This window comes from Sphingopyxis italica, assembly GCF_011926545.1.
Lineage (GTDB): Bacteria > Pseudomonadota > Alphaproteobacteria > Sphingomonadales > Sphingomonadaceae > Sphingopyxis > Sphingopyxis italica.
In genome coordinates, this window is the sequence record NZ_JAATIT010000001.1 from 1,450,890 (window position 1) to 1,563,584 (window position 112,695).

Annotated in this window: 108 protein-coding genes and 1 tRNA gene (2 of these 109 running past the window's edge); 55 read left to right on the forward strand and 54 right to left on the reverse strand. The window is 66.9% G+C overall.

Features of this window, described 5'->3' with window-relative positions:
* From mnmG to GGR90_RS06755, 8 genes are all read left to right on the forward strand, one after another.
* A protein-coding gene (mnmG, locus tag GGR90_RS06720; protein ID WP_167920485.1) for a tRNA uridine-5-carboxymethylaminomethyl(34) synthesis enzyme MnmG crosses the window boundary here: on the forward strand, window positions 1-293 show its 3' end. It extends 1,576 nt beyond the left edge of the window; only the last 293 of its 1,869 coding nucleotides appear in the window; its start codon lies beyond the left edge, outside the window; the stop codon is at window positions 291-293.
* A 53-nt stretch (window positions 294-346) separates the two neighbouring features.
* Window positions 347-1,024: a TrmH family RNA methyltransferase gene (locus GGR90_RS06725; RefSeq protein WP_167920487.1), complete on the forward strand. Its 678-nt coding sequence runs from the start codon at window positions 347-349 to the stop codon at window positions 1,022-1,024.
* Window positions 1,021-1,680, forward strand: coding sequence for a 16S rRNA (guanine(527)-N(7))-methyltransferase RsmG (gene rsmG / locus GGR90_RS06730; RefSeq protein WP_167920489.1), 660 nt, complete (start codon window positions 1,021-1,023; stop codon window positions 1,678-1,680). The genes GGR90_RS06725 and rsmG overlap by 4 nt, the downstream gene beginning before the upstream one ends.
* A complete protein-coding gene (locus tag GGR90_RS06735) occupies window positions 1,677-2,459 on the forward strand; it encodes a ParA family protein (RefSeq protein WP_167920491.1) in 783 nt (260 codons plus the stop codon). Before rsmG ends, GGR90_RS06735 begins: the two co-directional genes overlap by 4 nt.
* Window positions 2,460-3,422 carry a ParB/RepB/Spo0J family partition protein gene (locus GGR90_RS06740; RefSeq protein WP_167920493.1) on the forward strand — a complete coding sequence of 321 codons (963 nt, stop codon included), beginning with the start codon at window positions 2,460-2,462 and terminating at the stop codon, window positions 3,420-3,422.
* Between the two features lie 422 nt (window positions 3,423-3,844).
* Complete coding sequence (locus tag GGR90_RS06745) at window positions 3,845-4,342, forward strand: DUF4402 domain-containing protein (RefSeq protein ID WP_167920495.1); 498 nt, start codon at window positions 3,845-3,847, stop codon at window positions 4,340-4,342.
* Between the two features lie 189 nt (window positions 4,343-4,531).
* Window positions 4,532-5,359, forward strand: coding sequence for a fimbrial biogenesis chaperone (locus tag GGR90_RS06750; RefSeq protein WP_167920498.1), 828 nt, complete (start codon window positions 4,532-4,534; stop codon window positions 5,357-5,359).
* 30 nt (window positions 5,360-5,389) lie between these two features.
* On the forward strand, window positions 5,390-8,143 hold the full coding sequence (locus tag GGR90_RS06755) for a carboxypeptidase-like regulatory domain-containing protein (protein WP_245198421.1): 2,754 nt from the start codon (window positions 5,390-5,392) through the stop codon (window positions 8,141-8,143).
* Window positions 8,144-8,302: 159 nt separating this feature from the next.
* On the opposite strand, the gene GGR90_RS06760 is transcribed toward GGR90_RS06755, so the two are convergent.
* Window positions 8,303-9,265: a patatin-like phospholipase family protein gene (locus GGR90_RS06760; RefSeq protein ID WP_167920500.1), complete on the reverse strand. Its 963-nt coding sequence runs from the start codon at window positions 9,263-9,265 to the stop codon at window positions 8,303-8,305.
* A 163-nt stretch (window positions 9,266-9,428) separates the two neighbouring features.
* On the opposite strand from GGR90_RS06760, the gene GGR90_RS06765 reads away from it, so the two are divergent.
* From GGR90_RS06765 to GGR90_RS06775, 3 genes are read left to right on the forward strand one after another with little or no spacing between them, the layout of a single operon-like run.
* Window positions 9,429-10,964, forward strand: a complete 1,536-nt coding sequence (locus tag GGR90_RS06765; protein ID WP_167920502.1) for an NAD(P)/FAD-dependent oxidoreductase — start codon at window positions 9,429-9,431, stop codon at window positions 10,962-10,964.
* A 21-nt stretch (window positions 10,965-10,985) separates the two neighbouring features.
* Complete coding sequence (locus GGR90_RS06770) at window positions 10,986-11,417, forward strand: GtrA family protein (protein ID WP_167920504.1); 432 nt, start codon at window positions 10,986-10,988, stop codon at window positions 11,415-11,417.
* Window positions 11,414-13,255 carry a hypothetical protein gene (locus GGR90_RS06775; RefSeq protein WP_167920506.1) on the forward strand — a complete coding sequence of 614 codons (1,842 nt, stop codon included), beginning with the start codon at window positions 11,414-11,416 and terminating at the stop codon, window positions 13,253-13,255. The genes GGR90_RS06770 and GGR90_RS06775 overlap by 4 nt, the downstream gene beginning before the upstream one ends.
* Window positions 13,256-13,258: 3 nt before the next feature.
* Here GGR90_RS06775 and msrB read toward each other — a convergent pair whose 3' ends face one another.
* The 4 genes from msrB to GGR90_RS06795 all read right to left on the reverse strand — a co-directional run bounded on the left by msrB (window position 13,259) and on the right by GGR90_RS06795 (window position 17,355).
* Complete coding sequence (gene msrB, locus GGR90_RS06780) at window positions 13,259-13,744, reverse strand: peptide-methionine (R)-S-oxide reductase MsrB (RefSeq protein ID WP_167920508.1); 486 nt, start codon at window positions 13,742-13,744, stop codon at window positions 13,259-13,261.
* A 43-nt stretch (window positions 13,745-13,787) separates the two neighbouring features.
* Window positions 13,788-15,023 (reverse strand): cytochrome P450, encoded by a 1,236-nt coding sequence (locus GGR90_RS06785; protein ID WP_167920510.1) that lies wholly within the window; start codon window positions 15,021-15,023, stop codon window positions 13,788-13,790.
* Between the two features lie 89 nt (window positions 15,024-15,112).
* On the reverse strand, window positions 15,113-16,402 hold the full coding sequence (locus tag GGR90_RS06790) for an ABC transporter permease (RefSeq protein ID WP_167920512.1): 1,290 nt from the start codon (window positions 16,400-16,402) through the stop codon (window positions 15,113-15,115).
* Entirely contained in the window at window positions 16,399-17,355 is a 957-nt protein-coding gene (locus GGR90_RS06795; RefSeq protein WP_167920522.1) for an ABC transporter ATP-binding protein, read from the reverse strand. The genes GGR90_RS06790 and GGR90_RS06795 overlap by 4 nt, the downstream gene beginning before the upstream one ends.
* Window positions 17,356-17,422: 67 nt before the next feature.
* Here GGR90_RS06795 and queG point away from each other — a divergent pair, with 67 nt between their 5' ends.
* Window positions 17,423-18,487 (forward strand): tRNA epoxyqueuosine(34) reductase QueG, encoded by a 1,065-nt coding sequence (queG, locus tag GGR90_RS06800; protein ID WP_167920524.1) that lies wholly within the window; start codon window positions 17,423-17,425, stop codon window positions 18,485-18,487.
* A gap of 110 nt (window positions 18,488-18,597) precedes the next feature.
* Here queG and GGR90_RS06805 read toward each other — a convergent pair whose 3' ends face one another.
* Both GGR90_RS06805 and GGR90_RS06810 read right to left on the reverse strand, forming a co-directional pair.
* Complete coding sequence (locus tag GGR90_RS06805; protein ID WP_167920526.1) at window positions 18,598-18,975, reverse strand: hypothetical protein; 378 nt, start codon at window positions 18,973-18,975, stop codon at window positions 18,598-18,600.
* The gene (locus GGR90_RS06810; protein ID WP_167920528.1) at window positions 18,972-19,655 is read right to left on the reverse strand and encodes an EI24 domain-containing protein; all 684 of its coding nucleotides are present in this window, start codon (window positions 19,653-19,655) and stop codon (window positions 18,972-18,974) included. Before GGR90_RS06810 ends, GGR90_RS06805 begins: the two co-directional genes overlap by 4 nt.
* A 109-nt stretch (window positions 19,656-19,764) precedes the next feature.
* On the opposite strand from GGR90_RS06810, the gene GGR90_RS06815 reads away from it, so the two are divergent.
* Together GGR90_RS06815 and GGR90_RS06820 are read left to right on the forward strand one after the other, a co-directional pair.
* Complete coding sequence (locus GGR90_RS06815) at window positions 19,765-20,763, forward strand: adenosine kinase (RefSeq protein ID WP_167920530.1); 999 nt, start codon at window positions 19,765-19,767, stop codon at window positions 20,761-20,763.
* A gap of 56 nt (window positions 20,764-20,819) precedes the next feature.
* Entirely contained in the window at window positions 20,820-21,077 is a 258-nt protein-coding gene (locus GGR90_RS06820) for a hypothetical protein (protein ID WP_167920532.1), read from the forward strand.
* Between the two features lie 9 nt (window positions 21,078-21,086).
* On the opposite strand, the gene GGR90_RS06825 is transcribed toward GGR90_RS06820, so the two are convergent.
* From GGR90_RS06825 to tsaD, 3 genes are all read right to left on the reverse strand, one after another.
* A complete protein-coding gene (locus GGR90_RS06825; protein WP_167920534.1) occupies window positions 21,087-22,610 on the reverse strand; it encodes a lipopolysaccharide biosynthesis protein in 1,524 nt (507 codons plus the stop codon).
* 76 nt (window positions 22,611-22,686) lie between these two features.
* On the reverse strand, window positions 22,687-23,676 hold the full coding sequence (locus GGR90_RS06830) for an NAD(P)H-dependent glycerol-3-phosphate dehydrogenase (protein ID WP_167920536.1): 990 nt from the start codon (window positions 23,674-23,676) through the stop codon (window positions 22,687-22,689).
* The gene (tsaD, locus tag GGR90_RS06835; RefSeq protein WP_167920538.1) at window positions 23,673-24,707 is read right to left on the reverse strand and encodes a tRNA (adenosine(37)-N6)-threonylcarbamoyltransferase complex transferase subunit TsaD; all 1,035 of its coding nucleotides are present in this window, start codon (window positions 24,705-24,707) and stop codon (window positions 23,673-23,675) included. The genes GGR90_RS06830 and tsaD overlap by 4 nt, the downstream gene beginning before the upstream one ends.
* Before the next feature lie 328 nt (window positions 24,708-25,035).
* On the opposite strand from tsaD, the gene hemC reads away from it, so the two are divergent.
* Genes hemC through GGR90_RS06860 form a run of 5 tightly spaced genes read left to right on the forward strand, consistent with a single transcriptional unit; the run spans window position 25,036 to window position 30,008 of the window.
* Complete coding sequence (gene hemC / locus GGR90_RS06840) at window positions 25,036-25,983, forward strand: hydroxymethylbilane synthase (RefSeq protein WP_167920540.1); 948 nt, start codon at window positions 25,036-25,038, stop codon at window positions 25,981-25,983.
* Entirely contained in the window at window positions 25,980-26,669 is a 690-nt protein-coding gene (locus GGR90_RS06845) for a uroporphyrinogen-III synthase (RefSeq protein WP_167920542.1), read from the forward strand. Before hemC ends, GGR90_RS06845 begins: the two co-directional genes overlap by 4 nt.
* A 19-nt stretch (window positions 26,670-26,688) precedes the next feature.
* On the forward strand, window positions 26,689-27,597 hold the full coding sequence (locus tag GGR90_RS06850) for a mitofilin family membrane protein (RefSeq protein ID WP_167920544.1): 909 nt from the start codon (window positions 26,689-26,691) through the stop codon (window positions 27,595-27,597).
* A gap of 46 nt (window positions 27,598-27,643) precedes the next feature.
* Window positions 27,644-28,846 carry an acyl-CoA dehydrogenase gene (locus tag GGR90_RS06855; protein WP_167920546.1) on the forward strand — a complete coding sequence of 401 codons (1,203 nt, stop codon included), beginning with the start codon at window positions 27,644-27,646 and terminating at the stop codon, window positions 28,844-28,846.
* Window positions 28,839-30,008, forward strand: a complete 1,170-nt coding sequence (locus GGR90_RS06860; RefSeq protein WP_167920548.1) for a CaiB/BaiF CoA transferase family protein — start codon at window positions 28,839-28,841, stop codon at window positions 30,006-30,008. Before GGR90_RS06855 ends, GGR90_RS06860 begins: the two co-directional genes overlap by 8 nt.
* A 156-nt stretch (window positions 30,009-30,164) precedes the next feature.
* Here the strand turns inward: GGR90_RS06860 and GGR90_RS06865 are convergent, their stop codons facing one another.
* Window positions 30,165-32,444 carry a TonB-dependent receptor gene (locus tag GGR90_RS06865; protein WP_245198519.1) on the reverse strand — a complete coding sequence of 760 codons (2,280 nt, stop codon included), beginning with the start codon at window positions 32,442-32,444 and terminating at the stop codon, window positions 30,165-30,167.
* Between the two features lie 262 nt (window positions 32,445-32,706).
* Between GGR90_RS06865 and GGR90_RS06870 the strand changes: the two genes are divergently transcribed.
* Window positions 32,707-33,351 (forward strand): TetR/AcrR family transcriptional regulator, encoded by a 645-nt coding sequence (locus tag GGR90_RS06870; RefSeq protein WP_167920552.1) that lies wholly within the window; start codon window positions 32,707-32,709, stop codon window positions 33,349-33,351.
* A 1-nt stretch (window position 33,352) separates the two neighbouring features.
* Here GGR90_RS06870 and metW read toward each other — a convergent pair whose 3' ends face one another.
* Together metW and metX are read right to left on the reverse strand one after the other, a co-directional pair.
* Complete coding sequence (gene metW, locus GGR90_RS06875; RefSeq protein ID WP_167920554.1) at window positions 33,353-33,937, reverse strand: methionine biosynthesis protein MetW; 585 nt, start codon at window positions 33,935-33,937, stop codon at window positions 33,353-33,355.
* On the reverse strand, window positions 33,937-35,058 hold the full coding sequence (gene metX / locus GGR90_RS06880; protein WP_167920556.1) for a homoserine O-acetyltransferase MetX: 1,122 nt from the start codon (window positions 35,056-35,058) through the stop codon (window positions 33,937-33,939). Before metX ends, metW begins: the two co-directional genes overlap by 1 nt.
* Window positions 35,059-35,327: 269 nt before the next feature.
* Between metX and hisC the strand changes: the two genes are divergently transcribed.
* Both hisC and GGR90_RS06890 read left to right on the forward strand, forming a co-directional pair.
* A complete protein-coding gene (gene hisC / locus GGR90_RS06885) occupies window positions 35,328-36,443 on the forward strand; it encodes a histidinol-phosphate transaminase (protein ID WP_167920559.1) in 1,116 nt (371 codons plus the stop codon).
* Window positions 36,443-37,345 carry a prephenate/arogenate dehydrogenase family protein gene (locus tag GGR90_RS06890; protein WP_381448529.1) on the forward strand — a complete coding sequence of 301 codons (903 nt, stop codon included), beginning with the start codon at window positions 36,443-36,445 and terminating at the stop codon, window positions 37,343-37,345. Before hisC ends, GGR90_RS06890 begins: the two co-directional genes overlap by 1 nt.
* A gap of 95 nt (window positions 37,346-37,440) precedes the next feature.
* Here GGR90_RS06890 and GGR90_RS06895 read toward each other — a convergent pair whose 3' ends face one another.
* The 4 genes from GGR90_RS06895 to ftsE are packed head-to-tail and all read right to left on the reverse strand — an operon-like array spanning window position 37,441 to window position 40,341.
* A complete protein-coding gene (locus GGR90_RS06895; protein WP_167920561.1) occupies window positions 37,441-38,172 on the reverse strand; it encodes a 1-acyl-sn-glycerol-3-phosphate acyltransferase in 732 nt (243 codons plus the stop codon).
* On the reverse strand, window positions 38,169-38,699 hold the full coding sequence (locus GGR90_RS06900; protein WP_167920563.1) for a YdcF family protein: 531 nt from the start codon (window positions 38,697-38,699) through the stop codon (window positions 38,169-38,171). Before GGR90_RS06900 ends, GGR90_RS06895 begins: the two co-directional genes overlap by 4 nt.
* Window positions 38,696-39,613: a cell division protein FtsX gene (locus GGR90_RS06905; RefSeq protein ID WP_167920565.1), complete on the reverse strand. Its 918-nt coding sequence runs from the start codon at window positions 39,611-39,613 to the stop codon at window positions 38,696-38,698. The genes GGR90_RS06900 and GGR90_RS06905 overlap by 4 nt, the downstream gene beginning before the upstream one ends.
* Window positions 39,610-40,341 carry a cell division ATP-binding protein FtsE gene (ftsE, locus tag GGR90_RS06910; RefSeq protein WP_167920567.1) on the reverse strand — a complete coding sequence of 244 codons (732 nt, stop codon included), beginning with the start codon at window positions 40,339-40,341 and terminating at the stop codon, window positions 39,610-39,612. The genes GGR90_RS06905 and ftsE overlap by 4 nt, the downstream gene beginning before the upstream one ends.
* 159 nt (window positions 40,342-40,500) lie before the next feature.
* On the opposite strand from ftsE, the gene GGR90_RS06915 reads away from it, so the two are divergent.
* On the forward strand, window positions 40,501-41,253 hold the full coding sequence (locus GGR90_RS06915; protein ID WP_167920569.1) for a zinc-ribbon domain-containing protein: 753 nt from the start codon (window positions 40,501-40,503) through the stop codon (window positions 41,251-41,253).
* A gap of 31 nt (window positions 41,254-41,284) precedes the next feature.
* On the opposite strand, the gene GGR90_RS06920 is transcribed toward GGR90_RS06915, so the two are convergent.
* On the reverse strand, window positions 41,285-42,346 hold the full coding sequence (locus tag GGR90_RS06920; RefSeq protein WP_167920571.1) for a putative sulfate exporter family transporter: 1,062 nt from the start codon (window positions 42,344-42,346) through the stop codon (window positions 41,285-41,287).
* A 106-nt stretch (window positions 42,347-42,452) separates the two neighbouring features.
* Between GGR90_RS06920 and GGR90_RS06925 the strand changes: the two genes are divergently transcribed.
* The 4 genes from GGR90_RS06925 to GGR90_RS06940 all read left to right on the forward strand — a co-directional run bounded on the left by GGR90_RS06925 (window position 42,453) and on the right by GGR90_RS06940 (window position 46,619).
* Window positions 42,453-42,529, forward strand: a tRNA-Arg gene (locus GGR90_RS06925).
* A 64-nt stretch (window positions 42,530-42,593) separates the two neighbouring features.
* Window positions 42,594-43,790, forward strand: coding sequence for a CoA transferase (locus GGR90_RS06930; protein ID WP_167920573.1), 1,197 nt, complete (start codon window positions 42,594-42,596; stop codon window positions 43,788-43,790).
* 19 nt (window positions 43,791-43,809) lie between these two features.
* Window positions 43,810-45,024, forward strand: a complete 1,215-nt coding sequence (locus GGR90_RS06935) for an acetyl-CoA C-acetyltransferase (protein WP_167920575.1) — start codon at window positions 43,810-43,812, stop codon at window positions 45,022-45,024.
* 11 nt (window positions 45,025-45,035) lie between these two features.
* Entirely contained in the window at window positions 45,036-46,619 is a 1,584-nt protein-coding gene (locus GGR90_RS06940) for an acyl-CoA dehydrogenase family protein (protein ID WP_209023642.1), read from the forward strand.
* Here GGR90_RS06940 and GGR90_RS06945 read toward each other — a convergent pair.
* The 3 genes from GGR90_RS06945 to GGR90_RS06955 all read right to left on the reverse strand — a co-directional run bounded on the left by GGR90_RS06945 (window position 46,616) and on the right by GGR90_RS06955 (window position 52,101).
* The gene (locus tag GGR90_RS06945) at window positions 46,616-47,779 is read right to left on the reverse strand and encodes an alginate lyase family protein (protein ID WP_167920579.1); all 1,164 of its coding nucleotides are present in this window, start codon (window positions 47,777-47,779) and stop codon (window positions 46,616-46,618) included. The two genes, GGR90_RS06940 and GGR90_RS06945, sit on opposite strands and share 4 nt — an antisense overlap.
* 112 nt (window positions 47,780-47,891) lie before the next feature.
* Complete coding sequence (locus GGR90_RS06950) at window positions 47,892-50,813, reverse strand: TonB-dependent receptor (RefSeq protein WP_167920581.1); 2,922 nt, start codon at window positions 50,811-50,813, stop codon at window positions 47,892-47,894.
* Between the two features lie 154 nt (window positions 50,814-50,967).
* On the reverse strand, window positions 50,968-52,101 hold the full coding sequence (locus GGR90_RS06955; RefSeq protein WP_245198422.1) for a glycoside hydrolase family 88/105 protein: 1,134 nt from the start codon (window positions 52,099-52,101) through the stop codon (window positions 50,968-50,970).
* Window positions 52,102-52,257: 156 nt separating this feature from the next.
* Between GGR90_RS06955 and manD the strand changes: the two genes are divergently transcribed.
* From manD to GGR90_RS06985, 6 genes are all read left to right on the forward strand, one after another.
* Entirely contained in the window at window positions 52,258-53,469 is a 1,212-nt protein-coding gene (gene manD / locus GGR90_RS06960) for a D-mannonate dehydratase ManD (protein ID WP_167920585.1), read from the forward strand.
* A gap of 114 nt (window positions 53,470-53,583) precedes the next feature.
* A complete protein-coding gene (locus GGR90_RS06965; RefSeq protein WP_167920587.1) occupies window positions 53,584-54,291 on the forward strand; it encodes a FadR/GntR family transcriptional regulator in 708 nt (235 codons plus the stop codon).
* Window positions 54,292-54,393: 102 nt separating this feature from the next.
* Window positions 54,394-54,873: a response regulator transcription factor gene (locus GGR90_RS06970; RefSeq protein ID WP_342449901.1), complete on the forward strand. Its 480-nt coding sequence runs from the start codon at window positions 54,394-54,396 to the stop codon at window positions 54,871-54,873.
* 58 nt (window positions 54,874-54,931) lie between these two features.
* Window positions 54,932-55,306, forward strand: a complete 375-nt coding sequence (locus tag GGR90_RS06975) for a hypothetical protein (protein ID WP_167920589.1) — start codon at window positions 54,932-54,934, stop codon at window positions 55,304-55,306.
* A 25-nt stretch (window positions 55,307-55,331) separates the two neighbouring features.
* On the forward strand, window positions 55,332-55,745 hold the full coding sequence (locus GGR90_RS06980) for a hypothetical protein (protein WP_167920591.1): 414 nt from the start codon (window positions 55,332-55,334) through the stop codon (window positions 55,743-55,745).
* 27 nt (window positions 55,746-55,772) lie between these two features.
* A complete protein-coding gene (locus tag GGR90_RS06985) occupies window positions 55,773-56,276 on the forward strand; it encodes a MarR family winged helix-turn-helix transcriptional regulator (RefSeq protein ID WP_167920593.1) in 504 nt (167 codons plus the stop codon).
* A 62-nt stretch (window positions 56,277-56,338) separates the two neighbouring features.
* Here the strand turns inward: GGR90_RS06985 and GGR90_RS06990 are convergent, their stop codons facing one another.
* The 6 genes from GGR90_RS06990 to GGR90_RS07015 all read right to left on the reverse strand — a co-directional run bounded on the left by GGR90_RS06990 (window position 56,339) and on the right by GGR90_RS07015 (window position 61,382).
* Window positions 56,339-57,082, reverse strand: coding sequence for a sigma-70 family RNA polymerase sigma factor (locus tag GGR90_RS06990; protein WP_167920595.1), 744 nt, complete (start codon window positions 57,080-57,082; stop codon window positions 56,339-56,341).
* Window positions 57,072-59,195 (reverse strand): flagellar biosynthesis protein FlhA, encoded by a 2,124-nt coding sequence (flhA, locus tag GGR90_RS06995; RefSeq protein WP_167920597.1) that lies wholly within the window; start codon window positions 59,193-59,195, stop codon window positions 57,072-57,074. The genes GGR90_RS06990 and flhA overlap by 11 nt, the downstream gene beginning before the upstream one ends.
* Window positions 59,192-60,019, reverse strand: coding sequence for a transglycosylase SLT domain-containing protein (locus GGR90_RS07000; RefSeq protein WP_167920599.1), 828 nt, complete (start codon window positions 60,017-60,019; stop codon window positions 59,192-59,194). The genes flhA and GGR90_RS07000 overlap by 4 nt, the downstream gene beginning before the upstream one ends.
* A gap of 79 nt (window positions 60,020-60,098) precedes the next feature.
* Complete coding sequence (locus GGR90_RS07005) at window positions 60,099-60,404, reverse strand: hypothetical protein (RefSeq protein ID WP_167920601.1); 306 nt, start codon at window positions 60,402-60,404, stop codon at window positions 60,099-60,101.
* Window positions 60,404-60,703: a flagellar biosynthesis anti-sigma factor FlgM gene (gene flgM, locus GGR90_RS07010; RefSeq protein ID WP_167920608.1), complete on the reverse strand. Its 300-nt coding sequence runs from the start codon at window positions 60,701-60,703 to the stop codon at window positions 60,404-60,406. The genes GGR90_RS07005 and flgM overlap by 1 nt, the downstream gene beginning before the upstream one ends.
* Window positions 60,704-60,872: 169 nt before the next feature.
* The gene (locus tag GGR90_RS07015; protein ID WP_167920609.1) at window positions 60,873-61,382 is read right to left on the reverse strand and encodes a flagella basal body P-ring formation protein FlgA; all 510 of its coding nucleotides are present in this window, start codon (window positions 61,380-61,382) and stop codon (window positions 60,873-60,875) included.
* A 303-nt stretch (window positions 61,383-61,685) separates the two neighbouring features.
* On the opposite strand from GGR90_RS07015, the gene GGR90_RS07020 reads away from it, so the two are divergent.
* The 14 genes from GGR90_RS07020 to GGR90_RS07085 all read left to right on the forward strand — a co-directional run bounded on the left by GGR90_RS07020 (window position 61,686) and on the right by GGR90_RS07085 (window position 72,497).
* Complete coding sequence (locus GGR90_RS07020) at window positions 61,686-62,024, forward strand: flagellar basal body rod protein FlgB (protein ID WP_381448513.1); 339 nt, start codon at window positions 61,686-61,688, stop codon at window positions 62,022-62,024.
* Window positions 62,021-62,428 (forward strand): flagellar basal body rod protein FlgC, encoded by a 408-nt coding sequence (gene flgC, locus GGR90_RS07025; protein WP_167920611.1) that lies wholly within the window; start codon window positions 62,021-62,023, stop codon window positions 62,426-62,428. Before GGR90_RS07020 ends, flgC begins: the two co-directional genes overlap by 4 nt.
* 1 nt (window position 62,429) lies before the next feature.
* Window positions 62,430-62,732 (forward strand): flagellar hook assembly protein FlgD, encoded by a 303-nt coding sequence (locus tag GGR90_RS07030; protein WP_167920612.1) that lies wholly within the window; start codon window positions 62,430-62,432, stop codon window positions 62,730-62,732.
* Between the two features lie 4 nt (window positions 62,733-62,736).
* Window positions 62,737-63,564, forward strand: coding sequence for a flagellar hook-basal body complex protein (locus tag GGR90_RS07035; RefSeq protein ID WP_167920613.1), 828 nt, complete (start codon window positions 62,737-62,739; stop codon window positions 63,562-63,564).
* 35 nt (window positions 63,565-63,599) lie between these two features.
* Window positions 63,600-64,343 (forward strand): flagellar basal body rod protein FlgF, encoded by a 744-nt coding sequence (locus GGR90_RS07040; RefSeq protein WP_167920614.1) that lies wholly within the window; start codon window positions 63,600-63,602, stop codon window positions 64,341-64,343.
* 12 nt (window positions 64,344-64,355) lie between these two features.
* Window positions 64,356-65,141, forward strand: coding sequence for a flagellar basal-body rod protein FlgG (flgG, locus tag GGR90_RS07045; protein ID WP_167920615.1), 786 nt, complete (start codon window positions 64,356-64,358; stop codon window positions 65,139-65,141).
* Window positions 65,122-65,781 (forward strand): flagellar basal body L-ring protein FlgH, encoded by a 660-nt coding sequence (locus GGR90_RS07050; RefSeq protein WP_167920616.1) that lies wholly within the window; start codon window positions 65,122-65,124, stop codon window positions 65,779-65,781. The genes flgG and GGR90_RS07050 overlap by 20 nt, the downstream gene beginning before the upstream one ends.
* Window positions 65,782-65,795: 14 nt before the next feature.
* The gene (locus GGR90_RS07055) at window positions 65,796-66,905 is read left to right on the forward strand and encodes a flagellar basal body P-ring protein FlgI (protein WP_342449902.1); all 1,110 of its coding nucleotides are present in this window, start codon (window positions 65,796-65,798) and stop codon (window positions 66,903-66,905) included.
* Window positions 66,902-67,231, forward strand: coding sequence for a rod-binding protein (locus tag GGR90_RS07060; RefSeq protein WP_167920617.1), 330 nt, complete (start codon window positions 66,902-66,904; stop codon window positions 67,229-67,231). Before GGR90_RS07055 ends, GGR90_RS07060 begins: the two co-directional genes overlap by 4 nt.
* Window positions 67,228-68,553 (forward strand): flagellar hook-associated protein FlgK, encoded by a 1,326-nt coding sequence (flgK, locus tag GGR90_RS07065; protein ID WP_167920618.1) that lies wholly within the window; start codon window positions 67,228-67,230, stop codon window positions 68,551-68,553. Before GGR90_RS07060 ends, flgK begins: the two co-directional genes overlap by 4 nt.
* 15 nt (window positions 68,554-68,568) lie before the next feature.
* A complete protein-coding gene (locus GGR90_RS07070) occupies window positions 68,569-69,399 on the forward strand; it encodes a flagellin N-terminal helical domain-containing protein (RefSeq protein ID WP_167920619.1) in 831 nt (276 codons plus the stop codon).
* A 117-nt stretch (window positions 69,400-69,516) separates the two neighbouring features.
* Window positions 69,517-70,380 carry a flagellar motor stator protein MotA gene (gene motA / locus GGR90_RS07075; protein ID WP_167920620.1) on the forward strand — a complete coding sequence of 288 codons (864 nt, stop codon included), beginning with the start codon at window positions 69,517-69,519 and terminating at the stop codon, window positions 70,378-70,380.
* Window positions 70,380-71,243: a flagellar motor protein MotB gene (locus GGR90_RS07080; RefSeq protein ID WP_167920621.1), complete on the forward strand. Its 864-nt coding sequence runs from the start codon at window positions 70,380-70,382 to the stop codon at window positions 71,241-71,243. The genes motA and GGR90_RS07080 overlap by 1 nt, the downstream gene beginning before the upstream one ends.
* Before the next feature lie 180 nt (window positions 71,244-71,423).
* Entirely contained in the window at window positions 71,424-72,497 is a 1,074-nt protein-coding gene (locus GGR90_RS07085) for a sigma-54 interaction domain-containing protein (RefSeq protein WP_167920622.1), read from the forward strand.
* Window positions 72,498-72,686: 189 nt separating this feature from the next.
* Here the strand turns inward: GGR90_RS07085 and GGR90_RS07090 are convergent, their stop codons facing one another.
* The 17 genes from GGR90_RS07090 to fliE are packed head-to-tail and all read right to left on the reverse strand — an operon-like array spanning window position 72,687 to window position 86,207.
* Window positions 72,687-73,076, reverse strand: coding sequence for a flagellar protein FliS (locus GGR90_RS07090; RefSeq protein WP_167920623.1), 390 nt, complete (start codon window positions 73,074-73,076; stop codon window positions 72,687-72,689).
* Between the two features lie 25 nt (window positions 73,077-73,101).
* Window positions 73,102-74,472: a flagellar filament capping protein FliD gene (gene fliD, locus GGR90_RS07095; protein ID WP_167920624.1), complete on the reverse strand. Its 1,371-nt coding sequence runs from the start codon at window positions 74,470-74,472 to the stop codon at window positions 73,102-73,104.
* A gap of 45 nt (window positions 74,473-74,517) precedes the next feature.
* Window positions 74,518-75,657, reverse strand: a complete 1,140-nt coding sequence (gene flhB / locus GGR90_RS07100) for a flagellar type III secretion system protein FlhB (RefSeq protein WP_167920625.1) — start codon at window positions 75,655-75,657, stop codon at window positions 74,518-74,520.
* 3 nt (window positions 75,658-75,660) lie between these two features.
* Entirely contained in the window at window positions 75,661-76,440 is a 780-nt protein-coding gene (gene fliR / locus GGR90_RS07105) for a flagellar biosynthetic protein FliR (protein WP_167920626.1), read from the reverse strand.
* A 6-nt stretch (window positions 76,441-76,446) separates the two neighbouring features.
* A complete protein-coding gene (locus GGR90_RS07110) occupies window positions 76,447-76,716 on the reverse strand; it encodes a flagellar biosynthetic protein FliQ (protein WP_167920627.1) in 270 nt (89 codons plus the stop codon).
* Window positions 76,717-76,720: 4 nt separating this feature from the next.
* Window positions 76,721-77,491, reverse strand: a complete 771-nt coding sequence (fliP, locus tag GGR90_RS07115) for a flagellar type III secretion system pore protein FliP (protein WP_245198424.1) — start codon at window positions 77,489-77,491, stop codon at window positions 76,721-76,723.
* On the reverse strand, window positions 77,481-77,759 hold the full coding sequence (locus GGR90_RS07120; RefSeq protein WP_167920628.1) for a flagellar biosynthetic protein FliO: 279 nt from the start codon (window positions 77,757-77,759) through the stop codon (window positions 77,481-77,483). Before GGR90_RS07120 ends, fliP begins: the two co-directional genes overlap by 11 nt.
* The gene (gene fliN / locus GGR90_RS07125) at window positions 77,759-78,094 is read right to left on the reverse strand and encodes a flagellar motor switch protein FliN (RefSeq protein WP_167920629.1); all 336 of its coding nucleotides are present in this window, start codon (window positions 78,092-78,094) and stop codon (window positions 77,759-77,761) included. Before fliN ends, GGR90_RS07120 begins: the two co-directional genes overlap by 1 nt.
* The gene (locus GGR90_RS07130) at window positions 78,087-79,031 is read right to left on the reverse strand and encodes a FliM/FliN family flagellar motor switch protein (RefSeq protein WP_167920630.1); all 945 of its coding nucleotides are present in this window, start codon (window positions 79,029-79,031) and stop codon (window positions 78,087-78,089) included. The genes fliN and GGR90_RS07130 overlap by 8 nt, the downstream gene beginning before the upstream one ends.
* Window positions 79,028-79,633, reverse strand: coding sequence for a flagellar basal body-associated FliL family protein (locus GGR90_RS07135; RefSeq protein ID WP_167920631.1), 606 nt, complete (start codon window positions 79,631-79,633; stop codon window positions 79,028-79,030). The genes GGR90_RS07130 and GGR90_RS07135 overlap by 4 nt, the downstream gene beginning before the upstream one ends.
* 17 nt (window positions 79,634-79,650) lie before the next feature.
* Window positions 79,651-80,796, reverse strand: a complete 1,146-nt coding sequence (locus GGR90_RS07140) for a flagellar hook-length control protein FliK (RefSeq protein WP_167920632.1) — start codon at window positions 80,794-80,796, stop codon at window positions 79,651-79,653.
* Entirely contained in the window at window positions 80,796-81,242 is a 447-nt protein-coding gene (locus GGR90_RS07145) for a hypothetical protein (protein WP_167920633.1), read from the reverse strand. The genes GGR90_RS07140 and GGR90_RS07145 overlap by 1 nt, the downstream gene beginning before the upstream one ends.
* Window positions 81,239-82,570: a FliI/YscN family ATPase gene (locus GGR90_RS07150; protein WP_167920634.1), complete on the reverse strand. Its 1,332-nt coding sequence runs from the start codon at window positions 82,568-82,570 to the stop codon at window positions 81,239-81,241. The genes GGR90_RS07145 and GGR90_RS07150 overlap by 4 nt, the downstream gene beginning before the upstream one ends.
* Window positions 82,567-83,166 (reverse strand): FliH/SctL family protein, encoded by a 600-nt coding sequence (locus GGR90_RS07155; protein WP_167920635.1) that lies wholly within the window; start codon window positions 83,164-83,166, stop codon window positions 82,567-82,569. Before GGR90_RS07155 ends, GGR90_RS07150 begins: the two co-directional genes overlap by 4 nt.
* On the reverse strand, window positions 83,159-84,190 hold the full coding sequence (fliG, locus tag GGR90_RS07160) for a flagellar motor switch protein FliG (RefSeq protein WP_167920636.1): 1,032 nt from the start codon (window positions 84,188-84,190) through the stop codon (window positions 83,159-83,161). Before fliG ends, GGR90_RS07155 begins: the two co-directional genes overlap by 8 nt.
* Window positions 84,183-85,850: a flagellar basal-body MS-ring/collar protein FliF gene (gene fliF / locus GGR90_RS07165; RefSeq protein ID WP_167920637.1), complete on the reverse strand. Its 1,668-nt coding sequence runs from the start codon at window positions 85,848-85,850 to the stop codon at window positions 84,183-84,185. The genes fliG and fliF overlap by 8 nt, the downstream gene beginning before the upstream one ends.
* A gap of 3 nt (window positions 85,851-85,853) precedes the next feature.
* Window positions 85,854-86,207 carry a flagellar hook-basal body complex protein FliE gene (gene fliE, locus GGR90_RS07170; protein ID WP_167920638.1) on the reverse strand — a complete coding sequence of 118 codons (354 nt, stop codon included), beginning with the start codon at window positions 86,205-86,207 and terminating at the stop codon, window positions 85,854-85,856.
* Between the two features lie 251 nt (window positions 86,208-86,458).
* Here fliE and GGR90_RS07175 point away from each other — a divergent pair, with 251 nt between their 5' ends.
* Window positions 86,459-87,280: a flagellin N-terminal helical domain-containing protein gene (locus tag GGR90_RS07175; protein WP_167920639.1), complete on the forward strand. Its 822-nt coding sequence runs from the start codon at window positions 86,459-86,461 to the stop codon at window positions 87,278-87,280.
* A gap of 243 nt (window positions 87,281-87,523) precedes the next feature.
* On the opposite strand, the gene GGR90_RS07180 is transcribed toward GGR90_RS07175, so the two are convergent.
* The 6 genes from GGR90_RS07180 to GGR90_RS07205 form a co-directional block, all read right to left on the reverse strand.
* Entirely contained in the window at window positions 87,524-90,802 is a 3,279-nt protein-coding gene (locus GGR90_RS07180; RefSeq protein ID WP_167920640.1) for an error-prone DNA polymerase, read from the reverse strand.
* The gene (locus GGR90_RS07185) at window positions 90,799-92,337 is read right to left on the reverse strand and encodes a Y-family DNA polymerase (RefSeq protein WP_167920641.1); all 1,539 of its coding nucleotides are present in this window, start codon (window positions 92,335-92,337) and stop codon (window positions 90,799-90,801) included. The genes GGR90_RS07180 and GGR90_RS07185 overlap by 4 nt, the downstream gene beginning before the upstream one ends.
* On the reverse strand, window positions 92,240-93,028 hold the full coding sequence (locus GGR90_RS07190; protein ID WP_167920642.1) for an ImuA family protein: 789 nt from the start codon (window positions 93,026-93,028) through the stop codon (window positions 92,240-92,242). Before GGR90_RS07190 ends, GGR90_RS07185 begins: the two co-directional genes overlap by 98 nt.
* Before the next feature lie 82 nt (window positions 93,029-93,110).
* Window positions 93,111-94,508: an efflux transporter outer membrane subunit gene (locus GGR90_RS07195; protein WP_167920643.1), complete on the reverse strand. Its 1,398-nt coding sequence runs from the start codon at window positions 94,506-94,508 to the stop codon at window positions 93,111-93,113.
* A complete protein-coding gene (locus GGR90_RS07200) occupies window positions 94,505-97,699 on the reverse strand; it encodes an efflux RND transporter permease subunit (protein ID WP_167920644.1) in 3,195 nt (1,064 codons plus the stop codon). Before GGR90_RS07200 ends, GGR90_RS07195 begins: the two co-directional genes overlap by 4 nt.
* Before the next feature lie 6 nt (window positions 97,700-97,705).
* A complete protein-coding gene (locus GGR90_RS07205) occupies window positions 97,706-98,884 on the reverse strand; it encodes an efflux RND transporter periplasmic adaptor subunit (RefSeq protein WP_167920645.1) in 1,179 nt (392 codons plus the stop codon).
* Between the two features lie 382 nt (window positions 98,885-99,266).
* On the opposite strand from GGR90_RS07205, the gene GGR90_RS07210 reads away from it, so the two are divergent.
* Entirely contained in the window at window positions 99,267-101,849 is a 2,583-nt protein-coding gene (locus GGR90_RS07210; RefSeq protein WP_167920646.1) for a TonB-dependent receptor, read from the forward strand.
* A 20-nt stretch (window positions 101,850-101,869) separates the two neighbouring features.
* On the forward strand, window positions 101,870-103,558 hold the full coding sequence (locus GGR90_RS07215) for a hypothetical protein (protein ID WP_167920647.1): 1,689 nt from the start codon (window positions 101,870-101,872) through the stop codon (window positions 103,556-103,558).
* A gap of 3 nt (window positions 103,559-103,561) precedes the next feature.
* On the opposite strand, the gene GGR90_RS07220 is transcribed toward GGR90_RS07215, so the two are convergent.
* Entirely contained in the window at window positions 103,562-104,617 is a 1,056-nt protein-coding gene (locus tag GGR90_RS07220) for a LacI family DNA-binding transcriptional regulator (protein ID WP_167920648.1), read from the reverse strand.
* Window positions 104,618-104,788: 171 nt separating this feature from the next.
* Here GGR90_RS07220 and kduI point away from each other — a divergent pair, with 171 nt between their 5' ends.
* From kduI to GGR90_RS07240, 4 genes are all read left to right on the forward strand, one after another.
* The gene (gene kduI, locus GGR90_RS07225) at window positions 104,789-105,631 is read left to right on the forward strand and encodes a 5-dehydro-4-deoxy-D-glucuronate isomerase (protein ID WP_167920649.1); all 843 of its coding nucleotides are present in this window, start codon (window positions 104,789-104,791) and stop codon (window positions 105,629-105,631) included.
* Entirely contained in the window at window positions 105,631-106,386 is a 756-nt protein-coding gene (gene kduD, locus GGR90_RS07230) for a 2-dehydro-3-deoxy-D-gluconate 5-dehydrogenase KduD (protein ID WP_167920650.1), read from the forward strand. The genes kduI and kduD overlap by 1 nt, the downstream gene beginning before the upstream one ends.
* A gap of 128 nt (window positions 106,387-106,514) precedes the next feature.
* On the forward strand, window positions 106,515-107,525 hold the full coding sequence (locus GGR90_RS07235; protein WP_245198428.1) for a sugar kinase: 1,011 nt from the start codon (window positions 106,515-106,517) through the stop codon (window positions 107,523-107,525).
* Window positions 107,512-109,038, forward strand: a complete 1,527-nt coding sequence (locus GGR90_RS07240) for a carboxylesterase/lipase family protein (protein WP_167920652.1) — start codon at window positions 107,512-107,514, stop codon at window positions 109,036-109,038. Before GGR90_RS07235 ends, GGR90_RS07240 begins: the two co-directional genes overlap by 14 nt.
* 7 nt (window positions 109,039-109,045) lie before the next feature.
* Here GGR90_RS07240 and GGR90_RS07245 read toward each other — a convergent pair whose 3' ends face one another.
* Genes GGR90_RS07245 through GGR90_RS07255 form a run of 3 tightly spaced genes read right to left on the reverse strand, consistent with a single transcriptional unit; the run spans window position 109,046 to window position 111,794 of the window.
* Window positions 109,046-110,017, reverse strand: coding sequence for an alpha/beta hydrolase (locus GGR90_RS07245; protein ID WP_167920653.1), 972 nt, complete (start codon window positions 110,015-110,017; stop codon window positions 109,046-109,048).
* Complete coding sequence (locus GGR90_RS07250; protein ID WP_209023580.1) at window positions 110,014-110,418, reverse strand: cupin domain-containing protein; 405 nt, start codon at window positions 110,416-110,418, stop codon at window positions 110,014-110,016. Before GGR90_RS07250 ends, GGR90_RS07245 begins: the two co-directional genes overlap by 4 nt.
* The gene (locus GGR90_RS07255; RefSeq protein WP_167920654.1) at window positions 110,415-111,794 is read right to left on the reverse strand and encodes a pectate lyase family protein; all 1,380 of its coding nucleotides are present in this window, start codon (window positions 111,792-111,794) and stop codon (window positions 110,415-110,417) included. Before GGR90_RS07255 ends, GGR90_RS07250 begins: the two co-directional genes overlap by 4 nt.
* Before the next feature lie 258 nt (window positions 111,795-112,052).
* Here GGR90_RS07255 and GGR90_RS07260 point away from each other — a divergent pair, with 258 nt between their 5' ends.
* A protein-coding gene (locus tag GGR90_RS07260; protein ID WP_167920655.1) for a TonB-dependent receptor crosses the window boundary here: on the forward strand, window positions 112,053-112,695 show its 5' portion. It continues 2,153 nt past the right edge of the window; 643 of the gene's 2,796 nt are visible here — the first part of the coding sequence; its start codon is at window positions 112,053-112,055; its stop codon lies off the right edge, out of view.

A 112,695-nucleotide genomic window follows, 5' to 3' on the forward strand; every position in this document is an offset into this window, starting at 1 on the left:
CGCCCGAACTCGATTCGATCGATTCCGCGATTCTGTCGGAGGTCGCCGAGGATGCGCATTATGCTCCTTACGTGGCGCGGCAGGATGCCGAATTGCGCGCGCTCGCAGCGAACGAGGCGATCCTGCTCGATCCCGTGCTCGATTATGCCGCGATCGGCGGGCTGTCGCGCGAGATGGTCGAGCGGCTGACCAAGGCGCGGCCCGAGACGCTGGGGCAGGCGGGCCGGATCGATGGGGTCACGCCGGCGGCACTGACCGCGATCATGGTGCACAGCCGGCGCCGCGCGGCTTGAGGCTTATCCCGACGGGGCGTTGAACGCCGCCTGAAGCCTGCTAGACCGGTCGGATGCAGACAGACGAACATAAAACAGCTGACGAGGCTGCAAAATCCAAGCGATCGGTTCGGGATCGTGCTGATGCGATACGAGCGTTTCGCTGCAAGAATCTGATCGCGGTAATCGAAAGCCCTTCCGACATCCGGAACATCGGAACCGTTATTCGGAACGCCAACGCGCTTGGTGTCGAGAAGGTCTATATCGTTGATCCTCGGCAGGCGCTGCCGGATAATTGGCAGGACATGCGTTCGCGTAAATCGCTGTCTCAGACTTCCGTTTCGGCCGTGAAATGGACCTTTGTCAAACGCTTCGACAGCACGGAGGAGTGCTTCGATCATCTGGAAAAGCAGGGTTTCGTATCGATCGCTACTTCTCCTCATGTGAAGGGAAAGCAGAGCCGCTTTTTGCATGAAGGTGATTACAAGCAGCACACAAAGCTTGCGGTGTGGTTCGGCAATGAAAAACGGGGCATCAGCGACCTTGCCGTGGAGCGCAGCGAGATGTGCATCGCAATACCGATGTTCGGAATGATCGAGAGCCTAAACCTTGGAACCAGTTCCGGGATCGTTTTGTATGAAGTAGCCAAGCAACGGCGGGAGTATCAAAGCGAGTATCGACGCAGCCGATTTAACCGGAAGCGGGCGACGCCCCTTCCGACGGTGATGCCATTTACTGAAGACGATATATGATCGATTATCTTCTCGACAGTGGAGAAGCCGCCCGGATTTGGCTGGGGAAGACATTCGCACCGAGCCCTGGTCAATGGGTTCAACTCGAACGCTTCGTCGACATGCTCGTCGCCGAAAATGCGGAGCAGAATTTGATCGCAGCATCGACGATCCCGACGATGTGGGTGCGGCATATTGCCGACAGTGCGCAGCTTCTTTCGTTCGACACGCGCAGTGGCGACGGGCTCTGGGTCGACTTAGGAAGTGGGCCGGGATTGCCGGGCCTGGTCGTCGCAATCCTGAGTTCCCGGCCGATGCTGCTGGTCGAATCGCGCAAACGGCGCTGCGACTTCTTGCGCGCGGTCGCGGCCGAGCTCGATCTGGCCCATGTCGAGATCGCCGAGGCACCGCTCGAACGCGTCGCCACGCGGCCCGCAGCGACGATCAGCGCGCGGGCTTTCGCGCCGCTCGACAAGCTGCTCGACTTGTCCGCCCGTTTTTCCACCGAATCGACGCGCTGGCTGCTGCCAAAAGGGCGAAACGCGGTTAAGGAACTGGCATTGCTGCCCGAGGCATGGCAGAGAATGTTCCACGTGGAACAGAGCCGCACCGACGCCGACAGCCAGATTTTGGTGGGACAGGGGCGTATCGCGGCGAAACAGCGAGGAAAGCGATGATCCGCATTGCCGTGGCGAACCAGAAGGGCGGGGTCGGCAAGACGACGACCGCGATCAATCTGGCCACCGCGCTCGCGGCGACCGGCTGGCGGACCTTGATCGTCGACCTCGATCCGCAGGGCAATGCCTCGACCGGGCTCGGGATCAAGCAGTCACAGCGCGAATATTCGAGCTATGAGCTGCTTCGCGGCGATGCGACGGTGGCCGAATGCGCGATTGCGACCGCGGTGCCGCGGCTCGATATTGTTTCGGCGACGGTCGACCTGTCGGGGGCCGAAATCGAGCTGATCGAGTTTCAGGACCGGCTGCACCGGCTGCAACAGGCGCTGTCGGGCGCCGAAGCGGGGCAGTGGGATATATGCCTGATCGATTGCCCGCCGTCGCTGGGTATGCTGACGCTCAACGCGCTGATCGCGGCCGAATCGCTGATCGTGCCGCTTCAATGCGAATTTTTCGCCCTTGAAGGGCTGAGCCAGCTGCTCACCACGGTCGAGCGCGTGCGCGAGCGGTTCAATCAGAAATTGTCGATCCTCGGCGTCGCGCTGACCATGTTCGACCGCCGCAACCGGCTGACCGACCAAGTGTCGGACGATGTGCGCGACGTGCTTGGCCCCGTCGTGTTCGAAACGGTGATTCCGCGCAACGTGCGCCTGTCCGAAGCGCCGAGCCACGGGCTGCCGGCGCTGATCTACGATCATCGCTGCGCCGGGTCGGCCGCCTATATCGCGCTGGCGCGCGAGTTGATCGACCGGCTTCCCGAGATTCGGAAGGCGGCCTAAATGTCTGATATTGAAAAAGAAAGTGGCGCAACGCCGATTCGCAAGCGCCCTTCGGGGCTGGGTCGCGGGCTGAACGCTCTGTTTGGCGACGCCGCGGTCGAGGCGCCGGTGCTGGCGACGCCGGGGAGCGCGGCGCGCGCGGCGCCGGTGGCGGGTGATTCGGTGCAGCATATCCCTGTCGGCGCCATTCGCCCGCTGCCCGGGCAGCCGCGCCGCCATTTCGACGAGACGGCGATCGCCGAGCTTGCCGATTCGATCGGGCTGCGCGGGCTGTTGCAGCCGATCATCGTCCGCCGTGCGCCAGATGGCGACGGTTATCAACTCGTCGCGGGCGAACGGCGCTGGCGCGCGGCGCAGCGCGCGGGACTGCACCAGATACCCGCGCTCGTGCGCGAACTCGATGATGCCGCGACCTATGAGATCGCGCTGGTCGAGAATATCCAGCGCCAAGACCTCAATGCGATCGAAGAGGCGAGCGCCTATCGCCGGCTGATCGAGGATTTCGGGCATAATCAGGAAGCCTTGGCGAAGCTGGTCGGCAAGTCGCGCAGCCATGTCGCGAATTTGATGCGCCTGCTCGACCTGCCCGCGAGCGTGCAGGAGTTGGTCGGCGACGGATCGCTGGCGATGGGCCATGCGCGCGCGTTGATCGGCGTCGACGACGCCGAAGCGATCGCGCGCCGCGTCGCGAAGGAAGGCCTGTCGGTCCGCGCGGTCGAGGCGCTGGTGCGCGCCGGCAAGGGCGGCGATGCGCCGCGCCAGGCGCCGCTCGAATATAAGAGCATGGACGGGGTCGGGCGTGACCCCGACATCGTCGCGGTCGAGCGGCATTTGTCCGAACTGCTCGGAATCGGCGTGGCGATTCAATATGCGGGTGAGGGCAAGGGTGCGCTGACGCTGAAATTCGCGTCGCTCGACCAGCTCGACATGATCTGCCAGCGATTGTCGGGCGAAGGAATCTAGGGGTCGTTCGCGGGCCATAATCATTGGGCCCAGCGATCGCAGAAGTGTTGGTTCGATGCCGCAGACGTCGGCCCAAGTTTGTTTCGCACAAAGCCACGAAGAGGCTGGCTCACGAAGTTCGCTGCGTAAATCTCTGCCTCTGCGGTCTCTGCGCGAATCGAAACATGGTCCGCCGGGGCCGCGAGCGCGGCGGATTTGTATCAGTCCGGGCCAGAGCCCGTGATAAAATGCTTCGCGCGGCGAAGCTTTATTTATCTTAATACATTGATTTAAAGTGATTATTTGGAAAGTACGGGACCAATTCCTGCCGTCCCGTTAACCAAGCTTGCTGGCAAAGACTGAACGGGTCGCGCCCTAAACGGGTCGCCGAATGGGGTGGGATTTCCATTCGAATTTAGACCGAATTCAAGGGACCAAATCATATGCGCAACTATGGAATGAAGCGCGCCCTGCTGGGCGCCGCGATTGCTGCCCTCGCCATGAACGCCCCGGCGGCGCATGCGGCGACGGCCACCGGGACGGCGACGGCCAAGATCCTGCGCCAGATCACGCTCACCAAGACCAGCGACCTGCAATATGCGACGATCATCAGCGGCGCGACCGCGTCGACCGTCGCGGTGTCGACCGCGGGCGGCGTGAGCTGCGGCGTCGGGCTGACCTGCACCGGGACGGCTGCCGCGGGCAGCTTCGACGTCGAGGGCACGAGCGGCGCGGTGGTGCTCGTCGGCGGCGATGCGAGCGTGACGCTCAACGGATCGCTGGGCGGTAGCATGACGTCGACGCTGACCTATTCGGCGCCGAACATCACGCTCGGCGCCACCGGCGGCAGCTTTCAGATCGGCGGCACGCTGAGCGTCGGCGCCAACCAGGCGTCGGGCGATTATTCGGGGACGTTCAACGTCACCGCCAATTATCAGTAAATATTGGGGGCCTGGCGGGCCTGGATCCGCCAGCCGTGTAAATGGGGTCGCCGGGCGAGGGTTCGGCGACCCCTTTTTTTGCGGGGCCGCAGCGATGGTTAGCGAAATATCAACCATGTCGGCGCAAACAGGACGCGACCATCGGGACGGTGTGGGGCCGGCTCCCGGACGATTGTGGGGATCGTATCCATGCTTCGCTTTTTGAAGGCCTTTGGCCTATTCACCGCGGCTGCGCTCGGCGCCGCGGTATCGCCCGCGCTGGCGTCGGGCGATCTGCTCGTCGCGCCGACGCGGGTCATCCTCGACGGATCGCGCGGGACCGAGGTGGTGCTGAGCAATATCGGCAGCGCGCCCGCGACCTATCGCATCAGCCTCGAGATCAAGCGGATGACCGCCGCGGGCGGGCTCGACGAGATCGCCGAGGAAAAGGCCACGCCCGCCGAGCGCGCGGCGCTCGACATGATCGTCTTCAGCCCGCGCCGCGTGACGCTGCCGCCGAACCAGCCGCAGGTGGTGCGCGTCGGGGTGCGCGTGCCGGAGGGGCTGCCGCCGGGTGAATATCGCGCGCATATGCTGTTCCGCGCGGTTCCCGATACGGTTCCGGCGGAGTCAGCCGAAGCGAAGTCCGCGAGCACCGGCGTGTCGATCGCGCTGACGCCGATTTACGGCATCACGATACCGGTGATCGTGCGCGTCGGCGACCTTGGCGCGGAGGCGGTGATCGGCGACGCTTGGGTCAGCGAGGGGGCGGACGGGCCGGCGTTCAATTTCGACTTGTCGCGGACGGGAAGCCGCTCGATCTATGGCGATATCGAGGTGACGCGGCCGGGGGTGGCCGAACCTCTGCTCGTCGCGCGCGGGATCGCGGTCTATCCCGAGGTCGGCGCGCGCACGGTGTCGCTGCGCGTCCCGGACGAGGTGGCGGCGAAGCTGAAAGGGCCGGTGCGCATCCGCTATTCGGAGGACCGCGAAATCGGCGGCGGCACGATCGACGAGGCCGACCGGGTGGTGAAGTAGAAATCGGACGGACACGTAGGCGCGGCCGTGATGCGGTGGGGGCGCTTCGTCGTCGCCGCGCTGGCGCTGGCGGGTCTCGCGCCCGCCAGCGCCGAAGCCGTTGATCGAACGGCGGTTTCTCCCTCCTCCGCGGCGTGGGCGCCGAACGCGGACGACAGCTGGCTGTTCGACGTGAGGTCGGGGCAATACCGGCTCGGCGACGGGGTGCGCGGATATCGGACGCCGCAGGGGATTTGCGTCGATCTGGGCGATGTCGTGCTCGCGCTCGACCTTGCGGTGCGCGTCGACCGGAAGTTGCGCCGCGCAACCGGATGGGTGTTCGACGAGCGGCGCAGCCTGACGATCGACCGCGACGCGGGCGAGGTGCGGGCGGGGAGCCGGAGTTTCGCGCTGGACGCGACGACGATCCGCGACACGGCGGCGGGCTGGTGCGTCGACCTCGATAGTTTGAACCAGTGGCTGGGCGTGCCTTTGACCGCCGATTTGTCGAACGCGGTGCTGCGCGTCGATGCGAAGGAAAAGCTGCCGTTCCAGCTCGCCGCCGAACGCCGCGGGCGCGCAGCGTCGATCCGCCCGCAGGCGGCCTTCGACCTGGCGAGCCTGCCGCAGGCGGCGCGGCCGTATCGGGCATGGGCGAGCCCGTCGGTCGATGTCGTCGCCTCGGCGGGGGTCGTGTCGGACAAGCGCGGCGGATCCTATGTGCAAGGGCGCTACGAGATTTTCGCCGCGGGCGAGGTGCTGGCGCAAAGTTTCGACGCGCGGCTGTCGTCGGATAACGAGGGGGTGCCCGACAGCTTGCGGACGCGGCTCTATCGCACCGATCCCGAAGGGCGGCTGCTCGGCGCGCTGAATGCAACGCATTATGGCGTCGGCGACGTCGGCCTGCTCTCGACGGGAATCGTCGCGGCGTCGGCGCCGGGGCGCGGGGCGGTGTTGACCAATCGCCCGGTCGAGCGCCCCGACGCGTTCGACAAGACCGATTTCCGCGGCGATCTGCCTGCGGGCTGGGACGCCGAACTCTATCGCAACGGGCAGCTGCTCGCCTTCACGAGCCCGAATGGCGACGGCCGCTATGAATTCATCGACGTGCCGCTGCAATATGGCGCAAACCGCTTCGAGATCATACTGTACGGGCCGCAGGGGCAGGTGCGGCGCGAGATCAAGCAGGTGCAGGTGGGCATGGATTCGATCCCGCCGCAGCAGACCTGGTATTGGGCGGGCGTTGCCCAGGAAAACACCGATCTGATCGAATTCGGGGGCCGGCGCGGGGGCGCGTATCGGCGCGGGTGGCGCGCGACGGCGGGGGTGGAGCGCGGGCTCGATACGCGCACCTCCGCATCCGTCCATCTGCACAGTCTGCTGATCGAGAATGTCCGCCGTCATTATGGCGAGGTCGCGCTGCGGCGCTCGATCGGGCCGACTTTGCTCGAAGTCGGCGGCAGCTATGCCAATGATGGCGGCATCGCCGCGCGCGCGGGTTGGCTCGCGGCGTTCGGCGAAACCTATGTGCGGGCCGACGCGATGCGCGGCTGGGGCGGGTTCGTGTCCGATCGTTTGTCGGGCAATATCAACGGCATTTATTCGGTGTCGGTCGATCAGCCGGTGAAGCTGGGGCGGACGATATTGCCGCTCCATTTCGATGTGCGGCAGGTCGAGCGATGGTCGGGGGGCGACAGCCTGGAGGCGCGCGCGCGCGCGTCGGCGAGCTTTCGCGCGCTGACTTTCACCGGCCAGCTCGACTGGAGCCGGACGAAGGCGCCGGCCGGCGCCGATCCCCCCGACAACCTCACCGCCAGCCTGCTCGCCAACGCCCGGATCGGGCGGGTTCGCGTCCGTGGTGAGGCGCGTTTCGCGCTGGCGGGCGAGAATAGCGACACGCGCATGGTGCTGATCGGCGAATGGGCCGGGAAGGGCGAGGCCGAATGGCGCGCCGAGCTCGGCTATGACCGTGGGCTCGATCGCGCGCGCGCCGGGCTGGGATATACGCGTCGTTTCAACAAGTTGCAGCTGACGGGATTCGGCGAGGTCGCGAGCGACGGATCGATCGCGGCGTCGTTGGCGCTCGCCTTAAGCTTCGGGCCGCGGTCGAACGGCGGCTGGCGCGTATCAGCTGAGAAGCTCGCGAGCCGGGGGCGGGTGGTCGCCGAAGTGTGGATGGACGAGAATGGCGACGGGGTGCGCCAGCCGGGCGAGGCGGCGATGCCCGATGTGCCGCTGACCGCGGGCAACGCCTTTGTCGACGCGGCGACCGACAAGGCGGGGCGCGGGATGATCGACGGGCTCGAGCCGTTCCGCGCGGTGATGATCGGGATCGACGCGGGCAGCCTGCCCGACCCCTATGTCCAGCCCGCGCTGCCGGGGGTGGTGGTGACACCGCGGCCCGGCGTTGCGACGCGGGTGTTGTTGCCGATGGCGGCGGCGGGAGAAATCGAGGGGGTTTTCCGGCGCGACGGCGGCAATGTGGTCGAGGGACTGCGCGTCGAACTGATCGATGTCGAAGAGCGTGTGCGCGCGGCGACGCTGACCGAATTCGACGGCTATTTCCTGTTCGAGGGCGTCGCCTACGGGCGCTATACGGTGCGGCTGGGCGAGGCGTCGGCGGCGGCGCTACGGCTCGACGGGGCATTTGTGATAAGTGCGGTGCCGGGCAAGGCGACGCCGCGCGTGCGGCTGGGAACGCTGGTGCTGAAGCCGCTGGTGCGTGACGTTGCGATACGGAACGAAGCGCCTGCCGGTGGCAACAATGCGCGCGGGCCGCCGGGCGATGGGGACGACGAATTCTAGTCAGCTTTGGGGTGGGGAGCTGCCACTCTCTATTCCGTCATCCCGGCGAAGGCCGGGATCTCGCCGGTGCGTGAATCCGATAGGGAGAGATCCCGGCCTTCGCTGGGATGACGATGAATAGGACGGCAGTCTCCGGCCGATTGCGGTCGCTGATCGCCCTCAACTCAGCAGCGGCTCCAGCGCGTCCCATTCGCGGTCGACGGCGCGGCGGCCGGCGTCGATTGCGGCGCGGATCCGGGCGGGGTCGAATTCGAGCGTTTCGGCAACTTCCTCTTCGGGCTCGATGATGCGGATCGGCGCGAAGCGGTAGTGGGCGATTTGGACGTCGAGCGGGCGGAGGATGCGCGCCGCCTGCGCGCCGCCGATGCCTTCGTTCTGGAGCGCGCGGAGCTGCGCCTCGCGCGCGGCGATCAGGTCGTTGATCAGTGCTGCACCGGAGAGGTCGTTCGCCGAGACTTCGGACTGGAGGATATCGACCGCGCGCAGCCCGATCTTGATGAGGTTGGGGAAGGTGCGCACCGGGCCGGGCTGCGGCGCGGGCGAGGCGCGCACCGCGATCACCCCGCGCGGGTTCATTTCGAGCGCCGAGCTCAGGGGCGTCACGTCGCGCACCCCGCCGTCGACCCATTGCTCCTCGGTCCCGTCGCGCGCGCGCGTCTTCAGCGGATCGAAGAAGAGCGGCATCGCGCAGCTCGCATAGACCCAATTGTGGATGCCGGGCACGCTTTCGTCGATCGTGCGATAGGTGCCGGTGCCGAGATTGACGACGCCGAGCAGGAGTTTGCGTCCGCTCGCGCGCAGTTTCGTTTCGTTCGCGAAGCCCTTGAGCAGGCGTTTGAGCGGGGCGGTGTCGTAGAGCGCATCCTCGCCGAGCAGCCCGCCGACGACGCCGAGCGGGCGCGATTTGTAGATCGAGCTGTTGCCGCGGATGCCGAGCCAGGCGTCGAGCAGCGCGGGGACATCGTCCTGCGCGACCCCCAAGGCCTGGATCGCGCCGGTCGAGACGCCGGCGACGATGTCGAGCCGGACGCTGCGATTGACGACGAGTTCGTGGACGACGCCGACCTGGAAGGCGCCCTTCGCGCCGCCGCCGCTCAATACGATTGCCAGACCGCCTGCCATATCGTGCGCCTCCTTGGCTGAAGCCGTTTTACAGCAACACGGGCCGCGCCCCAAGGTGCGAAGCGGCCTTTGCGGCAGAATCCCGGCGCCGCGTTAACCAGTTTTTATCCATGATTGGCCACAGGGGTAGCGAGCATGAATTTGCCTGTGGGGAATAATAAGCATGTCCGAAGCCTCTGGTTCGAAAAATCGTCCGACGAGCGCCGACGTCGCCATCATCGGTGCCGGTCCTGCGGGGTTGACCGCCGCCTATCTGCTGACGCAGCAGGGTTACAGCGTGACGGTGATCGAAAAGGACGCGGTCTATGTCGGCGGGATCAGCCGGACGGTCGAGCATGAGGGCTTTCGTTTCGATATCGGCGGGCATCGTTTCTTTTCTAAAAGCCGCGAAGTCGTCGAGCTGTGGAACGAGATTTTGCCCGACGATTTCATCGAGCGCCCGCGGATGAGCCGCATCTATTATGAGGGCAAATTTTATTCCTATCCGCTGCGCGCGTTCGAGGCGCTGTGGAACCTCGGCGTGGTGCGTTCGACCTTGTGCATGGTGAGCTACGCCAAGGCGAAGCTGCTGCCGAAGAAAAAGGTGCGCAGTTTCGAGGACTGGACGATCAACCAGTTCGGGCGGAAGCTCTATTCGATCTTTTTCAAGACCTATACCGAAAAGGTGTGGGGGATGCCGTGCGACGAGATGTCGGCCGACTGGGCGGCGCAGCGCATCAAGGGGCTTTCGCTCGGCGGCGCGGTGATCGACGGGCTGAAACGTAGCCTCGGGCTCAACAAGAAACCCAATGACGGCATGGCGACCAAGACCCTGCTCGAAACCTTCCGCTATCCGCGGCTTGGCCCCGGCATGATGTGGGAGGCGGCGCGCGACAAGGTCGTCGCGGGCGGCAATCATGTGCTGATGGGGCACAGCTTCAAGCAGCTGACGCAGGACCAGAAGACCGGGCGCTGGCGGATGACCGCGAGCGGGCCCGACGGCGATGTCGTGATCGACGCCGGCCATGTGATCAGCTCGGCGCCGATGCGCGAACTGGCGGCACGCATCCACCCGCTACCGGCGTGCGCGCTGAATGCCGCATCGAACCTCAAATATCGCGATTTTCTGACCGTCGCGCTCAAGATTCGCTCGGAGGATCTGTTCCCCGACAACTGGATCTATATCCACGACAGCAAGGTGCAAGTCGGCCGGGTGCAGAATTTCCGCAGCTGGTCGCCCGAGATGGTGCCCGACCCCGAACTCGCGTGCGTCGGCCTCGAATATTTCTGTTTCGAAGGCGATGGGCTCTGGGCGTCGAGCGACGAGCGCCTGATCGCGCTGGCGACGAAGGAAATGGAAATCCTGGGGCTTTGCGACCCCGAAGATGTCGTCGGCGGCGCCGTCGTGCGGCAGGAAAAGGCCTATCCTGTCTATGACGATGAATATGCCGCGCATGTCGAGACGATGCGCAGCGAACTCGAGGCGCGTTATCCGACGCTGCACATGGTCGGGCGCAACGGCATGCACCGCTATAACAACCAGGATCATGCGATGATGACCGCGATGCTGACGGTGCGCAACATCGCCGCGGGCGAGAAACTCTATGACATCTGGGGCGTCAACGAGGATGCCGAATATCATGAGAGCGGCACCGAGGGCGAACAGGCCGCGCTGGCGTCGGTTCGCGAGGTGCCGGCGCGCGTCGCTAAGGCGGCGTAAGGCCCGTCCGGGATCGGTGCGATGCAACCCATCACCAAATTGATCGCGTCGGTGCGGCGCGGCGAGATTCGCTGGCTGAACTATCTGCTCGCGAGTGGGCTCGCGCTCGGCAGCGACGCGGGGCTGTTTCTGCTGTTGCTCGACGCCGGGCTGGCGCCGGTAACGGCGTCGGCGACCGGATATTGCGCGGGCATCCTCGTTCACTGGGTGATTTCGAGCCGGCTCGTCTTCGCCGACGGCGCCGCGGCGCGCGGCACGGGTGAGCGGCATCGCCAGAAGCTGCTTTTCGTCGGCTCGGCGCTCGTCGGCCTCGCGGTCACGACCGCGATCGTCGGCGGGGGCAGTGCGCTGGGGCTCGACCCGCGGCTCGCCAAGCTCGCGGCGATCGTCGTGAGTTTCCAGACCACCTATCTGCTGCGCCGCCATATCGTGTTCCGGGCCGCCGCGGCATGAGCGACGCGCCGCCCGCTTCAAATCCGGGCGGCATCAAGCTCGGTCCCTGGTTCACGCCCGCGCGCATCGCACTGATTATCTGGGGCTTGATGAGCCTGATCGCGATCGCCGCCAAATGGCGCGCGATCGGGGCACTGGACCTCGCCGATACCGACGATGCGATGCGCATGGCGCAGGTGCGCGACCTGCTCGCCGGGCAAGGCTGGTGGGATCTGGCGCAATATCGCGTCAATCCGGCCGGCGGCGGCGTGCTGATGCACTGGTCGCGCATCGTCGATGCGCCGCTTGCTGCTGGAATCCTTATCCTGAAGCCGCTGTTCGGGCAGGCGATGGCCGAGCGGATCGTGATGGCGCTGTGGCCGCCGCTGCTCGGCGCCGCGCTCAGTGTCGCCTGCGCGCTCGGCTACCGCAATCTGTCCGACCGTCGGATTGCCTATGTGGTGCCGCTGTTCCTGATCATGTCGGGCTATATCCTCGTCCAGTTCCGGCCGCTGCGCGTCGACCATCATGGCTGGCAGATTTTCCTTGCGATGCTGGTGATGGCGCAGGCGCTGCGCCCCGCGAGCTGGCAGGCGGGGCTGCTCGGCGGGCTGTTCGCGGCGGCGCTGCTCGCGGTGTCGATCGAAGGGCTGCCCGTCGTCGCGCTGTTCGCGGGGCTTGCGGCGCTGCGCTGGGCGCTAGAGGGCCGGAGCGAGGATCGCGCGCGGCTGTGTGGTTATATGGGGGCGCTCGCGGCCGGGGCGATCCTGCTCCAGTTCGTGACGCGCGGTCCGGTGGGCCTCGTCGGTAGCTGGTGCGATTCGCTTTCGGCTCCCTATATGGCGGCGTTCGTCGCGGCGGCGGCGGTGAGTTTTGCCGCGGCGCGCGCGAATCCCGGCATGGCGTGGGTCCGCTTCGCTTTGCTAGGGCTGGCCGGCATCGCGGCGGCGGGGGCGCTGGTGGGAACCGAACCGCAATGCGCGAACGGACCCTTTGCCGCCCTCGATCCTATCGTCGTGCAATATTGGTATCGCAACGTCCTCGAAGGCCAGCCTTTGTGGGTCGCGAAGCCGCACGACATGATCCATGTGCTGGTGCCGACGCTCATCGGTCTGGTCGGATCGATCCTTGCGTGGCGTGGTTCGGCCGAGGCCGCGGATCGAAGGAATTGGGCGACGGTCATCGTCGCGCTCGCCGGGGCGGCGGCGCTGTCGCTGCTCGTGTTCCGCAGCGTGTCGACCGCGCATCTCTTCGCCTTGCCCGGCTGCGCCTGGCTCGGCCTGCGCGCGTGGGGCTGGGCGCGGACGATTTCGTCGACGGTGCCGCGCATCCTCGCGTCGGCGATGGCGGCGCTGACGCTGCCGCTGCTCGGCAGCATGGCGGTCGCCGCGGCACTGACGCCGCTGGTCCCCGCGCTCAAAGACGAGGAGAAAAGGGCGACCGCGGAGAAGGCCGAGGCCAACCCCTATAAGGCGAACTGCCTCGACCCCACGGCGATCGCCGACCTCAATCATCTGCGAGCGACGACGCTGCTGACGCCGATCGACCTCGGCGCGCCGCTGGTGTTCTGGACGCGGCACAGCCTCGTCGCGACGCCGCATCACCGCAACAGGCAAGCGATGGCTGATACGATCCGCGCCTTTGCAGGCGATCCGGCGAAGGCCGAGGCGCTGGTGCGGCGGCAGCAGGCGACGCTGGTCGTCTTTTGCCGCACCGCCAATGATTTTACCAAATATCGCCTCGCGAGGAAGGATTCGCTGGGCGCGCAGCTTTACGCGGGGACGCCGCCGGCGTGGCTAGACGCGGTGCCGATCGGCTCGCGCGCGGGGCTGTCGGTGTGGCGGGTGAAGCCCGAGTAGGGATCAGGCGGCGCGGAAGCCGAGCGCCGCGCCGTTCATGCAATAGCGTTTGCCCGTCGGTTTCGGCCCGTCGTTGAAGACATGGCCGAGGTGGCCGCCGCAGCGGCGGCAATGCACTTCGGTGCGCGCATAGCCGAGGTCGCGGTCGGTCGCGGTGCCGATCGCGCCTTTGAGCGGCGCCCAGAAGCTCGGCCAGCCGGTGCCGCTGTCGAACTTGGTCTTGCTCGAATAGAGCGGCAGCGCGCAGCCGGCGCAGACGAAAGTGCCGGCGCGTTTTTCCCGATCGAGCGGGCTGGTGAAGGCGCGCTCGGTCGCGGCCTCGCGCAGCACGCGATATTGAAGCGGCGACAGGCGCTTTTTCCATTCGGCGTCGCTGAGCTGCCAGCCGGCCTGCGCCTTGGGACGCGCCGATTTGGCGAAAAGCATCGGCGCGCCGATGACGGCGCCGCCGAGCGCGAGTCCGCCGAGAATGTAACGACGTTCGATCATGTCCTTGATACGTATGGCGCGGCCGCCGGGTTACAAGCGGGCGTCAATATTTCTCGATTCGTACCGGCAGCGCGCGGAAGCCGTGGACGAAACAGGCGTGGACGCGCTCGGGATCGCCCGTGACTGTCACGCGCATCCGCCGCGCCGCCATTTCCTCGAGCAGGATGCGCAGTTGCAGTTCGGCGAGGCGCGCACCGACGCAGCGGTGAACGCCGTAACCGAAAGAGAGGTGGCGGCGGGCATTCTCGCGATCGAGCCGCAGCGCGTCGCCGTCGTCGAACACGCTCTCGTCGCGGTTCGCCGAGATATACCAGAGGATGAGCTTGTCGCCCTTTTTGATCGAATGCCCGAACAGATCGGCGTCGGCGAGCGCGGTGCGGCGCATGTGCGCGAGCGGGGTCTGCCAGCGGATGATCTCGCTCACCGCATTGGGGATGAGCGCCGGATCGGCTTCGAGCTTCGCGCGCTGGTCGGGATATTTGTCGAGCCCATAGGCGAGCCCCGACATGGTGTTGCGCGTCGTATCGTTGCCGCCGACGATCAGGAGGACGAGGTTGCCGATGAACTCATATTTGTCCATGTGGCTCATCGCTTCGCTGTGGAGCATCATCGACAGGAGGTCGGGGGTCGGCGGCTGGTTCGCCTTTTCCATCCACAGTCGCTGGAAATAGACGAAGGCTTCTTCGAGCACCGCGCGGCGCTGTTCCTTGAGTTCGACCTTTTGCGCGAGTTCGACGTCGCCCATCCAGTCGGACCATTCGGTCAGCTTGCGGCGGTCTTCCCACGGAAAGTCGAACAGCAGCGCGAGCATCTGCGTCGTCAGTTCCATCGATACGCGGTCGACCCAGTCGAAGGTCGCGCCCCACGGCAGGCCGTCGAGCACCTCGCCGGTGCGATTCCTTATGTCTTCGCTGAGGCGCGTCATTTCGGCGGGGGTGAAGGCGGGGGCGACGGTGCGGCGCTGGTCGGTGTGCTGCGGCCGGTCCATCGCGATGAACATCGGCAGGCGAAAATCCTCATCCTCGTCGCGTTCGAGGATCGTGATCCCGCCATATTCCCATGAGGAGCTATAGATGTCGGGCAGCGCCTCGACATGCTGGATCGCCTGATGGCTCGCGATATTCCAATAGGGGCCGTGGACGCTGTCCTCGCACTTCACGATACCGCCGGCCTTGCGGATTTCGGCGAAGGGCGCCTGCCAGCGATCCTCCGAATAGATCGCGGCGGGGCTCATGTCATAGCGATCGGTGACGGGCTGGGGCGCGGCTGCAGTCGCCATCGGGGCATCCTCCTCCTCAAAAGGGACTCGCCGCGACGCTTGCCGCCGTCGACCAGATCAGTTGCAGGATGCCACTGTTTACAACTTTGTCAACGAGGCTGGGACGAAGCGGCTTCGACGGCGGCCGCAGCCGCGGCGGCGGCCTTTGCGCCGCGCCAGAATTTCCAGCCACCGCCGCTGCTGAGCACGCCGGCGCGGAACAGGCGGACCGAAATCCAGATGACGAGCGCGACCCACAGCGCCTGCCAGCCGAGCGCGAGCAGATGGACGGCTTGTCCATCGTCGGTCGCGGCGCGGGCCGCCATCGCGAGCGGCGAGGAAAAGGGAAAGATTTGCGCGAAGCGGGCGAGGCCGCTGTCGGGCGCGCTCGCGGCGGCGGCGCAGAGGCTGAACATGCCGACCTGGAAGATGGTGATCGGCAGGCTGAGCATCTGGATCTCGCGCACCGTTGCCGCCTGCGCGCCGACGCCGAGAAAGACCGCGCCGAGCAGCAGGAAGGACATGACGAAATAGATGAAACCGATGCCGAGGAAGAAGGGCCAGCCGGTCGCGGGCATCGCCGCGAGGGCGGTGGCGGCCTTGCCCGCCTTGCCCGCGGCGGCGATGGCGGCCGGATCCATCTGCGTCGCGGCGATCAGTCCGCCGCCGAACGCGAGTGCCATCCAGAAGGCGATGAACAGCACCGCGACGCCGAGGAAACCGAGCAGCTTGCCGAGGAAGACGCTTTCGAGCGGCACCGCGGCGGCGAGGATTTCGATGACCTTGTTGCCCTTTTCCTCCGCAAGCGAGCTCACCGTCTGCCCCGCGAGGAGCAGGGTCAGAAGGAAGATGACGAACACCGCGCCGAAGCCGAGCGATTGCTGCACCGCGATGCTCGTGCCCGCGCTGGCCAGGCTTTCGAAGCGCGGCGTCACCGGCGGCAGGTCGCCGGCGGCTTTGGCGCGGCGCACCTCGCCCGCGAGCAGGGCGAGATAGCGTCCCGAGCCGCTGTCCGCCTCGCGCTCGACGATGCGCGGCGCGTCGAGCGGACCGCTCATCACGGCATAGGTATCGCTGCCCTTTTCGCGCGCGATCGCGACGGGGTCGGCGGCGGGGGTGGCGACGCGCAGTTCGAGCAGCGCGGGTTCGCGCGGCATCACGGCGCGCAGCCGGCTATCGGCGGCGCGCAGCGCCTCGATTTCGGCAGGATCGGCAACCGCGACGATGCGCCCCTTGCCGCGCGCGCTGTCGGCGAGCTGCGACGCGCCCATGCCGCCCGCGAGGCCCATGCCGACCATGAACAGCGGCGCGAGCAGAAAGAGCAGGAAGGTCGGCGTCGCGACGATCGCGAGGAAGTCGCGCCGCGCGATCACGAACATGCTTTGGATGAAGGGGGTCATGCGCTTGCCTCCTCGATGGCATCCTCGGCCGCGTCGGCGTCGAAGCTCGCGTCGACCTGGCGGACGATATGGACGAAGGCGTCGTGGAGCGCCGGGCGGCTGATCGACAGGCCGGTGACGCCATGGCCGCTCGCGGTGATTCGCGCGAGCAAGGGTTCGACGTCGTCATCCTCGATCGCGAAATGCCAGGCGTCGCCGCGCCGTTCGGCGCCGGCGGGCAGGGTCGCGGCGACTGCGGCGGAATCGCCGGCATCGCGCGGGGTGTAGCGCACCTGCATCGGCAGCAGCGCGCGCGCCTCGTCGACCGTCCCCTCGAACCGCCGCGCCGAGCGCGCGATGATCGCGATGCGGTCGCAGAGCCGCTCGGCGTGCGCCATCACATGCGTCGAGAAAAGGATCGTCGCGCCGCGCGCCTGCTCGCGCCGGACGAGCGTTTCGAGCCGCTCCTGATTGACGGGGTCGAGCCCCGAAAAAGGCTCGTCGAGGACGATGAGGTCGGGGGCGTGGACGATCGAGCCGATGAGCTGGACCATCTGCGCCATGCCCTTCGACATTTTGCGAATCTTGGCGTCGATCACGCGTTCCAGCCCGAGTTCGGTCATGAAGGTCGCGGCGCGGCGGCGGCCTTCCGACCAGTCGAGCCCGCGCAGCGCGCCCATGAAGGCGATCGCCTCGCGCGCCTTCATGCCGGGGTAGAGCCCGCGTTCCTCGGGCAGATAGCCGATGCGGTGGCGCACGCTCTGCGGCTTGTGGCCGCCGAGCAGCCGGCTTGTCCCCGCGTCGGGGTCGATGATGCCGAGCGTCATGCGCAGGCTCGTCGTCTTGCCGGCGCCGTTGGGGCCGAGCACGCCATAGATGCTGCCCGTCGGCACCGCGAGACTGACCTGGTCGACCGCCTTGTAATCGCCGAAATATTTGGTGAGGCCGTCCGCCTCGACGCTGAAATCGTTCAAATGCCGGTCCCCAATCTTCCTCTACGCAAGCTATGGCACGGCGAGGCGGCTCGCGTATAGAGCGCCAATGGTTGCCGAAGCCTTGTCTGTTGGAACGCCTTCTTTGGAAGAGCGCCTCGAAGCGGTCGCGCGCGAGCACGGGTTTGCGGCGTTCGGGATCGCGCGCGCCGACGCGGCGCCGCGGACCGCCGCGCGGCTGGAGCAATGGCTCGCCGAGGGGCGCCACGGCGACATGATCTGGATGGAAAGCCGCGCCGAGCAGCGCGGATCGCCCAAGGGGCTGTGGCCCGAGGTTCGCTCGGTGATCGCGCTTGGCATGAGCTATGCGCCCGCGCTCGATCCGCTCGCGCTGGCCGAGCATAAGGATCGCGGGCGGATCTCGGTTTATGCGCAGGGCGGCGACTATCATGACGTCGTCAAGAAGGCGCTGAAGGCGGTGGCGCGCTGGCTGGTCGCCGAAGTCAAAGACGCCGAGGTCAAGGTGTTCGTCGACACCGCGCCGGTGATGGAAAAGCCGCTGTCGGCGGCGGCGGGGCTCGGTTGGCAGGGCAAGCACACCAACCTCGTCAGCCGCGAGCATGGCAGCTGGCTGTTTCTGGGGGCGATCTACACCACGCTCGATCTGACGCCGTCGGTGGCGGGGCGCGATACGTGCGGCAGCTGTTCGGCGTGCCAGGATGCGTGCCCGACCGACGCCTTTCCCGCGCCGTACCGGCTCGATGCGCGGCGCTGCATTTCCTATCTCACGATCGAGCACAATGGCCCGATCCCGGTCGCGCTGCGGCGCGGGATCGGCAACCGCATTTACGGCTGCGACGATTGCCTTGCCGCCTGCCCGTGGAACAAATTTGCCGATACCGCGCACAGGCACAGGGCTTTCCTGCCGCGCGCCGAGCTGGCGGCGCCGTCGATCGCCGACCTGCTCGACCTCGACGATGCGGGCTTCCGGCAGGTCTTTGCGGGGTCGCCGATCAAGCGGATCGGGCGCGGGCGGATGGTTCGCAATGCGGCGATGGCGGCGGGGAACAGCGGCGATGCGCGCTTCGTGTCCGCGCTCGAACGGCTGGCGCGGGACGAATCGCCGATGGTCGCCGACGCCGCCTTATGGGCGCTCGGCGAGCTGACGCCCTGACGTCGTTGGTTGGGGAATCGGCACCAGCCCGCTCCCCCTCCCGGCCTCCCATAGGCTACTATCGTCGGGGAGGCCGGGAGGGGGAGCGGGCTGGTGCCGCTCAATAGGTCCTAACGCCGCAGCGATTGCGCGCAGCTGTTGACCTCGGCGTTGCGGCCGTCGGAAGTGCGGGCGTCGACATGCGTCGCGACCGGATCGGCGCCCGCGCGCGGGGCGTAGAAATAGACGTCGAGGGTGCAGTTCGAGCCCGCATATTGCAGCTTGCGCCCGGCGCCTTCGGTGACGTCGAGCCGCGGCTTGCCGAACATGCGGCCGATCGCGTCGGCGCTGTTCCCGATCAGCACATTATTCTGCACCGGCCGCACCACCGTCGGCGGCGGCGGTGCGGTGGCCCGCGGCGGGGTCGCGCGCGGAATCGCGGGGCCGGCGCAGGCGCCGAGCGTCAAGCCAAGCATGGCAACGGCGCCGAGACGGCGGTTATCGATCATGTTTCGGGGTCCCCCTTGCCGAGATGCAGCATGTGGACGGCCATAGCGGCGCTCAATATCGGCGCCAACAAATTGGCGACGGGCACCACGAAGCTTGCGGCGGACAGCAGCCCGAGCGACCAGCGCGCCGACCGGTCGAAGCGCGGGCGATCCGGGTGACGCGCAAGCACCATCGCCTCGAGATCGCGGCCGAGCAGCAGCGCATTGACCAGCAGCGCGAAGATCGGCGTGCCGATCCCGGTGACGAGCAGCAGAATATAGACGGGCAGCGCGAGCAGATTGCCGCCGATCAGGCGGACGAGCGAGGCGAGCGCGAGGCGGATATTCTGCCGCCAGCCGACATCGACGGCGCGCGCCGCGGCGGCCGAATAATGGCGCCCCTCGACATCGGCGACGATGCCGTCGGCGAAAAGGCCGATGACGACGATCGCGACGGCGCGAAAGAGCAACCAGCTTCCGGCGATGATCAGGAGGATGATCAGCACGCCCGCCATGTCGAGCTGCGCCTCGCCCATCCATTCCCAGTGCGCGAGCGCCCAGCGCGTGGCGAAGAAGATCGCGGCGCCCGACGCGGCGAGGAGCAGGAGCGTGAGGGCGAGGCTTTGCGCGAGCACGCGCAGCACGCGCGGGTGGGGCAGGTCTCGTAGTGCGAGCAGGAAAGCGTGGGCGGCGCGGGCCATCGTGCGGGAATGTGCGGCGCCGCGCCCCGCGTCAAGCGCCCGCGCTTGCGCTGGCGCGCCGCGGTCCCTAAAGCGCGCGCAGCTTTTTCCCACCAGCACAGGATTTTCCATGGCCTCCACCGCCCGTTTCGACGTCGTCGCCATCGGCAATGCGATCGTCGACGTTCTTGCCCGCGCCGACGATGCGCTGATCACCGCCGAAGGCCTGACCAAGGGGTCGATGCGGCTGATCGACGCCGAAGAGGCCGAGCGGCTCTATGCGGCGATGGGGCCGGCGGTCGAAGTGTCGGGCGGCTCGGCGGCGAATACGCTGGCGGGTATGGCGGTGCTCGGTGAACGCTGCGCCTTCATCGGCCAGGTCGCCGACGACCAGCTCGGGCATGTCTTCACGCACGACCTGCGCGCATTGGGCGTCGCCTATGAGACTCCGGCGCTGAAGGAAGGCGCGCCCACCGCGCGCTGCCTGATCCTCGTCACCCCCGACGGGCAGCGGACGATGAACACCTTTCTGGGCGCGAGCCACCTGCTCGATCAGGCGATGATCGACGAGGACTGGATCGCCGATGCCGAGATCCTCTATCTCGAAGGCTATCTGTGGGACCCCGAACTGTCGCGCGCGGCGATGCGGCGCGCGATCGACGTGTCGCGCGCGGCGGGGCGTAAGGTCGCCTTCACTTTGTCCGACGCTTTCATCATCGACCGCCACGGCGCCGATTTCCGCGCGCTGATCGCCGAAGGGCTGTTCGACATCCTCTTCGCGAACGAGGTCGAGATCCAGGCGCTGGCCGAAACCGACGATTTCGAAGCCGCGGTCGCGAAGATCGCGCCGCAGGTGCCGCTGCTCGTCGTCACGCGCGGCGACAAGGGCGCGATCGCGATCACGGGGGGCACGCGCACCGAAGTCGGTGCCGAACCCATCGACGAGGTGGTCGACACCACCGGCGCTGGCGATCTTTTCGCCGCAGGTTTCCTCTCGGGCCTCGCCGAAGGCCGGTCGATGGCCGATTGCCTGACGATGGGCGCGGTATGCGCGCGCGAGATCATCGCGCAGGTCGGTCCGCGCGCACAGACCGACCTCAAGGCCAAGGTCGCCGAACGGCTGGGATAGGAACCTTCGCGCGGCTCCGGGCGTCCTATGCGGCATCATGCACAGGAGGTCCGAACATGGCCGATGAAATCCACACGACGCGCGATCCCGACGGAACGACGCACACCACCACGGTCATCGACCGCGAACCGCGCCGCCGCGGCGGGATCGGTATCGGGCTGGTCTTGCTCGTCGCGATTCTGGTGGCGGCCTTTTTCGCCTTTCAGTTCCTCGCGAGCGAAAAGGCCGAGAGCGGCGCGATCAGCGAAGCGGCGCAACAGGTCGGCGACGCCGCGCAGGATGTCGGCGACGCGGCGCAGAAAGCAGTCGATTAAGGTCGACGGTTAGTTGGCTTCCGCCGGTTCGGGGTGTTTTCGGAACAATTCGCGGTCGGCGGGGCCGAAGCCGCGTGTCCAGATCAGCCAGCCGTAAATGCCGAGGATGACGGGCACGCCGATCAACAGTTCGGCCCATTCGGGCAGCTGCGTCGCGCCCCAGCCGAGCACCGCGGCGCCCGCCGTCGCCCAGACAAGCGCCCAGCGCAGGCTGTTCACCGGCGCGCCGAGGATGCGCGCGAGCAGCCGCGCCTTGACCAATGAAGCGAAACCGAGCGCGAGCATCAGCGCGAGCGCGACCGCCGCGGCGTAATAGATGGGCGGCCAGCCCATCGACTGTGCGACGAGGATGAACGCGACGCTGAGGATCGCCTGCAGCGCGAGCGTCGCGATGCTGATGAGCAGGTTGCGGTGGCGCGCGACATAGACGAGCGCGGCTTCGCTGACGACGGCGGTGGCGGCGACGACTTCGGCGGCGAGCAGGAAGGCGAGCGCGGCGGTGCCGCTGACGAATTCGGGGCCGACGAGGCCCATCACCGCCTCGCCCGGAATGCCGAGCGCGAGCGCGACGCCGGCTTGCGCGGCGATGATCCAGAAACCGACCTGGCTGACCTGTGCCGCCACGGCGCCAAGCCGCTTTTCGGCGAGGTTGCGCGTGATCACCGGGCCGAGGATCGGCTCGAAGCTGGTTTTCAGCTTTTGCGGCAGCGAGGCGACCTGCTGCGCCATATAATAGATGCCGTAGATCGTCGGCGAGGTGAACTGGCCGAGGATGAAGAGGTCGAGGCGGCGCGTTCCCCATTCGATCGCGTCGGCGGCGGCGAGCGGGGCGTTGCGCCGCGCGAGGGTGATCAGATGCGCCGGATGCGGGCGCCATACCCCCGGGCCGCCATAATGACGGATCATCGGAACGAGCGCGGTGAGGAAGGCGCCGACCATCGCGGCGGCATAGGACAGCATCAGCCCGTCGCGCGCCGAAACGAACCAGAAACCCGCCGCGGCAATGCTGATCACCCAGGGTTCGACGATCGCGCGCGCGCGCACGGTCGCGCCGACATCGAATTTATAGGCGCAGGCGGCGAGCGCGATATCGGTTCCGGCGATCACGAAGACGAGCAGCGCCATCCAGCGGTCGGCGCTGTCGACGTCGCCCGCCGGATACATCAGCTGCGGAAACAGGAGGAGCAGCGCCGATCCCGCCGCCGAGACGATAAAGGCGACGAACATGCCGTCCCACACGACGGAGCGCGGGTCGGCGCCTTCCGCGCTCAATTGCTCGGCGAGGCCGCGTTTCAGGCCCAATGTCGCGAGCTGCGCGACGAGTTCGATGACGAGCACGGCAAAGGCGAAGCGGCCGACCGCCTCGGGCCCGTACCAGCGGCCCGCGACATAGAGGAAGGGCAGGCGCGCGACGAGGCGAAGGATGAAGCCGAAGAAATTGGTGCGCCCGCCCTTGGCGAGCGCGGCGGTGTCGGCATCGCGCGAGGGCGCGTCCGGCGAAATGGGCGCAGCTGCGCTGTCGGTGTGGCTCAAGCCTGGCGCCCCTTCTGCTTTGCCCTGATGCGCAGTCTAGCGCGGTGGAGGGGAGCAGGCAATTGTGTGCGGCTCGTCATCGTCCTTCGGGTCGCAGCGGGCGGCTGAGCAGGGCCTGAATGGCGTCGCCGACGCGCACCTCGCCGGCGACGAGGCGCGCGACGGTTTCGGTGATCGGCATGTCGATGCCGTCGGCGCGCGCCGCGGCGGCGACGACGGGGGCGCTGAACGCGCCTTCGGCGACGGTGCGGCGGTCGGCCATCAGCACCTCGACCGCTTCGCCGCGGCCGAGCCCCTGGCCGAGCGCGAAATTGCGCGAATTGGACGAGGTGCAGGTGAGGACGAGGTCGCCGAGCCCCGCAAGGCCGGCGAGCGTTTCGGCCTGCGCGCCGCGCGCGAGCCCGAAACGCGTCATTTCGGCGAAACCGCGGCTGATCAGCGCCGCCCGCGCGTTGAGCCCGAGTCCGGCGCCGTCGACGATGCCGCACGCGATCGCGAGGATATTCTTGACCGCGCCGCCGATCTCCGCCCCGATCACATCGGTCGAAACATAGGGACGGAAATGCGGGCGCGCGAGCGCCTGTGCGAGTGTCCCGGCGATCTCCGCATCGGCGGCGACGGTGATCGCGGTCGGGAGCCCGGCGGCGACCTCGTGCGCGAAGGTGGGGCCCGAGAGCACAGCGTGCGGGCGCAGCGGCGCGAGATCCCGCGCCATGTCGATCGGGAAGGCGAAGCTGCCCGCCTCCATGCCTTTGCTGCAAAAGATCAGCGGCGCGTCGCCGGGGGGCAAATCGGCGAGGACCGCGCGCAGGAAGGGAACGGGGACGACGATCAGCAGCGCGTCGAGATCGGCCATGTCGGCGAGGTCGCCGGTCGCGATCAGCGAGGACGAGAGCGCCGCGCCGGGAAGGAAAACCGGATTGCGATGCTCGCGGTTGATCGCGGCGACGACATCCTCTTCGCGCGCCCAGAGGCGCACCGGCGCGCCGTCGGCGGCGAGAAGCTGCGCGAGTGCGGTGCCCCAGGCGCCGCCGCCGACGACGCCGAAGTTGCGATATGACGTCATGCTTTCACTCCGGCGCCGCGCACCGTCTCGGCCGCGGGATCGAGCGGCCAGCGCGGGCGCGCGGGCGCGTCGAGCGGGTCGGTGAGCCCGGCGGCAAAGCGTTCGGCGCCCGCCCAGGCGATCATCGCGCCATTGTCGGTGCAGAGCCAGAGCGGCGGCGCGATAAAGGCCTTGTCGAAGCGCGCGGCGAGATCGGTGAGCGCGGCGCGGATCGCGCCGTTCGCCGCAACGCCGCCCGCGACGACGAAGGCGGTCGCCTCGGGGCAGACGGCGAGCGCGATGCGGCTGCGGTCGACGAGGCAGTCGACGACCGCCTGCTGGAAGGATGCGGCGAGGTCGGGGATGCTGTGCGCGCTGCTCGCTGCGGCGCGCGCGACCGCGCTCTTGAGCCCGGCGAAGGAGAAATGCGGCTCGGCGCTGCCGACGAGCGGGCGTGGCAGCGGCACGGCCGCCGGGTCGCCGTCCTTCGCGACGCGCTCGACCGCAGGGCCGCCGGGATAGCCGAGGCCGAGCAGCTTGGCGGTCTTGTCGAAGGCTTCGCCCGCGGCGTCGTCGATCGTCGTCGCGAGGCGGCGGTAATCGCCGACGCCGCGCACGAGCAGCAGCTGGCAATGGCCGCCCGAGACGAGCAGCAGCAGGTAGGGAAATTCAAGGCTCGCATCGGCGAGGCGCGGGCTGAGCGCATGGCCTTCGAGATGGTTGACCGCGATCAGCGGCTTGCCCGCGGCGTGCGCGAGCGCCTTGCCGGTGACGAGCCCGACCATCACCCCGCCGATCAGCCCGGGGCCCGCGGTCGCGGCGATCGCATCGACCTCGGCGAGCGTCACCCCGGCATCGGCGAGCACGGCTTCGACGATCGGCGCGAGCCGGTCGACATGCGCGCGCGCCGCGATCTCGGGAACGACGCCGCCATAGGGGCTATGTTCGGCCTCTTGCCCCGCGACGCGGTGCGCCAAAATGCGCCGCTCGCTGTCGACGAGCGCCGCCGCCGTTTCGTCGCAGCTCGATTCAAGGCCAAGGATGAGGGTCATATGATTGCTCCCCTTACGCGCGCGGGGTGCGCGGGGGCAAGCCGGGTTGAATTGTGAAGATTTGCGCAGAGATCGCAGAGCGCCCAGAGATTCTGGTTCAGGCGGAGACGCGGAGACGCGGAGAGGAAGTGCGGGCCGATAGGCCTCTTTACAAACAACCTAGCGGATTGGAGCGACGCCCAATGAGCAAAACGGCTTCGCGGTCATCACGAAACTCTCCGCGTCTCCGCGTCTCCGCGTCTCCGCGTGAATAATCTCTGCGCACTCTGGGATTCTGCGCGAATCCCTTGTCTTCCTTTTCGGGCGCGCAGGGCTTAGCAGCGGGGCGATGAACAAGCTTCCCACCCCCCATCATCCGCTCCGCATCGGCACGCGCGCTTCGCCGCTGGCGATGGCGCAGGCGCATATGGCGATGGCGGCGCTGATCGCGGGCCATGGCCTGCCGGCCGAGGCGCTCGAAATCGTGCCGATGACCGCGACCGGCGACCGGATTCAGGACCGCGCGCTCGCCGAGGTTGGCGGCAAGGCCTTATGGACACGCGAACTCGACGCGGCGCTTGACGCGGGGATGATCGACATTGCGGTGCATTCGCTGAAGGACGTCGAAACGCTGCGCGACGCGCGCTTTTTCCTCGGCGCGATGCTCGAGCGGGCCGATCCGCGCGACCGGCTGGTGGTGCGCGAGGGACTCGCGGCCGCGACGATCGCCGAGCTGCCGCCGGGCGCGCGATTGGGCACGAGCAGCCCGCGCCGCGCGGCGCAGGTGAAGCGGATCCGCCCCGATCTCGACACCGTGTTGCTGCGCGGCAATGTCGCGACGCGGCTCGCCAAGATCGCGGCGGGCGACGCCGACGCGACGCTGCTCGCCGCCGCGGGGCTCGAACGGCTGGGGATGCACGATGTCGGGACGGTGCAGGAGGCGAGCATCTTGCTCCCGGCGGCGTCGCAGGGCGCGATCGGGATCGAATGCCGCGCCGACGATGCCAGGGCGATCGCGCTGCTCGGTGCGGTCGATCATGCGCCGACACACCGCGCCGTGGCGGCCGAGCGCGCCTTTCTCGCGGCGCTGGGCGGCGATTGCCGTTCGCCCGTCGCCGCGCATGCCTTTTGGCAGGATGATGACGCGCTGCGCCTCGACGCCGAGATTTTTTCCGAGGATGGTGCCGAACATGCGGCCGGGCATATCGTCGTGACCGGGCTCGACATGCCCGCCGCGCTGGCACGCCGCCTGCTCGCCGAGGCGCCGGGCAGCGTCCGGGCGCTGTTCGCGCCATGAGGGGCGGGCCGCCGCTGATCGTCACGCGGCCCGAACCGGGCAACGCGGCGACGACCGAGCGGGCGCGGGCGATGGGTTTCGACGTCCATGCGATGCCGCTGTTCGCGGCGCACCCGGTCGATTGGCGCGCGCCGGCGGCTAAAGATTTCGATGCGCTGCTCCTCACCAGCGCCTTTGCCGCGCGGCTGGCAGGCCCCGAACTCGCCCGGCTCGCGGCCTTGCCCGTCCATGCGGTGGGCGAGGCGACCGCGCGCGCGGCCGAGGCGGCGGGATTGACCGTGGCGATGACCGGAACGGCCGATGCACAGCGCCTTCTTGACGACATGGCGTCACGGAATATTCGCGCGATATTATGGCTTTGCGGTCGCGACCGCTCCGGATTCGACGCGCGCGGCGCGGCGGTCGCGCCGCTGCCCTGCTATGCGGTCGATCCCGTGCCGCCGCCTGCGGAATGGGCCGAGCTGATTGCCGCGCCGGCGGTGCTGCTCGCGCATTCGGCGCGCGCGGCACAGCGCATTTCCGACCTCGTCGGCGGCGCGCGAGGACATCTGTCGCTCGCCGCGGTCAGCGCGGCGGCCGCGGCGGCGGCCGGTGCCGGCTGGCGCGACATCGCGGTTGCGGACCGGCCCGATGATGTCGCAATATTGGCACAGGCGCGTGCTTTGTGGCACAAGGGTGCGAAATAGGGTCGTTCGAAAGAGAAACATGGCAATCGACAGCTTCGAAACCTCCCCGCCTGCGGACGGGGCGGTCCCGGCGAGGGGGCTATCGTTCCGCGCCCTCGCCATCGGTGCATTTCTCCTGCTGCTGATCGGCATCGCCGGCGGTGGCTGGGCGGTGAACCGCTGGCTGACGGACGGCGATTTATCGCCTGCTCCCAAAGCGGTCGCGACGCCAGCCGACGCCGCCAATCCGCTGTTGACGGGCGGGACGGCGAAGGGCGGCGCCGATGCGCCGCCGCTGGTGGTGACGCCGGTCGACGGCGCCAATGCGCTCGCGGCGCGCGTCGCCGAGCTCGAACAACGGCTGTCGCGCATCACGCTCCAGGCCGAATCGGCGTCGGGCAACGCCTCGCGCGCCGAGGGGCTGCTCGTTGCCTTCGCGGTGCGCCGCGCGCTCGATCGCGGGCTGTCATTGGGCTATCTCGACGCGCAGCTGCGGCTGCGTTTCGGCGACGACCAGCCGAATGCGGTCAAGACGATCATCGACACGTCGCGCGACCCGGTGACGCTCGAGAGGCTTCGCACCGAACTCGACGCGATGGCGCCGCAGCTCGTCGGGCGCGACGGCGATGGCGACGGCAGCCTGTGGACCGGGCTGCGCCGCGAACTTGGCGAGCTGTTCGTCGTGCGCGCGGCGGGCACCAAGTCGCCGCGCGCGTCCGAACGCCTCGATCGCGCGCGGCGCTATCTGTCGGCCGGGCAGGCCGACCAGGCGATCGCCGAGATCGAAGCGATGCCCGGCGCGGACGTCGCGGGCGAGTGGCTGATGGACGCGCGGCGTTACCACGAAGCGCGGCGCGCGCTTGACCTGATCGAGACGGCGGCGATATTGGAGCCGCGCGACAGCCCGCCTGCCGCGATGGCCCGCAAAACGGCCGCAGAGACCCCGTAGCGCGCATTCCGTAAGGGCTGCCCGCCCTTTAGAGAAAGCCCGTTCCATGGCCCTCGCCGATCCGCAGCGCATCGAGGCGCTCGACCCGCTCGATCCCCTCCAGCTCGACGCCGAGCTGAGCGAAGAGGAACGAATGGTCCGCGACACCGCGCGGTCCTATGCGACCGATGCGCTGTTGCCGCGCGTCACCTCGGCGTTTCTCGACGAACGTTTCGACCGCGAGATCATGTCGGAGATGGGCGCGCTCGGCCTGCTCGGCGCGACGATCGACCCCGAATATGGCGGCGCGGGGCTCAATTACGTCTCCTACGGGCTGATCGCGCGCGAAGTCGAGCGGATCGATTCGGGCTATCGCTCGGCCTGTTCGGTGCAGAGCTCGCTCGTGATCCATCCGATCAACGCCTATGGCAGCGAGGAACAGAAGCGGAAATTTCTGCCCGGGCTGACGTCGGGCGAGCTCGTCGGCTGCTTTGGCCTGACCGAGCCCGATGCGGGCAGCGACCCCGGCGGGATGCGCACGCGCGCCGAAAAGATCGCAGGCGGATACCGCCTCAAGGGCGCGAAGATGTGGATCACCAATTCGCCGATCGCCGACGTCTTCGTCGTGTGGGCGAAGTCGGAGGCGCACGACGGCGCGATTCGCGGCTTCGTGCTCGAAAAGGGGATGAAGGGCCTGTCGGCGCCGAAGATCGAGGGCAAGGTGAGCCTGCGCGCCTCGGTCACCGGCGAGATCGTGATGGACGGGGTCGAAGTCGGCGAGGATGCGTTGTTGCCGCATGTGTCGGGGCTCAAAGGGCCGTTCGGTTGCCTCAACCGCGCGCGTTACGGCATCGGCTGGGGCGCGATGGGCGCCGCCGAATTCTGCTATGAAGCGGCGCGGGGTTACACCGGCGAACGCAAGCAGTTCGGGCGCCCGCTTGCAGCGAACCAGATCGTGCAGCTGAAGCTCGCCAATATGCTCACCGAAATCGCGCTGGGTTTGCAGGCGGCGCTGCGCGTCGGCCGGTTGATCGACGAGGGGCGGCTCATTCCCGACGCGATCAGCCTGCTCAAACGCAACAATTGCGGCAAGGCGCTCGATATTGCGCGGGTTGCGCGCGATATGCACGGCGGCAACGGGATTTCGGCCGATTATCATGTGATTCGCCATGCGGTGAACCTCGAAACGGTGAACACCTATGAGGGCACGCACGACGTCCATGCGCTGATCCTCGGCCGCGCGATCACCGGCATCAGCGCCTTTGCCTGATCCGAAGCCGCTCGAAGGCATCCGCGTCGTCGAACTGGCGCGGGTGCTCGCGGGGCCGTGGTGCGGGCAATTGCTCGCCGATCTGGGCGCCGAGGTGGTCAAGGTCGAGCGGCCGGGCGCGGGCGACGATACGCGCGAATGGGGGCCGCCCTTCGTCACCGGCGCCGAGGGCGAGAATCTGGGCGCGGCCTATTATCACAGCTGCAATCGCGGCAAGCGCAGCGTCGCGATCGACATCGCGTCGGCCGAAGGGCAGGCCGAGGTGCGGGCGCTGCTCGCCGATGCCGATGTCGTGATCGAGAATTACAAGGTCGGCGGGCTGGTCAAATATGGGCTCGATCCGGTGCGGCTGCGCGCCGATTTCCCGCGCCTGATCGTCTGTTCGATCACGGGGTTCGGCCAGACCGGCCCTTATGCGCACCGCGCGGGCTATGATTATATCGTCCAGGCGATGAGCGGCTTCATGTCGCTGACCGGCGAGCCCGAAGGGTCCCCGCAAAAAGCGGGAATCGCCTATGCCGACATCTTTACCGGCATGTATTCGGCGGTCGCGATTCTTGCGGCCCTGCGACGTCGTGACGTCACGGATGCGGGGGCGCATATCGATATGGCGTTGCTCGATTCGCAGGTCGCGGTGCTCGCGAACCAGGCGGCCAATTATCTCGCGAGCGGCGCGGTGCCGAAGCGGATGGGCAACGCGCATGTCAATGTCGTGCCCTATCAGGTCTTTGCGACCGCCGACGGGCAGCTGGTCATCGCGGTTGGCAATGACGGACAGTATCGGAAGCTCTGCGGCATATTGGGCGTGCCCGAATGGGCGGACGATCCGCGCTTCGCGAACAATGCCGCGCGGCTCGCGAACCGCGCCGAGCTGATCCCGCTGCTCGCGGCGAAGATCGCCACATGGGAAGCGCAGCCGCTGTCGCTGGCGCTCGAGGCCGAGGGGGTGCCGGCGGGACCGATCAACGATCTGGCGCAAGTATTCGCCGATCCGCAAGTAATCGCGCGGGGGATGCGCTTTCGGCCCGATGGTGCTTCGATCGACGGCGTCGCGAGCCCGATCGTGATCGACGGCGAGCGGATGGTTGCTGCGGGCGGCGCGCCGCCGCTTCCTCGTCACCCCGGGCTTGAACCGGGGCCTGCCTTGTCTTGTCGACGTTGAGCAGGAGAAAGGCGGGTCCCGGGTCAAGCCCGGGATGACGAACAGAGAACGTCCGCTCCCCACCCCAAAGCGGTCATCGGCGTCGGGATTTGCGAGCCGACTGGACGAAAAAAGGGGCGCCGCAACGGGCGCCCCTCTCCCCCTTTTTCCGCCAGATCAGAACTTCACCGTGCCGGTCACGAAAACCTGGCGCGGGTTGCCGTAGAAGGCGGTGAGCGTGCCCTCGGTGCCGAGCGCCGATGTCGGCGCGCCGGTCACGGGATCGAAATTGACGAACGTATATCCGGAGGTCTTATACTCCTTGTCGGTCAGATTCTTGCCGAACACCCCGAGGCTCCAGCGATCGTCGGGCGCGGTGTAGACGATGCTCGCATCCCACAGCGCGAAGCCCTTCTGGTCGATATAGGGGTTGGGGATTTCGAACTGATAGGTCTTGCTGCGGTACGACAGCGTCGTGCCGAAGCTCAGGTCGCCGTCGCCGATCGGGGTCGAATAGGCGAGGTTGGCGCTCGCGGTCCATTTCGGTGTGTTCTGAACCTCGCGGAAATCGGCGACGTCGGTCGGCACGCCGCCGATGTTGGTGATATATTCCTTATATTGCGCGTCGATATAACCGAGCGCGGTCGACAGCGTCAGCCGGTCGCCCACCGCCGCAAGATCCTCACCCAGCCGCGCGCGGCCTTCGAATTCGAGGCCCTTAAAGGACGCCTTGCCGGCGTTCGAGACGACGCCGCAGAAGGAAGGAATGGGAGCAGGAGGCGTGCCGACAAGGATTGTGCACGCGACTGAGCCCGGGATCTGGACGTCGGTATAATCGGCGTAAAAGGCCGCGAGCGCGACGTTCAGGGCGCCGTCCAGCAGGCTGCCCTTGTAGCCGACTTCATAGCTGTCGACCTGTTCGGGAAGGAAGCTCAGGAAGGCGGAGACTTCGGCGTCGGTCGGACTACCCGGAATCGCCGCCGGTGCATTGGCGCCGACGCCGCGCGGGTCGAAGCCGCCGCCCTTGAAGCCTTGCGAATAGCTTGCGTAGAGCGTGTGGTCGGGGGTCGGCTTGAACGACAGCGAGGCGCGCGGGGTGAATTTGTTGAAGCTGCGGCTGCCATCGAAATTGGTGCTGGGCGTGCCGAAGGGAACCCCGGCACCGCCGAAGACCGGCGAGCCGCCGCCGAGGTAATTCTGGCGCAGGATGAACGCTTCACGCTTGTCCCAGGTATAGCGGCCGCCGACCGACAGGCTGAGCCGGTCGGTGAAATCGAAGGTCGCGTCGCCGAATATGGCGAAGGTCGTGGTGTCGACGTCGGCCTCGGTAAAGGCGGTCAGCCCGGCGAAGGTGTTGAAGATGCGCACGTCGAAGAGCGTGTCGGCGCTCGCGTCGAGATAATAGAAGCCGAGCAGGCCCTTCAGCCGGTCGCCCTCGTAGAGCAGCTGGAATTCCTGGCTGATCTGTTCGTTGAAATAGAAGCCGGGGACGTCGACATCGACCGCGGGCAGCGCGTCGAAATCGATCGGAGTCGCCGAACGGTCCTTGCGCCACGCGCTGATCGAGCGGAGCGTCACCGTGTCGCTGAGTTCGGCGGTGACGTTCATCGCGAGACCATAGGCCTCGATGTCCTGCTTCGGATCGTTGAGGCCGCCGCGCGAATCGAAGACATTGTCGAGCACGGGCGCGCCCGTCGCGAGCGAGGGGATCAGGCGGTGGCCGCCGCGCGGATCGCTCTTGTCCTTCGAATAATCGCCCGAAATGCGGATCAGCACCGGCGCGCCATAGCCGCCGAGTTCGACGGTGCCGCGGCCGGCCCAGACGTCCTTGTTGTAATTTTCGGTGCCGGTGGTGAGATTGTCGCCGAAGCCGCCGCGCGACAGCCGCGCGACCGAGCCGCCGACGCGGAGCAGGTCGCCGATCGGCGCGCTCGCGGTGACGACGAGATCGGCTTGATCATAAGTGCCGAGTGTGCCCTTGATCTTGAGCGAGAATTCCTCCGGCAGCTGCTTGGTCACATATTTGACCGCGCCGCCGATCGTGTTGCGGCCATAGAGTGTGCCCTGCGGTCCGCGCAGGATCTCGATGCGTTCGACGTCGTAGATGTCGAGCACCGCCGCCTGCGGGCGATTGAGATAGACGTCGTCGAGATAGATGCCGACGCCCTGTTCGAAGCCCGATACCGGATCCTGCTGGCCGACGCCGCGGATGAAGGCGCTGAGCGTCGAGTTCGAGCCGCGCGAGACTTCGAGCGTCGTGTTCGGCGTCGTCGCGCCGATGTCGGTGATGTCGATCGCGCCCGCTTTTTCGAGCGCCTCGCCCGAATAGGCGGTGATCGCGACGGGGACGTCGATCAGGCGCTCGTCGCGGCGGCGTGCCGTCACGATGATCTCGTTATCGCCGGCGTCGGTGGCGCCCGCTTCTTGCGCGAAGGCGGGCGGGGCGAAGGCGATCATCGAAAGCGCGCTGGTGGCGAGGATGGCACGGCGCAGCGGGCGGGCGAAAGGACGCATGAAAACTCTCCCATGTGATGGGCGACCCCTCGCCGCCCGGTTTGCTTTTATTGGGCCGGTGCTTGCCAAGCCGCGCCGCTTCCAATAATGAAACATGAACCAAGTTTCAACTTGGAAACTGACTTCGTCGTTTTTTGCTTGCCAGTGGTGCGGAAATGCCACGATGCAGGCGGAGCCGGACGGAGGGGGAGACGGAAAGGCAGCCATGGATCAGCCGCAGACCGATACGGGGCGGGCCGAAGAGGCTCAGGGCGACGCGCGCGACAAGACGCCGCGCACCGAGCGCGGACGGCGGACGCTGCGCAAGCTGCTCGACGCGGCGGCGGTCGAATTCGGCGAGCGGGGTTTTCACGAAGCGTCGATCAGCGCGATCACGCGCCGCGCCGGAACCGCGCTCGGCAGCTTCTACACCTATTTCGATTCGAAAGAGGAAATCTTCCAGGCGCTCGTCCGCTATATGAGCGAGCAATTGCGCGACCATGTCACGCCGCTGGTGCAGGCGGCGCCCGACGAGATCAGCGCCGAGCGGATCGGGCTCGAATCCTATCTCGGCTTCGTGCGCGAGCATAAGGAAATCTATCGCATCATCGACGAGGCCGAGTTCGTCGATTATGCGAGCTATCGCAGCCATTATGAAACGACCGTCGCGCGTGTGCGGCAGCGGTTGGAAAATGGCGCGGCGCGGGGCGAGATTCGCGGCGACGTCAGCGAGATCCACGCTTGGGCGATCGGCGGGATGAACGTATTCCTCGGGATGCGTTACGGGCTTTGGGATACCGAGAGCGACATTTCGGAGATCGCTGCGATCGCGAATGATCTGCTGGCGAACGGGTTGAAGAAGCGCGACTGACCTAGCGCGAAATCAGGAAGATCGCGTGCTCGGCGCGCCAGCTGGCGGCGGCGTCGCTCGCCGGCTTGTCGCCGGACAGGTGCCAGACGCGCTCGACCCTGATGCCCTTGGCGCGGACGAGGTCGCGAAAATCGCTGACCGTGACATGGTGGATGTTCGGCGTCTCGTACCAGGCGACGGGGAGCAGCCGCGTCACCGGCATCCGCCCGCCCCACAGCAAGGCAAGGCGGATGCGCCAGTGCGCGAAATTGGGAAAGCTGACGAAGGCGCGCGGCGCGATGCGTAGCAATTCGTCGACGACCCGGTCGGGGCGCTCGGTGGTCTGGAGCGTTTGCGACAGGATCGCATAGTCGAAGGCGTTGTCGGGATAGTCGGCGAGGTCTTGATTCGCGTCGCCCTGCACGACAGACTGGCCGCGCGCGATCGCCGCCGTGACGTTCGCCGGGTCGATTTCGAGGCCCCGCGCATCGACGTCCTTGCCCCGCAGCGCAACCATCAGCTCGCCGTCGCCGCAGCCGACGTCGAGGACGCGTGACGTCGCGGGCACGGCGTCGGCGATGATCGCGAGATCGGGGCGCAATGCCATCAGAAGCCCGCCCCCAGCGCGCCCGCGACGAGGCGGTCGAGCGCGGGGACGTCGAGGAGGAAGCTGTCGTGACCGAAGGGCGCCGACAGTTCGACGAAGCTCGCAGCGGCGCCGACGCTTTGCAGCGCCTGGACGACGCGGCGCGATTCGGAGGTCGGATAGAGCCAGTCGGTGTCGAAGCTGACGAGCGTGAAGCGCACATCCCTGGCGCCCGCGAAGGCGGCCGCGAGGCGGCCGTCGTGCGGGTCGGCGAGGTCGAAATAGTCCATCGCGCGCGTGATATAGAGATAGGCGTTGGCGTCGAAGCGGTCGGTGAAGGCCAGCCCCTGATGCCTGAGATAGGATTCGACCTGAAAATCGGCGTCGAAGCCGAAGCTCTTGATGTCGCGCGCCTGCAGGCGCCGGCCGAATTTCTCGGTCAGCCCTTCCTCGGACAGATAGGTGATGTGCGCGGCCATGCGCGCGACCGCGAGGCCTTTGGTGGGCGCGCGCGCGCTGCCGTAATATTGGCCGTCCTGCCAGTCGGGGTCGGCCATGATCGCCTGCCGCCCGACCTCGTGGAACGCTATATTCTGCGCCGAATGGCGCGCCGCGCTCGCGATGACGAGCGCCGAGGCGAGCCGCTCGGGATAGGTCGCGGCCCAGGCGAGCGTCTGCATCCCGCCCATCGACCCGCCGACGACGGCGTGGAGGCGCGCAATGCCGAGATGGTCGAGCAGCATCGCCTGCGCGCGGACCATGTCGGTGATGGTGATGACGGGAAAGGCCATGCCGAGCGGCGCGCCGGTCGCCGCGTCGGGGGTCGCGGGGCCGCTCGTCCCCATGCAGCTGCCGAGCACATTGGCGCAGATGACGTGGAAGCGGTCGGTATCGATCGGCTTGCCGGGACCGACCATGCGCGCCCACCAGCCGGGTTTCCCGGTTCCGGGATGGTCGCTCGCGACATATTGGTCGCCGGTGAGCGCATGGCAGACCAGCACCGCGTTCGACCTGTCGGCATTGAGCGCGCCATAGCTTTGCCAGGCGATCGTCACTGACGGCAGCACCTGTCCGCTGTCGAGCGGCAGCGTCGCGTTGATCGTCACGCCCTGGTGCTGAATCTGGTGGAGAAGGCTCGCCATCGTTCGCGCGGGGCTAAGCGGGTGTGCAGGGACTGTCAATGATGGCGGAAGGAGTTCACGCGGAGACGCGGAGACGCGGAGATAAGGGAAAGAAAAACTCGCGCAGAGAACGCAGAGTGCGCGGAGATTTAGGAGAAAAGGCGGCGAGCCGCCAATCTCTTTTCCTCCGCGTCTCCGCGTCTCCGCGTGAACAATTTTTTCTCTGCGCGCTCTGCGCGAATCCCATCAACAAACTGGACTCGGGGCGCACAGCCGTTAAACGGCGCGGCATGACCGACGCGACCGAAACCCTTGTGCCCAAGCCGTGGATCAGCGGCATCGCTCCCTATGTTCCCGGCAAGTCCGCGGGCGCCGACGGGCGTCCGCTGATCAAATTGAGCGCGAACGAAAATCCGCTCGGTACGGGCGAGAAGGCGCGCACGGCGTTCGCCGCCGCGCAGGCGGCCACCGATGCGCTGTCGCGCTATCCCGATCCGGGTTCGGTGGAGCTGCGCGAGACGATCGGGGCGAAGTTCGGGCTCGATCCGGCGCGGATCATCTGCGGCAACGGGTCGGACGAGTTGCTGCATCTGGCGGCGGGGACCTACGCCGGGGTGGGCGACGAGATTCTCTATGTGCGCTACGGCTTCGCGGTCTACGAGATCGCCGCGCGGCGCGTCGGCGCGGTGCCTGTCGAGGCCGACGACAAGGATTATGCGACCGACGTCGATGCGCTGCTCGCGGCGGTGACCGACAAGACGCGCGTCGTCTATCTCGCCAATCCGAACAACCCGACGGGCACGCTCGCGACGCGTGAGGAAGTCCAGCGGCTCTATGCGGGCCTTCCGAAGAATGTCCTGTTCGTGATCGATCAGGCGTATTCGGAATATCTGTCCGAGGCCGAGGATGACGGCGGGCTCGAACTCGCCAAGACGCAGCCGAATGTGTTCATCACGCGCACCTTTTCGAAGATCCACGGGCTCGCCGCCGAACGCATCGGCTGGGGCTATGCCGCAGCCGAGGTGATTTCGGCGCTGCACCGCATCCGCCTGCCGTTCAACGTCACGCGCGCGGGGCAAGCCGCGGCGGTCGCGGCGCTCGGCGACGCGGAATTCGTCGCGCACAGCCGCGAGCATAATGCGACATGGCGCGCCTGGCTGGCTGGCGAAATCGAAAGCCTCGGCAATCATGGCGTACGCGTCGTGCCGTCGGCGTGCAATTTCCTGCTTGTGCTGTTCGAGGGCGATGTCAGCGCCGAGACGGTTTACAACCGGCTGATGGACGCGGGCTATATCGTCCGCTGGCTGCCGGGACAGGGGCTGCCGAATGCGCTGCGCATGACGATCGGCACCGAGGACGAGACGCGCGGGCTCGCGGCGGCGATCCGCGCCGCGCTGAACGGCTGATGGCGATTGATCGCGTCGCGATCGTCGGGCTGGGCCTGATCGGCTCGTCGATCGCGCGTGCGATCGACGAGCGGCTGCCGCAGGTGGCGGTGACCGGCCATGACGCCAGCGACGATGTGCGCGGGGTCGCGCGCGAGCTTGGCCTTTGCGACGGGATCGTCGATGATCCGGTTGCCGCGGTGGCCGATGCCGACCTCGTCATCCTCGCGGTTCCGGTCGGGCGGATGGCCGATGCGGCGGCGGCGATCGCGCCGGGGCTGAAGGCGGGGGCGATCATTTCGGACGTCGGCTCGTCGAAGGCGGGGGTCGCCGACGCGCTCGCCAAGGCGCTTCCCGATCATATCATCATTCCGGCGCACCCGGTCGCCGGGACCGAGAATAGCGGCCCGGCGGCGGGCTTCGCCTCTTTGTTCGAAGGCCGCTGGTGCATCGTCACCCCGGGCGCGGACGCGTCGGATGAGGCGGTGGCGGCGGTTACCGGCTTTTGGCAGGCGCTCGGCGCCAAGGTCGAGACGATGGATGCCGCGCATCACGACATGGTGCTCGCGGTGACGAGCCATCTTCCGCACCTCATCGCCTATACGATCGTCGGTACCGCGAGCGAACTCGAAGAGGTCACCGAGAGCGAGGTGATCAAATATTCGGCGGGCGGTTTCCGCGACTTCACGCGCATCGCGGCGAGCGACCCGGTGATGTGGCGCGACGTCTTTCTCGCCAACAAGGATGCCGTGCTCGCGACCTTGCAGCGGTTCAACGAGGATCTGACCGCGCTCCAGCAGGCGATCCGGCGCGGCGACGGCGCGAAGCTCGAAGAGTGGTTCACGCGGACGCGGGCGATCCGGCGGTCGATCATCGAACAGGGGCAGGATGACGCGGCGCCCGATTTCGGGCGGAAGCATTAGCGATATCAATTTCCGTTCGTGTCGAGCGAAGTCGAGACACCCATCTGGATGGCGCAAGACGGAGGGGCATCTCGACTTCGCTCGATGCGAGCGGGTTAGTTGGTTTGCTTAGCTTCCAGCAACGCCGGTGGCGGGTTCAGCGCATTGATCGCGACGCGCACGCGCGCCTCGGCTTCTTCGCGCGGCAGCCCGGCGGGGATCGTTTCGCCGATCTTGTAGGTGATCGTGCCGGGCCATTTGACCCAGCGGCGTGGCGGAAAGGCGAGGCCGCTGTTCACCGCGACCGGGATCACCGGAATATTGAGCAGGCGGTACATGCCGGCAAAACCGGGGCGGAGCGGCGGCGCTTCGCCGTGCGGGACGCGCGTTCCCTCGGCGAACAGCACGAGCGGGCGCCCTGCGGCGAGCGCCGCCTTCGCCGCGCCGAGCATCGCGCGCATCGCCTTGCCGCCGCCGTCGCGGTCGACCGGGATCAGGCCATAGAAACGCGCCGCCTGACCCCACACGGGGATCGAGAACAGCTCTTCTTTCGCGAACACCGCCGGATGCTTGAACAGCATCGGCTGCTCGACCGTTTCGAACGCCGATTCATGCTTGAAGACATAGAGCACTGGGATGTCGGGCATCTCGCCTTCGACGACGATTGTTTGGCCGAGCAGGAAGCGGCAGAAGATTCGGTGTGCCTGCGCCCAGATGCGAACGAAGAATATCGTGCCGCGATGCGAGATCGGCAGCGCGATCACCCCACCGATCGACGAAATGCTGCTCATCACGAAAAAGGCGATCCAGAACAGGATCGAACGGAACAGGGCGATGGCGTATGTCACAGCCCGAGGAGCCCGCCCGCCAGCCCCGCGAGATATTTATGATATTCGCGAAACAGCGTCGCGAAACTCGGCTGGCTGCGCACCGCGTCGGGCAGGATCGTCACCGTGTCGCCGACCGCGCGGCCGATTTCATATTCGGCGCGGCGCATATGCCAGTCGGTGGTGACCAGGCGAATGCTCTTATATTTGCGCCGCTGCGCCCAGGTCGCGACCTCGGTCGCGTTCGAGCGCGTATCCTCGGCCTCGAACCCCAAGGCGATGCAGCAGTCGAACAGCGAAACCGGGCGCTTATATTCGGCGGCAAGCTCGCGCGGCTTCACCTCGCGCGCGACGCCGCTGATCAGCAGGCGCTTGGCGTCGCCCGCCTCGAGCCGTTCGAGCGCGCGGTCGATCCGCCCCGGGCCGCCGGTGAGCACGACGATCCCGTCGGTTTTTTGCGGCGCGGCGGGTAGCGGCGGCAGCAGCGCAAACCATGCGAAGCCAAGCGCCCAGGCCAGAAACAACAGGGAAATCAGGCGCTTGATCATAAAATCTTCTTGAGCGCCGCGAGCAGGGTCTGCCGCGCGGTGAAGGCAGCGAGCGCGATAGCCAATAGCGGCAGCGCCAGCAAGAGCGCCCAGCCCGCGGCGCCGAGCGATGCGGTCGCGGCGAGGCCCGCGGTGACCCCCGACCATTGCCAGCCGATCAGCAGCAGGATCGCCGCGGCGACGGTGCTGCCGAGCGCGATGCCATAGGCGGTATCGATCGCGATGCGGCGCTGGAACAGCCGGGTGATCTGGCGGTCGGTCGCGCCGATCAGATGGAGCATCTCGATCGTCGCAAAATGGGTGCCGAGCGCGGCGCGCGCGGTCATAATCACCACCGCGGCGCTCGCCGCCGTCATCAGCAGCACCATCCCGCCCGCGATCCACGCGAGCGAGCGGATGAGCCGCGCGACCGGGCCCAGCCATTCGGCGTGCGGGATGATCCGCGCGCCCGGCGCCTCGCGCGCAACGAGGGCGCGGAGCGCCTCCATATGGCCGCCGCGGTCCTCGCCGACGAAATCGACATCGACGAGGGCGGGCAGCGGGAGCGACTTCAGTACGGGATCGTCGCCTCCATCGCCGCTCCCTTCGCTGCCGAACCATTGGCCGAGCATCGCCTGCAACTCCTCGCGCTCGACCGAGCGCGCCGACCGCACGAAGGGCTGCGCAGCGGCGGCGCGGCGGAGCGCGGCGGCCTGCTCGGCGCGCGTCACCGGATTGGCGGTGACGATCTGGACGGTGACGCGCCCGGCGATCGCGTCGCCGATCGCATTCGCCGACCGCGCGAGACCGACGCCGGCGGCGGCGGCGAGCAGGGTCAGCATCATCAGGATCGCGACGACCCACGGCGTCGGCCCCGACAGGCGGCGATCGGGCAGCAGGCGCCGATGCTGGACGGGAACGCGCGGGATGATCATGTCCTGTTCGCCGGCGGATAACGCAGCGCGCCGGTGGGGTCGGAGAGGCGCCCCTTTTCGAGCCGCATCATCTGCGCATTTTCGATGCGGCTGATCAGGTGAATATCGTGCGTCGCGACGACGACGGTGGTGCCGAGGCGGTTCAGCGCCTCGAACAGCCCCAAGAGGCGCATCGCCATTTCGGGATCGACGTTACCTGTCGGCTCGTCGGCGACGAGCAATTGCGGGCGCGCGATGACCGCGCGCGCGATCGCGACGCGCTGCTGCTCGCCGCCCGACAGCGTCGCGGGGTGCGCATCGGCGCGGTCGCCGAGCCCGATCCAGCTCAGCATCTCGCCGACCGGGCCCGAGAGATCCTCTTCGCTGACCCCGGCGATGCGCAGCGGCAGCGCGATATTGTCGCGCGCGCTCAAATGCGGGATCAGGCGGAAATCCTGAAAGACGACGCCGATGCGGCGGCGAAAACCGGGAAGGCGGTGGCGCGGCATCGCGACCAGATCCTCGCCGAACAGGCGGACGATGCCGCGGCTCGGCCGCTGCGCGAGATAGAGCATCTTGAGCAGCGACGTCTTGCCCGCCCCCGACGCGCCGGTGAGAAAATAGAAGCTGCCCGGCTGGAGGTTGAAGCTGATGTCGGAGAGGATCTCGGCATCGGGGCCGTAGCGCAGCCCGACGCCGTCGAATTCGACCATCGCGCCGCCGGGGCGCACCGGCGCTGCGTCGGTCATGACGTCACCCGCGCATGATCATGCGCCTGCACGGGGCCAAGGAACAGGGGCGCTGGTCCGCTCATCCGCCTGCCTGTCGCACGGCTATTCACCAAGGACAAGGCGCGAGTGGAACGCGGCGCTTGCAACGCCGCGAATCAGCGTGTTTAGAAGGACCCCATGATCCTCGCCTGCCCGTCCTGCCACACCCGCTATGTCGTTCCCGATACGGCGATTGGTCCCGCGGGCCGCACGGTGCGCTGCGCCAATTGCCGCCATAGCTGGTTTCAGGAACCCTCGGCGGCGCCCGCTGCGGCGGTCGAAACGCCGGCGGCGGCTCCGGCCCCGTCGTCCGCGCCGGTGGCCGAACCCGCCGCAGCGACCCGTCCGGACGTTGCGGAGACCTCGCCCGCCCCGCCGCCGGCCTTTGCCGCCGCTGCGGAGCCCGCGCCGCGCGTCACCCCCACCGCTGCCGATGCGCCGCTGCCGTTCCGCCGTCCGCGGCGCAATCCGGCGAAACGCTGGACGGCGATCGCCGCGAGCGCCGCCCTACTGATGATCGCCGCGACAGCGGGGCTCGCCTATTTCGGCTTGCCGGGCTGGGCGCAGGGGCTCGGTCTGCCGGGCGGCGTCGACGAGCCCGACCTGGTGATCGAACTGCCGCCGAACCAGGATCACCGCGAACTCGCCGACGGCACGATCTATTTCGCGGCGTCGGGGGTGATCATCAACCCGACCGACCGCGAACAGCGCGTACCGCCGATCCTCGCCGAGCTGCGCGATGCGCAGGGAACGATCGTCTATAGCTGGACGATCAAGCCGCCGGTGCGGATGCTGCCGCCCAATGAAAAGGTCAATTTCAGCGAGGCCAAGCTCGACATTCCGCGCCGCGCGACGCAGCTGACGGTGAGCTGGGCTTTGCCGAAAGGCTGATATATCAGGGCACTGTTATGACGTCACGCCGTCACAGCAGCAGTGCGGCCCCCAAGGACAGCAAAAAGCTGGTCAGCGTCGCGACGATGATCGGCGCGAAGCTGCGCCATCCCTGATCGAGGAGCAGGTGCAGCCGCGCCTTCATCGCAGTGGCGACGATCGCGAGGAGGAGCAGCGCCTGCGCACCCGTCGCGGCGGCATCCTGTGCGGGCTCGGGAATGGTAACCAGCGAATTGATTGCCGCGATGACAAGAAAACCCATGATGAACCATGGCAGGCGGAGCGGAATGCGGCGCTTGGCGCCCGCTTCGCCGCCGCGGCCGAGCCACAGCGCGACGAGCATCAGCATCGGGGCGAGCAGCGCGACGCGCGTCAGTTTGACGATCGTCGCGACCTCGCCCGCGGGCTGCGAGAAGGAAAAGCCGCCGCCGATCGCCTGCGCGACGTCGTGGACCGAAGCCCCGATCAGGAAGCCCGCCTGCGCGTCGCTGAGGCCGAGCTGCGCTGCGAGCACGGGGTAGAGCGTCATCGCCAGCGCGCTCGCGACCGTGATGCCGACGAGGGTGAGGGTGAAGCGCGCCTGATCGATCCGCTTGTCGCCGATCAGCGACCAGAGCGCGAGCGCCGCCGACGCGCCGCAGATCGCGGTCGCGCCGCCCGCGAGCAGGGCGGCCTGCTTGTCCTGCCGAAACAGCGGCGCGGTCGCGACGGTCTGGACGATCACCGCGAGCATGATGAGCAGCAGCAGCGCGAAGGGCAGCGGCCCCAATTCGGCGAGCTGCTCGGCGGTGATCCGCGCCCCGACGAGCACGATGCCGACACGCAGCGCGGTCTGCGACATCAGGTCGAGCCCGGCGTGGGTGCGCTTGTCCTGCGAGAGGAAGGACAGCGCGAGACCGATGAGCAGCCCCATCAGCACGATCGGCGCGGCATAATGGTCGGCAAGCCACGCGGCGGCGAGCGCGGCGATGGCGGTGACGAGGATGCCCGGCAGATATTCGCGCCAGCGATGCCGCGCGGGCGGGTTCGCCTCGAGCTGCATCTCGCCGTAAAGGTCTGCGGCCATCGGCCAGCTTTGTTCGGATGGTTTCACCAACGCTCCCCGCCTCCTTTGCGGAGCCCGCTTCGCATATCCGCGCGCACCGGTCGATAGGCCATTGCTGGCGCGGCACGGGCTTGCTAGAGGCCGCGCTCTATCAGCACCCGTAGCTCAGCTGGATAGAGCGCTGCCCTCCGAAGGCAGAGGCCAGGGGTTCGAATCCCTTCGGGTGCGCCAGATAGCTCCAACCGGCGGTTCCAGCCGGTGACTTCGCGGGAAGCTTTTGGGGGATTGGCGCCGGATGTACGACCTGCTGGCCGGCCTGTCGGTGATCGAAGCTTCGTCCTTTGTCGCCTCTCCGACCGCCGGGCTTTATTGCGCGCAAATGGGCGCCGAAGTGATCCGCGTCGACCAGATCGGCGGCGGCCCCGACTTCCGGCGCTGGCCGGTGACCACGACCAATGACTCGCTCTATTGGGAAAATCTCAACCGCGCGAAAAAGTCGGTCGCGCTCGACCTCGGCCGGCCCGAAGGGCGCGAGCTTTTGCAGAAACTGGTGCGCGCGACGGGCCAGTTCGTCACCAATTTTCCGGTGGGCGGCTTCCTGTCGCACGACAAGCTTGCCGAGGGGCGCGCCGACCTGATCACCGTGCGCGTGATGGGCTGGGCCGACGGCTCGCCCGCGCTCGACTATACGGTGAACAACAGCGTCGGTTATCCGATGCTGACCGGCGCCGGCCCCGATCCGGTCAACCATGTGCTGCCCGCGTGGGATTTGCTGACCGGTGCCTATGCCGCCTTCGCGCTGCTCGCGGCGATCCAGCGGCGGAGCGCGAGCGGCGTGGGCGGCGAGGTGCGGATTCCGCTGTCCGATGTCGCGATCGGGACGGTCGCCAATCTGGGTGGGGTCGCCGAGATGCTTTACACGGGCGATAATCGGCCGCGGCTCGGCAATGCGGTCTATGGCCTGTTCGGGCGCGACTTCGTGACGCGCGACGGGCGGCGCACGATGATCGTCGTTGTCACCCCGCGCCAATGGGTCAATCTGATCGCGGCACTCAATCTCGCCGAAGCGGTCGCCGGGATCGAGGCGGCGCGCGACGTGTCCTTCGCCATCGACGACGGACTGCGTTTCACGCACCGCGACGCGCTCTATCCGCTGTTCGAGGCGGCGATCGCAAAGCGCGATCATGCCGACCTGGCGGCGGCGTTCGACGCGGGCGGCATCGTTCATTCGCCCTACCGCACAATGCACGACGCGGTGCAGGATCCGGCGCTGGTCAACGACAATCCGATCTTCGGCCAGTCCGACAATCCCAGCGGTTTCGTCTATCCCGCGGCGGGCGCCTTTGCGACCTTGCCGCAGCAGGAACGCCAGCAGCCGCGCCCAGCGCCGCGCAACGGCGAGCATAGCGAGGAAATATTGAGCGGCCGCTTGTCGCTTTCGTCGGGCGAGCTTGCCCGCCTGATCGATGCCGGTATCGTCGGCGTCGGATGAACCATGGAGAAATGAAGACATGACCCTGCGCCGCGCCGCCATCGTCGCCCCGATCCGTACCGCCGTCGGCAAGTTCGGGGGCGCGCTTTCGTCGATGACCGCGGGCGAGCTTGGCGCGGTGATATTGAAGGCGCTGATCGAACGGACGAAGATCGATCCGGCGCGCGTCGACGACGTCGTCTTTTCGCAGGGCTATGGCAATGGCGAGGCGCCGAGCATCGGCCATTGGTCGTGGCTCGCCGCCGGGCTGCCGCTCGAGGTGCCGGGCTATCAGCTCGACCGCCGCTGCGGCTCCGGCTTGCAGGCGGTGATCAACGCCGCGATGATGGTGCAGACGGGCATGTCCGACGTCGTCGTCGCGGGCGGCGTCGAATCGATGTCGAACGTCGAACATTATTCGACCGACATTCGCAAGGGCGTCCGCGCAGGGAGCCTCACCCTCCACGACCGGCTGACGCGCGGACGGCTGATGTCGCAGCCGGTCGAGCGGTTCGGGGTCATTTCGGGCATGATCGAAACCGCCGAAAATCTGGCGAAGGATTATGGCATCACGCGCGAGGCGTGCGATGCCTATGCGGCGCGCAGCCACCAGCGCGCGGCGGCGGCGTGGGCGAAGGGGCTGTTCGACGACGAGCTGGTGCCGGTCGAGGTACCGCAGAAGAAGGGCGATCCGGTCGTCTTCGCGCACGACGAAGGCTATCGCGCCGACGCGACGCTGGAAACGCTCGGCAAGCTGCGTCCGCTCGAAGGCGGCGTCGTGACGGCGGGCAATGCGAGCCAGCAGAATGACGCGGCGGCGGCGTGCCTTGTCGTCGCCGAAGACAAGCTCGACGAACTGGGGCTCGAGCCGATCGCCTGGTATCACAGTTCGGCGGCGGCGGGCTGCGACCCGAGCCGGATGGGCATCGGTCCGGTGCCCGCGGTCGAGCGGCTGTTCGCGCGAAGCGGCCTCGGCTGGGGCGACATCGACCTGGTCGAACTCAACGAAGCCTTCGCGCCGCAAGTGCTCGCGGTGCTGAAGGGCTGGGGATGGTCCGACGACGACAGCCGGAACGCGATTTTGAACGTCAACGGCTCGGGCATCTCGCTCGGCCACCCGATCGGCGCGACCGGCGGGCGCATCCTCGCCAATCTGACGCGCGAGCTCGTGCGCCGCGACGGACGTTACGGGCTCGAGACGATGTGCATCGGCGGCGGGCAGGGTATCGCCGCGATCTTCGAGCGCGCCGCCTGAGCGTGCGCGATCTGCGGGATGCTCTGACGGCGGCGCAGGCCTATCGCGGCGCTGCGCAGGCGGCGCTGGCGGAGCGGCTGGCTGCGCGACCGATCGACAGCGATCAGCGCGCGGCGCACGGATTCGCATGGGTCGCGACGATGGTGGCGGCGCTGGAGGCGACGCTCGACTGGTGCGAGTCCGGCCAGGACTCGAACCCGCTCGACGCGAAGATCGCCACGCTCGCTTTCGCCGAAAGCATCGGCCAGCTCGCCGGCGGGCTGCCGATGGGGCAGAACGAGATTTTCCGGCCGGTCGATCTGGGGCTGAGCGTCGAGGCGCGGACGCTCGCCGAAGCCTGCACCGGCCTGCTCGACGCCGATCATGCCGTGACCCGGGCCGCCGTCACCGCCGCACTCGCCGAGGGCCATTGGCCGAGCGAAACGCTGCGCGATGCCGATCTCGACGCGATCCGCGAGCAGTATCGCCGCTTTACCGACGCGGCGATCCTGCCCAACGCGCATAGCTGGCACCTTGCCAACGCGCTGATCCCCGACGCCACCGTTCAGGCGATGGCCGACCTCGGCACCTTCGGTGTGTGCATCCCCGAGGAGTTTGGCGGGCTCGGGCTCGGCAAGCTGGTGATGTGCATCGTTACCGAGGAATTGTCGCGCGGCTGGATCGGCGCGGGGTCGCTCGGCACGCGGTCGGAGATCGCCGGCGAATTGATCGCGACGGGCGGCACCGATGCGCAAAAGGCCGAATGGCTGCCGAAGATCGCGAGCGGCGCGATTTTGCCGACGGCGGTGTTCACCGAACCCGACGTCGGCTCCGACCTCGGCTCGCTTCAGACGCGTGCGCGTCGGACAAGCGATCATTGGGTGATCGACGGCGCGAAAAACTGGATCACCCACGCCGCGCGCTCGGACCTGATGACCTTGCTTGCGCGCACGCTTCCCGACGCGCGGGGCTATGCGGGGTTGTCGATGCTCCTCGTCCCGAAGCCGCGCGGGACCGAGGCCGATCCTTTCCCCGCCGAGGGGATGAGCGGCAGCGAGATCGAGGTGCTCGGCTATCGCGGGATGCGCGAATATGCGCTGCAATTCGATGCGATGCGCGCGCCCGCCGACGCGCTGCTCGGCGGTGCGGAGGGACAGGGGTTCAAGCAATTGATGCGCACTTTCGAAGGCGCGCGGATCCAGACCGCGGCGCGCGCCGTCGGCGTCGCGCGGCGCGCGATCGAGCTCGGGCTCGATTATGCGCTTGCCCGCAAACAGTTCGGCCGGGCGATCATCGATTTCCCGCGCGTCGCCGACAAGCTGGCGATGAGCCTCGTCGATTTCGTGATGGCGCGCGAGCTGAGCTATGCTGCGGCGCGCGCGAAGGACGGCGGCAAACGCTGCGATATCGAAGCGGGGATGGCCAAGCTGCTCGCCGCGCGCGCCGCCTGGTCGAACGCCGATGCGAGCCTGCAGATCCACGGCGGCAACGGCTATGCGCTCGAATATGAGATCAGCCGGCTGCTCTGCGATGCGCGCATCCTCAATATCTTCGAGGGCGCCGCCGAGATTCAGGCGCAGGTGATCGCGCGCGGGCTGGTCGAGGGCCGCAACTAGAGCCAGAGCAGGGGCTGCCGCACGGGGAAGTTGCGCACGACCTCACCAATGACGGGGTCGGGGTCGAGGCGCTGCCAGAGCGCCAGCCAGTCGCCGCGTTTCTGCGCGAGGCCGCCGAAGAGCAGGCTCGGCTGACGCACCGGGAAGCCGTCCCAATATTCGATGTCGGGCGGCAGCGGCCATTTTGCCTTGTCGGCGATGAAGGGCGCCATCCACGCGATCGCGCCGCCGATCGAGCGGCCGTCGGCGGTCTTCCAACCGATGAGGTTGGCGCCGCCGAGCAGCCACGCCGACGCGGCGAGCACGTCGAGGTTGAAGAGGGCATAGGCATAGGGTTTGGTGCGTGCGAGTTCGAGCGGCTGGCGGCCGTCGGGGGTGATCTGCGTCGGGATGATGATCGTCCGGAGCCGGGTGCGGGCATCGGCGAGAATGTCGTCGCGGCCGAGCAGCGCAGCAAAGGAGGCCGCCTGTAGCAGCCAGCAGGTGCCGTGGTTGTTTTCCTCGTCGCGTTCCTCGGTGCCGAAGGGCGAGGTGGTGAGCCAGTCCAGATAGGCGGCGAACCAGCCCTCGACGCCCGCGCGGATCGCGGTATAGCCCGGCGCATTGCGCCGTGCGAACAGCGCTGCGGCGCGCGCGACCTCGACGATCTGCAGCGTGTCGATCACCCCGATCGCGCGGCCGCTGTTGACGCCGATGATCGCCTGCGCATGGTTGAGGTTCGGGTTCATCCGCGTCTTCGGATCGACGAACCACGCTTGTAGGTGGCGCATCGCGGCGTCGGCGAAGCGCGGCTCGCGGGTGAGATCCCACAGCGCCGCGAGCGCGGGGACGGTGCGCCCAAACGCGATCAGCGCGTCGCGGTGACCGTCGAACTTGTCGGGGTTCGAGCGGCCGTCGCGGCGGACATAGGGACCGCCGGGGTTCGCCGGATCGGGCCACCAATAATCGCCTTCCGAATAATAATCCTGCGGTCCGGCGGGGCTGCGCGGCGCGGGGATCGCCGCAATCGTGCGCGGCTCGGCGGCGAGCAGGGCTTCGGCTTGCGGCAGCAGGCGGCGGCGCTCGATCGCGCGAATGTCGAGCGTGCCGGGCTGCGGGCGCGCCCATGCCGCGGGCGCGGCGAGCAGCGCGGCGAGGAGCAGGGCGCGGCGGGCGATCATCCCTCCTCCTTTTGCGCACCGTTCGCCGGCGGCAAGGAAAAAGCCGCCGCCGCGGACGGAGTCGCGGCGGCGGCCAGGATAGCCCAAGGGAGTCGGGCTAAACTCGCTGACTTCACAGGCGGACCCGGAAGCCGAAGAAATATTGCGTGCCGCTGCGCGACACCTCGGCGATGCTGTCGTATCCGCCCTTGTACATGATGTCGTTGGTGCCGGTGACGTTGAGCGCCTGCAGCTTGAGCTGGACATTGTCGGTGAGATTATATTGCGCCGAGAGGTTGATATAGGTCGCGCCGCGAATTTCGCGGTTGGTGCCGCTGTTCGGCTTGTAATAGCCCGAGCGATAGCGAAGGTTGGCGCGCAGCGAGAGGCCCCATTTCTCGAACCACACCGACCCGCTGGCGGTCCATTTCGACAGCCCGATCAGGTTCGCCGGATCCACATAATCGGCGATCGGCGAGGTGTCGGGATATTCGAAATTGGCGAAGGCGCGGTTGACCGATCCCTGGATGCCGAGCCCGTCGAGCGGACCCGGAAGCCAGGTGAAGGCGTGGCTCGCGGTCGCCTCGATCCCGTAGAGATGCCGCGTTTCGCCGTCGTTCGTCGGGGCGACCGGCGCGATGGTGACGGTCTCGGTCACCGGCGCGCCGCCGTCGCGGATCGTCGTGATCGTGATGTCGGAGGGGATCGGCTCCTCGGCGCTGATCACCGTGCCCTTCGCCCATTTATAATAGCCCGCGATCGAGAGCAAAGTGTCCTCTGACGCATAGAGCTCAAGGCTCGCGTCGAGGTTCCACGCGCGCAGGGGCTTGAGGTTCGGGTTGCCGGTGGTCGCGTCGAAGATGATATTGTCGAGCCCGGTCCCCGCCGAGGGGTTGAGCCGGATGCCCGCGCCGAAGCTTTCGATTCCCGACCGCGCAATCGCGCGATAGGCGGCGAGGCGCAGCTTGACCTCTTGCGACAGGTCGAAGGCGATGTTCGCGCTCGGCAGGAAATAATTATAGCTGCCCTTGGCGCGGTTGGTCTGGAGCGCGCCGTTCGGATCGGGGTCGACGCTGTAGCTGTCGCCGGCGGTGTCGATCGTGATCACATAGGGCTGGCGATAGCCGATCGAGGTGATATCGGTCTTGACCCAGCGCAGCCCGATATTACCGCTGAACGGCACGCCGGCGGCCTGCGATTCGAAATTGGCGAGGCCATAGAGCGCATAGATGCGTTCGGTGACGTCGATGTCGCTCGGATCGCGGCCGTCGGTCGGATAGGGCAGCGCGTCGTCGCCGCCGGTGAAGGTGCGGAATAGGCAGTCGTTGTCGAACGTCGCCCAGCGCGTGACGTTGGTTCCCATGCCCTGCATGTAGCTGGTGGTGGTAAAGGGCACGCGGCAGTTCCGGTTCGCCTGCGCGATCAACTGGGCCGGGGTCGCGCCGTCGATTGCGGCCAAAGTATTGAGGTTGTTGTTGCGCGCATTGTCGTTGGTGCGATGATGGTCCGAATAGCGGCCTCCGGCCTTGACCGAGGTGATGAAGCCGTCGAGTTCGCGCTCGACGTCGAGCCGCCCGGCCCAGATCCGGTCGCGGCGGTCGGTGACGAAGCGGTTGCGCGCATAGACCGAATTGGCCGCGGTGGTCTGGAACAGGTCGTGGTCGGTGATGTCGAAATCCTCGAACTCGACGCTCGGCACGACATCGTCGTCCAGATAGGAGAGCGTATAGCCGACGCGGCGGTTCGATCGCATCCGCGTCGCCTTTTGCGTTTCGGTGCGGTGGCTGTCCGAATAGGATCCGTCGAAGCTGACCGTCCAGCGATCGGGGGCCCAGATGAGGTCGAGCCCGCCGCCCTTATAGGTTTCGTTGCGCTGACGCGTTTCGAGCTGGTTCTCGATATTCGAATTGCCGCGATAGCTGATCAGCGCGCCGGGCGAATAGCCGTTGCTGCCGTCGCCGATGACCAGCGGCTCGAGGCCGCGCAGTCCTTCGGGAATGCCCAGCACGTTGCGGTCCTCGAGGCTGCGGCGCTTCGAATATTGGCCGTCGATCGAAATCTCGAATTCGGGCGACGGGCGCCACTGGATCGCGCCGATCAGCCCGTCGCGAATCTCCGAGGTCTTTTGGGTGCGGAAGCTGCGCGAGGAGGTCGGGAAATAAAAATCGCCGATGGTCTCGCCGACCGTCACGCCATTGGCGGCGCGCGGCCCTTCGGCGAAGGTGCAGTTGATATTGGCGCCCGCCGCCGCCTGCGTCGCGGCATTGCCGGTCAGCTGCCAGGGATTGTTCGCCGAAGTGTTGCAGAGCTGAAAGGTTGAATTGCCGTTGTAATAATCCTCGGGCGCGCTCGTGTCCTGGCGCTGGTAACCGATCGACACGCCGATATCGCCGAGCCCGGTTTCATATTGGTCGGTGTAGGAGAAATTGGCGCGATAGCCGAGCCCGTCGTGCTGATAGACGTCGTCGTCCTGCGGCTGAAAATCGCCGCGCACCTCGAACTGGATGCGGCGCTTGCCGTAATCGAGCGGCTTCATCGAGCGAAGCTCGATCACCCCGCCGACGCCGCCCTCGAGGAAGTCGGCGCGCTGGGTCTTGTAGACGAGGACGCCGTTGACCAGTTCGGACGGGAATTGCTGGAAGGCGACCGAGCGGTCGGGCCCCGCGGTCGATACCTCGCGGCCGTTGAAGGTCGAAAAGCTCAAGGTCGGACCGAGGCCGCGCACCGATAGCTCGTTGGCATTGCCCTTGAAGCGGTCGGCCGAGACGCCGACGATGCGCTCGAGCGTGTCGCCGACCGAATTGTCGGGGCTCGCGCCGATTTCGTCGCTGACTAGGCCGTCGACGACGACGTCGGCAGCGCGCTTGAATTCGATCGAACTGCGCTGCGTCGCGCGAGTGCCGGTGACGAGGATTTCGTCGCCGCCATCGACCGCCGCCGGCGGTTCGCCTTCGATTTCAGCGGGCGCTTCCTGCGCCCATACGGGCATGGCGGCGAACAGCGCCGCGGACGCCAGCAAGGCGGTGCGGGTCGGCAGGACCGATGATGACTTCATTTCCCTCTCCTTTTTATGCCGCCCCTGGACTTGCGGCGCGGACCCGGTTGATACCGGTGTCAATTTCAGTTGTTATACAACTTACAAAATGTATTACAACTTTAAAGGGAGAAGTCAATCTTTCGAGAGAGGGGCGGTTATGAACCGCCCCTCTCTATTTTATCGAGGATTTTCGGGGTTTTTTCGCCAAGTCGTACATCGCGGTTCCGGCGAGCAGATAGGCGCCGCTGCCGTAGAATTGCGTTTCCTTTGCCGAGACGCTGTCGGGGCGGTCGCCGACCTGCTGGACCCAACCGAGCATGCCGTCGGGCTGGACCGCGCGGCCGAGCGCCGCCCAGCCGCGCACCGCGGCGGGTTCGTAAGTCGCGCGGTCGAGCAGGCCGTTGTCGACCCCCCATGCGAAGGCATAGGTGAAGAAGGCGGTGCCGCTCGATTCGGGGGGCGTGCCGGGATCGTCGTCGAGCAGCGAGGCGGGCCAATAGCCGTCGGCCTTTTGCAATGTCACGACTCGGGCCGCCATGTCCTTGAACAGCTTTTCATAAGTGGGGCGGTGCGGGTCGTTCTTGCCCAGCACCTGCAGCACGCGGACGAGACCGCCCATGACCCAGCCGTTGCCGCGGCTCCAGAGCAGTTTGCGTCCCTTGGCATCGCGCATGTCGAAAAAGCGGCTGTCGCGAAAATAGAGTTGTTCCGCCGGGTCGAAGAGATAGTCGGTCGTCGCCTTCCATTCCTCGTGCACGAAGTCGGCGTAACGGCGGTCGCCCGTCGCTTGCGCCAGCCGGAGCATCGTCGGCGGCGCCATGAACAAGGCGTCGCACCAGCACCAGCGGTCGGTGCATGTGGACGTGCCCTTGCCGGGCGCGACGGGGATGAATTCGAGCCCGATCGTCGGCCGGTTGGCGAGGACATGGTCGAAATAGGCGCGCATCGGGGCGATCGCTTTCTTGCCCGCGCCATTCTGCGCCGCCCACAGCCAGGCCTGTCCGATCAGCTGGTCGTCGGCGTGGAAGGGCAGGTCGCCCATTTGCCATTGTTCGGCGCGGCCGAGGTCGAGCAGCGGCTGCGCATAAGCCTTGTCGCGGTTCGCAAGCTCGGTCAGCGCGACCCAGAAGGTCGCCTGCTGCCAGTCGCGCACCTCGCGCACGCTCTTGCGCGCCGCGGGCATCGTCGCCCAATTGGTCCGGTTCGCGAGCTGCCAGTCGGCGACGCGGCGCGTATCGGCGAGGATCGCGGCGGGTTGCGGCATCACGGGTTCGGCAGGCGCCGCCACGACGGCCGGAGCGGTCATCAGAATCGAAAACAGGCTCAGCGACATGGCATATCCTCTCCCTTTCAAGCCGGCCGGGCTTTTCGCCTTGACACCGGTGACATACCTCTTCCCTTTTGGCTCGAGTGTCAATAATGTTGTCACACAACTATCTTTTTGTAACGATGAGGGGATGGAATGCCGAAGATCGTGTCAGCCCGGGTGATATTGACCTCGCCGGGCCGGAATTTCACGACGCTGAAGATCGAATGCGACGACGGCACGACCGGCGTCGGCGATGCGACGCTCAACGGCCGCGAGCTTGCGGTGGCGGCCTATCTGTCGGAGCATGTCGTCCCCTGCCTGATCGGGCGCGACGCGCACCGGATCGAGGATATGTGGCAATTTCTCTACAAGGGCGCCTATTGGCGCCGCGGCCCCGTGACGATGACGGCGATCGCGGCGGTCGACATGGCTTTGTGGGACATCAAGGGCAAGCTCGCGGGCCTGCCGGTCTATCAATTGCTCGGCGGCGCCGCGCGCGAGGGCTGCATGGTCTATGGCCATGCCAATGGCACGACGATCGAAGACACGATCGAGGCCGCGCTCGATTACCAGCGGCAGGGTTACAAGGCGATTCGCCTGCAATGCGGCGTGCCCGGGATGGCATCGACCTATGGCGTCAGCAAGGACCGCTATTTCTATGAGCCCGCCGACAATGACCTGCCGACCGAGAATGTCTGGTCGACCGCGAAATATATGCGTGTCGTCCCCGAGCTCTTCGCCGCGGCGCGCGAGGCGCTCGGCTGGGATGTGCATCTGCTCCACGACATCCACCACCGGCTGACCCCGATCGAAGCGGCGCGGCTCGGCAAGGACCTCGAGCCTTATCGCCCCTTCTGGATCGAGGATGCGACCCCGGCGGAGGATCAGGAGGCGTTCCGCCTGATCCGCCAGCATACGACGACGCCGCTCGCGGTGGGGGAGATTTTCTCGTCGGTCTGGGATTGCAAGCATCTGATCGAGAACCGGCTGATCGACTATATCCGCGCGACCGTGCTCCACGCCGGCGGCATCACCCATATGCGCCAGATCGCTTCGCTCGCCGATCTGCATCAGGTCCGCACGGGCTGTCACGGCGCGACCGACCTATCGCCGGTGACGATGGCGGCGGCGCTGCATCTGGGGCTCGCGATCCCCAATTTCGGCATCCAGGAATATATGCGCCACACGGCCGAGACCGACGCGGTCTTTCCGCACGCCTGGCGCTTCGCGGACGGCATGCTCCATCCGGGCGATGCGCCCGGCCTCGGCGTCGAGATCGACGAGACGCTCGCCGGGACCTTTCCCTATGCCCGCGCCTATCTGCCGGTGAACCGGCTCGAGGACGGCACGATGTGGAGTTGGTGATGCGGCCGAAGATTCTTGCCTTCCCGTACCGAACAAAAACGCCTCAACGTCGAACGCGTAATTCATGGGCACTGGCCCTAGTCAGCTTCGCGGCGCGATGATAACGCAGCATCCATGGCGGTAACCAAGGCGGCATCGCTGGCCGATGATCTGGTCCAGCGTTTCGAGGAGCAGATCGAGACGGGCGAAATGCCCGTCGGATCGCGTTTCCCGACCGAAAAAGAGATCACCGAGACGTTCGGCGTCAGCCGCACCGTCGTGCGCGAGGCTTATTCAAGGCTCGCGGCGCGCGGGCTGCTGGTGTCGCGGCGCGGATCGGGCGCCTATGTCCCCGACGGCGCGCAATATCGCGCTTTTCAGGTCACGGCGGAGGAAATCGGCGAGATCGACGATGTGCTGCGGCTGCTCGAAATGCGCATGGGGTTCGAGGTCGAGATGGCCGATCTCGCGGCGCGGCGGCGGACCGATGCCGATCTCGCGGCGCTGCGCCGGACGCTCGACGCGATGGAGGAAAGCCGCGACGTCGATGCGTCGGTCGCCGCCGACGCCGCTTTTCATGCCGCGATCGCCAGCGCGACCGGCAATCCCTATTACCTCCGCTTCACCCAATTTCTCGGCGTGCGGCTCGTGCCGTCGCGGCGGCTCTATCTGCAAGGCGACGATCCGGTCCGGCACCAGCGTTATGCGCACACGATAAACCGCGACCATGAAGCGATCGTCGTCGCGATCGAGGCGGGCGACCCCGTCGCCGCGCGCCGCGCCGCGCGTCGGCACATCGAAAAGTCGATCCAGCGCTATCGCGGCTTGAAAGAGAGTCGTTAGCGGAACGAATCGGGCGCCGCGGCGGGGCCGAATATGGGCCGGACGGGAAATTAGCTGGCTACCGACCTTGATTTCGACTCGTGATGCTCTATTCCAACCCGCGTGCAAGGCGACCCCGACAATTACCTCAGCCTGCTGTCCGCCGCGCAGATTGAAACGTTGCGGCACGTTTACGAGCACAAAAATTCCAAGCAGATCGCTCGCCTGATGCACGTATCACCGCACACCGTCGACGAACGGGTGCGTCGCGTGTTGAAAAAACTTAATGTTTCCAACAGAATCGAAGCGGCGCGTATACTCGCTGTTAACGGTGTCTTCGATGATGTTACCCCTTATCAGCCTTTGACATATCAATTGATCGACCTAGGCGAGGTTCCCCCGGCCGCCGATGCCGAAGCGGGGCGCAGTTCGTTTCGGCGATTTTTCGACATTGGTTCGCCATTTCCTACCGCGTCCCAGCCGGCCAACCGGCATGGGTTGATGGAAAGGATAATCTGGCCGATCCTGATCGCAGTAGCGACGATTTTGGCTTTTTCCGCCCTCTATTCGATCCTTGTCGGACTCGGTCGCGTTCTGACCTGATGTTCGAACGAATGCTGCGGGGGGGAACCGGTAGCATTCTTTTTCAAGGAAAAAGATGATGCTGAATCAACGAGTTTCTGCTGCGAAGAAAATCGCTTCCGAGCTGCATCTGGCCGAAGACGCCATCGACGAGGCGATGATCCGAATCGCCCAGCTCGCCGCGACGCTGCCCACCGCGCGCCGCGAGACGAACATGTCGGCGATCGTCGGCCAGGAAGCGATGGCGAAGGTCGCGCAGGCGCTCGCCGCTGCCGGCGAGGTCCGCCAGCTGTTGACCGACGCGCATCTGGCGCTGACCGTGACGCAGAAGGAAGTCGGCCTCGGCACGCGCATGTTCGGCGCGGGCGTCAAGCCGGCGAGCGCGAAGCTGGTCGACGAAGGCAGCAACGATCGTCAGGGCGCCGACGCGCCGGCGTTCGCGAAGGCCGGCTGATCCGCAAGAAAGGTTGACTGCCACAATGTGGTCCGTGGCGATCTATTATGCCGTTCTGCTCATCACCGTCGCCGTCGCGATTCGTCGCGGCGGACCGCTCGAGCGCTGGGCAGCCTATACGGCATTGATCGCTTCGGTCCTCACGACGGCCTTGACGCCTTTTCCGACCTGGACCAACATCGAGGTCAATATCTTCATCATCGACGTGCTGGTTTTGATGAGCTTCTGGTTCATCGCCATGCGGACGCAGAGTTTCTGGCCTTACTGGATCACCGGATGGCAGCTGATCGCCATTTTCGGCCATATCCAGAAGCTCATGTTCTCGGAGATATTGGCGCGGCCCTATTCGCTGCTCTCGGTGTATATTTCCTATCCGATCCTGTTGCTGATCATCTACGCATCGGGGTCGTCCAGTCGGCGGAATGACGTGACGGCCTGATATGTGGCTCCCCAGGGGCATCATCACATGCAGCCATTTTCGAACCAAGAAATTGCCGAGCTGAAATCGCGGGTCAACCAGATCCACGAGCTGCTCGCGGGCCTCGGCGAAGAATCGCCGTCCGCCGCCACGCGCGGCGCCGAGACCGTCCGCGGCGACGCGCCGGCGGGCGCGGGGCTGCTCGATCAATTGTCGCTCAGCATCCAGATCCGGCGCATTCGCCGCAGCCATTTCGGCACCGCCGAAATGTCGGGGCCGGTCTGGGACATGATGCTCGACCTGATGCTCGCGGGCGCGCACGGCCGCGTGCTCAGCGCCAGCGATCTCGCGACCGGCGCGGGGGTTCCGCTGTCGTCGGGGCTGCGCATGATCGCATCGCTCGAACAGCGCGGGCTGGTGTATCGCTCGATCGACGAACGCGATCGCCGCCGCACGATCGTGCGTCTGAGCGACGGCGGGGCCGAGCGCATGGCGAGCTATTTCGAAAAGATCGGCGACGTCCGCCAGGCTTTCCCCCCGCTGGCGGCCTAGGGCTCCAACCCTTGGGATCGGGTGCGGGGGCGACTGGTCGCGCGCACCGCACCCGGTCCCTCCTATTCGGTCATTTCTTTCATCATCCGGTCGACCTTGATCATCGCCTCGCGCTTGATCTGGCAGATGCGCGCCGCGCTGACGTCGAGCGTCAGCCCGATTTCGTGCAGGTTGAGCTCTTCGAAGAAATAGAGCTGGAGTACCATCTGCTCGCGTTCGGACAGGCGGCCGACGCACTGGCGCAGCGCCCCCATCAGATCCTCCTGCTCGCAGCGTTCGTCGGCGCCGGCATCGTCGTCGGCCGCGAGAAAGGCGCCGATGTCGGTCAGCTCGTCGAGCGAAGTCGAGCGGCCGTGCGTCGCATTGCGTTCGAGCGCGAAATAATCCTCCGCCGACATGTCGAAGGCGACCGCCATCTCGGCCGCGGTCGGCGCGCGCATCAACTGCTGTTCGAGCGCGCCGCGCATCGCCTGGATCCGCTTCGCCGCGACCATCGCCGAGCGGCCGACATCGGCTTCGCGGCGCAGCTGGTCGATCATCGCGCCGCGGATGCGCGTCGTCGCATAGGTGGCAAAGGCGAAGCCGCGCTCCTCATAGTGGCGGCTCGCCTCAATCAGCGCGATCAGCCCGGTCTGAATCAGGTCGTCGAGCTCGCTCGTCCGCGACACGCGCGAAAAGACCTGCCACGCGATCTTGCGGACTAGCGGCGCATATTCCTCGACCAGCGCCTCGACGCTTTCGCCATAGCCGCGCGTACCCGGCGCTCGGCCGCTCGCGGCAAATTGCTCGGCGGGCTCAATTCTCATGCACTTGGTCCTCCATGGGGGCGTCGAGCCCGGACGCGAGGCGCGGCACTTCGGCGCCGATCGTCGCGACGATTTCGGTCTGCTTGGTCGCCGGAATCTCGAGATAGGAGATGACCGCGACATCAGGGAAAGTGGCGCGCACGAGGCGCGAGAGGGCGGAACGGCAGATCGGCGAGGCGACGAGCGCGAAGCTGCGCGTCTGGAGCAGCAGCGGTTCGACGGCCTGCCCGACCTGCTCGATGATCGTCATCGCCATGCCGTGCTCGAACGGCCATTCGGCGGCGGGATTGGCGCGCACCGCCTGGTTGAGCAGCATCTCGATCTCGGGGCTGAAGGTGACGACGGGCAGCGGCATCCGGCTCGGCACGATCGTCTGGACGATCAGCGCGCCGATGCGTTGGCGCACCGCTTCGACAAGGTCGATTTCGCCGAGCTGCTGCGCTGAGAGCGCGACCATCGCCTCGGCGATCTTGCGGAAATCGCGCAGCGGCACGCGCTCGACGAGCAGCGATTTGCAAAGGCTCGCGACGCGCGGCAGCGCATAGCCCTGCGGGCTGAGATTCTGCGCGAGCTGCGGATAATGCGTCTTGAGATTGTCGATCAGCGCCTGCGCATCGTCGATGCCGAACAGCTCGGCGGCCGATCCGACGATGCTGTTGTTGAGGTGCGTCGCGACGACGGTGGCGGGGTCGACGACGGTATAGCCGGCCGCGATCGCGTCATTCTGCATCGCCTTCGGGATCCACAGCGCGTCGAGGCCGAAGGTCGGGTCCTTGCATGGCCGGCCGGTGACCTGGCGCACGAGGTCGCCCGAATCGAGCGCGAGCATTTCGTTGGGGAAGACCTCGTCCTCGCCGACGATCACCCCGGCGACCGAGATGCGATAGACGTTGCCGGGCAGCGACAGGTCGTCGCTGACCTTCACCGGCGGGATAACGAAGCCCAATTCCTTCGACAATTGGCGGCGAATGCCGGTGATGCGCGTCATCAGCGGCGAGCCCTTGCGTTCGTCGACGAGGGTGACGAGCGCATAGCCGATCTCGAGCTGGCACGCGCTCGCGTCGCTGACGTCGGCCCATTCGATGAGCGAGGGGTCGGGCGCGGGCGCGGCGGGCTCAGGCAGGCCGGCGACCGCGGCTTCGGCGCGGCGGAGCTGCCAGCCGATCGCGAAGGAGAGCGCGGCGGCGGGCAGGATCAGCATCTGCGGCATCGCGGGAACGAGGCCGAGGATGAAGAGGATGCCGCCGACCGCCATCCAGATGACGGGCGAGGAGAATTGGCTGCCGATCTGGCCGCTGAGGTCGAAGGGCGAGGAGACGCGGGTGACGATCGCGGCGGCGGCGATCGAGAGCAAAAGCGCCGGAATCTGCGCGACGAGCGCGTCGCCGATCGCCAGCGTGATGTAAGTGCTGCCGGCTTCGGACAGGCTGAGCCCATGGCTGAAGATGCCGAGGATCAGCCCGCCGACGATGTTGACGAACAGGATCAAGAGGCCAGCGACCGCGTCGCCCTTCACGAATTTCGAGGCGCCGTCCATCGAACCGTAGAAATCGGCTTCGGTGCCGACCTCGACGCGGCGCGCCTTGGCTTCTTCGGGGGTGAGCAGCCCGGCGTTGAGATCGGCGTCGATCGCCATCTGCTTGCCGGGAAGCGCGTCGAGGGTGAAGCGCGCCGACACTTCGGACACGCGGCCCGCGCCCTTGGTGATCACGATCAGGTTGATGATCATCAGCACGAAAAAGACGAACAGGCCGACGATATAGTCGCCGCCGATCAGCACCTGGCCGAACGCCTCGATGACATGGCCCGCCGCTGCGGTCCCCTCATGCCCGTGGACGAGCACGACACGCGTCGAGGCGACGTTCAATGCGAGGCGGAACAAGGTCGCGAGCAGCAGCACGGTCGGAAAGGCCGAAAAGTCGAGCGGTTTCGACGCCTGTAGCGCGACCATCAGGATCAACAGGCTGATCATGATGTTGGCGACGAAGCTGATGTCGAGGATCAGCGGCGAAACCGGGATCACCATCAGCCCGACGACGATCAGCATCCCCGCCGGCAACGCCGAGACGCTGGCGATGCGGCCGATGTTGCGAAGGTTGAAGCCGGCGGTCATGCCGCGCCTCCCGAAAGCGACGCGAGCCGCCGATAGGCATCGGCGGCAAAGCCCATCGAGAGCTTTTTGGGCATAGGCTGAATATCCATCATCTGGAGCGGCGGGCGACCCCCGCCGGCGTTCGCCAATCCGCTCGAGCTGCTCGCCTGCGCGTGCCAGCTCGAGGGAGCGAAGGGCTTCATATTTTCGATCTTGCCGCCCTCTTCGAGCTTTACGCGAAAGCGTTCGCGGATCTCGGCGAGGCTGCGCATGTTGCCGTCGGCGGCATAGAAGACCGACCGGTTCGCGGCCGCGGCCTCGGGCATCATCGACGCGCCGGGCTGATCGGGATTGGCCTCGAGTGCCGCGAGGAATTTGGCGGCGCCGCCGCTGCCGAGGAAATGCGCGAGATAGAGGTCGACGGGCTCGGCGCCGCGGCCGATCCGGCTTTCGAGATAGGCGCGATTGTCGCCGGTCAGCGCGGCGGCCATGTTCGACGCGGCGGCGGGATCGTCGCGCAGGTCGAAGATCTGCTGGCGGAGCGCGGGGTCGGCGACGCTCAGCCGGCCCGACGCATCGCGGCCGATCGCATCGGCGGCCCAGGCGAGGCCGTGGTTCGCGCCATGGCGGTCGAGCGTCGCGAGCCAAGTCTGTTTGGTGAATTGATAGAGGCCGCGCGCCGACGAGGTCGACGCCTGGGCGGCGGGATTATAGCCGCTCTCGACGCGCGCGACGTCGAACAGATAGTCGAAATCAATTCCCGATCGCGCCGACGCGCTCTGCACCGCGTCGAGCACGGGTGCGGCGATGCGGTTGGCGCTCTGGGGATTGTTGATTGCGTTCATGGCTTTGGTTCCGCTTGTTCAGCAGACCAAAAGCAATCATCGTGCCATTTTCCGTGATGGCGCGTAAATTGTTAGGTTATCAGTAGCTTAAAGCCGCGCCTCGCGGTCGCGTGCCGCGAATGTCGTGGCTCTTGTCAATCCTCTGACGCGTCCAGTTCTTCAAGATGTTGACGCGGACAGCGGCGGCTTCGAGCTGGTTCAGCGTCTGGCCGATCAGCGCGCGCGCGCGATGTTCGCTACCCGCGGGGACCGCTGCGCCGCGAAACAGGATCACCGCGGTGGCCAGTTCTTCGGTCGCGGCGACGATCGCGCCGGCATCATGCCCGTCGAGCGCGCCAACAAGCGTGTTGAGCCGCGCCTGAACCTCTTCCATCTGCGCCAGCATCATTCGGCCCCGCGGCCATGGAAGTCGAGCATCGCGCTCGCGATGATCGCGGGGTGGACACCATAGCTGCCGTTCGCGATCGCGGTGCGCAGGGAGGCGACGCGCGCAACGTCGACCGGCGGGGCTTGGTCGGCCAGGCTGCTGGCGAGGCGCGTCAGCTTTGCGGCCGGCAGATTTTCCTGCGCCGGTTGAAGCTGCGCGGGCGTGCGCATCGCCGCGACATTTTCGCTGGCGACCCGGCGCAACGGGACGGCGCGGCTGGCGGCGCCGACTGGTCCGATCTTGCTGTCACCCGACATAAAAGCCTCCATCCGGTGCCGTCAGAAAAGTGACGGCGCGGTTCACGAAGGCTTTAACGGACGGTGTCGGCGGCGATTAAGGGCGCTTGCCTGAAAAAAACAAAAGAAAGGCCCGGCGCCGTCGGAAAGCCGACAGGCCGGGCCAATGAATGGGGTGCGAGGGTGAGGATCAGTTTTGCAGGATGGCGCGGCCGGGACCGGTGACGGTGGCGCTGAACTTCGACTTTTTGTCGTCGCCGCGCAGCGTGATCGTCTCGCCGACGCGGCCGTCCTCGGCGGCGATCGCGGCATAGCTGATCGAATAGCTTTGGGCGTCGATCGTGACGCGGACATTGTCGCCGCGGCGGATCACGGGGGCACTCTGCGCGGGGCGGGCATAGCCTGCGGCCGCAGGTACGGCATCGACGGGACCCGTCATCGGCACGCGCAGGCGCCAGCCGAGCGGGTCGCAGCGCACTGCGAGCGTGCGCGCGTCGATCGCGGTGATCGACGCCTGTTCGGGACAGCGCGCGAGCTTGATGCGGCGATCGATCGGCGTCGCGGTGCGGCCCAAGGCGTTGGCGACCGTTGCGGTCAGCGCATCGATCGATTGCCAGTCTTCGGTCGCCTGCTGGGCCCCGGCACCATAGGGGGCGGCGATGGCGCAGGCGGCAAGGCCGGCGAGAATTTTGCGGGACAAGGTCGATCTCCTTCGGTCCGGTTGGCTCGCCCGATGATTTGGGTCTCCCGATATTTTGCAGGAAGCGTGCCAGTCGCGGTTTGACGCGCGGTTTTGCTGGAGGGCGCGCGGCATCGTCGGTTTTTTGACGAGGGCAATCGGGTTCCGCCGCACGATCTCAATAACTAACTGAATTATAAGGAAAAAATACTTTTGGCACGGCCATTGCATCCTGCCTTGGTGTATTTCCGCGCGTCCATGCCAGCTGGCCGGGCCCGGGATGAAAGGCCGCCGCCGGTGGGCGGCAATGGAAGGAACGGGATGATGGCATCCGAGAAACTCTTTGGCCTGCATGCGACGGCGCTTCAGCTGCGCAGCCAGCGCATGATGATGCTCGCGTCGAACATCGCGAACGCTGCGACGCCGAATTACAAGGCGCGCGACATCGACTTCGCCAAGGCGCTCGACCTCGCGCAGCAGGGCGCTTCGACCGAAGGCGCGATTGCATATCGCGTGCCCGTTCAGGCGTCGCTCGACGGCAATACCGTCGAGATGGCGACCGAGCAGACCGCCTATGCCGAAAACGCGCTCGCCTATCGGTCGAGCCTTTCTTTCCTCAGCGGCCGTATCAACACGCTGTCGCGCGCGCTGAAGGGCGAATGACGATGAGCAATTTCTCCGTCTTCGACATCAGCGGCCGCGCGATGTCGGCGCAGCTCGTCCGGCTGAACACCACGGCATCGAACCTCGCCAACGCGGGGACGGTCGCGGGCAGCGAGGCGGGCGCCTTCCGCTCGCTGAAGCCCGTGTTCCGCACCGTGATGGACGACCACGGCCGCGCGACGGTCCAGATCGATCAGGTCACGACCTCGAAAATGGCGCCGTCGAAACGCCACGACCCCACCAATCCGCTCGCCGACGCCGACGGCAATGTCTGGGAAGCCGCGGTCGATAGCGCCGCCGAGCTGGTCGAGATGGTCGAGACCGCGCGCCAGTATCAGAACAATGTCCAGGTCCTCGAAACCGCGAAGGGCCTGATCAACGAAACCCTCAGGATGGGACAGTAAGATGAGCGTCAACAGCATCACCAACAACAACCCCGTGATCCACCCCAAGGGCACCAGCCAGCAGATGGATCAGGGTGATTTCCTGCGCCTGATGACCGCGCAGCTGTCGCAGCAGGATCCGTTCAACCCGGTCGATAATCAGCAGATGGTCGCCCAGATGGCGCAATTCTCGAGCCTCGCCGGGATCAGCGAAACGAACAATGTGCTCGCACAGATTTCGGAGCAGCTCACCGCGCAGACGCAGCTGCTCAAAGACATCAAGGCCGCCACCCCGGCGCCCGTCCCCACCACCCAGGAAGGATAAGTCCATGTCATTCTATACGTCGCTTTCGGGCCTCAAGGCTTCGCAGACCGATATGTCGGTCATCTCGAACAATATCGCGAATGCCGGCTCGGTCGGTTTCAAGCGCAGCAAGGCGCAGTTCGGCGACATCTTCGCTTCGTCGCCGACCCAATCGACGAAGACGATCGCGGGCCAGGGCACGCGCCTGAACGGCATCACCCAGCAGTTCACGCAGGGCTCGTATGAGGCGAGCGAAAAGACGCTCGACATGGCGATCGTCGGCGAGGGTCTGTTCATCGTGAAGGGCAACCCGCCGACCGAAGCGATCACCTATACGCGCAACGGTTCGTTCGAACCGACCCCCGACGGCTATGTCATCGACACGACCGGCGCGAAGCTGCAGCTGCTGCCGGTCGATGCCGACGGCAATGTCACCAGCAACACGCTCGCCGGCGCCTTTGACCTCCAGCTTCCCACAGGCGCGCCGTCGGACCCGGCCTCGGCGCTGGTCAATGTGTCGATCGGCCTCGACGGCCTCGTCACCGCGACTTTTGCCAATGGCGAAGGCCAGACGCTCGGCAAGGTCGCGATGGCGACCTTCCCGACAATGTCGGGCCTGCGCCCGACCGGCGACGCGCACTGGCAGTCGACGGGCGAAAGCGGCCCGCCGACGATCGACGGCCCGACCAGCGGCTCGATGGGCGCGGTCCGTTCGGGCGCGCTCGAACGCTCGAACGTCGATATCACCGAGGAACTGGTGATGCTGATGTCGGCGCAGCGCAATTTTCAGGCCAACGCCAAGGCGATCGAGGGCGCGTCGCAGCTGACCCAAACGATCATCGGCATGCGCTGACGCGCCGCTGACCGCCGCTTGCCGGGAGAAACCAGATGGACCGCCTCATCTATACCAGCCTTACCGCGATGCGGGGCAGCATGTCCCGGCAGACGGCGATCGCCAACAATCTGGCGAACGCGCAGACGCCGGGCTTTCGCGCCGACATCGCCAATGCGCAGTCGCTGTGGCTCGACGGCAGCGGGCTCGACGCGCGCGCCATGGCGTCCGAGGAAGTGCTCGGCGCCGACATGCGCGCCGGCACCGTCACGCAGACGGGCCGCGACCTCGATATCGCGATGCAGGGCGACGCCTTGCTGGTGGTGCAGGCGACGAACGGCGAAGAGGCCTATACGCGGCGCGGCGACCTCCAGATCTCGCCGAGCGGGCTGCTGACCACCGGCGACGGCCATCCCGTGCAGGGCGGTCAGGGGCCGGTGACGATCCCGCCCGCCGACGCGATCAGCATCGATCAGGAAGGCCGGGTGTGGGTCGTGCCGCAAGGCGGCGATCCCGAAAATCCGCAGGAAGTCGACCGGCTGCGGCTCGCGACCCCGACGGGGTCGGAGATCGCCAAGGGGCTTGACGGCCTGTTCCGCGTCAAGGGCGAGGGCATATTGCCCGACGATCCCGAAGCGCGGCTGCTCACCCGCTCGCTCGAAGGATCGAACGTCACCGCCACCAGCGCGCTCGTCGAGATGATCGAGGCGAGCCGCAGCTGGGACACCCAATTGAAGATGATCAGCGACGTGCGCGACATGGACAGCGCGACCGCCAATCTGATGCAGCTCCCCCGTTAAGGAGAATATGAAATGACTATCGGTGCCTTGCACGTCGCGCGGACCGGTCTGGATGCCCAGGGCTTCCGGATGCAGGTGATCGCCAACAACCTCGCCAACGTCAACACGACGGGCTTCAAGCGCGATCGCGCGAGCTTCGAGACGCTGAGCTATCAGTTGATGACGCAGGCGGGCGCGCCCTCGACGGCGGAAAACCGCTATGCGACGGGGCTCAACCTCGGCACCGGCGTCGCATTGAACGGCACGGCGCGCATCGATACGCAGGGCGCGTTCCAGACGACGGGCAACGGGCTCGACGTCGCGATCGACGGCGCCGGCTATTTCCAGATCGAAATGCCCGACGGGCGCATCGGCTATACCCGCGCTGGCAATTTCGGCCGCGCCCCCGACGGCACGATCGTAACCTCGGACGGCAAGCCGATGATCCCCGCGATCCAGATTCCCGAGGATGCGAGCAATGTGACGATCGGGCTCGACGGCACCGTGTCGGCGACCGCCGCCGACGGCACCGCGCTCGAACTCGGCCGGATCGAGATCGCGCGCTTCGCCAACCCGGCGGGGCTGCAGGCGATCGGCGGCAACATGCTCGTCGAAACGCAGGCCTCGGGCGCGCCGCTGGTCGGCGGTGCGGGCGAGGAAGGCCGCGGCTCGCTGCGCGGCGGCATGCTCGAGGGATCGAACGTCAATGTCGTCGAGGAACTCGTCGACATGATCGAGACGCAGCGCGCCTATGAGGTCAATTCGAAGATGATCTCGGCCACCGACGAGATGATGAAAAATGCGTCGCAGACTCTCTAAGCTGGCGATGCTCGCACTGGCGCTCGTGCCCATCGCGGCGCAGGCGAAGGACAAGCTGCCGCCCGACGCTTTTGCGGCTTCGATGCCGCTGCCGCCTCCGCCGCCGCCGGCGAACGGCTCGATCTTTCAGGGCGCCTATGTGCCGCTCACCTCGGGCGGGCGCGCGGGCTTCGTCGGCGACATCATCACGATCCAGCTCGTCGAGCGCACCGCCGCGACGAAGAGCAATGCCGCGGGCACGCAGCGCGACGGCGATATCGGCCTCTCCCCGCCGACCACCGGTCCGCTGTCGCTGTTCGACCCCAGCGACATCGGCATGGGCGGCGGCCAGCAGTTCAAGGGCAAGGGGGAGGCGTCGCAGTCGAACGCATTGTCGGGCGAGGTCAGCGTGACCGTCGCCGCCGTCTATCCCAACGGCACGATGCTGGTGAAGGGCGAGAAATTCCTGACCCTCAACCGCGGCGACGAGCGCGTCCAGATCTCCGGCATCGTCCGAGCGATCGACATCAGCCCCGACAACCGCGTCCTGTCGACGCGCGTCGCCAATGCGCACATCCGCTACGTCGGCAAGGGCGAGATCGCCCGCGCGAGCCGGCAGGGTTGGCTGCAGCGTTTCTTCTCGATCATCAGCCCCTTCTGACAGAGGAATTTGAAGTGACCCAGCGTCCGACCCTGTTCACCCTTTTCGCGCTGCTGCTCGCGGGCCTCGCCTTCGCGGCGCCCGCGCACGCCGAGCGCATCAAGGACATGGGCCAGTTCCAGGGCCTGCGCGCGAACCAGCTGACCGGCTATGGCCTTGTCGTCGGCCTCGCCGGCACCGGCGACGACAGTCTCGATTATTCGACGCTCGGCATGCGGGGGGCGGTGTCGCGCTTTGGCCTGACGCTGCCGCCGGGGGTGAACCCGGCGCTCAAGAACGCCGCCGCGGTGATGATCACCGCCGAGCTGCCGCCCTTTGCGAAACCCGGCCAGCGCCTCGACGTCACCGTGTCGGCGATCGGCAAGGCGAAGAGCCTGCGCGGCGGCACGCTCGTGCTCGCGCCGCTTTATGGCGCCGACGGGCAGATCTATGCGATGGTGCAGGGCAATCTGGTGATCGGCGGGCTCGGCGTCGATGCCGCCGACGGGTCGAAGCTGACGGTCAATGTGCCGTCGAGCGGGCGTATCGCGGGCGGCGCGACGGTCGAACGCGCGGTCGACACCGGCTTCGCGACCAGCGACTGGCTGACCTTCAATCTCCATCAGTTCGACGCGACCAACGCCAAGCGCGTCACCGACGCGATCAATGCGGCGATCCCCGGGACCGCGTCGATGATCGATGGCGCGAGCATCGCGATCCGCGCCAGCGGGAACGGCGACGCGCGGATGCGGTTGATGTCGAAGATCGAGAATCTCGGCGTGACGCGCGCCGAACCGCCGGCGAAGGTGATCGTCAACGCGCGCACCGGAACGGTGGTGATCAACGGCGCGGTCCGCGTCGGCACCGCCGCGGTCAGCCACGGCAAGCTCACCGTGTCGATCAAGGAATCGCCGATGGTCGTCCAGCCGGCGCCGTTCAGCCGGGGCCAGACCGCGATCGAGCCGTCGAGCGAGATCGAGGTGTCCGAAAATTATGGCCCGGCCTTTCTGATGAACCCCAATGCCTCGCTCTCCGAACTGGTCGATTCGATCAACCGGCTGGGCGTTGCTCCCGGCGACCTTGTCGCCATCCTCGAGGCGCTGAGCCAGGCCGGCGCGCTCACTGCGGAACTGGTGATCATATGACGACACCTATCTCTTCCGTCGGCGCGACGCCGACAGCGACCCCGACTCCGGCTGCGGCGGGTGGCGGCGATGGCGGGCTGCGCAAGGCGGCCGAGGCGTTCGAAGCCGTGATCCTGCGCCAGCTGATGGCGTCGATGCGGCAGGCGAAGCTCGCCGACGACATCTTCGGGTCGAGCGCGACCGACAATTTCCGCGAAATGGCCGACGCGCGCACCGCCGACAGCCTTGCCTCGATGCGCCAATTCGGTATCGCCGACATGGTCGAGCAGCAGTTTCGCGGCCAGCTTGGCGGGCTTGCCGCTCGCGCCGGGGGAGGCGTGCAGTGAGCGACCTGCTCGGCATCGGCTACAGCGGGCTCAAGGCCTATTCGCGCGCGCTCTCGACGATTGGCGACAATATCGCCAACGCCCAGACGCCCGGCTATGCGCGGCGGCGGCTCGAGATGATGGAGGCCGTCGGCGGCGGCAATTCGATCTTCTATCGCGGCAACACCAACCCGGGGGGCGTCGATATTCGCGGCCTCGACCGTTCGGTCGATGCGTGGCTGATCGAGGATTCGCGCCTTACCTCGGGCGATGCCGAGCGCGCCGCGACGAAACTCGACTGGCTGGGCAAGGTCGAAGGCGCATTGAGCGACGAGACGAACGGCATCAAGACCGGCCTCACCAATCTTTATACGACCGCCGACCAGCTGACTTCCGACCCGTCGAACCGGACGCTGCGCGCCCAGTTCCTCCAGTCGGCCGACGACATCGCATCGGGGTTTCGCACCGCCGCGAACGAGCTCGACAAGATGGGCGAGGGGATCGAGGGCGCCGCCGCGAGCGAGGTCGACACGTTCAACGCGAATTTGGGCGCGCTCGAACAGATCAACATCGGGCTGCGCAAGGCGCGCCCCGGGTCGACCAATGAAGCGAGCCTGCTCGACGAGCGCGACCGATTGCTCGACAAATTATCGTCGCAGGCGGGCGTCAGCGCGACCTTCGACACCAATGGCGCGGTGACGCTGCGCGCCGCCGGATCGGGCGACCTGCTCGTCGGCGGCGGGGTGGTGAACCCGATTTCGGTGACCGCCGCCGCCGACGGCCGCCTGTCGTACAGCGTCGGCGGCTCGCCGCTCGCGATCTCGACCGGCTCGCTCGCCGGGCTCGCGGAAGGGGCCAATCATGTCGCCGACCAGCGCGCCGCGCTCGACACGATGGCGACCGGTTTCGCGACCCAGCTCAACGCCGCGCATCAGGCGGGCATCGATGCCGACGGCAATCCGGGCCAGCCGCTGTTCACCGGCACCAGCGCCGCGACCTTGACCGCCGCGACGCTGGCCCCCGATCAGGTCGCGGTCGCCGATGCGTCGGGCGGCAACGGCAATATGCTCGCGCTCGGCGCGATGCGCGGGGCGAACGATCCCGAGGCGCATTGGTCGGGCCATATGGCGTCGCAGGCGCAGACGGTCGCGTCGGCGCGCGCGCAGGATGCCGCCGCCGCCACGCGTGCCGATGCGTCGGCCGCCGCGCGCGACGGCGTCAGCCAGGTCGATCTCGACAAGGAAGCGGCCGAATTGCTGCGCTTTCAGCAAGCCTATTCGGCGGCGGCGCGCACGATCCAGGTCGCGCGCGAAACGATGCAAACATTGCTCAGCTCGCTCTAAGGAAGGGGCAGGATCATGATCAACGCCGTGGGCAACCGCATGACGCGTGAAATCGCGCGCCAACAAAAGCTCGCCGAACAGCTCGAGCGGACGCAGATCCAGATTTCGGGCGGCAAGAAGCTGCTCCGCATGTCCGACGATCCCGTCGCGGCGCGGCGGATCGCGACGATCGGCACGACGCAGGCGAGCATGACCGCCTGGTCGTCGAACATCAACGCGGCCTCGGCGCTCGTGTCGCAGGCCGATGGCGTGATGAAATCGGTGAGCGACCTGATGTCGCGCGCGCGCGAACTCACGATCGCCGCGACGAGCGATACGGCGAACCCCGCCGACCGCTCCACCATCGCCGCCGAACTCGGGACGATCGCCGACGAGCTCGACGCGCTGGCGGCGACCCGCGATTCGAACGGCGAGCCGGTGTTCGCCGCCGGCGCCGCGCGCGTGATGCGCTTCGATTCGGACCTCACCTTCGCGCCCGTGCCGTCGGCGGCCGACGTGTTCGTCGTCGGCGGCAACAGCCTGTCGACGGGCATCCGCGACGCCGCGGCGGCGGTCGCGGCGAACGACGAGGCGGGAATGAACGCATCGCTCGGCGCGCTCGCCAACGCGATCAGCCACGTCGCCGACGAACATGCCAAGATCGGCCTGTCGGGCGGCCGCCTCGACCGCATCGGCGACAGCCTCGCGGTGCGCGGGATCACGCTCAAGGACGAACGATCGGTGGTCGAGGATACCGACCTGTCGATCGCGATCGCCGAACTCAACGCCCAGGAACTGACGCTCAGCGCCGCGCAGGCGGCCTTCGCGAAGATCAACCGACAGACCTTGTTCGATATTTTGAGCTGACGGCCCTCAATCTTGCGGCGCCGCTGCCGTTAAACATCAAGACGTCCCTGAGTTAGTGGGGCCTGAGTTCGCGGGGGCCGGCCTCGACAGCCGGGTCCCGAATGGAGTTGCGCACATATGTTCCCCGTTGTCGGCATCGTCGTCTTGATCCTGCTGGTCTTCGGGGGCTTTGCGCTGACCGGGGGCAACCTCGGCCCCGTGATGCACGCGCTGCCGCACGAGATGCTGATCATCGGCGGCGCGGCGCTCGGTTCGCTGATCATCGGCAATTCGGGCGCCGACCTGAAGGCGCTCGCCGGCGGGCTCGGCAAGGTGTTCAAGGGTCCGAAATACAAGAAGCAGGATTATCTCGACTGCATCCTGCTCGTCTCGACGCTGATGAAGATGATGCGCACCGAAGGCCCGGTCGCGGTCGAGCCGCATATCGAGGATCCGAAGAATTCGACGATCTTCCAGCAATATCCCAAGCTTTTGAAGGACGACACGCTCGTCCACCTGATCTGCGACACGCTGCGCCTCGTCGTCGTGTCGTCGGGAACGCTCGATCCGCATGCGGTCGAGGAGGTGATGGACAATGCGCTGAAGAGCCATCATCACCACAGCCTGAAGCCCGCCGAAGGCCTGCAGAGTCTCGCCGACGCGCTCCCGGCGCTCGGCATCGTCGCCGCGGTGCTCGGCGTCGTGAAGACGATGGGCTCGATCGACCAGCCGCCGGCGATCCTCGGCGCGATGATCGGCTCGGCGCTGGTCGGCACCTTCCTCGGCGTGCTGCTCGCCTACGGCCTCGTCGGTCCGTTCGCGACGCGCGCCAAGACGGTGATCGAAAGCGACGGCGCCATCTATCACACGGTGAAGCAGCTGATCATCGCCTCGCTCCACGGCCATCCGCAGCCGCTGGTGATCGAGGCGGCGCGCTCGGGCGTCGATCATCATAACCAGCCGAGCTTCGCAGAAGTCTTCGACGGGATGCGGGGTCGCTGATGGCCGCGCGCCCGAACACGCCGCCGCGCCCGATCATCGTCAAGAAGGTGATCCAGCAGGCGCATGGCGGCCATCACGGCGGCGCGTGGAAGGTCGCCTATGCCGACTTCGTTACCGCGATGATGGCCTTCTTTCTCCTGATGTGGCTGCTCGGCGCGACCAATGAGGCGCAGCGCAAGGCGCTCGCCGACTATTTCGCGCCGACGATCGTCCAGACCAAAACCGAAACCGCGGGATCGACCGGCCTGTTCGGTGGCGATTCGCTGGTGGCGGCCGACCGCTATCCGCATGGCGCCGCGCAGACGGGCACGCGCGCGATGACGATCCCGCGCGACGCGGTCGGCGGACCGCGCGAGGCGTCGGGACGCGAGCGCGAAGCCGAATCGAAGAAGTTCAACCTGCTCGCCCAGTCGCTGAAGGATCGGCTCCAGAGCCGCGCCGACCTAAAGCGTCTCGCGCGCAACCTGCGCTTCACCGAAACGCTGGAAGGGCTGCGCATCGACATCGTCGATGATGCCGATGTCTCGATGTTCGCGATCGGCACCAGCCAGCTAACTCCGTCCGGTGCGAAGCTGTTCGCCGAGGTCGCGGCGCTGGTTTCCGAAGTGCCCAACCGGGTGATGGTCCGAGGACACACCGATTCCGCGCCCTGGTCGGCGAAGTCGGGCACCAACAATTGGCGTCTGTCGGTCGATCGCGCCGAGGTCACGCGCCACTATCTCGAGTTTCGCGGCATCGCGTCGGAGCGGTTCGCGCGAATCGAGGGGGTCGCCGACCGCGAGCCCTATGTCCCGTCGGACCGATTCGATCCGCGCAATCGCCGCATCTCGATCACGCTCGGTTGGCGGAGCGTCGGCAATTAGCGCCAGTTTGGCAGTATATCGGAGATGGTTAACGTATTTGCGCGCCCGATACTTCCAATCTGGCGATATTGCTTTGTTTTGAAAGACTTAGTGAACGGGCGATAAGCTTTTGTTTACCAGTTTCGTCAATTGCTGAGTCCATCGAAGGGGCACCGAGCGGGCGGTGCGGTGGAGAGTAAAATGACACTGGGGCACAATCATAACGCAGCGCTCGAAGCGCTGATCATCGGGTCGAGCCCGGCAACCTGCCGGCTGCGCGAGATGATCCGCCGCGTGGCGCGTTCGAACGCCTCGGTCATGCTCTGCGGCCCGTCGGGCTCGGGCAAGGAACTGGTCGCCCGGGCGATCCACGACGAGGGCGCCCGTACGGGCAAGGCCTTCTCCGCGATCAACTGCGGCGCCATCCCCGGCGAACTCATCGAATCCGAACTCTTCGGGCATGAAAAGGGCAGCTTCACCGGCGCCCATGCCCGTCGCATCGGCCATTTCGAAGCGAGCGAGGGCGGCACGCTCTTCCTCGACGAAATCGGTGATATGCGTTTCGACATGCAGGTGAAACTGCTCCGCGTGCTCGAAGAGCGGACGATCGTCCGTGTCGGCAGCAGCGAAGTGAAGGCCGTCGATGTCCGCGTCATTTCGGCCACCCATCAGGATCTCGGCGCCGCGATCGCCGACGGCAAGTTCCGCGAAGACCTGTTCTTCCGGCTCGGCGTGGTTGTGCTCCAGGTCCCCAGCCTGGCCAGCCGCGTCGAGGATATTCCGGCGCTCGTCCGCCACTTCCAGCGCCAGATGCCGGCCGACGCCAAATGCCGCTACGACGATGCCGCGATGGCGCTGCTGATGCAGCACGCCTGGCCGGGCAATGTGCGCGAGCTCAGGAATTTCGTCGAACGCGCCAGCGTTCTTCATGGCGGCGAGACGCTCGGCGCCGACGATGTCGCGATGCTTTTGAACCCCACCGCGGCATTTGCACCGCGGTACGCCGTCCCGAGCAGCCCTGCCGCAGTTTCGGCCGGCGCGGAAGATTTTGCTGCCCCCCCTTTTGCTTCGGCCGCGCCGACGGCGAAGACGCCGGCGCCGGGCCGCCCGATCGACCTCAAGCGTGAGATCGAAACGATCGAGCTCGAACAGATCCATGTCGCGCTCGACTTGGCCGACGGCATCATTTCGGAAGCCGCGCGCCTGCTGACGCTGAAGCGCACGACGCTGATCGAGAAGATGCGCAAATATGGCGTCCACCAGCAGGCCGCCTGACGGCCCGCGCGACACAAGTTTCAGCACCCGCTGAAAAAGGGGGCTCTGGTCCGCTCCCGCACCACCCGGCCGCCCGTCCCCACCTCGGGCGGCCGGGTACCCAGCGGGCTCGTTCCGGATGAACGGCTTCGGCCCGCTCCTTCACGCGAAGGGCGGGCCATTGTTATGCGCCTGTCGTGGCGGTCGGTCCTAGCGGAGCTGCCGCCAGGCGGCGCTGATCGTCAGGATGCCTTCGAGCAGCTCGGAAAGCCCCTCGGCGCTGTTCGCGGCCACGGCGTCGTCGAGCTTGCGGCGCATGCTGCGATAGACGCGCGACAGCGCGGTCGCGACGTCGCCGCCCTTGTCGCGGTCGAGATTGACGTCGAGGCCGATCAGGATCGCGCGCGCGCGGTGGGCGGGCTCGGTAGCCGAAATGCGCTGACCCTGCCGCACCATCGCGCCAAGGACGCCGACGGCGGTTTCGAGCTCGTCGTACAGCATCGTCACCAGCTCGACGGGGTCGGCGGCGGCGGCGCGGCTTTCATTCTGCAAGCGGCGATAAAGCCCGGTCGCCCGGACGGTCGAAGCGGTAGCGGTCACGGTCCTGGTCCCCACGCTCTAGTTCTTAGTCATTGCCCTGGTTCGACCAGAGCTTGATCTGCTGCTCGAGATAGGATTGCGTCGCCTTGAAGGCGGCGAGCTTCGCTTCGAGCGAGCCATATTGCTTCTCGAGGCGCTTCCTGTACGCGTCCTCTCGCATCTCGATCTTCTCGAGCTGGTCGGCGAGATTTTCCTTTTTGGTGTCGAGCGATTTCGACACGCGATCGATCGCGCCGTTGACGCCGACCGCCTTGTCGCGAATCGCGTCGAGCACGAAGGCGATGCCGGGGTCGCTCTGTTCGGTGTGGGTGGCGTCGCGGCGCGGATTGAACAACGCCTCGACCGCGCCGGCGTCGGCTTCGAGCGCCTTGTCGAGCTTGGCATTGTCGACCGAAAGCAAGCCTTCCTTCGTGGTCGAAATACCGATGTCGGACAGTTGATTGATGCTGCCGTGGCTCGAAATCACCTTGTGCAGAAGCCCCCCCAGCTCGCGTTCGAGTTCGCGCAACCCGGAGGTCGGACCCGACAGGCTGGAGGCCGCGACGAGGCTTTTCTTGAGCTGGTTATAGACCGCGACGAAATCGCTGACGGTCTGTTTGATCATGCCGAGCGGGCGGCTCGCGCCGATGTCGACGGGCTGGCCCGGCGCCGCTTTCTTGAGCGTCAGCGACATGCCCGGAACGACGTCGTCGATGATGTTGCTCGCGCGGCTGAAGGCGACGCCGTCGATCGTGAATTCGGCGTTGGCGGCGTTCTGGCCCTCGGTCATGCCGCCGCCCGTGGCAAAGGCGGAGAGGGCGGGATCGGCGCCAGCGTCGGCGGTGAGGGTGAAGGCGCCCGCTTCGCCCGTCGGACCTTTCAGGATCAGCCGGTGCCCGCCTTCATCGGCGATGATCGAGGCGGTCACCCCGGCGCCGCTGGCGTTGATCGCACCCGCAAGCCCGTCGAGGCTGTTGTTCGTCGCGTCGATGGTGATCGTCTTGGCGACCCCGCCGACGGTCAGCGTCATCGTGCCCGCGCCGATCGCGGCGGCCTTGTCGGCGACGACGCCCGAATAGCTGGTCTGCGCGCGCGCGAGCTGGTTCACGACGACGGTCGCGGCAAAGCTGTCGGCCGAGAGGCCGGCGCGGCTGGTGGCGCCGAGCACGCTTTCGTCGGACACGGTCGGCGTGCTGCGCAGCGTTCCGTCATCGACCATCTGGCTTAGCGAATCGGCGAATCCGTCGAGATCGGCCCGCGCCTGCGCCAGCGCGCTGATCCGCGTCTGGTTGGTCTGCGTCAGGTCGGTCATGCGCGCGATCTTGGGGTCGCGCGACGCGTTCGACAGGTCGGTGACGAGCTGTTTGACGTCGAGGCCGGAGCCGAAACCGAGGCTGTTGGCGATTGAACTGACCATGGCGAAATATCCTTCGCACTGCTTAACGGCGGCGCGCGCGAAAGATTAAGCCTGGCGGCGCCCTTCGGGATCGAAGCGGTGCGTGGGCGGCACGTCGACCGCGGGCTGGACGATGCCGTCGGCGACCGCGCGCTCGAGCTGGAAGACGAAGGCGAGCACGGTCGCGACCGCGACGAACAATTCCTCGGGGATCACGCGGCCCGCGCGCGCGGTGAAATAGATGGCGCGGGTCAGCTGCGGATATTCGAGCATCGGGACGTCGGCGGCGCGTGCAAGCTCGCGGATCGACAGCGCGACGTCGCCGCGCCCACGCGCGACGACGACCGGCGCGGCGTCGGTCCCGGGGCGATAGCGCAGCGCGACCGAGAAATGCGTCGGGTTGGTGAGGACGACGGTCGCGTCGGACACCGCCTTGCGCGCCGATCCGCTCAAAATCTCGTGCGCGCGCTGACGCTGCGCCTGCTTGAGTTCGGGGGCGCCGTCGGACTGGCGCATTTCCTCCTTGATCTCCTGCTTGCTCATCATCAGCCGTTTGTTGCGCTGGAACCATTGCACCGGCACGTCGATCAGCGCGATGACGACCAGCCCGCCGGCGAGCGTCAGCATCGCGTGGCCGATCGCCTTTCCGGCAAGGCCGATCGCGGCGATCAGATCGGCCTGTGCCATCGACATGATCGCGGGCAGGCTGCTGGCGACCAGCCAATAGCCGATCGCGCCGAGCAGCAGCACTTTCGCGATCGCCTTGCCGAGTTCGGTGGCGCCCTGCATGCCGAACATGCGCTTGAGCCCGGCCATTGGGCTCATCCGGTTGCCCTTGAAGTGGAGCGCCTTGCCGCGCCAGCCCATCGAGCCGAGCATCGCCGGACCCGCGACCGCGGCGCCGAGCGCGAGCGCGAAAAGGCTCGCGAGCGGCAGCAAAATCTCGACCCCGTTGCGCATCAGCGCCTCGGCGGGCGCGAAATCGGCGACGTCGGCGGCGTTCAGCGTCAGCCCGCGGCGGACGAGGTCGCCCGCCGACTGGACGAACCAGCCGCCCGCGGCGACGATCCAGCCCGCGGCGGCGAGCATCATCAGCGCGGTCGCCAGCTCGCGCGACATCAGCACATCGCCCTCGCGCGCCGAATCGGCGAGCTTCTTCGCCGTCGGCTGTTCGGTTTTCTGGTCCTTGTCGCTGCCTTCCGCCATGGCTCAGATACCCGCCACCATGCGCGCGGCGTCGAGCGCGTCGGAGAGGATGCGCGCGACCGCCTCGGCCATCGCGGGCGTCGCGATGCCGAGCAGGACGATCCCGGCGAGCAGGGTCGCGGGGATGCCGACCGCGAACAGGTTGAGCGCTGGCGCCGAGCGGCCGATCACGCCCATGATGATCTGGACGAGGATGAGCACGAAACCGACGGGCATCGCGATCGTCAGCCCGGCGGCGAACATCAGGCTGCCGAAGCGGATCACCCCGCCGATCGCGTCCCAGGACGGAAAGGCGTTGCCGGGGGGCAGTGCGCTATAGCTGTCGACGATGATGTCGATGAGCAGGAGATGGCCGTCGGCGGCGAGGAAGAGCGCGGTGGCCATCATCGATAGGAACTGCCCGATCGCCGAGCTCGACGCGCCGCTGAGCGGATCGACCATCGACGCGAAGCCGAGACCCATCGCATTGCTGATCACCTCGCCCGCGAGAAGCGCGGCGGCGAGCCCCATCTGGAGGACGAAGCCGATCGCGAGTCCGATCACGACCTCGCCGACGATGAGGAAAATGCCCGGGATCGACACGATGCCTTCGGGCGGCAGCGCCATGCCGGAGGCGGCGACCGCGGGCACTCCGACCGCGAGTGCGATCACCAGCCGCAGCTGCACCGGCACGTTCGACGCGCCGAACACCGGCGCGGCGATGAACGCGGCGCCGGGGCGGATCATCCCCAGCATCCACAGCTGGAGCATCGCCTCGATATTCGGGATGTCGGCGGGGTTCATCGCTGCTTAGCGGACGAGCGCCGGAATCTGCGCGAACAGCTCTCGGGTGAAGTCGGTGAGCAGCACGAGGATGCTGCCGCCGAAGATCGCGAGACAGATCGCCGCGACGATCAGCTTGGGCACGAAGGTCAAAGTCTGTTCGTTGATCGAGGTCGCGGCCTGCACCATGCCGAGCAGCACGCCGATGACGAGCACGGGCAGCAGCAGCGGTGCCGAGGCGAGCGCGAGAATCCACAGCGCCTGCTGCGCGATTCCGACGAAATAGTCCGCTTCCACCGCGCTAACCCACGAAGGAGGAAGCGAGTGAGCCCATCGTCAGCGCCCAGCCGTCGACGAGGACGAAGAGCAACAGCTTGAAGGGCATCGATATGATCGTCGGCGACAGCATCATCATACCCAGCGACATCAGCGCCGAGGCGACGATCAGGTCGATGACGAGGAAGGGCAGGAAGATGAGGAAGCCGATCTGGAACGCGGTCTTGAGTTCGCTGGTGACGAAGGCGGGGAGCAGGATCGAGAAGGGCACGTCCTTCGGGCTCGCATAGCTCGGCGCCTTGGCGATCTTGGCGAACATCATCAGGTCGGTCTTGCGCGTCTGCTTCATCATGAAGACGTGGAGCGCGTCGCCCGAGCGCGACACCGCGGTGCCGATGTCGATCTGTTCCTGCCCGTAAGGTTCGATCGCGACGCGGTTCACTTCGCTGATCACTGGCGCCATCACGAACAGCGAGAGGAAGAGGCTGAGGCCGACGAGTACCTGGTTCGGCGGCGTCTGCTGCAATCCCAGCGCGTGGCGCAGGATCGAGAGCACGATGATGATGCGCGTGAAGCTGGTCATCATCAGGAGCAGCGACGGCAGCACCGTCAACAGGCTCATCAGGACGAGGATCTGGAGCGACAGGCTCAAAGGCCGGCCGTCGCCGCCGATTTCGTTCACCGCGCGGCTGAGGCCGTCGGCGGCCTGCGCATAGGCGGCGGGCGCGGCGCAGAGCAGCGCGGCGCCGCCCGCGAGCGCCGCGGCGCGCAGCCAGAAGCGGCGATCAGTCCGCATGGAAATCGCCCTGGCTGTCGTCGGCGATCCGCGTGATGCCGCTCCGCGACACCGCGACGAGGATCCGCTGCCCGGCGAATTCGACCACCGCGAGCTTCGATCCCGGGCCGAGCGGCAGCACGTCGACCATCTCGATCGCGCGCGTCTTGGTCGCGCCGCCGACGAGCGGCACGCCCATCTGAACGCGCTTCCACAGCCACAGGCTGCCCCACGCCATGCCGCCCACGAGCGGCAGCAGGATGAGAAGGCGGAGGATATATTCGAACATCAGGCTCTCCGTTCGAAGCCTTCGAGCCCGCGCGCCGGCGCGACGACTTCGGCGACCTGGATGCCATAGCGGCCGTCGACGCTGACGATCTCGCCTTTCGCGATGAGGGTGCCGTTGGCATAGATGTCGAGCAGGTCGGTGGCGGCGCGATCGAGTTCGATCACGCTGCCTTCGCCGAGCGCGAGCAGTTCGGAAAGCGTCATCGAGGTCGAGCCCACCTCGACCGACACGCGCAGCGAGACGCCGGCGAGCAGGTCGAAATTGGGCGCGGCACCGATGCTCTTGTCGCGCCGGTCGGCGCGCGCGGCCTTCGGGGCTTCGGCGATGTCAGTCATTGTCCGGTCCTTTTTCGATATGGTCGATCATGATCGCGGCGTTGCCATTGGCTTCGCCGATGCTGCCGAACGCGAAGCTGCGTCCCGCGACGGTCACCGGCACATGGCGCGGCATGGAAAGCGGAATGATGTCGCCGACCTCGAGCGCGAGCAGCTTGACGAGGCTGATTTCGGGACGCGCGAGCACCGAACGCACGGGCATGCGCACGTCGCGCAGCGCCTTGTCGAGCGCGCCCGACCAAGCGGGGTCGGCGCTGCCGTTGCCCTGCAATTCGGGGAGCAATTCGTCGCCCGCGACACCGCGCAGCGCGGCGACCGGATAGGCGCACATGATCGTCCGCCCGTCGAAGGGCGCGCCGCGCAGGGTGAAACGCTGCACGAACAATTCGTCGTCGGCGCGCACCGCGGCGAGCTTCGCCGGATCAGCAGTGACGCTGTCGAGTTCGGGCTCGATCGCAAGCTTGTCGCGCCAGGCGGCGGCGAGCTGCATCCCGATGTCGCGGCCGAGGCGCGCGGCGAAGCGATCCTCGGCGTCGGTCAGCTCCTCGCGTTCGGCGGCGAGCTGGCCGCGCCCGCCATAGAAGATGTCGACGAGCTGGAGTAGCAGCGAGCGCGAGCCCGCGAGCAGCACCGGCCCCTTGAGCGGCGGGGCGTGATAGCGCCAGAAGATCGCGGGGGCGGCCGACGCGCTCCACTCGGCAAAGCTCATCTGCTCGGCGCCGGCGCGCTCGATCTGGACCGTCGGCGCACCAAGCGCGCGGATAAGGTCGCGCAAGCTGCGCGCGAACTGGTTCGCGACGCCCTCGAGCGCGGGAAAGGCATAGCTGCCCTCCGCCTTGCGCAGCAGCAGCGATTCCTTGCTGTCCGCGGGCGCGGCTGAAGGCGCCGGTGCGGCCGGCGCCTTCACGGCTTTGACCGATTTCGTGACGGCGGTCACTGGATCACCAGACTCGTGAAATAGACATTGTCGATACCCCCGAAACCTTCCTTCTCGCGCAGCACATCGTTGATCGCGGCCGTCAACTGGCGTTGAAGCCGCTGTTTCCCCTGCGATGTGGAGAGCAGAGCCGGATCCTGTTCGGCGAGCACCATAAGCACGACCGAGCGGATCGGCACCGCCTGCCGTTTGATATTATTGATAACCTTGCCGTCATAGAAGGTCGAAACGCTGATACCGATCTGCAGGAAGCCCGATCCGTCGGCGAGGTTGGTCGTGAAGCTCTCGGCGAACGGATAATAAGTGACCTCATATTTGCGCGGGTCGACCTTGAACCTGTCGTTCGGGACCGACACCGTGCCGACCTTGAGCGGCGCTTCCTTGCCGGGCCCCTCGGCGGCCGGTTCGGCATCGTCGTCGCTGCGCAGGACGAGCTTGGGATATTTATCCTCGGGCTTCGCCTCATGCGCCTGCAGCGCGCCGAAATAGATGCCCGCGCCCGCGCCGGCGCCGATCAGCGCGATCGCGGCGACGCTGACGAGCAGCAGTTTCTTGAACTTGCCCTTTTTCCTGGGGGCGCCTTCGACATTGTCCTTGGCCATGATGAGACCCTTTCTGATCAGGCGAAGCGGCCGCGGCGGTCGGCGGCGCGGTCTTCGTCACGCGGCTCGGCGCGCTGGGTGGCGGTTTCGATGAGGTGCGCGGGATCGGGCGCGGTTCCGCGGCCCTGGCCCTGGTTTTGATTGGGCGACTGGCGTCCGGTCTCGCCCGGGGTGCAGGTCACTTCGGCGCCGGCGACGCGGACGCCCTGCTGGCGCAGTTCTTCGACGAGGCGACCCTGCGCGGCGGTGACGATCGTCGCGGTCGCTTCATGCTGCGTGTCCATCTTCAGCGCGATGCCCTCGCCACCCATTTGCATCGCGACGTCGAGGCGGCCCAGGTGGCGCGGCATCAGGCGAAAGCTGATGTCGCCGCTGTCCGATTTGGTCGCGGCGATGTCGCGCGCGAGCTGGTCGATCCACGCGCCGTCGCTGTCCATGTCGAGCACGCGCTCGGCGAGCTGGACGGGTGCGGTCGCCGCCGCGACACCCGCGCCCTGCGCGGCCGGCTGGGTGAAGAGGATCGTCATCGACGGCGCGGCGTCGGCGGGCTTCGCGGCCGGCGCTTCGGCGCCGGTCAGGATCGGCAGCGGCGCCGCTGCATCGCGCGGGCGCGCGGTGGCGGGTGCTGCCGCTGTATCGGTGTCGGCACGAATCTGAGACGCTTCGACCGGCTTGGCGGGCTTCGCGGCAGCCGGAATGGCTGCAGCCGCGACCGCAGCCAAATCGGCGGTCGGGGCGGCGGTGGCGCCGGCTTCCGCCGTATCGGGGGCGGTGTCGGCTTCGGTTTCGGCCGGTGCCGGCTTGCCGGGCGTGGTCGCCGGGCCGGGGGCGCTGCCGCCCAGCGCGATCAGCAGGGTCGCGGCCAGCGTGGCGGCGTCCGCTTTGGCAGGCTCGGCTTTGACGACCGGGGCCTCGACGCTCACGGCGTCTTCGAGCGGCGGCATATCGATTTGCGCGGCTTCGGCGTCGACCGCCGGCGCGGGACCGGTCTTGATCGTCGCGGTGGCATTGGCGGCCGGAGCAGCCACAACCGGCGCTGCGGCGAGCAGCTGATCGAAGCCGGGGCTTTCACTGCCGTCGGGCAGTTGACCGATATTGGCGAGGAAGGTCGCGAAGCCGGCGGGCATCTTGCCCTGCGGCGTGGGAAGGGATGGCGCGCTCATCATGCCGCGCCGCCTTCGATCAGGCGCAGCCGCATGCCCGCCCGCGGGCGATGCGGGCGGTTGGCGTCGTCGCGGCGTTCCTGTTCGGCCTCGGCCGACTTGCGGCTGCGTTCATAGAGGCGCACCGCCGATTCCTCCTTGACCATCGCGCTCTGCGCCAGCGCGCCCATCTGGTCGCGGCGCTGGCTGGCGCCCGCCAGCGGCGCGGTCAGGCTTTCCTGTGCGATGTCGAGCCGCATCGCGAGCTCGCCGATCGTGTTGAGCGCGCGGCCGGCGACGGCGCCCTTCGCCATCGCCAGGTCGACGCGCAGCGTTTCGAGCCGCTTGGCGAGTTCGACGAGATTCGCGAGTTCGCCATTGGCGCGTGCCAGATTGGCCTCCGCCTGCTGATGTTCGACGGAGCGCACGCGGATGATACGTTTGCGGCGTGCGGTGCGGGCGTTCATGCGGAATATCCTTCAATCAGGGCTTGGCGGGAAATGTCGAAATCGACCTGCGCTTTCGCAGGCTGCGAAACATAGGCGAGCTGGTCGGCGTGGCGGGCGATCGCGGTGTCGAGCACCGGATCGGCGCCGGCGACGTAAGCGCCCATCAGCATCAGGTCGCGATTCTCTTCATAAAGCGACCAGAGCTGGCGGAAGCGCGCGGCGGCGGCGGCATGCTCGGGGTCGACCGAATCGACCATCGTGCGCGACAGCGAGCGCGCGACGTCGATCGCGGGATAGACGCCCTGTTCGGCGAGCTGGCGCGACAGGATGATATGGCCGTCGACGATCGCGCGCGCGCTATCGACGACGGGGTCGTCGATGTCGCCGCCATCGGCGAGCACGGTGTAGAGCGCGGTGACCGAGCCGCCGGTTTCGCGGTCGATGCCGGCGCGTTCGCACAGCGAAGGGATGAGCGCGAAGACCGACGGCGGATAGCCCTTCATCGTCGGCGGCTCGCCCAGCGTCAGACCGATCTCGCGCTGCGCATGCGCGACGCGGGTCAGACTGTCGATCAGCAGCAGCACTTTCTTGCCCTCGGCGCGAAAGGCTTCGGCGATCGCGGTCGCGCGCATCGCGGCGCGCAGGCGGAGCAAGGGCGGATGATCGGCGGGAACCGCGACGACCACCGACTTCTTGCGGACTTCGGGGGGCAGCTTGGTTTCGACGAAATCGCTGACTTCGCGGCTGCGCTCGCCGATCAGCCCGACGACGATGACGTCGCATTCGGTGCCCGCGATCATCTGGCCCATCAGCACCGACTTGCCGACGCCCGAGCCCGCGATGATCGCGACGCGCTGGCCTTCGCCGACGGTGAGCAGGCCGTTGATCGCGCGCACGCCCATGTTGAGCGCGCGGGTGACGCGGCCGCGGCGCAACGGATTGACCTTGCGGCCGGCGAGCGGCCACTGGAATTGCGACTTGATCGCCGGGCGGCCGTCGAGCGGGTTGCCCTGCGCATCCATGATGCGGCCGAGCAATGCCTTGCCGACCGGGACCATGCTCGACGCGCCGTGCGGTTCGACGGGCGCGCCGGTGACGAGCGGCTTGTTGGTGTCGAACGGGAGGACGAGGCTGCGGTGGCCGCGAAAGCCGACGACTTCGCCGTAAACATAATCATTGTCGGCCGACCGGATGCGGACATTGCTGCCGAGCGGCATCGGGAAACCCGACACTTCGAGCATGATCCCTTCGTGCGAGACGAGCGTGCCGATGCGGCGCGGGCTGGCGTGCGTCAGGTCGACGGGGTCGAGCAATTGCTGCGCGGACAGGGCGAGGCGGCGCGTCATGCGGCTTCGCTTTCGCCGAGCGCGGCGCGCAGTTCCTCGAGATAGACCGCGCGGCCATGCTCGATCCAGCCGGTCGAGGTTTCGAGGCGGACGGTGCCGCGCATCATCGCCGGATCGCTTTCGATCGCGAGCGTCAGCGGAGAGTCGGCGAGCAGCGCGGCGTCGTCGGGGTGGACCCACAAAGTGCGCGCCTTGTCGGCGTCGGCGACCATCGCCGCGGCGGTCTCGGCCTGCGCCTTGAGCCATTCGGCGTCGATCGGCGCCGCGGCGACGATCTGGCGGACGAGGCGCTCGACGGTTTCGGCGATCAGCTGAGCCAGTTCCTCGCTCGGCTCGTCCTGCAACGCCTCGGCGCCGGCGAGCAGCGCGAGTAGCTGGTGGCGCTCGGCGACGAAAGCGGCTTCGGCAAGGCGCTGGCCTTCGGCGAGGCCGAGCGCGAAGGGGTCGTCGAGGCCGATTTCGTCGAGGTTTTCGGGCTCCTCCGGCGCGGTGTGCGGCGCGGACGCGAAAGATAGCGGGCGAAAGCCGGCGTCGCGCGCCATTGCATCGGCGAGGCGGACGGGCGCGAAGCCCGTTTCGGCGGCGCGATCAAACATAATCGTCGCCCCCGCCGGCGATCATGATCTCGCCGGCCGCTGCCATCTGGCGTACAACCTGCATCACGCTCTTCTGCGCGTCGTCGACGTCGGCGCGCTTGACCATCGTCATTTCGTCCATTTCGTCGCGGATCGTTTCGCCCGCGCGTTGCGACATGGTGGCGAGGCACATGTCGACCATATCCTCGTCGGCACCCTTGAGCGCGATCGCGAGCTGCGCCGCGTCGACCGAGCGCAGCACGCTGCTGAGGCTCTTCTTGTCGAGGTCGCGCAGATTTTCGAAGATAAACATCTCTTCCTCGATCGTCTGCGCGAGGACGCGGTCGTGCTTCTTCAGCGAGCGGAGCGTGCGTTCGGAGAGCTGCTTCGGCATCTTCTTCATAATCTTGGCAACGTCGCTCGGGCCGCCGATCGCCTGCTTGGCGACGCGCTGGCCGTCGACATTGGCGCTCGCGAGCACCGATTCGAGATCCTCGATCGCGGCGGCGGGGACCGAGGTCAGCATCGCGGCGCGCAGCACCAGATCGGCCTGAAGCAGTTCGTCGAGCGTCTCGATCGCGCGCGCGGCGACGTCGGGGACGAGCACCGAAAGGATCAGCGCGCCGACTTGCGGATGCTCGCTGGCGAGCAGCCCGCTGATCGCATCGACGTCCATCCAGCGCAGCATTTCGAGCGACGCTGCGCTGCGCTGCGGCGCCACGGCGGCGAGGATATTGTCGGCGCGGACGTTGCCGACGGCTTCGTTGATCACGGTGCGGATGCGGATGTCGGCACCGATCGCGAGTGCGCTGACGTCGCGGCTGCGCGTCACGAAGCGGTCGAGCGCCAGCCCGATCTGCTGTTCGCTGGCATTGGCGGTGTCGAACATCGCCTTCGCCAGCTGGCGCACTTCGTCGGGATCGAGCTGCTTCAGGATCGTCGCGGCTTCGCTTTCGTCGAGCAGCATCAGCAGGATGGCGGCGGCGGCCGATCCCTCGATCGCGGGCATCGCGGGTGCGTTGTCCAGTTCGGCGACCTCAGGCACGGGCGCCCTCCTGCATCAGGTGGCGGACGACGAGCGCGGCGCGCGCCGAATCCTGGCGGACGAAGGCGCGGACCAGATTGGCGCGCGCTTCGTAGCTCGGCGCCTGCTCGATCATCTCGAGCGTGATTTCGCGGCCAGCCCGACCGCTGGCGAGCGCCGGGCGGTCGGTCGCGGCGAGCAGCGATGCTTCGAGTTCCTGATTCTGTTCGGCGCGCCGGGCGGCGCGTTCTTTCGCGGCGCGGATCATCGGGCGGCCGATGAACAGGAAGACGAGCAGCGCGGCGAGGATCGCGCCGACCTGCTTGACGAGCGGCAGGAACCAGCCCTGATCGTAAAAGGCGGGCGCCGTGTCTTCGACCAGGGCGAAGGGGCGCTGGTTGATCGCGACGACATCGCCGCGCGCGGCGTCATAGCCGATCGCGCCCTTCACCAGATTGTCGATCTTGGTCAGGTCGGCCTGCGTCAGCGCCTTCTTGCCCTGATTGAGCGCGACGGCGACCGAGACGCGGCGCAGCCTGCCCTGCGGCGAATGCGTGACCGAAATCTCGCGACCGACCTCATAGGCGCGGGCGGCGTTTTCGTTGCTTTCGATGCCGGGCGCCGGCGGCGCGCCGGGCGCCGCCGGCTGGGGTCCCTCGGCGGTCACCGTGGTCGCCTGCGGCGGCTGGTTCGACAGCGCGCCGGGAATGCCGACGGCGGGGGCGCTCGTGCCGCTGGTCGAGCGGGTGATCCGTTCGCTGGTCAGCGCGCGGTCATTCTCGGGAAAGCTTTCGCGCGTCGCCTGGCTTTCGGACATGTCGACGTCGGCATGGACCTCGACCGTATAATTGCCGGCGCCGAGCATCGGGCCGAGCAAGGTGTCGAGCGCGCGGCGGAAACGGTCCTCGACCTGCAATTGCAGCTGAAAGGCCTTCATGTCGCTGCCGCTCGCGGTGTCGGACAGCAGCGCGCCGCGCTGGTCGATCACCGACACCTGATCGGCGTTCATGCCGGGTACCGAGGAGGCGACGAGGAAACGGATCGCCTGCACCTGGCCGTCCGAAAGCGAACGGCCGTTCTGCAGCGTCAGCATCACCGACGCGGTGGCGGGCTTGTCGTCGCGGACGAACAGGCTGGGTTCGGCGGCGGCGACATGGACGCGCGCGCTCTTGACCGCGTCGATCGTTTCGATCGTGCGCGACAGGTCGGCTTCGCGCGCCGAGCGCAGCGCCTCGCCCTCGATCGCGCGGCTCGACCCCATGGGAAGCGAAGCGATCAGGCTGTCGCCGCTCGGCGCCGCCTTGGGAAGACCCTGTCCGGCGAGCGCGATGCGTGCCTGGTGGAGCTTGTCGGCGTCGACGGTGAGCGCGCCGGTCGACGCATCGACGCTGTGCGCGATGCCCTGCGACTGGAGCGCCTCGGCGACCGCCGCCTTGTCGGCGTCGTCGAGCCCCGCGAACAGCTGTGCCTGCGGCGCCGCCTGCATGGTGAAATAGGCGAGCGCGGCGATGCCGATGGCCGAGGCCATCGCGATCGTGGGAAGCGCGCGCTGGACCGCGGGCTGGCGGATGAATTGCGTTACAGGCGCGAGGCGGCCGCCGAGGACGGGGGCGGGCAGGCGGTTCGCGGACCCGTCGTCCATGGAGTTGGCGACGGGGGTGAGGATCTGAGCTTCGGCCATGGATTACACCGGCATGTTCATGATGTCGCGATACGCGGACAGCAGCTTGTTGCGGACTTGCAGGGTGGTTTCGAAGCCGAGCGAGGCTTTCTGGCGCTCGATCATCACGCTGACGATGTCGTGCGTGTCGCCGCGTTCATAGGCTTCGGTGATCTGGCTCGCCTTCGACTGCTGTGCGTTGACCTGCTGCAGCGCATTGTTGATCGCGGCGCCGAAATCGGGGGCTCCGCCGCCGCCTTCGACGCCGCCGTCGGCCGCGCCGATGCCGCCTTGGCCCGCGGCGCGTTGCAGCGCCTGGTTCTGATTGAGGATCGAACTGCGCATCTGCAGCAGCCGGCTCGGGTCAATCGTGCTCATTGGCTTCTTCATCCGTCCTGATGCGCGGCGGTCTGCCGCACGCACAAATAAGGATGCAAAGCTCGTGCCAAAATAATTAATCTAATATTTTCAGTCGATTAAATCAGGGCGGCCGTGGTCATCGGCGGCTTTCGGCATTTTTTTGACGGGCCGGGCTTAAGCGCCGTGGCGGCGCGCCGTTACTGCTTTCGTGACCGCTCCTCGAGCCCTCACATCACGGGAATGGCCATCGAGGCCGGAAAGGAACAAAGATGACTGTCATCAACACCAATGTGAGCGCGCTGCGCGCCCAGAATAACTCGCGTGTTGCCAGCCAAATGCAGTCGCAGGCGATGGAACGCCTGTCGAGCGGCAAGCGCATCAACAGCGCGAAGGACGACGCCGCCGGCCTCGCCATCGCGACCCGCATGGAAGCCAGCGCCCGCGGCCTGACCCAGGCGATCCGCAATGCGAACGACGGCATTTCGCTCGCGCAGACCGCCGACAGCGCCGCCGGCAGCATCTCGGACATCCTCGTCCGTATGCGCGAACTGGCGATGCAGGCCTCGACGGGCACGCTGAGCGACGACGACCGTACGCTGGTGCAGGAAGAAGTCACCGCGCTGATTTCGCAGATCGGCGACGTCGCGACCCGCACTACGTTCAACGACAATGTGCTGCTCAACGGCAGCGTCGCTGCGGGCTTCGACATCCAGACGGGTCTGGATACCGGCCAGGTCGTGAACATCACGGTCGCCGACCTTCAGGCCGCTGCGCTTGGCGTCGATGGGCTCGACTTCTCGACCGCGGCGGGTGCGCAGGGCGCGCTTGCGACGCTCGACACGGCGATCGACACGGTCGCGACCGAACGCGCCAACCTGGGTGCCCAGCAGAATCGCCTGTCGTCGGCTGTCGACAATTTGACGTCGAGCGTCACGAATCTGTCGGAAGCGAAGTCGCGTATCGAAGACGCCGATTTCTCGGTCGAATCGACGAACCTTGCCGCCGCCGGCATCCTGTCGCAGGCATCGACCGCGATGCTCGCTCAGGCGAACCAGAGCTCGCAGGGCGTGATGAACCTGCTTCGCGGCTAAACTTCGCGAACAAATTTCAGGCTATATTCGGTTGGTCCCTTAGATAGCCTGATTGGATGCCCCGGCCCCCACAGCCGGGGCATCTTCTTTTTGTCTGTTCGTAACCGAACAGAGGCGGCACCGGCCCGCTCCCCCACCCAGCTTCCCGACATCGTATTCTATGGGAGACCCTTCGACGCCACGCGTCGGGCGGTTGGGGGAGCGGGCCGGTGCCGCTTCCGGCGTGAGCCGGAAAACAACCAACTAATGAAAATCCCGCGACTTGGGCAGGATGCGGACGTTGCGCGGATGGCCGTGCCGCGCCGCATGGCCGCGCGGTGGTTGCGGATGCTTGACCTCGTCGGCGCGGCCGGTGTCGGGATCGAAGCGCCGGTCGCTGCCCAGCGTGTCGAGCATTGCCGTCCGGTCGACGATGTGCGTCGCCATCAGGTGGATCACCCCCTCCTTGCTCCGCTGCACCTCGCCCTCGGCGAGCATCAGCCGCGACGCCATCACCGCGCGGCGCTGGCGTTCGAAAAGGCGCGCCCAGAGCAATATGTTGACGATCCCGCCCTCATCCTCGAGCGTGATGAAGATCGCATTGCCTTTGCCGGGCCGCTGGCGGATCAGCACGACGCCGGCGGTGCGCACGATCGATCCGTTCTTCGCCGCCGCGACCCCGGCCGCGCTCAGCACGCCCTCGCGCTCGAAATCGCGGCGCAGGAACGCCATCGGATGGCCCTTCAGCGACAGGCGCGTCGTCTGGTAATCGGTGAGCACATGCTCGACCATCGGCGTCGGCGGCAGCGCGGCATCCTCCTCGAAGCCGAGCTCGTTCGCCTCGGCGGCGCCGAACAACGGCAACACCCCCTGCCGCACCCGCCGCGCATCCCACAGCGCCGGACGCCGATCGAGCCCCATCGACCGGCACACATCGGCATCGGCGAGAAGGTGCAATGCACGCGACGGAAGATTGGCGCGGCGTGCGAGTTCTTCGACCGAAGCGAAAGGCACCGCGCGTGCATCGACGATCTGCCCCGCCCATTCTTCGCGGAATCCGTCGACCTGCCGGAAACCGAGCCGCAGCGCGAGGCTGCCATCGTTCTTTCGCTCGAGACTGTTGTCCCAGCCGCTCGCATTGACATCGACCGCGCGCACCTCGACCCCATGCCCCTGCGCATCGCGCACGAGCTGCGCGGGGGCGTAAAAGCCCATCGGCTGCGAATTGAGGATGCCGCACGCGAAGACCGCGGGGTGGTAATGCTTGATCCATGAGGAGACATAGACGAGTCGCGCGAACGACTGGGCATGGCTTTCGGGGAAACCATAGCTGCCGAAACCCTCGATCTGCTTGAAACAGCGCTCGGCGAAATCCTGCTTGTAGCCGCGTGCGACCATGCCGCCGACCATCTTCTCACGGAAATTCTCGATCGTTCCGACATTCCGAAACGTCGCCATTGCACGGCGCAGGCCATTGGCCTCTTCAGGGCTGAAATCCGCTGCGACCATTGCGAGTTTCATCGCCTGCTCCTGAAACAGCGGAACGCCGAAGGTTTTACCCAAGACATCATGCAGTTCATCAGGCGGATTGGGCGGCGCAGGTTCCGGAAATTCGACCGGTTCTTCCTTGTTACGGCGGCGTAGATAGGGGTGAACCATGTCGCCCTCGATCGGGCCGGGGCGGACGATCGCCACTTGCACCACCAGATCGTAGAAGACCTTGGGTTTGAGGCGTGGCAGCATGTTGATCTGCGCGCGGCTTTCGACCTGGAAAACGCCGATGCTGTCGCCCTTCTGCAGCATGCCGTAGACTTCCGGATCATCACAATCGATGTCGACTTCCAACGTATGATCGCCAAGGCCATGCTCGCGCATCAGGTCGAAGCATTTGCGAATGCAGGTCAGCATGCCGAGCGCGAGCACATCGACCTTCATCAGCCCCAGCGCGTCGATGTCGTCCTTGTCCCACTCGATGAAGGTGCGGTCTTCCATCGCGGCATTGTGAATCGGCACCAGCTCGTCGAGCCGTCCTTCGGTCAATATGAAGCCGCCGACATGCTGCGACAAGTGACGCGGCGCCTTGAGCAGTTCGCCGACGAAACGGTGGAGCCGCTCGATCTCGCCATTGTGCGGGTTGAGACCCGCCTCGACGAGCCGCTCGACCGGCACCTCGTCGCCCCAGCTCCCCCAGCTCGTATCGGCGAGCCGCGCGGTGACATCCTCGCTGAGACCGAGCGCCTTGCCGACTTCGCGGATCGTGCTGCGCGGGCGGTAATGGATGACGGTCGCGGCGATTGCTGCGCGATCGCGCGTGTAGCGGTCGTAGATATATTGGATGACCTCTTCGCGCCGCTCATGTTCGAAATCGACGTCGATATCGGGGGGCTCGTCACGTTCTGCCGATACGAAGCGCGAGAAGAGCAGGTCGTGCTTCATCGGGTCGACCGAGGTCACGCCGAGCAGGAAGCAGACAATCGAATTGGCGGCCGAGCCACGGCCCTGACACAGGATCGGGGGTTCCTGCGCACGGGCGTGGCGGACGAGGTCATAGACGGTCAGGAAATAATAGACGTAGCGCCGCTTCCTGATCAGCCGGAGTTCGTCGGCGAGCAGCTTGCGGACTTTTGGCGGGAGCGGCGTTTTGTAACGCTCCTCGGCTGCGGTTTTCACCAGATGGTGCAGATAGTTGAAAGGCTTCCATCCCGGTGGAACCGGTTCGTGCGGATATTCATATTGCAGGTCTTCGAGGCGAAAACCGATGCGTGCGAGAAGCTTCGTACTTGCTTCAATCGCTTTCGGATAGCCGTTGAACAGGCGTTTCATCTCGGCGGGCGCTTTCAGATAACGCTCGCCATTGGCGCGAAGCAGCTTGCCGGCTTTCGAGACCGTCGTGCCCTCGCGGATGCAGGTGATGATATCGTGAAGCGGGCGTTGTTCCTTGGCCGCATAGAGAGCATCGTTGGTCGCGAGCAGCGGAACTCCGGTCGCCGCCGACAGGCGCTGGAGTTCGGCCAGCCGGCGCGCGTCGACGCCCGATTGCGGCATCGTGGCGGCCAGCCAGACCGATTTCGGTCGCTTGTTTTTGAGGGTACGGAGCAACGCTTCGTCGCCCTCCATTGCGATGAGGAGCAGATCGTCGCAATGATCGAGCAGATCGCCCAGTTCGAGGATGCAGTCGCCCTTTTGTGCGCGGAGATTGCCGGTCGAGAGAAGGCGCGTCAGCCGCCCCCAGCCTTCGCGATCGACGGGGTAGGCGACGATGTCGGGGGTGCCGTCGGCGAAGACGAGCCGGGCGCCGACCACCAGTCGGAAATTCTTCACTATCTCGGGTTTTTTGACCAGTTGCTCCTTCAGAAAAGCCCACGCCCGCACCACCCCCGCGACGCTGTTGCGGTCGGCGATGCCGATGCCGGTCATGCCGAGCGCCATCGCCTCCGCCACCATCTCGGCGGGGTGCGAGGCGCCGCGCAGGAAGCTGTAGTTGGTTGCCGCGACGAGTTCGGCGAAGCCGGGATCGGGTGGGGTTTCGGGCGCATCGCTCATGCGAAGACTCCGTGGATATACCAGCGCGGATCGGGCTTTTCGTCGTAGAGGCCGTGGCGGAAGAGCCAGAAGCGGCGGCCCTGCGCATCCTCGACGCGGTAATAGTCGCGCGTCAGCCCGCCATTGTCGCGGCGGCGCCACCATTCGGCGGCGATGCGTTCGGGGCCTTCGTAACGGCGGATCGCGTGGAAGGCGCGGCGCCAGCGGAAGCGTTGCGGCGGGCCGTCGGGCACCTCGGCGATCACCTCGATCGGCTGCGGCGGGTCGAAGAGGTGGAAGGGGCGCGTCGGCGGCTCGCCGGCCTCGGGGGCCTGCCAGGGCAGCGGGGCGGGCGCGTCGATCGCGGGCAGTTCGAGCTGCGCCTGCTCGGGGATATGCGTGTCGGCGGGACGCAGCCGCCGCACCCGCCCGCGCCCGAGCCGCGTCGCGAGCCGGTCGGCGAGTTCGTCGATCGCGGCGTCCTTCACCGCCCCGCCCTCAAGCTTGAGCTGACTCGCACCGAGCGCCTCGAGCCGTGGCACGGCGAGGCGAATCATGTCGAAACCGAAGCCGGGGTCGAGCGGGTCGGCAAGGCTGTCCATGCGCTCGGCGAAAAGCCGCATGACGAGGTCGGCGTCGCGCGTCGGGTGGCCGGTCTCGATCGCGATCGTCCGCGCGAGCCCGTCGCTGCGAAAGAAGGTGGCGCGGAAATGGCGCCCGCCCTTGTCGCGTTCGGCAAGCTCCTCGATCGCTTCGGCGGCGAGCTCGGCGAGGATTTTGGTGGCGTGCGTGCTGCTGCCGAGCGGTTCGGCGAAGCGGCGTTCGGCGGCGACCGGGGGGGGCGTCACGCGCGGGTCGAGCGGGCTCGGCGCATCGCCCAATATGCGGCGCAATGCCATCGCGGCGTCGGCGCCGAAGCGCGCGGCGAGGTTCGCCATCGGCCGACTCGCGAGATCGCCGATTGTCTTCAATCCGGCGCGGACGAGCGCGGTCGTCGCCTCGGGCTCCAGTTCGAGCGCGGCGACGGGCAGGCGGCGGATCGCGCTGGCTTCGTCGGGCGCGGGGCGCACCTGATAGCGCGCGAGCGCGCGTGCGGCGTCGGCGGTCTGGCCGAGCGCGTGGCGGAGCGTCATGCCGAGCCGTGCGAATCGCATCTCGACATCGGCGACCAGCCCCGCCTCACCGCCGAAGAGATGCTCGCCGCCCGCGATGTCGAGGATCAGCCCGTCGGGCGCGTCGAGCGCGACAAGCGGCGTATAGCGCGCGCAGCCCTGCGCGAGCCGGTCGAGCCAGTCCTGATCGAGTACCGGATCGTGCGGCACGACGGCGAGCGCGCCGACCTGCGCGCGCGCGTCGGCGAGCGGCATGCCGGGACGCAGCCCGACCGCGAGCGCCGCCGCATCGACGCTCGCGAGTCGCATCGCGCCGCGTTGCTTCTCGGCGAAGACGAGCGGGGCGTCAGGCGGCAGCGGCGCCGTGCGAAGCCATCGCTCGGCGGGCAGGAAGGGGAAGAAGAGCGCCAGATAGCGCCGCTTCCACGAAAGCTTGTTCGTCATGGTTCCAGTCCAGTCGCCAGCGCGTTCCCGCGGGGCCACCGCGCCAGCGCAGCAGTTCGAGGTCAAAGGCGGGTGCGCCGGGGGCGTCGGCTTCGAGCCCGCGCGAGGCGGCGGCGGCGACGCTCCAGCGCGTTTCGGCGACGCTTGGCGTCGGCACGCTATTGAGGCGGAGCATGAAAAGGGTCGTGCCCGCATCGCGCGCGCCGAGGGCGAGCCGGCGGCCGGCGGTGAGGTCGAGCAAAGGGAATTTGCCCCAGCTTTCGACGATCACCGCCGCCGACCCGGCGCAGCGGATCGCGTCGTTCGCGCAGGCGAGCAGCATTTTGGGATCGGCCGCCTCGACGAGCAGGAGCCGGTCGGGGTCGCCGCCGAGTTCGGCGATGCCGGGGGCGTAGATATGGCCGCTGCGCTTGTCGGCGTCGCTCGTACGCAGCCAGATCAGCGGCGCCTTGCCCGGCGTGCGCAGCGCGACGAGCGCGGCGAAGGCGGCGGCGCTCGTCGCGTCGAGCGCGTCGGCGGCGAAAAATTCATGGGTGCGCCCCATCGCGAGGCCACCGCCGATCGCATCGTCGAAGCGGGCGTGGCCGCTCGCCAGCCAGCCTTCGGCCGGGCGGCTTTCAAAACCGCCACTGGCGGCGATCCGGGCGATACGTTTCCGCAGCCCGGCGAGAGGGTGAGACGACTCGTGCATCATTTGTTCCTGATATGTTCTATTAGCGCCCTTGCAATGACGCTTGTCAAGGAGGGTCAGGAAATGGTGCGCTTAGAGTGGGTTAGGGGGCTTCTGTTCCCGCGCTGCTGTCGCCGCCAAGCGCGCGGAACAGCGCGATTCGTGTCTGGACGAGCAGGAGTTGCGTCGCGATCTCGTTTCGCCGCGCCGAATAGAGGCTGCGCTGTGCGTCGAGGCTGGAAAGGAAGCTGTCGACGCCGCCCTTGTAGCGGGCGTCGGTCAGCGTCGCGGTGTCGGCGGCGGCGTCGCTATTGGCGGCCGCGGCGCGGCCGCGTTCGGAAATCGTGCCCTGCACCGCGAGTGCGTCGGCGACCTCGCGGAAGGCGGTCTGGATCGCGCCTTCATAACCCGCGAGCGCGGCATCGCGCTGCGCCTCGGTCACGGCCACCCCCGCGCGGCGGCCGCCGGCGTCGAAGATCGTCGCGGTCGCATCGCCGCCCGCCGACCAACTGAACGAGCCGCTGTCGAACAGGCTGGAGAGCGCGTTGCTGGCGAAGCCGAGCAGCCCGGTCAGCGAGATCGACGGGAAGAGGCGCGCGCGTGCCACGCCGATGTCGGCGTTGGCGGCGCGCAGGTCATATTCGGCCTCGATCACATCGGGGCGGCGCAGCAATATCTCGGAACTGACTCCTGCTGGTAGCGCCACGACCGAGGGCGTGACTTCGGCCAGGCTCGCGGGCAACAGCGCGCGGTCGATATCGCCCCCGACGAGCAGGCGGATCAGATTCTCGTCCTGCGCGAGCGCGGTCCTTTGCTGCGCGATCGAATCCTCGGCGGTCGCGAGGATCTGTTCGGCTTGGCGGAGGTCGGTGCGCGGCGCGACGCCGCCGTCGAGCCGCGCCTGGGTGAGCCGCACGTTTTCGCGCGCGTTCGCGGCGGTGTCCTCGGCGATTTTCAGGAGGTCGCGATCGGCGCCATAGGCCGCCCAAGCCTCGGCGAGGCTCGCGATCAGCGCGAGGCGCACGGTGCGCGACGCCGCCTCGGTCGCGAGTGCGCGGTTGCGGTCGGCCTCGGTCGCATTGGCGAGGCGGCCGAAGAGGTCGATCTCGAAGGCGGTGACGCCGCCGCGCAGCGAGAAATCGCCGCTGCCGCTCTCCGAGCCATTATCCGAATAGCCCGCGCCCGCACTCGCGCCGAGTTCGGGAAATTGCCCCGACCGCGTGACGCGCACCTGCGCGCGCGCCGCGGCGACATTGGCATAGGCGATGCGCAGGTCGCGGTTGTTCGCCAGTGCCTGTTCGGTCAGCGCCTGCAGCCGCGGGTCGGTGAAGACGCTTTTGTAGGAAAGGATCGGCAACGCCGCTTCGCTCTGCAGCAGATAGGCGTCGCCGACCGGCCAGCCTTGCGGCACCGGCGGCGTGGGCAGCACCGTCTTGGGCGCGAGCGAACAGCCGGCGAGCGCGAGCGTGCCGGCGAGGAGGAGCGTGCGCGCGCCGATCATGCCGGGACCTCGGCGGCGTCATCACCCTTCTTCTTGCCGAAGCGCGCGCGCATCGCGGCGAGCCCGTCGCGCACGCCGCGGCGGACGAGGACGAAGAAGAGCGGGATGAAGAAGATCGCGAGGAAGGCGGCGGTGAGCATGCCGCCGATCACCGAGGTGCCGATCGCGACGCGGCTGTTCGCGCCGGCGCCGGTCGCGATCGCGAGCGGCAGCACGCCGAAGATGAAGGCGAAGCTCGTCATCAGGATCGGGCGCAGACGGATGCGCGCCGCCTCGACCGCCGCCTCGATCACGCGCTTGCCCTTGCGCTCCTCCTGCTCGGCGAACTCGATCATCAGGATCGCATTCTTCGCCGCCAGCCCCATCGTCGTGAGCAGGCCGATCTGGAGATAGACGTCATTTTCGAGCCCGCGCAGATTCACCGCGAACACCGCGCCGATCAGCCCGAGCGGAATGACGAGCAGCACCGCGAGCGGGATCGACCAGCTTTCGTAAAGCGCCGCGAGGCAGAGGAAGACGACGAGCAGCGACAGGCCGTAAAGCAAAGGCGCCTGCCCCGAGGAGAGGCGTTCCTCATAGGAAGAGCCCGACCAGGCGACGCTGGTGCCGGGGATCTGGTTCGCCATGCGCTCCATCTCGTCCATCGCCTCGCCCGAACTGGTGCCGGGGGTCGGCTGGCCCGAAATCTCGAAGGCGGGAACGCCCTGGAAGCGCGAGCTGCTGCTCGGTGTCGTCGACCAGCCGATCGTCGCAAAGGCCGAGAAGGGCGACATCTGCCCGCCCGTGGAGCGGACGAACCATTGGCCGAGATCCTCGGGGCTGGCGCGATAGGGGGCGTCGCCCTGGACATAGACGCGCTTGACGCGACCCTTGTCGATGAAATCGTTGACATAGCGGCCGCCCCACGCGGTCGCGAGCGTGTTGTTCACGTCGCCATTGTCGATGCCATAAGCGGTCAGCCGCTGCGTATCGACGTCGATCTTGAGCGTCGATACGTCGGGCAGGTCGGACAGGCGCACCGAGGTCAGATTGGGGTTGTCGTTCGCCATCGCGAGCAACCTGTCACGCGCGGCGACGAAATCGTCGCGGCTCATCCCGCTGCGGTTCTGGAACTGCATCGTGAAGCCCGACGAGTCGCCGAGCCCGCGCACCGCGCCGGGGACGAGCGCGAAGATCTGCGCGTCGCGCACGCCGGCGAGCGCGGCGCGCGCGCGCGCCGTGATCGCGTCGGCGCTCCGCTCCTCGCCCGGCCGCTCGTCCCAATGGACGAGGTTGACATAGCCCTGGCCGGTATTCTGCCCCGACGCGCCGCCACCGCCGCCGCCGGCGATGAGGAACAGCGCCCCGACATTCGCCTTTTCCTCGGTCAGCAGATATTTTTCGACCATGTCGCGCACTTCGATCGTGCGCGCCTGCGTCGCGCCCGCGGGCAGGCGGAACTGGATCGAGACGCGTCCTTGATCCTCGTTGGGCAGGAAGCCGCCGGGCAAGCGGAGAAAGAGGAAGGCGAGGAGCGCGAGCAACACCATATAGATGGCGAGGAACAGCCATTTGCGGTCGACGACCTTGGTGACGCTGCCCACATAGCGGGCGACCGCGCCGTCGAAGCGCGTGTTGAAGCCGGTCTTGGCGCGTTCGAGAAAGGCGTGGAAGCGCGGAAAGCGGCTATCCGCGGCACTGTCGCCATTCTTGGGCTTGAGCAGGGTCGAGGTCAGCGCCGGGCTCAGGATCAGCGCGACGAGCACCGACAAGGCCATTGCCGACACGATCGTGACCGAGAACTGGCGATAGATGACGCCGGTCGAGCCGCCGAAAAACGCCATCGGCAGAAACACCGCCGACAGCACGAGCGCGATCGCGATCAGCGCGACCTGCAATTCCCGCATCGACTGGATCGTCGCCTCGCGCGCCGTCATGCCGGGATTTTCTTCCATCAACCGCTCGACATTCTCGACCACGACGATCGCGTCGTCGACGAGCAGCCCGATCGCGAGCGTCAGCCCGAACAGGGTGAGGGTGTTGATACTGAACCCCAGTAGGTAGAAAATGCCGAAGGTGCCGAGCAACACCACGGGCACCGCGATCGCGGGGATCAGCACCGCGCGCCAGCTTTGCAGAAAGACGAACATCACGAGGATCACGAGCAGGATCGCCTCGAGCAGCGATTTCTGCACCTCGCTGACCGACAGCTTGATGAAGGCGGTCGAATCATTGGCGTAGCTGTAAGCGAGGCCGTCGGGGAAATCGGCGCCGAGTTCGGTCATCCGCGCCTTGACGCGTTCGGCGGTCTCAAGCGCGTCGGACCCCGGCGACAGCGAGATCGACATGCCCGATCCGGGATGGCCGTTGACGCGGACGATCGCGCTGTAGCTTTCGGCGCCGATCTCGACCCGCGCGACATTCTTGATTCGCACCGTCGCGCCGTCGGGTAGCGTTTTCAGCACGATATTCTCGAACTGTTCGGGGGTCTGCATCCGCGACTGGGCGGTGACCGTCGCGTTGAGCATCTGACCTTCGGGCGCGGGGAGGCCGCCGACATCGCCCGCCGCGACCTCGCTGTTCTGCGCGCTGATCGCCGCGACCACGTCGCTCGGCATCAGCGCCGTCGCCGCGAGCCGCTGGGGATTGAGCCAGATGCGCATCGCGTGCGGCGACCCGAAGACGTTGACGTCGCCGACGCCTTCGACGCGCGACAGCGGATCCTGGATGTTCGACGCCAGATAGTCGGACACGTCCTGGTTCGACCGCGTATCGGTCGTGTCATAGACGCCGACGAGCAGCAACGAATCCGAATTGGATTTGGTGACGCGCACGCCCTGTTGCTGCACCTGCTGCGGCAGGCGCGAGACCGCCGACTGGATCTTGTTCTGGACCTGCACCTGCGCGATGTCGGGGTCGGTGCCCTTCACGAAGATCGCGGTGATGTCCGCGCGCCCGCGCGAGCTCGATTGCGAGCTGAAATAGAGGAGACCGTCGATTCCGGTCAGCTGCTGTTCGAGCACCTGCGTGACGCTGTTCTCGATCGTTTCGGCCGATGCACCGGGATAGGAGGCGCGGATATTGACCTGCGTCGGCGCGATGTCGGGATATTGCTCGATCGGCAGCGAAAAGAGCGCGCCGACGCCGCCGAGCATGACGATGATCGCCAGCACCCAGGCAAAGATCGGCCGGTTGATGAAAAGGCGCGACATGACGCGCTACTTGCCCTTCGCCTTGGCGCTTTCGCCTTTCGGCGCGCCGACGCGCTGCGCGCTGCTCGCCGGCACGGGGCGGATCGCCGCGCCCTGCCGCAGGTTTCCGATCCCCTGCGAGATGACGCGTTCGCCGGGTTTCAGCCCCTCGGTGACGACCCAGTTGGCGCCCGAGGTGCGGTCGGCGACGATCTTGCGCCGCACCGCCTTATTGTCCTTGCCGACGAGATAGACGAAGGCCGAACCGTCGAAATCGCGCTGCACGGCCGGCTGCGGCAGCAGGATCGCCGACGGGTTCACCGCCTGGTCGAACATCGCGGTCACGAACATGCCGGGCAAGAGCACGCCCTTGGGATTGGGGAAACGCGCGCGCAGCGTCACGGTGCCGGTCGCTTCGTTGACCGTGACGTCCGAAAACTGGACCGTCCCGGCAAAACCATAGCGGCTGCCGTCCTCGAGGCGCAGGCGCACCGACGTGCTGCCGGCGGTGACCCCGCCGCTTTCGATCGCCTGGCGCAGCGCGGTGAGCTCGGCGCTCGACTGTTGCATATCGACGAACATCGGGTCGGTCTGCTGGATCACCGCGAGCGGGGTCGCCTGGCTCGCGCTGACCAGTGCGCCCGGGGTGACGAGGCTGCGTCCGATGCGGCCGCTGATCGGTGCGGCGATCGTCGCGAAGCGCAGGTTGATGCGCGCGGTTTCGAGCGCGGCGGCGTTTTGCGCGACCGCGGCGCGCGCCATCCGCGCCTGCGCGAGCGCGTCGGTATAATCCTGTTCGGCGACCGCCTGCATCTTGGCGAGCGGTTCGAGGCGGCGCGCGCGTTCCTCGGCCGCCTCGGCGCTCGCCCGCGCGCTCGCAAGGTTCGCGGCCGCCTGATCGACCCCGGCCTGATAGAGGCGCGCGTCGATCTGGTAGAGCGGCTCGCCGGCGCGCACCAGGCTTCCCTCGGTAAACAGGCGGCGGCGGATCAGGCCGTTCACCTGCGGCCGCACTTCGCTCGTTTCATAAGCGACGGTGCGTCCGCCGAGCGAGGTGGTGACGGGCACCGGCTGGACGGCGGCGGTGACATAGCCGACCTCGGGCGCGCCGCGACCGCCCCTGTCCTCTTCGGCGGAGCAGGCGGCAAGCGACAGGGCGATGGCACACAGGGCTCCGGCACGAAGCAGCGGCCTCTTGTCCAGCATGGGGTTAGTCTCGTTTCAAGTCGGAACGGGGGAGGATTGGCGCCTATTCAGCCGATTGCCCCCGCGCTGGCAAGCCCCATGGACGCGATGCGACAATTTGCGACAATTTTTCCGCCGCGCCTGTGACGAGGTTTCCGATCCGCAAAGTTGTCATACCAATGGGATAGTTGTCATACAATTTTTGCTTGACAGCAACTCGCTCTTTCCCGCATCATTCGTGACACCGGTTACCGAAGCCGGACAATGAAACATAAAGATGACGGCCGGTCGGCTCCGAAGCCAGCCCTGGTCGCGATCCGTGGGAAATGGGGCGTGGGCTGCAGGCCCGGGCCAAGGTGGGAGGATGGACATGGCTATTCAGGCAAGACGAGGCATTGGAATAGTGGCGAAGCTCGCGGGCGGCGCATCGCTCGCCGCGCTGGCGATAACGCCCGTGCATGCGCAGGATGCGGCGGCCGCGCAGACTGAAGAGGATGCGATCGTCGTCACCGGCATCCGCGCTTCGCTCGCACAGGGGGCCGACATCAAGCGCGAGGCCGATCAGCTTCTCGACGTCATCACCGCCGAAGACGTGGGCAAGCTTCCCGACGCCAACGTCGCCGAGGCGCTCCAGCGCGTCACCGGCGTCCAGATCACCCGCGTCTTCGGCGAAGGCCAGTCGGTGTCGGTGCGCGGACTGCAACAGGTTCGCGTCGAAGTCGACGGCCGCACGCTTCTCGGCTGGTCGGCGCGGCTGTCGCCGCCCGAAAACGACCAGCTCGGCCGCTCGTCGGGGCTCGACTCGGTGCCGTCGAGCCTGTTCGGCCGCCTCGAAGTCCGCAAATCGCCGCTCGCGAGTCAGGCCGAGGGCGGGCTCGGGGGTACGGTCAACCTGGTCACCCCGAAGCCGCTGAACTTCAAGGAGCCGACGATTTCGCTGCGCGCGCAGGGCGTCTATTCGGAGAATAGCGACAAGTTCGAACCCGCGATCACCGGTTTCGCGACGACCAAGTTCGCCGACGGCCGCATCGGCGTCATGCTAGCGGGCGAATATCAGAAGCGCACCTCGACGACGCAGGCGTTCGAACGCAACAATTTCCTCGACCGCAATTATACCGCCGGCGGGACGACGACGGTTCAGCAGACGCCGGTGCTGCTGCAATATGAACAATTCACCGTCGACCGCTCGCGGCTCGGCCTCAACGGCGCGATCCAGTTCGAAGTCACCCCCGAATTCACGGTCACCGCCGACGCGCTCTATTCGAAGCTCAAGACCGGGCGCCGACAGGATTTCTTCGCCTTCCGCCTGCCCACCGGCGCCAATCCGGTGGCCAACCCCGTCGTCGAGAACGGCATGGTCGTCGCGGGCGATGCGAACGGCACCGTCACCACCGCGGGGCAGATCCGCAACGAGCCGACCGAAAGCTTTCTCTATGGGCTCAACGGCAAATATGAGAGCGACGGGCTGACGATCGAGGCCGACGGCTATTACAGCAAGGGCACGATCGACCAGACGATCCAGATCATCACCTTGCAAGGGACGGCGGCAGTTCCTGGCGCGTTCGATTTCCGCGACGTTACCATTCCCTCGCTGACGCTCGGCGGGACGTTCGACCCGGCCGATTACGCTTCCTACAACCCCGCGAACAATGGCGTGCGCAGCAACCGCCTGCTCGGCCTGCTCGAGGAATGGACCGGCAAGCTCGACGTCGCTTACGAAGCCGGCGGCGGCGTCACGATCGCGGCGGGGGTGCGCTACACCGATCTCCACGCGCGCTCGAACGCTTTCCGCAGCCAGGTCACCCCGACCCGCGAAGAGATCGAGCCCTATCTGCGGGGGGTCGATGCGGGCGACTTCCTGTCCGACATTCCGGGCACTTTCCCGAACAGCTTCCTGAGCACCGCGCCCACCTACGACTATGTTTTCAATCGTGGGCAGGCGGCGCAGCCCAATCCCGATCCCGACGGCCGCTCGACCCTGCTCCCCAACCTCCAGCGCGACTATGACTTCAGCGAAAAAACGCTCGCGGGCTATCTGATGGTGTCGGGCGAGGGCGAGATCGCGGGCATATCGTACAAGGCCAACGCCGGGGTGCGTATCGCGTCGACCCGCCTGTCGGTCGACAGCTATGTCAATGTCGGCGCGGTCAGCACGCTGCGCAACGACCGGAATCGCTACACCAATATACTGCCGAGCGCGAACATCGCCTTCAACGTCACCGACGATTTCCTGATCCGCGTGTCGGGGTCGCAGACGATGCAGCGCGCCTCGATCGCCGACCTCGCGCCGTCGACCTTCTTCAACGCGACCAACCTGTCGGTCACCGGCGGCAATGTGAATCTCGAACCGCCGATCGCGACGCAGGCCGATGTCAGCTTCGAATATTATACGGGGAAAAGCTCGCTGATCTCGGGCGCGGTCTTCTACAAGGACGTCAAGAATTTCATCGCGAGCTTCGTCACCACCGGAGTCGATCTCGATCTCGACGATCAAGGCCGCGAGCTGACCTTCTCGCGCCCCGAAAATCTGGCGAGCGCCAAGATCAAGGGATTCGAGATCGGCATCCAGCAGTTCATGGACTTCCTGCCCTCGCCGCTCGACGGCTTCGGCGTGATCGCCAACTACACTTACTCGGATGCCGAGGATAATGCCGGCTTCCCGCTCGTCGCGGTGTCGAAGAACAGCTACAACCTCGTCGGCCTGTACGAGAAGGGGCCATTTTCGGCGCGCATCGCCTATAATTATCGCGACGAGGCGGTGTTCGAATTTTCGCAAGGACGCCCGAGCTTCGTCGGTTCGCGCTCGCAGCTCGACGCGCAGCTCGGGGTCGACATCACCCCGAATATCGCGCTGTCGCTTCAGGCGCAGAATCTGATGCCGAAGAAATCGGCGACGAGCGAGTATAGCAATTTCAACCCGACCGCGCTCAACAGCTATGCCCTGTCCGAGCGGCGTTTCTCGGTCGGGGTGCGCGCGAAGTTTTAGAGGTCACAAGGAGTTATCGGGTGGTGGTTTCGGTTGGTCGGCGTGCGCGCCTCGTTTCGGTTTTGGCGCTGGGCGCGGCGCTGATTTTTCCCGCGCAGGCGCAGGCGCAGGCAGGGAAATTGCCCAAAATCCTCTCGGACCCCGCGACGGCGGCGGCGAATCCGCTGCCCGACTTCAGCTATGCGGGTTATGGCTTCGGCCTCGCGCCTATCCCCGCCGATGCCGGGACGGTTATCGAGGTGACCGACCATGGCGCGATCCCCGACGACGGGCTCGACGATACCAAGGCGGTGCTCCGCGCGCTTGCCGCCGCCAATGCGGTGAAGGGCAAGGTGACGCTGCGTTTCCCGAAGGGGCGCACGCAGATCACCGAGGTGCTGCGGATCGCGCGTAGCGACATCGTCCTCGACGGTGCGGGCGACGGCCCCGGCGGCAGCGAGCTCTGGTTTCCGCGCCCGCTGAAGCTGATCGACCAGAGCCACGATTATGACGAGCTGCGCGAATATCTGGTGCGCGAAAAGAAGCAGCAGGTCGAGCCCGAGCATAATATCGATTATCTGTTCACCGAATATAGCTGGGCGGGCGGGATGATCCGCGTCGCGCCTGAGGGCAGCCGGCCGGTCTCCTATGACGCGGCGAAGGACGTGCGCGACCCGGTGCTCGCGACCGGTGTGTCGGGCAAGCAATTCACCCGCACGCTGACGGTCGACGACGCGGCGAAGCTCAAGGTCGGCGATGTCGTCCAGGTTCAATGGTTTTCGGTCGACGGACCAAAGAGCCAGATATTGAAATCGCTCTATGGCGACACCGACCTGCCGATCGGCTCGCACCACTGGACCTCGCCCAACCGGCCGGTCGTCGTGCAGGCGACGCGTGTTACTGCCGTGCGCGGGCGAACGGTGACGCTCGGCGATCCCTTGCTTCACGACGTTCGCGCGGACCAGCCCGCGGTCGTCGCCGATTGGAAGCATCTCTCAAACGTCGGCATCCAGAATATGCGGCTGCAGTTCCCCGAGGCGCCGGCGTTCGGCCATCATCTGGAGCAGGGTTATAACGGCATCTATATGACCGGCGTGTTCGACGGCTGGATAAGCGGGCTGACGATCGACCGGTCGGACAGCGGCATCCTCACCGACAATGCGGCGAGCCTGACGATCGCCGACATCATAACGACGGGCGACCGCCGCGCGCATTATTCGGTGCATGTCGGCGCGGTGCACAATGTGCTCGTCAAAAATTTGAAGGTTGCGAATCCGGTGGTCCACCCGGTCAGCATCAACACGCGCTCGACGCGCTCGGTGTTCCTGCGCTCGGTCGTCGACCGCGATGCGATCATCGATCAGCACAGCGGGTCGAACCATCAGAATCTGTTCGACGCGATCGAGATGCACATCGATCCCGAACAGGGCAAGGACGGCTGGCAGTATCAGCTCTGGGTCGGCGGCGGCGCGCCTTATTGGAAGCCGGGGCATGGCCTCTACAATACGTTATGGAATGCGAAGCTGGTGATGCCCGAAAACATTCCCGCCGACGCGACGGTGGCGATCACGAGCGGGCTCGAAGGGCCGGGCGAGCGGATCGTCGGGCTGCACGCAAACCGGAAGATCCGGGTCAGCTACAATCCTGCGCCTTATATCGAAGGCACAGGGCAGGCGGTCGACGCCGCGCCGTCGCTATACGAATATCAGCTCGCGCGCCGCCGGCGCTGACGCCTAACGCCCCGGCGGCGCAGCGACCGACTGGCGCTCGACGAAGGTCGAGGCGAGCACATTGCTCTCGTCGCCTGCCGCCTTGGCGCCCGGCCCGAGGAAATCGGGAACGAGCGTCTGGGCAGCGCGGATGCCCATTTCGCGGATCGGCCAGCGCACCGTGCTGAGCGCGGGCCAGATATGCGTCGCGGTCGGGCTGTCGTCGAAGCCGATGATCGACAGTTCGCCGGGCACCTTGATGCCCTTGCTGTGCGCGACGCTCATCAGCCCAGCCGCCATCTCGTCGTTCGAACAGAAGACCGCGGTCGGCGGCGCGCTGAGCGACAGAAGCGCCTCGCCCGCCTCGATCCCCGCGGTGTAGCGATAATTGCCTGGCGCATAGAGTTCGGCGGCAAGCTCAAGCCCCGCCTGGGCGAGCGCCTCGCGGAACCCCTCTTCGCGCTCGGCCGCCGAGCGGAAGCCGACGGGGCCGCGCACGAAGCCGATACGGCGGTGGCCGAATGCGAGGAGCCCGCGCACCGCCTCGGCGACGACCTCGCGGTCGTTCGACGAGATGCAATGCTTGGCATCGTCGATCCGCGCCGACCCGATGCGGACATAGCGCACGCCGAGATCCTCGCAGAGCGCGGCGAGATCGTCATTTTCCGAGATCGGCGGCAGCAGCATCGCGCCGATCGGCCGCTGCTTTTCGAGGAAGGTGCGGACGTCCTCAAGCATCTTGTCCGACCCGCGGTCGACGGGGCGGACGAGCAGCGCGAGGTCGCTGTCCTTGATCGCGTCGAGCACCCCGCGCTGGAAGTTCAGCACCGTCTGCGCGTTCGGATTGTCGTGGAGCAGCGCGATCAGGAAGTTACGGCGAAAGGCAAGCGCGCGCGCCTGCGGATTGGGAACGAAGCCGAGCTGTTCGATCGCCTTTTCGACCGCCGCGCGCGTCTTGTCGGTCAGGAATTCGGACCGGTTGATCACCCGGCTCACGGTCTTTTTCGACACTCCCGCAAGGGCCGCGACATCGTTGATCGTCGGCTGCTTGCCCCCCGGCCCCTTATTCTGTGCCGCCATATTCGCTCTTTCCCCTGCGGGGCCTCTGGCCAGGCTCGCGCTTTATTTGTTGATGGGCGCTCGAACGGGTAAAATCAACTGCCCGGCGCGGGCGCCAACACCCCTTGACACCGGTTACCATCAAAACTAGCAAGGCGGCAAGCCAGAAATCTCGAGCGAGGATGCGATCCCATGTTTTCCAAGACCTATTACGCCACCCACCCCGTGATGATGGAAGAGGTGTCGAACGCCGAGCTGCGCGATCGCTACCTCATCCAGAATCTGTTCCGCGAGGGGGAATGCGTCCTCAACTACACCCACGCCGACCGCTTCGTGATCGGCGGCGTCGCCGTCGGTTCGGCGCCGGTCAAGCTGCCGGCGCAAAGCGAGCCGCCTTCGGCTGCGGGCCACCCCTTCCTCGAACGCCGCGAGCTCGCCATCGTCAACGTCTCGTTGGTCGAAGGCACGGTCACCGTCGACGGCGAGAGCTTCACGCTGGGCAACAAGGATTGCCTCTATGTGACGATGGGCGCGAAAGACGTCACCTTCGCAGGGCAGGGCGCGCGTTTCTATCTGGCGTCGTGCCCGGCGCACAAGGCGTTCACGACGCGCAAGCTCGGCATCGCCGACGCCAATGCGCTCGATCGTGGCAGCCTCGCCGAATCGAACGAGCGCACGATCTTCCAACTCGTGATTCCGGGCGTGTGCGACAGCGCGCAGCTCGTCATGGGCCTGACCGTGCTCAAGGAAGGCAGCGTGTGGAACACGATGCCGCCGCACATTCACGAGCGGCGCAGCGAGATTTATTTCTATTTCGAGCTCGACAATGTCGATACCGACCGCGTGATGCACTTCATGGGCGAGGGCGAGGCGACGCGCCACATCGTCATGCAGAATGAGGAAGCGGTGATCAGTCCGCCCTGGTCGATCCATATGGGCGCGGGCACCAAATCCTATGCCTTCATCTGGGCGATGGCGGGCGAGAATCAGGATTATACCGACATGAACGTCCTCGACATCTGTCAGCTGTCCTGATGCCCGGCGTTTTCGACCTCACGGGAAAAGTCGCACTCGTCACCGGCGCCAACACCGGCATCGGGCAGGGGATCGCGCTCGCGCTCGCCGAAGCCGGCGCCGACATCGCCGCCGCGGGCCGCTCGCCCGCCGACGAGACCGTCGGCAAGATACGCGGGCTCGGCCGGAAAGGCGAAAATTTCGCCGCCGACCTGTCGAGCGTCGGCGCGGTGCAGCCGCTCGTCGACGCGGTGCTCGCTGAGTTCGGCCGCATCGACATCCTCGTCAACAATGCCGGCATCATCCGCCGCGCCGACGCGGTCGACTTCACCGAGGCCGACTGGGACGCGGTGATGGACACCAATTTGAAGACGCTCTTTTTTCTCTGCCAGAGCGTCGGCCGTCATATGATCGCGCGCGGTTCGGGAAAGATCATCAACATCGCCTCGATGCTGACCTTTCAGGGCGGCATTCGCGTGCCGAGCTATACCGCGTCGAAGTCGGGCGTCGGCGGGCTGACCAAGCTGCTCGCGAACGAATGGGCGGCGAAGGGCGTGCAGGTCAATGCGATCGCGCCCGGCTATATCGCGACGAACAACACCGCCGCGCTACAGGGCGACGAGACGCGCAACCGCCAGATCATGGAGCGCATCCCCGCGGGGCGCTGGGGCGATCCCAGCGATATCGGCGGCGCCGCGGTGTTCCTCGCGTCGTCGGCGTCGGACTATGTTCAGGGCCATATCCTCGCCGTCGACGGCGGCTGGCTCGCGCGATAACGAGAAGCGCCTCAAAAATTTCCGTTCGCCCTGAGCTTGTCGAAGGGCTGTCCTCATCTTGAATGGCCGGAAGGAAGAACGGTGCTTCGACAAGCTCAGCACGAACGGATTTGGGGAAGGACGTCATCTTGAACGGTCGCCTTGTCTTTTTCGGCGAACTTCTGATCCGCCTGAACGCGCCGGGCAATGAACTGCTCATGCAGTCGCCGTCGCTGTCGCTTCACGTCGGCGGCGCCGAGGCCAATGTCGCGATCGGCCTCGCGCACCTCGGTCACGACTGCGCGATGGTGAGCAAAATTCCCTCGAACGCACTGGGCCGCGGCGCGGTGGCGGCGGTGCGCGGCGCGGGCGTCGACTGCGCCGCCGTCACGCTTCATCCGGGGCGCATGGGGCTTTATTTCCTCAGCGTCGGCGCGGGGCTGCGCGCTTCGGAAATCGTCTACGACCGCGCCGGATCGAGCTTCGCGGCGACCGGGGCGGAGGATTATGACTTCGACGGATTGCTCGAGGGCGCCGGCCTGCTCCACCTCTCGGGCATCACTCCCGCACTCGGGCCGCGCTCGGCCGAGGCGGCGCTCGGCGCAGCGCGCGCGGCGAAGCGGCTCGGGGTGCCCGTCAGCTTCGACGGCAATTATCGCGCGATGCTGTGGGAGGCGTGGGACAGCGACCCGCGCACGATCCTCTCCGAACTGATCGGCAGCGCCGACATCCTCTTCGGCAACCACCGCGACCTGTCGCTCGTGCTCGGGCGCGAATTCAGCGGCGAGGGCGCGGACCGGCGCCGCGAAGCCGCCGAAGCGGGTTTTGCCGCCTTCCCCGACCTCAAGCTCATCGCCTCGACCGCGCGCCATACGGCCACCGCCGACCATCACCGGATCGCGGCGCGCGTCGACCTTCGCAACTCCTGCCACCAGACCGCCGAGATCGACGTCACCGGCATCGTCGACCGCATCGGGGCGGGCGACGCCTTTGCCGCGGGCGTGCTGCACGCGCATCTCGGTGGCGGCGATGCACGCGCGATGGCCGAATCGGGCCTCGCGCTCACCTGCCTCAAACATTCGCTGCCCGGCGATGCGAGCCGCTTCGGACAGGGTGACATCGACGTCTTCCACGGCGGCGGGCTCGATGTCCGGCGCTGACACGATCGGCCGCCGCGCTGTTCTGGCGGGCGGCATCGCGCTGGCGGCATCCGCCGCCGCCCGGCCGGCGATCGCAGCGCAGGAGGAGTATGTCGCGACGCGCCGGCTCAAGGCGCCCGATGGCGAATATCGCAGCCGAAGCTGGCACAATGCGCCGCCCGAAGTCTATTGCTATGCAGGCATCCGCTATGCCCGCGCGGAGCGCTTCTGCGCGCCGGTCGCGGTTCGCCGCGCCGAGCAGATGACCGGGGGTGGCTTCGGCCCCGCCTGCCCGCAAAGGGGCGACCGCTATCGGCCGCAAAGCGAGGATTGCCTGTTCCTCAACGTCTGGACGCCGGGCATTGAGAAAGCGGCGAAGCGCCCCGTCATGGTCTATTTCCACGGTGGCGCCTATTCGGCCGGCAGCGTGACCGACCCGGTCAATGATGGCGCAAAGCTCGCGGCGCGCGGCGACGTCGTCGTGGTGACCGTTAACCACCGCCTCAACGCGTTCGGCTATCTCTATCTCGCTCGGCTCGATCCGCGCTTTCCCGACAGCGGAAACGCGGGACAGCTCGACTTGATCGCGGCGCTGCAATGGATCGAGCGCAACATCGCGGCCTTCGGCGGCGACCCGGGCAACGTCACCGTCTTCGGCCAGTCGGGCGGCGGCGCGAAGATCGCGACCCTGATGGCGATGCCGCAAGCGAAGAGCCTGTTCCACAAGGCGATCACGATGAGCGGGCAGCAGGTCACCGCCTCGGGCCCGCTCAACGCGACGAAGCGCGCGCAGGCGTTTTTGGCCAAGCTGGGGCAGGGCGTCGACCCCGCGACAGCCCCCGTCGAGCAACTCGTCGCGGCGCTGTCGGCGACCGACCCGATCCTCGGCGGCTCGGTCTATATGGGGCCGGTGCTAGACATGAAGCATCTGACGCGCCACCCCTTCTGGCCCGACGCCGCGCCGCAGTCGCTCGGCATTCCGATGATGCTCGGCAACACGGTGATGGAAACGCGCGCTTTTTATGCGCCCGATGGCAAGCAGCTTGCGGGGCTCGACTTCGACAATCTCGCCGCCAGGATCGCGCCCGAGATGCGGATCGACATCCATCCCGAATGGGTGGTGGGAGAGTTTCGCGCGCGTTACCCGAAAACCGAACCGCTCGAACTGTTCCACCGTATCGTCACCGCCGCACGCAGCTGGCGCGGGCAGGTCGAGGAGGCCGAAGCGCGCGCCCGTGCCGGGGCGCCGGCTTTCGTCTATCAGCTCGATTTCGAGGACGCGAAGCACACCGACGATATCGGTCTCAGCTTCGGCACGATGCCCGATCCGACCCCGGCGCAGCAGGCGATGAGCGACCGCGTCATGGACGCCTTCGTCCGCTTCGCGCACACCGGCGATCCGGGTTGGCCTGCCTATGATCTGGCCAAGCGCCAGACGATGATTTTCGATACCGCAAGCCGTGTCGAAAATGATCCGCGCCAGTGGGAACGCGAGCTGTTCGCGCGTGTGCCCTACATCCAGCCTGGGACATGACGGGGTGTCAAACGATCGTGTGGCTTCCGAGCCAGTTCCACAGCAGCTCGGGCCAGATCGCAACGGGCAGGCCCGCGCTCTTCATCAGCCCGAAGCCATGCCCGCCGCGCTCGAAGAAATGGGCTTCGACCGGCGCGCCGACGCTGCGCGTCGCTTCGCGTAGCCGGGCGCTGTTTTCGACCTTCACGACATCATCATCCTCGGCGTGGAGCAGCCAGAGCGGCGGCTGGTCGGCGCGGACATTGCGTTCGGGCGAGTAGAGTTTTTCGCGCGCCGCACCGGCATCCGTCCCGATCAGCTTTTCGCGGCTCATCGCATGGGCGATCGCGGGGTCCATCGACACGACGGGGTAAATGGCGGCGAGCGCATCGGGGCGCGCGGACAACGCGTCGGCCGCATCGACCGGCGCATAGACCTTCGCGTCAAAGCGCGTGAGCAGGCTCGTCGCGACCTGTCCGCCCGCCGAAAAGCCGCCGAAGGCGACGCGCGCCGGATCGATCCGGTCGATCTTCGCGCGGCTGCGCACCAGCCGCACCGCGCGCTGCGCATCGGCGAGCGGCACGTCGGCGCCGTTCGTCCAGCCGTCGCCGGGCAGGCGATAGAAGAGGACATAGACGGTAACGCCGCGTTCCTTCAGCCAGCGCGCGAGTTCATAGCCTTCCTTGTCGACCACGACATAGCGATAGCCGCCGCCGGGCGCGAGGATCACCGCCGCGCCATTGGGCTTGGCCGGACGGAAGATGTCGAGCCGCGGGCGCGTGATACCCTCGAGCATCCGGTCGCTGGCATTCGGATCCTCGCTCCGCTGCACGACCTTTTCGACAAGCCCCGCAGGCGGAACGACATGGGCTTCAGGCCAGAGCGCGATGCTCGCGTCGGGGGTCAGGCCGGCGGGCCGCGTCCAGACTTCGCGCGCCGCCGCGCTCGCGAAGGGCAGCGCGAGGCCGGCGGTCAGCAGCGCGCGGCGGCCGACGGTCATTGCCCAGCCACCTTGTTCGGATAGGCGATAATCAGCACCAGCGGCTCGCCGCCCGTCTGGCGAATGCCGACCTTGGCGCCCTTGTAGAGCCACGCCGCGGTCCCGGCCGTCAGCGCCTTCTCCTCGCCGTCCGAATGGACGATGCCGGTGCCCGACAGGACATAATAAATCTCGTCATGGCCGATTGCGTGGACGCCGATCGCGGCGCCGACGTGCAGCGCGCGCTTGCGGAATTCGAAGCTGCGCGGTGCGGGGACGGCGTCGCTGATCCGGTACGCGGTCGACATGCCGATTCGCCCATGCGGCGGCGCTTCCTCGCGCACCGTCGCCGCTTCGTCGATCACGACCATCGCGGGGGCGGCGCCGGCGCTCGCGAGCAACGCGGCGAGCAGTGCGCTCATTGCGCCTCTCCGCGCGACGCGCGGTCGCGCGCCGACAGATGCTCTTGCGGCAGCGGCGCGGTCTGGCCGGGGTAACGGCCCGATTTCGGTTCCATCGTCGCGAGGTTCCAATCCTTTTCGACGAAGGGCGCGCGCACCGGCGCTGCGACCTTCGGATAGGCGCTGACCTCCTTTTCGTCGTCGATGATGTCGCCGCGCCCCTCGGCGACGAAGAAGAGGATGCGAATCTCCTCGGTATCGCGCGCCCACGGCCGCGCCCCCGCGGTCGCCAGCAGCGCGGTTTCGACATCGCGCACCGGCAGGATAGTATAACCGCCGACCGGCGCGAGCGGCGCCTTGGCGCGGATCAGTTTCGCTTGCGTCTCGCCATAGCGGCCGAACTCGGGAAGCGCATTGCCGTGGCGATCGACCGCCAGATTGTCGCGGCCATAATATTCGAGGTCGCCGTCGCCGCCGAGCATCAGAAAGGGCAGGCCCTCGTCGGTGTCGTTGCCGCCGCGCATGACATTGCCGATCGCGGTGATCTGTCCGGCGACATAATCATGCCCGACCCATTCGAGGTTCATCAGATTATAATGCACCGCGCGGTGTCCGGGGTTATAGATCAGATTGTTGATCATCAGCGCCTGTCCGCCCCCCTTGATCAGCGGATTGCGCTCGACATTATGCGCCCAGACGTTGCGGTAAAAGACGATGCCCGTCGCATTGTCATGGATCAGCGACCCCTTGCTATGCTCGCCCTTGGGATGGCTCGCGTCGGCGAGGCCCTCGGCGGCGAGATTGTTCGAGAAGCTGATGTTGTGGCTCGTCCCCTGACGCCATTCCGCAACGCTCTTGCCGGTGAAGCGCGGGCCCGACGCCGACATATTCTCGTCGATCCCCCACAGGAAGGTGCAATGATCGACGATGACATTGTGCGCCGCGACGGTCGAAAAAGTGTCGGCTTCCCACCCGCTGCGCTTCGGTTGGTCGTCGACGCCGGTATAGACGCGCAGGTGGCGCATCACGACGTCGTGCGTCTTCACGTCGATGCCGGTGCGGATGAGGGTGATCCCCGGTCCCGGCGCGGTTTGCCCGGCGATCGTCAGATAGGGATGTTTGATCTCGATCGTCTTGCGGCCCATGTCGATCACGCCGCCGACCTCGAACACGATGATGCGCGGCCCCGGCGTTTCGATCGCCGCCTTCAGCGACCCGGGGCCATCGGGCGCGAGCGTCGTCACGCGCAGGATCTTGCCGCCGCGCCCGCCCGGCGTCGCGGCGGCCGGACCGACCGCGCCGGGGAAGGCCGATGGGGCGGCTTCCGCCGCCAATGCCGGCGCGGCCGGCATCGCAAGCGCCAGAAAAAGCGCAGTTATCCAAGGTTTCCGGCGCATATCTCTCTCCCCATTCTTTAACTATTGACACGGCTGCCCGTATCCTTCAATCTTCCTGACACCGGTTACCCCAATCGGTCAACGAGAAAATAATTCCAAGGGAGAGGGTCTGATCCGGTTCGTCGCGTCCAGCGACGGCCGTCATCGCTCTCTGAAAAATCGACGGATGAAGCGATTAGCCAAATCACTTCGTCCAGCAAAGTAACCGGTGTCATTCTTGCACAAGCGGGGGCAACGGGGCGATAAGGGAGGATGATAATGGAAATTCATGCAATGCGGAGCGTACGCGCTTTGACCCGGCTGGCGTGTGGCGCGTCGCTTGCCGCGCTGACGCTGTCGCCGGCCTGGGCGCAGGACGCCGCCGGAGAAAGCGTCGCGAGCGAGGACGAGATCGTCGTCACGGGTTTCCGCGCCTCGCTCGACAAGGCGCTCGACCAGAAGCGCGACTCGATCGCGGCGGTCGACGTCATCGTCGCCGAGGACATCGCCAAATTCCCCGACCAGAATCTCGCCGAATCGCTTCAGCGCATCCCGGGCATCTCGATCCAGCGCGACGCCGGCGAAGGCCGCGCGATCACCGTGCGCGGGCTCGGCGCGCAATTCACCCGTGTCCGCCTCAACGGGATGGAAACGATCGCGACCTCGACCGACGGCGCGTCGGCGAACCGCGATCGCGCGTTCGACTTCAACGTTTTCGCGTCGGAGCTTTTCACCTCGCTCGTCGTCCACAAGACCGCGTCGGCCTCGCTCGACGAAGGCTCGCTCGGCGCAGTCGTCGATCTCAACACCGGCAATCCGCTCGGCGGCAAGGAAGGCTTTACCGCCGTCGCCTCGGTGCAGGGGCGCTATAATGATCTGACCAAGGACGTCGATCCGCGCCTCGCGGGCCTCATCGCCTGGA

Coding starts and splice junctions, on each gene's coding strand:
- GGR90_RS06830 (WP_167920536.1), bottom strand. CDS start 23,676: ATGACGTCATATCGCAACTTCGGCGTCGTCGGCGGCGGCGCCTGGGGC.
- GGR90_RS07250 (WP_209023580.1), bottom strand. CDS start 110,418: ATGAGCGCACTGCTCGCCGCGTTGCTCGCGAGCGCCGGCGCCGCCCCC.
- GGR90_RS07120 (WP_167920628.1), bottom strand. CDS start 77,759: ATGTTCGAATATATCCTCCGCCTTCTCATCCTGCTGCCGCTCGTGGGC.
- GGR90_RS06770 (WP_167920504.1), top strand. CDS start 10,986: ATGCAACCCATCACCAAATTGATCGCGTCGGTGCGGCGCGGCGAGATT.
- msrB (WP_167920508.1), bottom strand. CDS start 13,744: ATGATCGAACGTCGTTACATTCTCGGCGGACTCGCGCTCGGCGGCGCC.
- GGR90_RS07020 (WP_381448513.1), top strand. CDS start 61,686: ATGGCATCCGAGAAACTCTTTGGCCTGCATGCGACGGCGCTTCAGCTG.
- GGR90_RS06955 (WP_245198422.1), bottom strand. CDS start 52,101: ATGACCGCTCCGGCCGTCGTGGCGGCGCCTGCCGAACCCGTGATGCCG.
- queG (WP_167920524.1), top strand. CDS start 17,423: ATGGTTGCCGAAGCCTTGTCTGTTGGAACGCCTTCTTTGGAAGAGCGC.
- flgG (WP_167920615.1), top strand. CDS start 64,356: ATGACTATCGGTGCCTTGCACGTCGCGCGGACCGGTCTGGATGCCCAG.
- kduI (WP_167920649.1), top strand. CDS start 104,789: ATGTTTTCCAAGACCTATTACGCCACCCACCCCGTGATGATGGAAGAG.
- GGR90_RS07255 (WP_167920654.1), bottom strand. CDS start 111,794: ATGCGCCGGAAACCTTGGATAACTGCGCTTTTTCTGGCGCTTGCGATG.
- GGR90_RS06845 (WP_167920542.1), top strand. CDS start 25,980: ATGAGGGGCGGGCCGCCGCTGATCGTCACGCGGCCCGAACCGGGCAAC.
- GGR90_RS07085 (WP_167920622.1), top strand. CDS start 71,424: ATGACACTGGGGCACAATCATAACGCAGCGCTCGAAGCGCTGATCATC.
- GGR90_RS07240 (WP_167920652.1), top strand. CDS start 107,512: ATGTCCGGCGCTGACACGATCGGCCGCCGCGCTGTTCTGGCGGGCGGC.
- fliP (WP_245198424.1), bottom strand. CDS start 77,491: ATGCGGACTGATCGCCGCTTCTGGCTGCGCGCCGCGGCGCTCGCGGGC.
- hisC (WP_167920559.1), top strand. CDS start 35,328: ATGACCGACGCGACCGAAACCCTTGTGCCCAAGCCGTGGATCAGCGGC.
- GGR90_RS06870 (WP_167920552.1), top strand. CDS start 32,707: ATGGATCAGCCGCAGACCGATACGGGGCGGGCCGAAGAGGCTCAGGGC.
- GGR90_RS07145 (WP_167920633.1), bottom strand. CDS start 81,242: ATGAACGCCCGCACCGCACGCCGCAAACGTATCATCCGCGTGCGCTCC.
- fliF (WP_167920637.1), bottom strand. CDS start 85,850: ATGGCCGAAGCTCAGATCCTCACCCCCGTCGCCAACTCCATGGACGAC.
- rsmG (WP_167920489.1), top strand. CDS start 1,021: ATGATCGATTATCTTCTCGACAGTGGAGAAGCCGCCCGGATTTGGCTG.
- GGR90_RS06765 (WP_167920502.1), top strand. CDS start 9,429: ATGTCCGAAGCCTCTGGTTCGAAAAATCGTCCGACGAGCGCCGACGTC.
- ftsE (WP_167920567.1), bottom strand. CDS start 40,341: ATGACCGACGCAGCGCCGGTGCGCCCCGGCGGCGCGATGGTCGAATTC.
- flgM (WP_167920608.1), bottom strand. CDS start 60,703: ATGTCGGGTGACAGCAAGATCGGACCAGTCGGCGCCGCCAGCCGCGCC.
- GGR90_RS07005 (WP_167920601.1), bottom strand. CDS start 60,404: ATGCTGGCGCAGATGGAAGAGGTTCAGGCGCGGCTCAACACGCTTGTT.
- GGR90_RS06855 (WP_167920546.1), top strand. CDS start 27,644: ATGGCCCTCGCCGATCCGCAGCGCATCGAGGCGCTCGACCCGCTCGAT.
- fliN (WP_167920629.1), bottom strand. CDS start 78,094: ATGACTGACATCGCCGAAGCCCCGAAGGCCGCGCGCGCCGACCGGCGC.
- GGR90_RS06815 (WP_167920530.1), top strand. CDS start 19,765: ATGGCCTCCACCGCCCGTTTCGACGTCGTCGCCATCGGCAATGCGATC.
- GGR90_RS07205 (WP_167920645.1), bottom strand. CDS start 98,884: ATGCTGGACAAGAGGCCGCTGCTTCGTGCCGGAGCCCTGTGTGCCATC.
- GGR90_RS06785 (WP_167920510.1), bottom strand. CDS start 15,023: ATGGCGACTGCAGCCGCGCCCCAGCCCGTCACCGATCGCTATGACATG.
- GGR90_RS07135 (WP_167920631.1), bottom strand. CDS start 79,633: ATGGCCAAGGACAATGTCGAAGGCGCCCCCAGGAAAAAGGGCAAGTTC.
- GGR90_RS06790 (WP_167920512.1), bottom strand. CDS start 16,402: ATGACCCCCTTCATCCAAAGCATGTTCGTGATCGCGCGGCGCGACTTC.
- GGR90_RS06965 (WP_167920587.1), top strand. CDS start 53,584: ATGGCGGTAACCAAGGCGGCATCGCTGGCCGATGATCTGGTCCAGCGT.
- GGR90_RS06810 (WP_167920528.1), bottom strand. CDS start 19,655: ATGGCCCGCGCCGCCCACGCTTTCCTGCTCGCACTACGAGACCTGCCC.
- GGR90_RS07050 (WP_167920616.1), top strand. CDS start 65,122: ATGCGTCGCAGACTCTCTAAGCTGGCGATGCTCGCACTGGCGCTCGTG.
- GGR90_RS06975 (WP_167920589.1), top strand. CDS start 54,932: ATGCTGAATCAACGAGTTTCTGCTGCGAAGAAAATCGCTTCCGAGCTG.
- GGR90_RS06750 (WP_167920498.1), top strand. CDS start 4,532: ATGCTTCGCTTTTTGAAGGCCTTTGGCCTATTCACCGCGGCTGCGCTC.
- GGR90_RS06760 (WP_167920500.1), bottom strand. CDS start 9,265: ATGGCAGGCGGTCTGGCAATCGTATTGAGCGGCGGCGGCGCGAAGGGC.
- GGR90_RS06725 (WP_167920487.1), top strand. CDS start 347: ATGCAGACAGACGAACATAAAACAGCTGACGAGGCTGCAAAATCCAAG.
- GGR90_RS07035 (WP_167920613.1), top strand. CDS start 62,737: ATGTCATTCTATACGTCGCTTTCGGGCCTCAAGGCTTCGCAGACCGAT.
- GGR90_RS07175 (WP_167920639.1), top strand. CDS start 86,459: ATGACTGTCATCAACACCAATGTGAGCGCGCTGCGCGCCCAGAATAAC.
- manD (WP_167920585.1), top strand. CDS start 52,258: ATGCCGAAGATCGTGTCAGCCCGGGTGATATTGACCTCGCCGGGCCGG.
- GGR90_RS06930 (WP_167920573.1), top strand. CDS start 42,594: ATGTACGACCTGCTGGCCGGCCTGTCGGTGATCGAAGCTTCGTCCTTT.
- GGR90_RS07195 (WP_167920643.1), bottom strand. CDS start 94,508: ATGATCGGCGCGCGCACGCTCCTCCTCGCCGGCACGCTCGCGCTCGCC.
- GGR90_RS06905 (WP_167920565.1), bottom strand. CDS start 39,613: ATGATCATCCCGCGCGTTCCCGTCCAGCATCGGCGCCTGCTGCCCGAT.
- GGR90_RS07245 (WP_167920653.1), bottom strand. CDS start 110,017: ATGACCGTCGGCCGCCGCGCGCTGCTGACCGCCGGCCTCGCGCTGCCC.
- GGR90_RS06935 (WP_167920575.1), top strand. CDS start 43,810: ATGACCCTGCGCCGCGCCGCCATCGTCGCCCCGATCCGTACCGCCGTC.
- GGR90_RS07080 (WP_167920621.1), top strand. CDS start 70,380: ATGGCCGCGCGCCCGAACACGCCGCCGCGCCCGATCATCGTCAAGAAG.
- kduD (WP_167920650.1), top strand. CDS start 105,631: ATGCCCGGCGTTTTCGACCTCACGGGAAAAGTCGCACTCGTCACCGGC.
- hemC (WP_167920540.1), top strand. CDS start 25,036: ATGAACAAGCTTCCCACCCCCCATCATCCGCTCCGCATCGGCACGCGC.
- flgC (WP_167920611.1), top strand. CDS start 62,021: ATGACGATGAGCAATTTCTCCGTCTTCGACATCAGCGGCCGCGCGATG.
- flhA (WP_167920597.1), bottom strand. CDS start 59,195: ATGACCGCCGGCTTCAACCTTCGCAACATCGGCCGCATCGCCAGCGTC.
- GGR90_RS07185 (WP_167920641.1), bottom strand. CDS start 92,337: ATGACGAACAAGCTTTCGTGGAAGCGGCGCTATCTGGCGCTCTTCTTC.
- fliR (WP_167920626.1), bottom strand. CDS start 76,440: ATGAACCCCGCCGACATCCCGAATATCGAGGCGATGCTCCAGCTGTGG.
- GGR90_RS06740 (WP_167920493.1), top strand. CDS start 2,460: ATGTCTGATATTGAAAAAGAAAGTGGCGCAACGCCGATTCGCAAGCGC.
- GGR90_RS06900 (WP_167920563.1), bottom strand. CDS start 38,699: ATGATCAAGCGCCTGATTTCCCTGTTGTTTCTGGCCTGGGCGCTTGGC.
- GGR90_RS06755 (WP_245198421.1), top strand. CDS start 5,390: ATGCGGTGGGGGCGCTTCGTCGTCGCCGCGCTGGCGCTGGCGGGTCTC.
- flhB (WP_167920625.1), bottom strand. CDS start 75,657: ATGGCGGAAGGCAGCGACAAGGACCAGAAAACCGAACAGCCGACGGCG.
- fliD (WP_167920624.1), bottom strand. CDS start 74,472: ATGGTCAGTTCAATCGCCAACAGCCTCGGTTTCGGCTCCGGCCTCGAC.
- GGR90_RS07220 (WP_167920648.1), bottom strand. CDS start 104,617: ATGGCGGCACAGAATAAGGGGCCGGGGGGCAAGCAGCCGACGATCAAC.
- GGR90_RS07140 (WP_167920632.1), bottom strand. CDS start 80,796: ATGAGCGCGCCATCCCTTCCCACGCCGCAGGGCAAGATGCCCGCCGGC.
- GGR90_RS07200 (WP_167920644.1), bottom strand. CDS start 97,699: ATGTCGCGCCTTTTCATCAACCGGCCGATCTTTGCCTGGGTGCTGGCG.
- GGR90_RS06850 (WP_167920544.1), top strand. CDS start 26,689: ATGGCAATCGACAGCTTCGAAACCTCCCCGCCTGCGGACGGGGCGGTC.
- metW (WP_167920554.1), bottom strand. CDS start 33,937: ATGGCATTGCGCCCCGATCTCGCGATCATCGCCGACGCCGTGCCCGCG.
- motA (WP_167920620.1), top strand. CDS start 69,517: ATGTTCCCCGTTGTCGGCATCGTCGTCTTGATCCTGCTGGTCTTCGGG.
- GGR90_RS06945 (WP_167920579.1), bottom strand. CDS start 47,779: ATGATCGCCCGCCGCGCCCTGCTCCTCGCCGCGCTGCTCGCCGCGCCC.
- tsaD (WP_167920538.1), bottom strand. CDS start 24,707: ATGACCCTCATCCTTGGCCTTGAATCGAGCTGCGACGAAACGGCGGCG.
- GGR90_RS07060 (WP_167920617.1), top strand. CDS start 66,902: ATGACGACACCTATCTCTTCCGTCGGCGCGACGCCGACAGCGACCCCG.
- GGR90_RS06990 (WP_167920595.1), bottom strand. CDS start 57,082: ATGAGAATTGAGCCCGCCGAGCAATTTGCCGCGAGCGGCCGAGCGCCG.
- GGR90_RS06890 (WP_381448529.1), top strand. CDS start 36,443: ATGGCGATTGATCGCGTCGCGATCGTCGGGCTGGGCCTGATCGGCTCG.
- GGR90_RS07070 (WP_167920619.1), top strand. CDS start 68,569: ATGATCAACGCCGTGGGCAACCGCATGACGCGTGAAATCGCGCGCCAA.
- GGR90_RS06775 (WP_167920506.1), top strand. CDS start 11,414: ATGAGCGACGCGCCGCCCGCTTCAAATCCGGGCGGCATCAAGCTCGGT.
- GGR90_RS07040 (WP_167920614.1), top strand. CDS start 63,600: ATGGACCGCCTCATCTATACCAGCCTTACCGCGATGCGGGGCAGCATG.
- GGR90_RS06915 (WP_167920569.1), top strand. CDS start 40,501: ATGATCCTCGCCTGCCCGTCCTGCCACACCCGCTATGTCGTTCCCGAT.
- fliE (WP_167920638.1), bottom strand. CDS start 86,207: ATGAGCACGATTGACCCGAGCCGGCTGCTGCAGATGCGCAGTTCGATC.
- GGR90_RS07000 (WP_167920599.1), bottom strand. CDS start 60,019: ATGAACGCAATCAACAATCCCCAGAGCGCCAACCGCATCGCCGCACCC.
- GGR90_RS06745 (WP_167920495.1), top strand. CDS start 3,845: ATGCGCAACTATGGAATGAAGCGCGCCCTGCTGGGCGCCGCGATTGCT.
- metX (WP_167920556.1), bottom strand. CDS start 35,058: ATGGCGAGCCTTCTCCACCAGATTCAGCACCAGGGCGTGACGATCAAC.
- GGR90_RS07030 (WP_167920612.1), top strand. CDS start 62,430: ATGAGCGTCAACAGCATCACCAACAACAACCCCGTGATCCACCCCAAG.
- GGR90_RS07155 (WP_167920635.1), bottom strand. CDS start 83,166: ATGTTTGATCGCGCCGCCGAAACGGGCTTCGCGCCCGTCCGCCTCGCC.
- GGR90_RS07180 (WP_167920640.1), bottom strand. CDS start 90,802: ATGAGCGATGCGCCCGAAACCCCACCCGATCCCGGCTTCGCCGAACTC.
- GGR90_RS06820 (WP_167920532.1), top strand. CDS start 20,820: ATGGCCGATGAAATCCACACGACGCGCGATCCCGACGGAACGACGCAC.
- GGR90_RS06865 (WP_245198519.1), bottom strand. CDS start 32,444: ATGATCGCCTTCGCCCCGCCCGCCTTCGCGCAAGAAGCGGGCGCCACC.
- GGR90_RS06950 (WP_167920581.1), bottom strand. CDS start 50,813: ATGAAGTCATCATCGGTCCTGCCGACCCGCACCGCCTTGCTGGCGTCC.
- GGR90_RS06805 (WP_167920526.1), bottom strand. CDS start 18,975: ATGATCGATAACCGCCGTCTCGGCGCCGTTGCCATGCTTGGCTTGACG.
- GGR90_RS06980 (WP_167920591.1), top strand. CDS start 55,332: ATGTGGTCCGTGGCGATCTATTATGCCGTTCTGCTCATCACCGTCGCC.
- GGR90_RS07190 (WP_167920642.1), bottom strand. CDS start 93,028: ATGCACGAGTCGTCTCACCCTCTCGCCGGGCTGCGGAAACGTATCGCC.
- GGR90_RS07150 (WP_167920634.1), bottom strand. CDS start 82,570: ATGACGCGCCGCCTCGCCCTGTCCGCGCAGCAATTGCTCGACCCCGTC.
- GGR90_RS06735 (WP_167920491.1), top strand. CDS start 1,677: ATGATCCGCATTGCCGTGGCGAACCAGAAGGGCGGGGTCGGCAAGACG.
- GGR90_RS06985 (WP_167920593.1), top strand. CDS start 55,773: ATGCAGCCATTTTCGAACCAAGAAATTGCCGAGCTGAAATCGCGGGTC.